This window comes from Mycobacterium sp. (genome assembly GCF_049647605.1).
Lineage (GTDB): Bacteria > Actinomycetota > Actinomycetes > Mycobacteriales > Mycobacteriaceae > Mycobacterium.
The window spans coordinates 1-104,856 of record NZ_JBARXZ010000050.1; the positions used below are offsets into that span (position 1 = coordinate 1).

At 66.5% G+C, this 104,856-nt stretch carries 91 protein-coding genes, 3 tRNA genes and 1 pseudogene; 62 read left to right on the forward strand and 33 right to left on the reverse strand.

Annotated features, from left to right (window positions below; translation table 11 throughout):
• The 10 genes from WBB07_RS06700 to WBB07_RS06745 all read left to right on the forward strand — a co-directional run.
• Window positions 1-530: P1 family peptidase (locus WBB07_RS06700; RefSeq protein ID WP_526305966.1), on the forward strand; the 530-nt coding region annotated here is incomplete at its 5' end.
• Entirely contained in the window at window positions 531-944 is a 414-nt protein-coding gene (locus tag WBB07_RS06705; RefSeq protein ID WP_526305968.1) for a M67 family metallopeptidase, read from the forward strand.
• Between the two features lie 16 nt (window positions 945-960).
• A complete protein-coding gene (locus WBB07_RS06710; RefSeq protein WP_526305970.1) occupies window positions 961-1,245 on the forward strand; it encodes a MoaD/ThiS family protein in 285 nt (94 codons plus the stop codon).
• Window positions 1,242-2,210 (forward strand): cysteine synthase, encoded by a 969-nt coding sequence (locus WBB07_RS06715; RefSeq protein ID WP_526305972.1) that lies wholly within the window; start codon window positions 1,242-1,244, stop codon window positions 2,208-2,210. Before WBB07_RS06710 ends, WBB07_RS06715 begins: the two co-directional genes overlap by 4 nt.
• Window positions 2,211-2,229: 19 nt before the next feature.
• Window positions 2,230-2,883 carry a rhomboid family intramembrane serine protease gene (locus WBB07_RS06720; protein WP_526305974.1) on the forward strand — a complete coding sequence of 218 codons (654 nt, stop codon included), beginning with the start codon at window positions 2,230-2,232 and terminating at the stop codon, window positions 2,881-2,883.
• Entirely contained in the window at window positions 2,880-3,713 is an 834-nt protein-coding gene (gene murI, locus WBB07_RS06725; protein WP_526305976.1) for a glutamate racemase, read from the forward strand. Before WBB07_RS06720 ends, murI begins: the two co-directional genes overlap by 4 nt.
• A 62-nt stretch (window positions 3,714-3,775) precedes the next feature.
• Window positions 3,776-4,549: a cyclic nucleotide-degrading phosphodiesterase gene (locus tag WBB07_RS06730; RefSeq protein ID WP_526305978.1), complete on the forward strand. Its 774-nt coding sequence runs from the start codon at window positions 3,776-3,778 to the stop codon at window positions 4,547-4,549.
• 34 nt (window positions 4,550-4,583) lie between these two features.
• A complete protein-coding gene (gene rph, locus WBB07_RS06735; RefSeq protein WP_526305980.1) occupies window positions 4,584-5,363 on the forward strand; it encodes a ribonuclease PH in 780 nt (259 codons plus the stop codon).
• 4 nt (window positions 5,364-5,367) lie between these two features.
• Window positions 5,368-5,991 (forward strand): RdgB/HAM1 family non-canonical purine NTP pyrophosphatase, encoded by a 624-nt coding sequence (gene rdgB / locus WBB07_RS06740; protein WP_526305982.1) that lies wholly within the window; start codon window positions 5,368-5,370, stop codon window positions 5,989-5,991.
• Window positions 5,992-6,023: 32 nt separating this feature from the next.
• Window positions 6,024-7,487: an MFS transporter gene (locus WBB07_RS06745; protein WP_526305984.1), complete on the forward strand. Its 1,464-nt coding sequence runs from the start codon at window positions 6,024-6,026 to the stop codon at window positions 7,485-7,487.
• On the opposite strand, the gene WBB07_RS06750 is transcribed toward WBB07_RS06745, so the two are convergent.
• Together WBB07_RS06750 and WBB07_RS06755 are read right to left on the reverse strand one after the other, a co-directional pair.
• Window positions 7,435-7,788 (reverse strand): DUF3817 domain-containing protein, encoded by a 354-nt coding sequence (locus tag WBB07_RS06750; protein ID WP_526305986.1) that lies wholly within the window; start codon window positions 7,786-7,788, stop codon window positions 7,435-7,437. The two genes, WBB07_RS06745 and WBB07_RS06750, sit on opposite strands and share 53 nt — an antisense overlap.
• A complete protein-coding gene (locus WBB07_RS06755) occupies window positions 7,785-8,165 on the reverse strand; it encodes a hypothetical protein (RefSeq protein ID WP_526305988.1) in 381 nt (126 codons plus the stop codon). Before WBB07_RS06755 ends, WBB07_RS06750 begins: the two co-directional genes overlap by 4 nt.
• A gap of 146 nt (window positions 8,166-8,311) precedes the next feature.
• Here WBB07_RS06755 and WBB07_RS06760 point away from each other — a divergent pair.
• Both WBB07_RS06760 and WBB07_RS06765 read left to right on the forward strand, forming a co-directional pair.
• Window positions 8,312-8,397, forward strand: a tRNA-Leu gene (locus tag WBB07_RS06760).
• 141 nt (window positions 8,398-8,538) lie between these two features.
• Window positions 8,539-8,919 carry a hypothetical protein gene (locus WBB07_RS06765; RefSeq protein ID WP_526305990.1) on the forward strand — a complete coding sequence of 127 codons (381 nt, stop codon included), beginning with the start codon at window positions 8,539-8,541 and terminating at the stop codon, window positions 8,917-8,919.
• A gap of 264 nt (window positions 8,920-9,183) precedes the next feature.
• On the opposite strand, the gene WBB07_RS06770 is transcribed toward WBB07_RS06765, so the two are convergent.
• Window positions 9,184-9,840 carry a hypothetical protein gene (locus WBB07_RS06770; RefSeq protein ID WP_526305992.1) on the reverse strand — a complete coding sequence of 219 codons (657 nt, stop codon included), beginning with the start codon at window positions 9,838-9,840 and terminating at the stop codon, window positions 9,184-9,186.
• A gap of 553 nt (window positions 9,841-10,393) precedes the next feature.
• Between WBB07_RS06770 and WBB07_RS06775 the strand changes: the two genes are divergently transcribed.
• The 9 genes from WBB07_RS06775 (at window position 10,394) to WBB07_RS06815 (ending at window position 18,653) form a co-directional block, all read left to right on the forward strand.
• Complete coding sequence (locus WBB07_RS06775) at window positions 10,394-10,558, forward strand: hypothetical protein (RefSeq protein ID WP_526305994.1); 165 nt, start codon at window positions 10,394-10,396, stop codon at window positions 10,556-10,558.
• Between the two features lie 514 nt (window positions 10,559-11,072).
• Window positions 11,073-11,594: an MSMEG_0572/Sll0783 family nitrogen starvation response protein gene (locus WBB07_RS06780; RefSeq protein WP_526305996.1), complete on the forward strand. Its 522-nt coding sequence runs from the start codon at window positions 11,073-11,075 to the stop codon at window positions 11,592-11,594.
• Between the two features lie 37 nt (window positions 11,595-11,631).
• Window positions 11,632-12,522 carry a carbon-nitrogen hydrolase family protein gene (locus WBB07_RS06785; protein WP_526305998.1) on the forward strand — a complete coding sequence of 297 codons (891 nt, stop codon included), beginning with the start codon at window positions 11,632-11,634 and terminating at the stop codon, window positions 12,520-12,522.
• Entirely contained in the window at window positions 12,515-12,811 is a 297-nt protein-coding gene (locus WBB07_RS06790; protein WP_526306000.1) for an MSMEG_0570 family nitrogen starvation response protein, read from the forward strand. Before WBB07_RS06785 ends, WBB07_RS06790 begins: the two co-directional genes overlap by 8 nt.
• 2 nt (window positions 12,812-12,813) lie before the next feature.
• A complete protein-coding gene (locus WBB07_RS06795; RefSeq protein ID WP_526306137.1) occupies window positions 12,814-14,085 on the forward strand; it encodes an MSMEG_0569 family flavin-dependent oxidoreductase in 1,272 nt (423 codons plus the stop codon).
• Between the two features lie 146 nt (window positions 14,086-14,231).
• Window positions 14,232-15,287, forward strand: coding sequence for an MSMEG_0568 family radical SAM protein (locus tag WBB07_RS06800; protein WP_526306002.1), 1,056 nt, complete (start codon window positions 14,232-14,234; stop codon window positions 15,285-15,287).
• Window positions 15,287-16,714 carry an MSMEG_0567/sll0787 family protein gene (locus WBB07_RS06805; RefSeq protein ID WP_526306004.1) on the forward strand — a complete coding sequence of 476 codons (1,428 nt, stop codon included), beginning with the start codon at window positions 15,287-15,289 and terminating at the stop codon, window positions 16,712-16,714. The genes WBB07_RS06800 and WBB07_RS06805 overlap by 1 nt, the downstream gene beginning before the upstream one ends.
• Window positions 16,715-16,716: 2 nt before the next feature.
• The gene (locus tag WBB07_RS06810) at window positions 16,717-17,562 is read left to right on the forward strand and encodes a carbon-nitrogen hydrolase family protein (RefSeq protein WP_526306006.1); all 846 of its coding nucleotides are present in this window, start codon (window positions 16,717-16,719) and stop codon (window positions 17,560-17,562) included.
• A 2-nt stretch (window positions 17,563-17,564) separates the two neighbouring features.
• Window positions 17,565-18,653 carry an MSMEG_0565 family glycosyltransferase gene (locus WBB07_RS06815; protein WP_526306139.1) on the forward strand — a complete coding sequence of 363 codons (1,089 nt, stop codon included), beginning with the start codon at window positions 17,565-17,567 and terminating at the stop codon, window positions 18,651-18,653.
• A 25-nt stretch (window positions 18,654-18,678) separates the two neighbouring features.
• Here WBB07_RS06815 and WBB07_RS06820 read toward each other — a convergent pair whose 3' ends face one another.
• From WBB07_RS06820 to WBB07_RS06835, 4 genes are all read right to left on the reverse strand, one after another.
• Window positions 18,679-19,785, reverse strand: coding sequence for a GGDEF domain-containing protein (locus WBB07_RS06820; protein WP_526306008.1), 1,107 nt, complete (start codon window positions 19,783-19,785; stop codon window positions 18,679-18,681).
• A 251-nt stretch (window positions 19,786-20,036) separates the two neighbouring features.
• Window positions 20,037-21,842, reverse strand: coding sequence for a sulfatase family protein (locus tag WBB07_RS06825; protein ID WP_526306010.1), 1,806 nt, complete (start codon window positions 21,840-21,842; stop codon window positions 20,037-20,039).
• Window positions 21,832-22,299, reverse strand: coding sequence for an SRPBCC family protein (locus WBB07_RS06830; RefSeq protein WP_526306141.1), 468 nt, complete (start codon window positions 22,297-22,299; stop codon window positions 21,832-21,834). Before WBB07_RS06830 ends, WBB07_RS06825 begins: the two co-directional genes overlap by 11 nt.
• A gap of 26 nt (window positions 22,300-22,325) precedes the next feature.
• Complete coding sequence (locus tag WBB07_RS06835) at window positions 22,326-24,695, reverse strand: lysylphosphatidylglycerol synthase transmembrane domain-containing protein (RefSeq protein WP_526306012.1); 2,370 nt, start codon at window positions 24,693-24,695, stop codon at window positions 22,326-22,328.
• 91 nt (window positions 24,696-24,786) lie between these two features.
• On the opposite strand from WBB07_RS06835, the gene WBB07_RS06840 reads away from it, so the two are divergent.
• The 5 genes from WBB07_RS06840 (at window position 24,787) to WBB07_RS06860 (ending at window position 31,608) form a co-directional block, all read left to right on the forward strand.
• The gene (locus WBB07_RS06840; protein WP_526306014.1) at window positions 24,787-25,677 is read left to right on the forward strand and encodes an SDR family NAD(P)-dependent oxidoreductase; all 891 of its coding nucleotides are present in this window, start codon (window positions 24,787-24,789) and stop codon (window positions 25,675-25,677) included.
• 201 nt (window positions 25,678-25,878) lie between these two features.
• Window positions 25,879-27,045: an L-rhamnose isomerase gene (rhaI, locus tag WBB07_RS06845; RefSeq protein WP_526306016.1), complete on the forward strand. Its 1,167-nt coding sequence runs from the start codon at window positions 25,879-25,881 to the stop codon at window positions 27,043-27,045.
• Window positions 27,046-27,051: 6 nt separating this feature from the next.
• A complete protein-coding gene (locus WBB07_RS06850) occupies window positions 27,052-29,088 on the forward strand; it encodes a bifunctional aldolase/short-chain dehydrogenase (protein WP_526306018.1) in 2,037 nt (678 codons plus the stop codon).
• Window positions 29,085-30,524: a rhamnulokinase gene (locus WBB07_RS06855; RefSeq protein ID WP_526306020.1), complete on the forward strand. Its 1,440-nt coding sequence runs from the start codon at window positions 29,085-29,087 to the stop codon at window positions 30,522-30,524. The genes WBB07_RS06850 and WBB07_RS06855 overlap by 4 nt, the downstream gene beginning before the upstream one ends.
• Window positions 30,525-30,567: 43 nt before the next feature.
• Window positions 30,568-31,608, forward strand: coding sequence for a LacI family DNA-binding transcriptional regulator (locus WBB07_RS06860; RefSeq protein WP_526306143.1), 1,041 nt, complete (start codon window positions 30,568-30,570; stop codon window positions 31,606-31,608).
• Between the two features lie 40 nt (window positions 31,609-31,648).
• Here WBB07_RS06860 and WBB07_RS06865 read toward each other — a convergent pair whose 3' ends face one another.
• The 3 genes from WBB07_RS06865 to WBB07_RS06875 all read right to left on the reverse strand — a co-directional run bounded on the left by WBB07_RS06865 (window position 31,649) and on the right by WBB07_RS06875 (window position 33,619).
• Window positions 31,649-32,251: an ANTAR domain-containing protein gene (locus WBB07_RS06865; RefSeq protein ID WP_526306022.1), complete on the reverse strand. Its 603-nt coding sequence runs from the start codon at window positions 32,249-32,251 to the stop codon at window positions 31,649-31,651.
• 106 nt (window positions 32,252-32,357) lie between these two features.
• Window positions 32,358-33,026 carry a phosphate signaling complex protein PhoU gene (phoU, locus tag WBB07_RS06870; RefSeq protein WP_526306024.1) on the reverse strand — a complete coding sequence of 223 codons (669 nt, stop codon included), beginning with the start codon at window positions 33,024-33,026 and terminating at the stop codon, window positions 32,358-32,360.
• A gap of 158 nt (window positions 33,027-33,184) precedes the next feature.
• Window positions 33,185-33,619 (reverse strand): type II toxin-antitoxin system Rv0910 family toxin, encoded by a 435-nt coding sequence (locus WBB07_RS06875; protein WP_526306026.1) that lies wholly within the window; start codon window positions 33,617-33,619, stop codon window positions 33,185-33,187.
• A 139-nt stretch (window positions 33,620-33,758) separates the two neighbouring features.
• Between WBB07_RS06875 and WBB07_RS06880 the strand changes: the two genes are divergently transcribed.
• Window positions 33,759-34,427, forward strand: a complete 669-nt coding sequence (locus WBB07_RS06880; protein WP_526306028.1) for a fatty-acid--CoA ligase — start codon at window positions 33,759-33,761, stop codon at window positions 34,425-34,427.
• A 75-nt stretch (window positions 34,428-34,502) separates the two neighbouring features.
• On the opposite strand, the gene WBB07_RS06885 is transcribed toward WBB07_RS06880, so the two are convergent.
• Together WBB07_RS06885 and WBB07_RS06890 are read right to left on the reverse strand one after the other, a co-directional pair.
• Window positions 34,503-35,885 carry an aminotransferase family protein gene (locus WBB07_RS06885; protein ID WP_526306030.1) on the reverse strand — a complete coding sequence of 461 codons (1,383 nt, stop codon included), beginning with the start codon at window positions 35,883-35,885 and terminating at the stop codon, window positions 34,503-34,505.
• A 29-nt stretch (window positions 35,886-35,914) separates the two neighbouring features.
• Window positions 35,915-37,432: a CoA-acylating methylmalonate-semialdehyde dehydrogenase gene (locus WBB07_RS06890; protein ID WP_526306032.1), complete on the reverse strand. Its 1,518-nt coding sequence runs from the start codon at window positions 37,430-37,432 to the stop codon at window positions 35,915-35,917.
• A 112-nt stretch (window positions 37,433-37,544) separates the two neighbouring features.
• Here WBB07_RS06890 and WBB07_RS06895 point away from each other — a divergent pair, with 112 nt between their 5' ends.
• From WBB07_RS06895 to WBB07_RS06905, 3 genes are all read left to right on the forward strand, one after another.
• Window positions 37,545-39,164 carry a PucR family transcriptional regulator gene (locus WBB07_RS06895; RefSeq protein WP_526306034.1) on the forward strand — a complete coding sequence of 540 codons (1,620 nt, stop codon included), beginning with the start codon at window positions 37,545-37,547 and terminating at the stop codon, window positions 39,162-39,164.
• A gap of 116 nt (window positions 39,165-39,280) precedes the next feature.
• Window positions 39,281-39,946 carry a P-loop NTPase family protein gene (locus tag WBB07_RS06900; RefSeq protein ID WP_526306145.1) on the forward strand — a complete coding sequence of 222 codons (666 nt, stop codon included), beginning with the start codon at window positions 39,281-39,283 and terminating at the stop codon, window positions 39,944-39,946.
• 2 nt (window positions 39,947-39,948) lie between these two features.
• Complete coding sequence (locus tag WBB07_RS06905; RefSeq protein WP_526306036.1) at window positions 39,949-41,955, forward strand: YhgE/Pip family protein; 2,007 nt, start codon at window positions 39,949-39,951, stop codon at window positions 41,953-41,955.
• A gap of 51 nt (window positions 41,956-42,006) precedes the next feature.
• Here WBB07_RS06905 and WBB07_RS06910 read toward each other — a convergent pair whose 3' ends face one another.
• Window positions 42,007-43,188 carry an acyl-CoA dehydrogenase family protein gene (locus WBB07_RS06910; protein WP_526306038.1) on the reverse strand — a complete coding sequence of 394 codons (1,182 nt, stop codon included), beginning with the start codon at window positions 43,186-43,188 and terminating at the stop codon, window positions 42,007-42,009.
• 66 nt (window positions 43,189-43,254) lie between these two features.
• Between WBB07_RS06910 and WBB07_RS06915 the strand changes: the two genes are divergently transcribed.
• The gene (locus WBB07_RS06915) at window positions 43,255-44,463 is read left to right on the forward strand and encodes an NAD(P)/FAD-dependent oxidoreductase (RefSeq protein ID WP_526306040.1); all 1,209 of its coding nucleotides are present in this window, start codon (window positions 43,255-43,257) and stop codon (window positions 44,461-44,463) included.
• A gap of 15 nt (window positions 44,464-44,478) precedes the next feature.
• On the opposite strand, the gene WBB07_RS06920 is transcribed toward WBB07_RS06915, so the two are convergent.
• From WBB07_RS06920 to xylA, 4 genes are all read right to left on the reverse strand, one after another.
• Window positions 44,479-45,750 carry a sugar ABC transporter permease gene (locus tag WBB07_RS06920; RefSeq protein ID WP_526306042.1) on the reverse strand — a complete coding sequence of 424 codons (1,272 nt, stop codon included), beginning with the start codon at window positions 45,748-45,750 and terminating at the stop codon, window positions 44,479-44,481.
• An 11-nt stretch (window positions 45,751-45,761) separates the two neighbouring features.
• The gene (locus WBB07_RS06925; protein ID WP_526306044.1) at window positions 45,762-46,562 is read right to left on the reverse strand and encodes an ATP-binding cassette domain-containing protein; all 801 of its coding nucleotides are present in this window, start codon (window positions 46,560-46,562) and stop codon (window positions 45,762-45,764) included.
• Between the two features lie 6 nt (window positions 46,563-46,568).
• Window positions 46,569-47,666, reverse strand: coding sequence for a sugar ABC transporter substrate-binding protein (locus WBB07_RS06930; protein WP_526306046.1), 1,098 nt, complete (start codon window positions 47,664-47,666; stop codon window positions 46,569-46,571).
• Between the two features lie 148 nt (window positions 47,667-47,814).
• Entirely contained in the window at window positions 47,815-49,038 is a 1,224-nt protein-coding gene (xylA, locus tag WBB07_RS06935) for a xylose isomerase (RefSeq protein WP_526306048.1), read from the reverse strand.
• 167 nt (window positions 49,039-49,205) lie between these two features.
• Between xylA and WBB07_RS06940 the strand changes: the two genes are divergently transcribed.
• Window positions 49,206-50,375: an ROK family protein gene (locus tag WBB07_RS06940; protein WP_526306050.1), complete on the forward strand. Its 1,170-nt coding sequence runs from the start codon at window positions 49,206-49,208 to the stop codon at window positions 50,373-50,375.
• Window position 50,376: 1 nt separating this feature from the next.
• Here the strand turns inward: WBB07_RS06940 and WBB07_RS06945 are convergent, their stop codons facing one another.
• Window positions 50,377-52,401: an acetate--CoA ligase family protein gene (locus WBB07_RS06945; RefSeq protein ID WP_526306052.1), complete on the reverse strand. Its 2,025-nt coding sequence runs from the start codon at window positions 52,399-52,401 to the stop codon at window positions 50,377-50,379.
• Window positions 52,402-52,436: 35 nt separating this feature from the next.
• Window positions 52,437-54,101, reverse strand: a complete 1,665-nt coding sequence (locus WBB07_RS06950; RefSeq protein WP_526306054.1) for a phytoene desaturase family protein — start codon at window positions 54,099-54,101, stop codon at window positions 52,437-52,439.
• A gap of 101 nt (window positions 54,102-54,202) precedes the next feature.
• On the opposite strand from WBB07_RS06950, the gene WBB07_RS06955 reads away from it, so the two are divergent.
• Entirely contained in the window at window positions 54,203-54,880 is a 678-nt protein-coding gene (locus tag WBB07_RS06955) for a TetR/AcrR family transcriptional regulator (protein WP_526306056.1), read from the forward strand.
• A gap of 17 nt (window positions 54,881-54,897) precedes the next feature.
• On the opposite strand, the gene WBB07_RS06960 is transcribed toward WBB07_RS06955, so the two are convergent.
• Window positions 54,898-56,064 carry an ABC transporter ATP-binding protein gene (locus tag WBB07_RS06960; RefSeq protein ID WP_526306058.1) on the reverse strand — a complete coding sequence of 389 codons (1,167 nt, stop codon included), beginning with the start codon at window positions 56,062-56,064 and terminating at the stop codon, window positions 54,898-54,900.
• 16 nt (window positions 56,065-56,080) lie between these two features.
• Window positions 56,081-57,457 (reverse strand): aspartate aminotransferase family protein, encoded by a 1,377-nt coding sequence (locus WBB07_RS06965; RefSeq protein WP_526306060.1) that lies wholly within the window; start codon window positions 57,455-57,457, stop codon window positions 56,081-56,083.
• A gap of 89 nt (window positions 57,458-57,546) precedes the next feature.
• Between WBB07_RS06965 and WBB07_RS06970 the strand changes: the two genes are divergently transcribed.
• The 4 genes from WBB07_RS06970 to WBB07_RS06985 all read left to right on the forward strand — a co-directional run bounded on the left by WBB07_RS06970 (window position 57,547) and on the right by WBB07_RS06985 (window position 61,882).
• Entirely contained in the window at window positions 57,547-58,788 is a 1,242-nt protein-coding gene (locus tag WBB07_RS06970; protein WP_526306062.1) for a polyamine ABC transporter substrate-binding protein, read from the forward strand.
• 6 nt (window positions 58,789-58,794) lie between these two features.
• The gene (locus tag WBB07_RS06975; RefSeq protein ID WP_526306064.1) at window positions 58,795-59,739 is read left to right on the forward strand and encodes an ABC transporter permease; all 945 of its coding nucleotides are present in this window, start codon (window positions 58,795-58,797) and stop codon (window positions 59,737-59,739) included.
• Complete coding sequence (locus WBB07_RS06980) at window positions 59,736-60,611, forward strand: ABC transporter permease (protein WP_526306066.1); 876 nt, start codon at window positions 59,736-59,738, stop codon at window positions 60,609-60,611. The genes WBB07_RS06975 and WBB07_RS06980 overlap by 4 nt, the downstream gene beginning before the upstream one ends.
• A gap of 119 nt (window positions 60,612-60,730) precedes the next feature.
• On the forward strand, window positions 60,731-61,882 hold the full coding sequence (locus WBB07_RS06985; protein ID WP_526306068.1) for an aromatic ring-hydroxylating oxygenase subunit alpha: 1,152 nt from the start codon (window positions 60,731-60,733) through the stop codon (window positions 61,880-61,882).
• 41 nt (window positions 61,883-61,923) lie between these two features.
• Here WBB07_RS06985 and WBB07_RS06990 read toward each other — a convergent pair whose 3' ends face one another.
• Complete coding sequence (locus WBB07_RS06990; protein ID WP_526306070.1) at window positions 61,924-63,210, reverse strand: MFS transporter; 1,287 nt, start codon at window positions 63,208-63,210, stop codon at window positions 61,924-61,926.
• 322 nt (window positions 63,211-63,532) lie between these two features.
• Between WBB07_RS06990 and WBB07_RS06995 the strand changes: the two genes are divergently transcribed.
• From WBB07_RS06995 to WBB07_RS07015, 5 genes are all read left to right on the forward strand, one after another.
• The gene (locus tag WBB07_RS06995; protein WP_526306072.1) at window positions 63,533-64,228 is read left to right on the forward strand and encodes a MerR family transcriptional regulator; all 696 of its coding nucleotides are present in this window, start codon (window positions 63,533-63,535) and stop codon (window positions 64,226-64,228) included.
• Window positions 64,229-64,297: 69 nt separating this feature from the next.
• On the forward strand, window positions 64,298-65,020 hold the full coding sequence (locus WBB07_RS07000) for a glycoside hydrolase domain-containing protein (protein ID WP_526306074.1): 723 nt from the start codon (window positions 64,298-64,300) through the stop codon (window positions 65,018-65,020).
• Between the two features lie 606 nt (window positions 65,021-65,626).
• Complete coding sequence (locus WBB07_RS07005; protein ID WP_526306076.1) at window positions 65,627-74,881, forward strand: fatty acid synthase subunit beta domain-containing protein; 9,255 nt, start codon at window positions 65,627-65,629, stop codon at window positions 74,879-74,881.
• A 36-nt stretch (window positions 74,882-74,917) separates the two neighbouring features.
• Complete coding sequence (acpS, locus tag WBB07_RS07010; RefSeq protein WP_526306078.1) at window positions 74,918-75,310, forward strand: holo-ACP synthase AcpS; 393 nt, start codon at window positions 74,918-74,920, stop codon at window positions 75,308-75,310.
• A gap of 151 nt (window positions 75,311-75,461) precedes the next feature.
• Window positions 75,462-76,787, forward strand: a complete 1,326-nt coding sequence (locus WBB07_RS07015; RefSeq protein WP_526306080.1) for a dipeptidase — start codon at window positions 75,462-75,464, stop codon at window positions 76,785-76,787.
• A 103-nt stretch (window positions 76,788-76,890) separates the two neighbouring features.
• On the opposite strand, the gene bcp is transcribed toward WBB07_RS07015, so the two are convergent.
• Window positions 76,891-77,364 (reverse strand): thioredoxin-dependent thiol peroxidase, encoded by a 474-nt coding sequence (gene bcp / locus WBB07_RS07020; protein ID WP_526306082.1) that lies wholly within the window; start codon window positions 77,362-77,364, stop codon window positions 76,891-76,893.
• Between the two features lie 152 nt (window positions 77,365-77,516).
• Between bcp and WBB07_RS07025 the strand changes: the two genes are divergently transcribed.
• Together WBB07_RS07025 and WBB07_RS07030 are read left to right on the forward strand one after the other, a co-directional pair.
• Window positions 77,517-77,741 carry a DUF3618 domain-containing protein gene (locus WBB07_RS07025; protein ID WP_526306084.1) on the forward strand — a complete coding sequence of 75 codons (225 nt, stop codon included), beginning with the start codon at window positions 77,517-77,519 and terminating at the stop codon, window positions 77,739-77,741.
• A gap of 817 nt (window positions 77,742-78,558) precedes the next feature.
• The gene (locus WBB07_RS07030) at window positions 78,559-79,014 is read left to right on the forward strand and encodes a hypothetical protein (protein ID WP_526306086.1); all 456 of its coding nucleotides are present in this window, start codon (window positions 78,559-78,561) and stop codon (window positions 79,012-79,014) included.
• Between the two features lie 272 nt (window positions 79,015-79,286).
• Here WBB07_RS07030 and WBB07_RS07035 read toward each other — a convergent pair whose 3' ends face one another.
• Complete coding sequence (locus WBB07_RS07035; RefSeq protein ID WP_526306088.1) at window positions 79,287-79,745, reverse strand: MarR family winged helix-turn-helix transcriptional regulator; 459 nt, start codon at window positions 79,743-79,745, stop codon at window positions 79,287-79,289.
• A gap of 66 nt (window positions 79,746-79,811) precedes the next feature.
• Between WBB07_RS07035 and WBB07_RS07040 the strand changes: the two genes are divergently transcribed.
• Window positions 79,812-80,180, forward strand: coding sequence for a VOC family protein (locus tag WBB07_RS07040; protein ID WP_526306090.1), 369 nt, complete (start codon window positions 79,812-79,814; stop codon window positions 80,178-80,180).
• Between the two features lie 302 nt (window positions 80,181-80,482).
• Window positions 80,483-80,758, forward strand: coding sequence for an Atu4866 domain-containing protein (locus WBB07_RS07045; RefSeq protein ID WP_526306091.1), 276 nt, complete (start codon window positions 80,483-80,485; stop codon window positions 80,756-80,758).
• A 117-nt stretch (window positions 80,759-80,875) separates the two neighbouring features.
• Here WBB07_RS07045 and WBB07_RS07050 read toward each other — a convergent pair whose 3' ends face one another.
• The gene (locus WBB07_RS07050) at window positions 80,876-81,982 is read right to left on the reverse strand and encodes an FAD-dependent oxidoreductase (RefSeq protein WP_526306093.1); all 1,107 of its coding nucleotides are present in this window, start codon (window positions 81,980-81,982) and stop codon (window positions 80,876-80,878) included.
• 70 nt (window positions 81,983-82,052) lie between these two features.
• Here WBB07_RS07050 and WBB07_RS07055 point away from each other — a divergent pair, with 70 nt between their 5' ends.
• The gene (locus WBB07_RS07055; RefSeq protein ID WP_526306095.1) at window positions 82,053-82,679 is read left to right on the forward strand and encodes a TetR/AcrR family transcriptional regulator; all 627 of its coding nucleotides are present in this window, start codon (window positions 82,053-82,055) and stop codon (window positions 82,677-82,679) included.
• 153 nt (window positions 82,680-82,832) lie between these two features.
• Here the strand turns inward: WBB07_RS07055 and WBB07_RS07060 are convergent.
• A tRNA-Lys gene (locus WBB07_RS07060) sits at window positions 82,833-82,905 on the reverse strand.
• Between the two features lie 170 nt (window positions 82,906-83,075).
• Between WBB07_RS07060 and WBB07_RS07065 the strand changes: the two genes are divergently transcribed.
• Window positions 83,076-84,296: an Ig-like domain-containing protein gene (locus WBB07_RS07065; RefSeq protein ID WP_526306097.1), complete on the forward strand. Its 1,221-nt coding sequence runs from the start codon at window positions 83,076-83,078 to the stop codon at window positions 84,294-84,296.
• A 1-nt stretch (window position 84,297) separates the two neighbouring features.
• Here WBB07_RS07065 and WBB07_RS07070 read toward each other — a convergent pair whose 3' ends face one another.
• The 3 genes from WBB07_RS07070 to orn form a co-directional block, all read right to left on the reverse strand.
• Window positions 84,298-84,852 (reverse strand): hypothetical protein, encoded by a 555-nt coding sequence (locus WBB07_RS07070; RefSeq protein WP_526306099.1) that lies wholly within the window; start codon window positions 84,850-84,852, stop codon window positions 84,298-84,300.
• Between the two features lie 76 nt (window positions 84,853-84,928).
• Window positions 84,929-85,001, reverse strand: a tRNA-His gene (locus WBB07_RS07075).
• A 43-nt stretch (window positions 85,002-85,044) separates the two neighbouring features.
• Window positions 85,045-85,692, reverse strand: coding sequence for an oligoribonuclease (gene orn / locus WBB07_RS07080; RefSeq protein WP_526306101.1), 648 nt, complete (start codon window positions 85,690-85,692; stop codon window positions 85,045-85,047).
• Between the two features lie 96 nt (window positions 85,693-85,788).
• Here orn and WBB07_RS07085 point away from each other — a divergent pair, with 96 nt between their 5' ends.
• Window positions 85,789-87,360, forward strand: coding sequence for a helicase HerA-like domain-containing protein (locus WBB07_RS07085; protein ID WP_526306103.1), 1,572 nt, complete (start codon window positions 85,789-85,791; stop codon window positions 87,358-87,360).
• A gap of 23 nt (window positions 87,361-87,383) precedes the next feature.
• Window positions 87,384-88,889, forward strand: coding sequence for a DUF7782 domain-containing protein (locus WBB07_RS07090; protein ID WP_526306105.1), 1,506 nt, complete (start codon window positions 87,384-87,386; stop codon window positions 88,887-88,889).
• A gap of 91 nt (window positions 88,890-88,980) precedes the next feature.
• Here the strand turns inward: WBB07_RS07090 and cmrA are convergent, their stop codons facing one another.
• A complete protein-coding gene (gene cmrA / locus WBB07_RS07095; protein ID WP_526306107.1) occupies window positions 88,981-89,787 on the reverse strand; it encodes a mycolate reductase in 807 nt (268 codons plus the stop codon).
• 62 nt (window positions 89,788-89,849) lie between these two features.
• On the opposite strand from cmrA, the gene WBB07_RS07100 reads away from it, so the two are divergent.
• The gene (locus tag WBB07_RS07100; protein WP_526306109.1) at window positions 89,850-91,199 is read left to right on the forward strand and encodes an MFS transporter; all 1,350 of its coding nucleotides are present in this window, start codon (window positions 89,850-89,852) and stop codon (window positions 91,197-91,199) included.
• On the opposite strand, the gene WBB07_RS07105 is transcribed toward WBB07_RS07100, so the two are convergent.
• Window positions 91,191-91,946 carry an MmpS family transport accessory protein gene (locus WBB07_RS07105; protein WP_526306111.1) on the reverse strand — a complete coding sequence of 252 codons (756 nt, stop codon included), beginning with the start codon at window positions 91,944-91,946 and terminating at the stop codon, window positions 91,191-91,193. The two genes, WBB07_RS07100 and WBB07_RS07105, sit on opposite strands and share 9 nt — an antisense overlap.
• 140 nt (window positions 91,947-92,086) lie before the next feature.
• On the opposite strand from WBB07_RS07105, the gene WBB07_RS07110 reads away from it, so the two are divergent.
• The 3 genes from WBB07_RS07110 (at window position 92,087) to WBB07_RS07120 (ending at window position 94,474) form a co-directional block, all read left to right on the forward strand.
• Window positions 92,087-93,958: an alpha/beta hydrolase family protein gene (locus WBB07_RS07110; protein WP_526306113.1), complete on the forward strand. Its 1,872-nt coding sequence runs from the start codon at window positions 92,087-92,089 to the stop codon at window positions 93,956-93,958.
• Between the two features lie 106 nt (window positions 93,959-94,064).
• Entirely contained in the window at window positions 94,065-94,274 is a 210-nt protein-coding gene (locus tag WBB07_RS07115; RefSeq protein ID WP_526306115.1) for a hypothetical protein, read from the forward strand.
• Between the two features lie 44 nt (window positions 94,275-94,318).
• On the forward strand, window positions 94,319-94,474 hold the full coding sequence (locus tag WBB07_RS07120; RefSeq protein WP_526306117.1) for a DUF6131 family protein: 156 nt from the start codon (window positions 94,319-94,321) through the stop codon (window positions 94,472-94,474).
• A gap of 158 nt (window positions 94,475-94,632) precedes the next feature.
• On the opposite strand, the gene WBB07_RS07125 is transcribed toward WBB07_RS07120, so the two are convergent.
• Window positions 94,633-95,226, reverse strand: a complete 594-nt coding sequence (locus WBB07_RS07125) for an SACE_7040 family transcriptional regulator (protein WP_526306119.1) — start codon at window positions 95,224-95,226, stop codon at window positions 94,633-94,635.
• 91 nt (window positions 95,227-95,317) lie between these two features.
• Here WBB07_RS07125 and WBB07_RS07130 point away from each other — a divergent pair, with 91 nt between their 5' ends.
• The 8 genes from WBB07_RS07130 to WBB07_RS07165 all read left to right on the forward strand — a co-directional run bounded on the left by WBB07_RS07130 (window position 95,318) and on the right by WBB07_RS07165 (window position 104,655).
• Window positions 95,318-96,868 carry a carboxyl transferase domain-containing protein gene (locus WBB07_RS07130; RefSeq protein WP_526306121.1) on the forward strand — a complete coding sequence of 517 codons (1,551 nt, stop codon included), beginning with the start codon at window positions 95,318-95,320 and terminating at the stop codon, window positions 96,866-96,868.
• A 5-nt stretch (window positions 96,869-96,873) separates the two neighbouring features.
• On the forward strand, window positions 96,874-98,865 hold the full coding sequence (locus WBB07_RS07135) for an acetyl/propionyl/methylcrotonyl-CoA carboxylase subunit alpha (protein ID WP_526306123.1): 1,992 nt from the start codon (window positions 96,874-96,876) through the stop codon (window positions 98,863-98,865).
• A complete protein-coding gene (locus WBB07_RS07140) occupies window positions 98,858-100,006 on the forward strand; it encodes an acyl-CoA dehydrogenase family protein (protein ID WP_526306125.1) in 1,149 nt (382 codons plus the stop codon). Before WBB07_RS07135 ends, WBB07_RS07140 begins: the two co-directional genes overlap by 8 nt.
• Before the next feature lie 4 nt (window positions 100,007-100,010).
• Window positions 100,011-100,520: a MaoC family dehydratase gene (locus tag WBB07_RS07145; protein ID WP_526306127.1), complete on the forward strand. Its 510-nt coding sequence runs from the start codon at window positions 100,011-100,013 to the stop codon at window positions 100,518-100,520.
• A complete protein-coding gene (locus tag WBB07_RS07150; protein ID WP_526306129.1) occupies window positions 100,510-101,331 on the forward strand; it encodes an HpcH/HpaI aldolase/citrate lyase family protein in 822 nt (273 codons plus the stop codon). Before WBB07_RS07145 ends, WBB07_RS07150 begins: the two co-directional genes overlap by 11 nt.
• 96 nt (window positions 101,332-101,427) lie before the next feature.
• The gene (gene pdhA / locus WBB07_RS07155; RefSeq protein ID WP_526306131.1) at window positions 101,428-102,519 is read left to right on the forward strand and encodes a pyruvate dehydrogenase (acetyl-transferring) E1 component subunit alpha; all 1,092 of its coding nucleotides are present in this window, start codon (window positions 101,428-101,430) and stop codon (window positions 102,517-102,519) included.
• A gap of 1 nt (window position 102,520) precedes the next feature.
• Window positions 102,521-103,546 carry an alpha-ketoacid dehydrogenase subunit beta gene (locus WBB07_RS07160; protein ID WP_526306133.1) on the forward strand — a complete coding sequence of 342 codons (1,026 nt, stop codon included), beginning with the start codon at window positions 102,521-102,523 and terminating at the stop codon, window positions 103,544-103,546.
• On the forward strand, window positions 103,543-104,655 hold the full coding sequence (locus WBB07_RS07165) for a 2-oxo acid dehydrogenase subunit E2 (protein ID WP_526306135.1): 1,113 nt from the start codon (window positions 103,543-103,545) through the stop codon (window positions 104,653-104,655). The genes WBB07_RS07160 and WBB07_RS07165 overlap by 4 nt, the downstream gene beginning before the upstream one ends.
• 3 nt (window positions 104,656-104,658) lie before the next feature.
• On the opposite strand, the pseudogene WBB07_RS07170 reads toward WBB07_RS07165, so the two are convergent.
• Window positions 104,659-104,856: pseudogene (locus WBB07_RS07170) on the reverse strand (enoyl-CoA hydratase); the annotation flags it as partial.

The following is a 104,856-nucleotide window of genomic DNA, read 5'->3' on the forward strand; positions in this document are numbered from 1 at the left end:
AGCTGGGAGTGACCGTCGGCGCCGTGGTGGCGGTGAACTCGGCGGGCAATGTCGTCGACCCCAGCACCGGGCTGCCGTGGATGGCGCATCTGATCAGAGAGTTCGGGTTGGTGGCGCCGCCGGCGGAACAGATCGCCGCGCTCGCGGCGCGCGACCGGGAGTCCAGCCCGCTGAACACCACGATCGCGGTGGTGGCCACCGATGCGGCACTGAGCCCGGCCGCCTGCCAGCGGATGGCGGTCGCCGCTCACGACGGCCTGGCCCACAGCATCCGGCCGGCTCACACCCCGATCGACGGGGACACGGTGTTCGCATTGGCCACCGGCGCTGTCGAGGTGTCACCCCCCGCCGATATCCCGGCGTCGATGTCGCCGGAGACCAAGTTGGTGGCTGCCCTCGGGGCCGCCGCAGCCGACTGCCTGGCGATCGCGGTGCTCACCGGAGTGATGGCTGCTGAATCGGTCGCCGGAATACCGACCTACCGTGGCATGTTGCCGGGAGTGTTCGGTGCTGGAGAGGGAGCTGGATAGTTGTTGCTGATACGTGCCGACCTGGTCGACGCGATGGTGGCGCACGCTCGTGCCGACCATCCCGATGAGGCGTGCGGTGTGCTGGCCGGCCCCGAGGGCTCTGACCGGCCCGAACGGCACATCGCGATGGTGAACTCGGAGCGCTCGCCCACGTTCTACCGGTTCGATTCCATGGAGCAGCTGAAGGTGTGGCGCACCATGGACGACAACGACGAGGTGCCCGTCGTCATCTACCACTCGCACACCGCCACCGAGGCGTATCCGAGTCGCACCGACGTCGCCATCGCCGCCGAACCGGACGCCCACTACGTGCTGGTGTCCACCCGTGATCCGGAACAGCACGAACTGCGCAGTTACCGGATCCTCGACGGGGTGGTCACCGAGGAGCCCATCACCGTCGTCGAGCAGTACTGAACAAAAGGAATCAGCCATGTCCGTGACCGTGTCCATCCCGACCATCCTGCGCACCCACACCGGTGGCGAGAAGCGCGTCAGCGCCGACGGCGCCACGCTGCAGGCCGTGATCAGTGACCTGGAAGCCAACTACTCCGGTATTTCGGTCCGACTGATCGACCCCGAAAAGCCGGGCAAACTGCACCGCTTCGTGAACATCTACGTCAACGACGAGGACGTCCGGTTCTCGGGTGGCCTCGAAACGGTGATCGCCGACGGTGACTCGGTGACGATCCTGCCCGCTGTCGCAGGTGGTTCGTGAGATACGAGTCGCTGCTCGAGGCCCTCGGCAATACCCCGATCGTCGGCCTGCAGCGGCTGTCGCCCCGCTGGGAGGACACTGCTGACGGACCGCACGTGCGGCTGTGGGCCAAGCTCGAGGACCGCAACCCCACGGGGTCCATCAAGGACCGACCCGCTCTGCGGATGATCGAGCAGGCCGAACGCGACGGCCTGGTGAAACCCGGCGACACCATCCTGGAGCCCACCAGCGGTAACACCGGTATCTCCCTGGCGATGGCCGCTCGGCTCAAGGGCTACCAGCTGATCTGCGTCATGCCGGAGAACACCTCCATCGAACGGCGGCAGCTGCTCGAGCTCTACGGCGCGCAGATCGTCTTCAGCCCGGCCGAGGGTGGTTCCAACACCGCCGTCGCCCGGGCCAAGGAGTTGGCTGCCGAGCACCCCGAGTGGGTGATGCTCTACCAGTACGGCAACCCCGCCAATGCCGACGCCCACTACTACGGCACCGGTCCAGAGATCCTGGCCGATCTGCCTGAGATCACGCACTTCGTGGCGGGCCTGGGCACCACCGGCACCTTGATGGGGACCGGCCGGTATCTGCGTGAGCACGTGCCCGGCGTGCAGATCGTCGCCGCGGAACCCCGGTACGGCGAAGGGGTGTACGCACTGCGCAACATCGACGAAGGATTTGTGCCCGAGCTCTACGACCCTGAGGTGCTGACCACCCGGTACTCGGTCGGCGCGTTCGAGGCCGTCAAACGCACCCGGGAGTTGGTGCAGGTCGAGGGCATCTTTGCCGGTATTTCCACCGGAGCCATCTGCCATGCCGCCCTCGGGATGGCAGCCAAGGCGATCAAGGCTGGTGAGCGTGCCGATATCGCTTTTGTGGTCGCCGACGCCGGTTGGAAATATCTGTCGACCGGTGCGTACGCCGGTAGCCTGGACCAAGCGGAAGACGCATTGGACGGGCAGCTATGGGCTTGACCCACTTCACAGGACAGGGATGAACCAGCCACTCGGATACACCCAGCACCCTCAGCCGAAGAAACGCCCAGGCTGGATGGTGGGTGGTGCGACGGTGCTGACGTTCGTGGCGCTGCTGTATCTCATCGAGCTCTACGACCAGCTGTCGGGTCATTCGCTGGACCGCAACGGGATCCGGCCGCTGGAGACCGACGGGCTCAAAGGCATCATCTTCGCGCCGCTACTGCACGCCGACTGGCAGCATCTGGTCGCCAACACCGTCCCGGCCCTGGTGCTCGGGTTCCTGGTGTCGCTGTCCGGGATGGCCCGGTTCGTCTGGGCCACCGCCATCATCTGGATCGTCGGCGGCGTCGGCACCTGGTTGATCGGCAACCTCGGCTCCCCGTACGACACCAATCACATCGGCGCCTCCGGGCTGATCTTCGGATGGTTGACCTTTCTGCTGGTCTTCGGCTTTTTTGTCCGTGACGCACTGCAGATCACCATCGGCATCGTGGTGCTGTTCTTCTACGGCGGCATCCTCTGGGGGGTGCTGCCCGGTACGTTCGGGGTGTCGTGGCAGGGCCACCTGTGTGGCGCCATCGCCGGTGTGATCGCTGCTTACCTGCTGTCCAAACCGGAACGGGAAGCGCGGTCGAAGAAGCGCATCCAGCCGCCCAACCGGTTCCGATGAGCGACGCGCTGGCACCCGTCGGGGTTTTCGACTCCGGGGTGGGTGGGCTGACGGTCGCGCGTTCGATCATCGATCAGCTCCCCGATGAGGACATGATCTACGTCGGCGACACCGGCAACGGGCCGTACGGCCCGCTGACCATCGCCGAGATCCGGGCGCATGCGCTGGCCATCATGGACGACCTCGTCGATCGTGGGGTCAAAGCGCTGGTGATTGCGTGTAATTCGGCGTCGTCGGCGTGCCTGCGGGATGCCCGGGAGCGGTACCAGGTTCCGGTTGTGGAGGTCATCCTGCCCGCCGCACGGCGGGCCGTGGCCACCACCCGCTCCGGGCGCATCGGGGTCATCGGGACCCAGGCGACCATCACCTCACGTGCCTACCAGGACGCGTTTGCCGCCGCCCGAGACACCGAGATCACCGCGGTGGCGTGCCCGCGTTTTGTCGACTTCGTCGAGCGCGGTGTCACCAGCGGGCGGCAGGTGCTCGGCCTGGCCGAGGGCTACCTGGAGCCGCTGCAGCGCGCCGACGTCGACACCCTGGTCCTGGGCTGCACCCACTACCCACTGTTGTCGGGGCTGATCCAGCTGGCGATGGGGGACCAGGTCACATTGGTCTCCAGCGCCGAGGAGACTGCCAAGGATCTGCTGCGGGTCCTCACCGAGCAGGACCTGCTGCGGCCGCACGACCGTGATGGCGCTGCCGGTGCACCGACCCGGAGATTCGAGGCGACGGGGGACCCGGATGCGTTCCTCGGATTGGCTGCGCGGTTCCTGGGACCGGCGATCACCGGCGTCGTACCTGTACAGCGGCACGCCGCCGGCCGCCGCTGATTTTCTGCGAACCACCGATGCGGTGATGTTTTCCTCTCGGTGATAGCGGGCATGGCAAGCTAGTGACCGTGCGAATCACCGTGCTGGGCTGTTCTGGCAGCGTCGTGGGCCCTGATTCGCCCGCGTCCGGATACCTGCTGAGTGCACCTGACACACCGCCCCTGGTCATCGACTTCGGCGGGGGAGTTCTGGGGGCGTTGCAGCGCTACGCCGATCCCGGCGAGGTGAACGTGCTGTTGTCGCACCTGCACGCCGATCACTGCCTCGACCTACCCGGATTGTTCGTGTGGCGGCGTTATCACCCGAACCCGCCGGTGGGGCGCGCGTTGATGTTCGGGCCCAGCGATACGTGGTCGCGGCTGGGTGCGGCGTCCTCACCCGAGGGCAATGAGATCGACGATTTCAGCGACATCTTCGACGTGCACTCCTGGGTGGACGGGCAGCCCGAGACGTTCGGTGCGCTGACGGTGTTGCCGCGGCGGGTATCGCATCCGACGGAGTCCTACGGCATGCGGTTCACCGATCCGTCCGGCGCGGTGCTGGTGTACAGCGGGGACACCGGAATCTGTGACTCGGTGGTCGAACTGGCCCGTGGCGCCGACGTGTTTCTCTGCGAAGCATCGTGGACGGATGCCCCGGATCGGCCCCGGGCGGTGCATCTGTCGGGCTCCGAGGCGGGCCAGATCGCGGCCCGGGCGGGGGTGTCGGAGCTGCTGCTGACACACGTTCCGCCGTGGACCTCCCGCGAGGATGTGATCAGCGAGGCCAAGGCGGCATTCGACGGGCCGGTGCGGGCCGTTGTCTGCGGCGAGACCTTCGACGTTCGAGCCGCCTGACCACCTGTCCGGTCGGCCACGTTAGGGTTGCCGGGTGTCCAGTCGCGAAGACGGTCGCCGTGATGACGAATTACGGCCTGTGGTTCTCACCCGTGGATTCACCGCCCATCCCGCCGGCTCGGTTCTGATCGAGTTCGGTGAGACCCGGGTGATGTGCACGGCCAGTGTCACCGAGGGCGTGCCCCGGTGGCGCAAAGGCTCGGGCCTGGGATGGTTGACCGCCGAATACGCCATGCTGCCCGCAGCCACCCACACCCGCTCCGATCGTGAGTCGGTGAAGGGGCGCGTCGGTGGCCGCACGCAGGAGATCAGCCGGTTGATCGGCCGGTCGCTACGGGCCTGTATCGACTTGCGGGCGCTGGGGGAGAACACCATCGCCATCGACTGCGATGTGCTGCAGGCCGACGGTGGGACCAGGACCGCGGCAATCACCGGCGCCTACGTGGCCCTGGCGGACGCGGTGACCTACCTCGGTGCGGCAGGCAAGCTGTCGGACCCGCGGCCGCTCTCGTGTGCGATTGCGGCGGTCAGCGTCGGTGTCGTGGACGGCCGGGTGCGGGTCGATCTGCCGTACACGGAGGACTCGCGGGCCGAGGTGGACATGAACGTGGTCGCCACCGACACCGGCACCCTGGTCGAGGTGCAGGGCACCGGCGAGGGGGCAACGTTCCCGCGCTCGACGCTGGACAAGCTGCTCGACGCTGCGTTGGGTGCCTGTGACGAGCTGTTCGCTATCCAGACGGCGGCGCTGGAGCAGCCCTATCCGGGTGTGCTTCCCGAAGGGCGCACCACGAAGAAGGCGTTCGGAAGCTGAGTTCGTGACGACCACGGTCCTGGTGGCGTCCCGTAACGCCAAGAAGCTGGCCGAGCTGCGGCGCATCCTCGACGCTGCCGGGGTCACCGGCATCGACGTGGTGTCGTTGGGGGACGTGCCGCCCTACGACGAGGCCCCCGAGACCGGGGCGACGTTCGAGGAGAACGCGCTGGCCAAGGCCCGCGACGGCTTTGCGGCTACCGGACTGCCGTGCGTGGCCGATGACTCCGGTATCTCGGTGGATGCCTTGAACGGGATGCCGGGGGTGCTGTCGGCGCGTTGGTCCGGCCGGCACGGCGACGACGCGGGCAACACCGCACTGTTGTTGCTGCAGCTGGCCGATGTGCCGGTGGCGCGGCGCGGAGCGGCGTTTGTGTCCGCGTGCGCGCTGGTGTGGGGGCAGCAGCCGCATGAGCAGACGGTGGTGCGTGGTGAATGGCGCGGCAGCGTGGCTGCTGGGCCCCGCGGTGACGGTGGTTTCGGCTATGACCCGGTGTTCATGCCGGAAGGTTCGGAGCGCTCGGCCGCCGAGCTGAGCCCGGCCGAGAAGGATTTGGCCTCACATCGCGGTCGCGCTCTCGAGCAGCTGCTGCCGGCCCTGATCGGGCTCCAGGCCGCCACGAAATAGATGGATAGCCTATCTAAGGTATAGTCCGGGCAATGGTCCGGCGTCGAGACAAGCCCGAAGTCCGGTCGCCGCATCCCGGCGTTCTGATCGCCGCTCTGTGCATGGCGGGTATCGGCGTCTCGCTGATGCAGACCCTGATGATCCCGGTGATCCCCGACCTGCCTCGGCTTCTGGACACCAGTGCCGCCAATGCCAGCTGGGCCATCACCGCCACGCTCCTGGTCGCCGCCGTGGCGACGCCGGTGTTCGGCCGCCTCGGCGACATGTACGGGCCCCAACGAATCCTGCTGGTGTGTGCGGTGGTGCTGACCGCCGGCGCGCTGGTGGCAGCCACTTCGACGTCGCTGCTGCCATTGATCGTCGGCCGCGGGTTACAGGGCTTCGGCATGCCGATGATTCCGCTCGGTATCAGCGTGCTGCGTGCCAGTGTGCCGGCCCACCGGGTCGGTGCGGCGATGGGCATGATGAGCTCGTCGCTGGGAGTCGGTGGTGCGCTGGGACTTCCGCTCGGGGCAGTGATCGCCGAGAACCTGGACTGGCACGCACTGTTCTGGTTCGGCACCGGCCTGGGTGTGGTGTGCGTCGTCGTCTTCGTCACGATGGTGCCGCACGTTCCGCCCAGCAGCCGAGACCGGTTCGACCCGCTGGGCACCGTACTGCTGGCCACCGGCTTGGTGTGTCTGCTGCTACCCATCACCAAGGGCGGGGACTGGGGGTGGGGCAGCGGCACCACCCTCGGGTTGTTCGGCGCCTCGGCGGTGATCCTGTTCCTGTTCGGACTGTGGCAGCTGCGGTTCCCGTCGCCGATCGTCGACCTCCGGACCACCGCCCGGCTGCCGGTGCTGACCACCAACATCGCCTCGATCGGCGTCGGTGTCTCGCTCTACGGCATTTCGCTGGTGGCGCCACAGATCCTGGAACTGCCCGCCGAAACCGGCTTCGGCCTCGGGCAATCCGTGCTGCAGACCGGGCTGTGGATGGCACCCGGCGGTCTGGCGATGATGGTGGCCGCACCCGTCGCGGCCCGGGTGGCTGCGCGGCGCGGGCCGAAGTTCACGCTGGTTCTCGGATGCCTGGTGATCGCGGCAGGCTATCTGCTGGGGTTTGTGCTGCTGAGCACCACGATCGGTGTCCTGGCGATGAACATCGTCGTCAGCGTCGGCGTCGGGTTTGCCTTCTCATCACTGCCGGCGCTGATCAACGCGGCGGTACCGATATCGGAGACCGCGGCGGCCAACGGCATCAACTCGCTGGCGCGGTCACTGGGCACGTCACTGTCGAGTGCGGTGATCGCCGCGATCCTCGGTGGCATGACGATGACGTACGCCGGACACGAGATGCCGACGCAGGCCGCGATTCACACAGCGCTGGGTTTTGTCACCGGCGCGGCCGTCGTCGCCGCGTTGCTGGCCTTGCTGATCCCGAAGGGTTCGGCCCCTGCGGTCACAGATCGAATTGCGCCTTCAGAATCTTCGTCTGCTTCTGCTCGGCGATGATGCCGAGGAACGGGATGGTGCCGGCCAGCAAGATGCCGATTGTCTTGCCGATGGGCCAGCGCACCTTGACCGCGAGGTTGGCGGCGAACAGCAGGTAGACGAAGTACGCCCAGCCGTGCACCACGGCGATCCAGCTCAGCGAGTCGTCGTTGAAGCCGTACTTCATCACCATCTCGTAGCACAGCGCGATCAGCCACAGACCCGTCACCCACGCCAACACCCGGTAGCCCCGCAACGCCTTGCGGATCTGCTCGACCGGAGCCGTCACGGTCGGTGCGTCGGGAGTTTCGGGAGTGGTCATGCTGTGGTCCTGTCCTGTTTCTCGGTGTCACCTTTGGCCAGTTCGGCCAGGTAGGCGTTGTACTCGCGCAGCGTGAGGTCGTCGTCTGCGGCCGGCGCGGCATCAGGGCGCTGCGGCAACAGGTCGGCGGGGATCTCGGTCATCTCGAAGTTCGACCTCGGCTCGGGCGGGGTCTCTTCGAGGAGGACAAACTTGCGGTAGGCGTAGACACAGAATCCGGCGAAGAACGGCCACTGCAGGGCGTAGCCGAGATTCTGGAAGGTGCCCGAAGCCGACTCGTAGCGCGTCCACTGCCACCAGCCGAGCGCCAGGCAGGCGCCGGCCGCGGCGATGACCAGCACAACCAGTGCCCATCTCCGACGCCGTGTAGTGGACATGGTTCGACGGTACCGTGATTGGCATTGGCACAGGTAATCAGCGTTTCGGTCCGATGAACCCGTCGAGTCGAGACCGCATGGTTCGACCCAAGGGTGGGGCACCGACAGGTTCGTGGTGTCGCGAAGCGGTACGATCACAGCTACTTGCGGGCGTGGCGAAATGGCATACGCGATGGCTTTAGGTGCCATTGTCCGAAAGGACGTGGGGGTTCGACTCCCCCCGCCCGCACCAGAGATTGCTCACTGCAATCATCGCGAGAGCGGCGGAGCCGCCGGAGTTGTTTCCGGCGGCTTCTTTGTTTGGCTTGAGTTTGGCGAGTGCCGCCTCGAGGGCACTCATCGCGGCCGATCCGGAACTCGTTGCCTGGAGCGTGTGCAAGCCGGCGTCGGCGGCCAGGAGTTCCGCCAATGGCGACGTGACGGAGGAAGCGGTCACCTGTTCGTTGTAGACGAACAGGTGCGTGAAGATCGCCTGATTGAGCCGTTGTCGAGTATCGTCGCCGGCGCTTCGATAGAGCGTGGCAGGGTCTTCGAGCAAGCGGAGGCAGACGTCGATGAACCGCTCGGCGCCCGGCAGATCGTCAACAATGTCATCGAGTTGCTCGGTGATGTCGGCTCGGAGCATCCGCGAGACGTTGGTGCTGTCGTGGAGCGTTTGTTTCATGGCGCGGCGCAGGCGCGGGATGAAGTCTGGGTGGAATCGGAGGGACTCGTATTGTTCCTCTACTGCGGCCTCAACCAGCTCGTTACCTAGCCACAGCCGGTGCCATGCCCGAAGATTTTCCTGAATAGACAAGCCGGTTTCCCATTGGAACCCACTACGCCACCAAGGATCCACCGCCAGTGATGGCTTCAGCTACTTCACGCTCCATGCCGAGCGCCGCTTCTTGCTAGTCGGTCGTTATCTGGCTGGAGCTAAGGGGATTCGACCTCCTCGTGGTTGCTTCAGCGGATGCTGGCCTGCAGCAGTTGCTCGCCAAGACGCCGACGTCTAGGAAGTCGTCCGCCAGTCGGTGTTTCAGCTCGTTGTCCGAGCAACCAGAAAGCACTCGGGTCCGTAGCAGTCGATCTGTGCGTCACCCCACCAAGAGAGGAACTGCTCAGCTGTCTCACCGTTGTGCTCAACGTCGAATGCGCAGTCGAACGACGCGACAACACCGTCGGCGGCTTCGGCGAGGGCCGCAGCGGCGAGACCGTAGCCAGTCGAAGCGACCGCAGGTCCGCCCATGTTGCGGTATTCACCCCAGTAGTGGTTTGAACGCAGAATCTTGTCGAGCTTGTCCGACGTGACGACGCCAGCGAGTTCCTGGGCGATCCACCACTCACCAAGGAACTCGGGTGGTGATCCGTCGGGATCGCCGTCGCTCGTCAGGTCTTCAGCGGTGATGAGATCGGCTTCGTCGCGCGCGTAGCAACTCGGCCACGAGCTGGAGTCCCACTCGTCGTTGATCCAGTAGCCGAAGCCAAGGGTCAGTCCGCTGCACCACCGCAGGTCAGCAGCAACGTAGTCGATCGGCCCAGGCTGAGCATTGGGGTGAAATGCCTTGACTTCGATCGTCGATGCGATGCCACGTCGGTCGAAGAGTTGTTGAAACAACTCCTGAGTCCGCGCTCTCGTTTGCTCGACCAGGGGCATCAGATCGGTCGCCGGGTACACGTCGATCGTCGTAGACACGTTTCAACGATAGGTGCGACCTCCGACAGCGGCTATCTGAGCTGTTCGTAGCTGCCAAATCCGAAGCCGAAAGCTCAGCTCCACGTTCAGTTGTAATACGAGTCGCCCCGCGCACCAAGCGCCTGACTGCCGACGAAACCGCCGACCTCTGCCGGCATGCGTTCGAACTCGCCAAGGGTTTCGGTCTCCACCCGATGACCGTCGCTGCCGCCTTGAGGCGAAAGGACATCGCATCGGCCAGCACTTCGGCGTCGTCCACGGCACCGTCTGGCATCAACTGAAGAAGCACGGTGAAGACGTGGCCAGCAAGCACTTTGCCGCGGACACCCGCATCGAAACCGCGCGGGGTGGCTGGAAAGAACATCCTTGGCGCTCCGTCTGGCCACCTGGACGGCAACCACCACCGCCCTCCTCACTTGCCTCAGTGATCACGCCCCGCCTGCAGACCTGCGCCCAAGAGTTCTGCGTCATGGAAGCGCGCCACGCTGGCGCATTGAAAGTCCCCGGCCGCCAGGCGGACTCCATCGCCTCGCGGATGTGACTACCTGCTGCTATGACGCTGACCATCGCCGACATCGAGCGCTGGGACGCCGGCGATGCTCGCGAGGTGTTCCATGCCGCGAGCTGCCGCGCCTTGGCGGTCCAGGCTCCCACCAACGGCATTGCGGAACTACCTGACTTCACCACGTGGGGTGGCGAAGCCGCCGAAGCAGCTTAAGAAGCTATCGGGAAGACCTGGACGCGCACGGTCAGGAAGCCTTGGCGGTTCGCCAATGCGGCTCGTAGAGCGGAGGTCATCTCGGGATGTCCCGGCCAGTTAGTGGGCCGCACCGCTTAGCACGGCGTGTGGCTGAAGCTGACCGTGGGCGCCAGGCGGGTGTAGACGCCGGAAGCTCAGTCCTGGTCGATCCGAAGTCGATGAGGTCCTGCATGCTCACCGGCGCGTAGTTCCAGGGCGACGGACGTGGCGACGCTCCCCGGGAGAATCGGGAGTGCAAGATGACAACGTCTGTCGCGTAGCTGAGCCCGCCCAGATCTGACGGCGGCCGCTGATGTTTCCAACCAGTTACACCCGAGGCGCCGTCGGCAACCTAGACGTATTCCAGCCATAACCAACGTGAAACGGTCACGGCCTGTAATGGGAGGCAGCCGAGTTCTTCGGCAGTCCACAGCTTGTCGGGCAGCGCAGCCCGTCGATTGCTTGCACCCGCTACCGAATCACGGAGTTGCTCATGACTTTTGACGCGTCCATCGCCGAGAACATCGCGACGTCGCTCGCCGAGATCCCGCACCCGTCGCTCGGCAAGGGAGCCAATATCTACGGCAGTACCAAGATCTTCCCGGACTATCAGGCCGAGAACGGTGAAAGCTACTTCACCCTCGTGCACGGCATCGCCCACGAATCATCGGTCAGCTTCGTGGCAGTGCTCCAGGCGACACGGGCGCTGCGCAAGGGTTTCGAGTCCGCCATCTACTTCTACGGACCCGGAGCCATCAACTGCCTGGCCACCCGTGGTTTCCCCAAGGCCGGCGATTCCGGTTTCCCGGGGGAGCAGAACATCAACGACGCTCTGGCGACGTTCATCGCCGAAGGCGGCACGGTGTTCGCCTGCCGCTTCGGGCTGGCCCTGCACGGCGGCCGGGAAGAGGACCTCATCGAGGGCGTCATCCCGGCGCATCCGCTCGACGTTCAGGACGCATTGATCTACTACGCCCGCAAGGGCGCCATCATCAATTCCACCTACATGGTGTGAGTTCACCGAGAACTATTCTCAGTCAGAAGGATTCACGATGACAACACTTGCCGCAGTGTCTGCGAACTTCACTCGGGATCTCGAGCAGAACTATGCGCTGATCGCGACCCTGGTGGAGGAGGCGCGTGACCGGGGTGTCGACTTCTTGGCGCTTCCGGAGGCGGCCATCGGTGGTTACCTGTCGTCGCTGGGCAATCACGGCGACACCGTCAAGACCACCACCCGGTCGCTGCCGCCGGCGATCCGCATCGATGGACCCGAGATCGCCCGGGTGCAGCAGCTGGCCGGGGACCTCGTGGTAGCGATCGGGTTCTGCGAACTCGCGCAGGATGGTGAAACCCGATACAACGCTGCGGCGTTGCTGGACGGCGGCAACATCTACGGCGTGTACCGCAAGGTGCATCAGCCACTCGGTGAGGGGATGTCGTACTCCGCCGGCTCTCGCTACGAGGTGTGTGACACGCCGGTGGGCCGCATCGGGCTGCAGATCTGTTACGACAAGGCGTTTCCCGAGGCCGCCCGGATGATGGCGCTCGACGGCGCGCAGGTCATCGCGAGTCTCTCGGCCTGGCCCGCGGCGCGCACCGGGACCGCCGAGAACCTGCAGGACGACCGGTGGACCTACCGGTTCAACCAGTTCGACATCGCCCGTGCCCTGGACAACCAGGTGTTCTGGGTTGCCGCCAACCAGAGCGGGACCTTCGGGTCGCTGCGCTATGTCGGCAATGCCAAAGTGGTTGACCCAGGCGGCAATATCCTGGCCACCACGCTGCTGGGCAGTGGAATGGCGATCGCCGAGGTCGACATCGACGAGACATTCCGCGCCATGCGGGCCGGGATGTTCCACCTGCGTGACCGCAGGCCCGATGTCTACGGTCCGTTGACCGACACCGATGCCGGCAAGTGGTCGGAGCTGGCCCATGCCTGAGATGAGCTTCGATGTCCGCTGGCCCGACGGCAGCACCCAGAGCTGCTATTCGCCCAGCCTGGTGATGCACGACTACCTGAGCACCGGGGGGCGCTACACCATCGGCGAGTTCCTCGATCGCACCGGTCGAGCGCTGCAGGAGGCCAGTGACCGGGTGCGCGCCAAGTACGGTTTCGCGTGCACGTCGGCGGCCGCCACCAATGAACAGATACTGCTGTTCGCCAACCGATTTCCGGCTGATGCCGAGATCGAGATCACCGCGATGGAACCCGAACTGGAGCGGCCATGACAATCGCACAACACGTGCCGGTGGCGGTGATCGGTGGCGGCCAGGCCGGGCTGTCGGTCAGCTGGTACCTTGACCGGGCTGATATCGAACATGTTGTCCTGGAGGCGCACACCCCGGTGCACGCCTGGGCTGACAGCCGGTGGGACAACTTCACCCTGGTGACCCCGAATTGGCATTGCAAGCTGCCGGGCTATCCCTACACCGGTGCAGACCCGGACGGGTTCATGACCCGAGATGAGGTTGTCGACTGGCTGTCCAGCTGGTTGCAGACCTTCAGTCCGCCGATTCGCACCCACACCCGGGTCACCCGGCTGCAGCACCGGGTCGGGGGTGGTTTCGAACTGACCCTGCAAACTGCCTCCGGCACAGAAACTCTCACCTGCGAGAACGCCGTGGTGGCGACCGGCGGTTACCCGCTGCCGGTGGTGCCCGCGTTTGCCGGCTCGCTCGATCCGGCCGTCGTGCAGATTCATTCCGAGCAGTACCGCAATGCCGCGCAGCTGCCGGAGGGGGCGGTGCTGGTGGTCGGCACCGGCCAGTCCGGCACGCAGATCGCCGAAGACCTGCATCTGGCGGGACGTCAGGTGCACCTCGCGGTGGGTAACGCGCCTCGGGTGGCGCGGTCCTACCGGGGTCGGGACTGTATGACGTGGCTGGCCGAGATGGGATTGTATGACCGCCCGGCGCAACAGTATCCGGGCGGAAAGGCGGCCATCGAGAAGACCAACCACTATGTGACGGGTCGCGACGGCGGTCGCGATGTGGATCTACGTCAGTTCGCCGCCGAGGGGATGCAGCTCTACGGTCACCTGAGCGACGGTAAGGACGGGGCGCTGCGCTTCGAGCCGACCCTGCGGAAAGCTCTCGACGACGCAGATGCGGTGTACAACTCGATCTGCGCGGATATCGACAGGTACATCGCAGCGGAGCAGATCGCGGCGCCGCCGCCATCACGGTACACACCGGTGTGGGAACCCGAAACCGAATCAACTGCCCTGGATTTGGCGGCTACAGGTGTCACCAGCATCGTCTGGTCCATCGGCTACCGGCCGGACTACAGGTGGATCGAGGCCAGCGCTTTCGACGGCGGCGGGCGTCCCATGCAGACCCGGGGTGTCGCCTCGGTGCCGGGTTTGAGTTTTGTCGGACTGCCGTGGATGCACACTTGGGGTTCGGGCCGTTTCCTGGGCATCGACCGCGACGCCTCGTACATCGCCGCGACCATCATCGGTGGCTATCACGAGTCGGTGCTGCGGCTCGCTGTCGGGCACTGAACAGTTGGGCATTGAACAGTTGGGCAGTGAACTCTCGGGCATTGAACTCTGACGCGCGGTCCGCTGCGCAGCTCCACCGGAAAGGTCCGTCGAAGTGCCTTTCCCGCAACGAATTCCGGTCATCGTGAACGTGTAGGAGGACCGACATGTCCGTATCCACCCGAGTCGATCTTGCGTTGCTGGGGTTCCGGGGGCGGCCACCGGTGACCCGTACCGCCGGTGCGGGGCCGAGCGCCGACGGCCATCTGGTAGTCAACGGCGTCAATGCCGCGATCCCGCGAAACCCGGACAGCCCCTTTGTCTTCGACGGCACCCGAGTGCTCCTCGACGGCGAGGACACCGGTCTGGACGTCGAGGTCATCGAGCGCCCCCGGTTCTACGACCTGGTGACCTCCGACGGAGTGCCGTACGAGAAGCTGGCCCGGCTACACGGCCGGGATGTGCTCGCGACGACGGTGGTGCAGACCTGCATCCGGTACGCCGCCGATCAGCGCTGCCGGTTCTGCACCATCGAGGAGTCGCTGCGCTCGGGCGCCACCACTGCGGTGAAACGGCCCGCCGAGCTCGCCGAGGTTGCTGCGGCTGCAGTCCGCCTCGACGGGGTCACCCAGATGGTGATGACCACCGGTACCTCGGCGGGTGCCGACCGCGGTGCCCGCCACCTTGCTCGGTGTGTGAGAGCGGTCAAAGCCGCGGTGCCGGCGCTGCCGATCCAGGTGCAGTGCGAGCCGCCGGCCGATTTGACTGTTCTGACCGAACTCCGCGACGCAGGTGCCGACGCCATCGGTATCCACATCGAGTCTCTCGACGAGGACGTCAGGCGCCGGTGGATGCCCGGTAAGGCGACGGTATCGGTACCGCGGTACCGGGATGCCTGGCGTGAGGCCGTTCGGGTGTTCGGTCGCAACCAGGTCTCGACATATCTGCTGGTCGGTCTGGGGGAGGACCCTGAAGAGCTGATCACCGGCGCCTCCGAGCTCATCGAGATGGGTGTCTATCCGTTTGTGGTGCCGTTCCGGCCGCAGCCGGGGTCGCTGGCGGTCGACGTCGACGGCGCGGTCGCACCGCAGGCCGGTGTTGTGGAAAAGGTGAGCCGCGAAGTTGCGTTGCTGCTGCAATCCGCGGGAATGGTCGGTTCGGACCAGCGCGCCGGCTGCGCGGCCTGCGGGGCGTGCAGCGTGTTGCAGAACCTGGGTGCCTGATGATCCCGTTCACCGCCAGCAGTCACGCGGTGCCCGCCGGTCTGTCGATCCTGTCCGGGACGCCGCGGCCGCCGGCACCGTTTCTGATCGAACCGGCCGAGGGAGCCGCGCAGTTGCGGGCCTATCGACGCCTGCGGCGCGCGGTGTTTGTCACCGAGCAGGGTCTGTTCGCCGGCAGTGACCGTGACGATATCGACGACGATCCCCGCGCCGTGGTCCTTGTTGCCACCGCACCGGACGGTCGGCTGCTCGGCGGGGTGCGGCTGGCGCCGGCCACTCCGACCGATATGGGGTGGTGGACCGGCAGCCGGCTGGTCACCGACCCGGTGGCCCGGGCCGGTGGCGTCGGGCCGGCGTTGATCAGGGCCGCGTGTGCCCACGTCGAGTCGGCAGGGGTGCTGCGGTTCGAGGCGACTGTGCAGCCGCGTTATGCCCGGCTGTTCCACGGCCTGGGCTGGGATCAGGTGGGAACCTGCCGGGTGGCGGGGCGGGAGCACGTGTGGATGCGGTGGCCGCTGGACCGGATCCAGCGGGTCGCGGCGGCAACCAAGACGTTCCTCGGTTCCAGCCTGGCGCCACTGCGGTCGGTGCCCGGTGGGCTGGGACCGTCCGGTTTTGTCGGTGACGACGGTGTCCCGGTTCCCGGTGCCGACCTGATCGCCGCCTGCGACGCGATCGTTCCGTCGATGGTCGAGCGGGATCCCGAATGGGCGGGCTGGTGTTCGGTTCTGGTCAATGTCAACGATCTGAGCGCGATGGGCGCCACACCGGTGGGACTCTTGGACGCTGTGGGGGCGCCCACGCGCGGCATACTCGATCGTGTGATCGCGGGACTTTCGGCTGCTTCGGCGGCCTGGCAGGTGCCCGTCCTCGGTGGGCACACCCAACTCGGTGTGCCCGCGGCGCTGGCAGTCACCGCCTTGGGTCGCAGCAGTGCGCCGGTGCGTGCGGGCGGTGGCACGGTCGGCGACGTGGTCCGGCTGACCACCGACATCAGCGGCCGGTGGCGCCCTGGTTATCGTGGCAGGCAATGGGATTCGACCAGCACCCGCAGCGGTACGGACCTGGCGTCGATGACATCGCTGGTGGCGCGGTCGGCGCCGAAGGCGGCCAAGGATGTCAGCATGGCCGGCATCGTCGGCACGCTCGGCATGATGGCCGAGGCGTGCGGCACCGGTGCCGAACTGGTGGTATCCGCGGTGCCCCGTCCGGCCGATGCGGCCCTGGGGGACTGGCTGACCTGTTTCCCCGGCTATGGGATGTTGACCGCCGGCGAGCAGAGCTGCCCGGACCGGCCGGCCGGTGTGGTCAGTGCCGAATGTGGTTCGCTGACAGTCGAACCCGGTGTGCGGTTGCGCTGGCCCGACGGGGAGGTCACCGCTGCGCTCGAGCCCGCGGTGACCGGCCTCGGCTCGACGCAGGGATAGAGATGGCACCGGTGACTCTGGCCGCGGTGGCCGCAAACTTCGGGCGTGACCTGTATCGCTGTGTGGACAAAGCGGTCGGCATCATCGGGACCGCGCGGCAGGAGGGTGTCGACCTGCTGGTGTTTCCCGACGCGTGCCTGGGCGGCTATATCGGGGACTTCCGCGCACCCGACCCGGAAGATCCACCCCCGGCCCTGGACCCCGACGGTCCGGAGATCGCCGCGATCATCGCCGCGGCCGGACGGATGACGGTCTGCCTGGGTTACGCCGAAGCGGTGCCCGGCGGCGGCCGCTACAACGCCGCCGTGTGTGTGATGGGCGACGGGGTGTTGGGCACTCACCGCAAGGTGCACCAGCCCGCTGGTGAATCCCTGACCTATCTGGCGGGTGACCGGTTCTCCACCTTCGACACCCCGGTCGGCCGGCTCGGCATGCTGATCGACTACGACAAGACGTTCCCGGAAGCCGCCCGCGCGCTGGCCGCCGACGATGCCCACATCATCGCCGCGCTGTCCGCCTGGCCGGCGAGTATCACCGACCGTGCATCGCGGCTGCCCGCGGACCGGCAGTCGCGGCTCTTCGATCTCTACGACTGTGCGCGCGCCGCCGAGAATCAGGTGGTCCTGGTGTCGTCGAATCAGACCGGAGTGATGGGCAACCTGCGCTTTCTGGGGCAGGCGAAGATCGTCGGCCCCGGTGGCGACATCTTGGCAACCACCCGCGCCAAAGGTGGGCTCGCCAAGACCCAGATCGATGTCGAGGCCGAAGTCGCACGGGCCCGAAAAGTGTTGAACCACCTCTGCGAACTGCGTCCGGAGACCTACCGGACCCGCTTCGAGGGTTCATGACGTTGCGGGTGGCGCTGTTGACGTATTCGACCAAACCGCGTGGCGGCGTGGTGCACACCCTCAACCTCGCCGAGGCGCTCGCCGCGCGGGGTGTCGATGTGACGGTGTGGTCGCTGGCCCGCGCCGGTGACCGCGGGTTCTTCCGGTCGGTCGATCCCGGGGTGACAGTTCGGCTGGTCGAGTTCGTCGACTTGCCCGGCGACACCGTGACCGACCGGATCGTCCGGTCCATCGAACTACTGCGGCAGGCGGTTCCGGTCACCGAGTACGACATCGTGCACGCGCAGGACTGCATCAGTGCCAACGCCGTGGGCAGATGTATCCGCACCATTCACCACCTGGACCAGTTCACCACCGCGATCCTCGCGCAATGTCACGAACGTGCCATCGTCGAGCCGTACGCCCGGATCTGTGTATCCGAGGCGGTGGCCGGCGAAGTCCGTTCCGGCTGGGGTCTGTCGCCCACGGTGATTCCCAATGGTGTCGCCGCGCAACGCTTCATCGAGGCGGCGTCGAATTCTGCCGAAGCTGTGGCGGCCCGCGATCGGTGGCGTTCGACGCTCGGTTGCTATGTCCTGGCGGTTGGCGGGATCGAACCGCGGAAAGGCACCATCGACCTCGTTGAGGCGGTGGCGCTACTGCGGCGAGAGCACCCGGAGGTTGCACTGGTGATCGCCGGCGGCGAGACGTTGTTCGACTACCGCGACTATCGCGAGGCCTTCGATCAGCGCTGCCGCGAACGTGGTGTCACCCCCACCATCCTGGGCTCCGTCGAGGACCCTGACCTTCCGAGTTTGGTCGCCGGGTGCTCGGCCTTTGCCTTTCCCTCGACCAAGGAGGGCTTCGGTCTGGCTGCGATGGAGGCCTTGGCAGCCGGTCGCCCGGTTGTCGCTCGGGACCTACCGGTCCTGCGTGAGGTGTTCGGCGATACGGTCGGCTTTGCGCCCGACGCCGCCGGGTTGGCGCTCGCGCTGAGTATGGCGATCAACCACCCGCCGGATCCGGAAGCGGGCCGTGCACTGGCACTGAGCAGGACGTGGGACGCTGCCGCGCAGCGGCATCTCGCTTTCTACGAGCAACACCGCTTCTAGCGCCGGCGGCGAGTCCGGACGATGTTCAGCACACCGCGTCGGGGGCGCCGTGATGGTGAACCCGGTTGCCGCCGCTGCGTTTGGCGATGTACATCGCCTCATCGGCGTCGGAGGTGAGCTGCTCGATCAAGGCGTGGTGGGATTGATGGCCCTGGTCCAGCGGTGCGGTGGCGGTCCCGACGCTGGCGGTCACCTTGGCCGGCGGTGCGGCGACGGCGTCGCGGACCCGGATGGCCAACCGGGAGGGGTCGGCGTCGGCAGACACCTGGGCGATGAGGAACTCCTCGCCGCCGCAGCGGGCGATGACGGCCTCCTCGGTGACGCTGGCGCGCAGCGCCTGGGCAACCCGGACCAGGGCGCGGTCGCCTGCCTGATGCCCCAGGGTGTCGTTGAGTGTTTTGAAGTCGTCGAGATCGATCACCACGACGGTGAGGTAGCTGTCGGCGGTATCCCGGGCCACCAGCAGTCCGAGTGTCTTGTGCTCGAAAGCGCGTCTGTTGAACAGCCCGGTGAGCGGATCACGGTCGGAGTGCAGAAGGTCGATACTCAGGGCGTTGACGAGTGCGCGGATGGCCAACGGCAAGGCGATGTTCACCTGGAGCACCAGCCACAGATCGACCACCGCCAGTCCGAGGTGGCCCTGTTGGGCCAGCCTGGTGGCTCCGATGACGCCGACGACGGCAGCGACTGCGAAGTTGTAGAGGACCAGTCGCATGCTGTGGAAGAACGCCAGGTATGCCCCGGTGGTCGCGAACGCGATACAGCCGATGAGTGATGCCAGGGGGTTCGGGTGAGCCAGGCATCCCAATGCGACGCAGGCATTCGATGTCAGGCCGAATGCCAGCGATTGGGATTTGGTGGGCCAGCGTGTCATCCACAGCAGTGCACAACCCACACCGCCGGCAAACGCGACCCAGATCATGGTTGTCGGCACCAGGCCGCGGGGTCCGTCGGCACTGGCCAACAGGGTGATCAGGCTGACGGCCATGGAGCCTGCGATCACCGAGAGCATGATCCGCGCGCCCGTACTCATTCCGCGGGCGTACAGGTAGCCGCTGAGCCAGTCGTAATGATTGGCCTGCTGCTGACCGTGCCTGGGTTGCCACCACCACCGCCACGACAACCACGGCATTGTCACTCCCAGGGCCGACTATCGCGGGCTCAGGTGTGAACCTCTGATAGCAAAGAACCGACAGTACCAACTGTCAGAAGCTCTGCAGGTCGCCGATGCTCGCCTGTGATGAGCTGCAAACGGATTTTGGTGGCCGGCATCCCCCATCTGGGGGAGGTCCGCAGCACTGTCGCAGGAGAAATGTGGTCAAGGAAAGCCACGCGGTCGGTTCGACGAGTTGGATGCCGTCTTCGACGACGGGGCCCACCAGGTCAACTGAGCCGGTCTCGCAGGCGGCGCAGTACGCTCCTGCGCTCGGCCGGCCGGCGAACGGCATACGGCCACGGCTGGTTTCGTTCCGGAATCGAGGTGGCTCTGGCTTGCTTGAGCTGCGAACGCAGGTGCGTGCGCAACTCCAACAGGGCCGGGTCCGGCCACCGGTTGGTGCTCTCGCCGGCATCGGCGGTCAGGTCGTAGAGCTCCCACTGGTCGTCGAGCGGGTCGCTGCGGTAGGCCGGCCCGCCGATTCCGTTGGCGGCCAGGTGTCGCACACCGGGCTCGGTCCAGGTGGCGGGATCGTCGAAACAGCGAACCAGCTTCCACAGATGTCCGGCACCGCCGGGAGCGTCGGCCTCGTCGACCCGGACCACCAGGCCCTCGAAGTTCGCGCCGACGTGTGCGGGCAGGCTGATCCGCAGTGGTGCCGGCGGACTGGCGGTGATCCCCAGCTGGCGGGCCCCCGCCGAGGCGCCGGTGTCACCTTCGAGCACGTTGTCGCGTGTCATCAGGTAGACGGCCCGGTTGTTGTCGGCGGGTGCCCCGTCCACCACTGGCATCAGATCGTGCCCCGGCAGCGGATGGACCTCGGAGAACGATTCCGCAAGCCGCTGCGCTGCGGCGCGGATGTCGATCCCGGCCGCCGCGAGCAGGGTCGGTACCAGGTCGACGTGCGACGTCGGCGCCGATACCACCCGCGGCTGGGTCGCCCGGTCGCCGATACGGGCGATGACAAACGGCACCCGGGTCGCCTCGTCGTACATGTTGAACCACTTCTGGTGCAGCCCACCGTGAGCTCCGAGCAGTTCGCCGTGATCGGAAGTGCGTACCAGCACCGCGTTCTCGGATCCACCTTCGGTGACCGCGCGGCGCACCCGGTCCAGCGGACCGTCGACCTCGGCGTGCAGCCGGTAGTACAGATCGCGGTAGCGCTGCGCATTTTTCCGGTAGGTCCGGCTGATGGCCGCCGCCGGTCCGTACCCGGAGTAGTAGGCCTCCCGGAAGGCGATCTGCGCCGCCGGCTTGGTCGAGAGATCCTCGTCGGTGGTGGGCGGTGCCGGTACCGGCGGGGGATCAAGTGGCGACGGTGCAAGCGGGCTGCGCCGAACCCAGGCAGGGAACAGCACGATGTCATGGGGGTTGACGAAGCTGGCAACCAGCAGGAAGGGCCGCAGCGCCGATTCCTCGCCGGCACGTCGGCGTTCGTAACGATCGGTGAGCCAGGCCACGATCCGGTCGGCGAACAGTGCGTCGCGGCGGATACCGCTGTTGGCCATGGCGGCGCCGTGGGGCTCGGGACCCACCCACCCGGAGAACCCGTAGGGCGCCAGGGGATCGGCGTCGAGGTAGCGCTGCACGGCCACGGGATCGACCACGCCGAGGTCGTCATTGGTGGCCAGCGGCCGACCGGTGCCGGGGTCTTCCAGATCGGCGTGCGAGATGTGCCATTTGCCGTCGTAGTGGGTGTCGTAACCGGCTGCGCGGAACCAGTTTCCGAGTGTCGGCACCTCGTTGGCCGGGAGCCAGCGCAGCCGGGAGTCGTCGTGGCGCTTGCCGATGCCGTCGGTCTGTGTGACCCCGTGCAGATCGGGGTAGTGCCCGGTGAAGATGGTCGGCCGGCTCGGCACGCAGGCCAGCGAGCCGGTGTAGTGGCGCTCGAAGCTGACGCCGTGTTCGTCGAACCATCGGCGGCCGGGCAGGACCCGATCCCGCCAGCCCCGGACGGCGGCGGACTCATAGGGAGGCGTCGCACGTTCCTCATCGGTCATCACGATGACGATGTCGGGCTGTTCAGGCGGCACGGGTGTCCTTCCACGAGGTCGCGAGTCCGTCGAGCAGCCCGTCGGACTGCTTGGCCGCCAACCGGCAGACCAGGTGTTCGGCGAGCCGCTGCGGTAGGTGCTCGCCGATGGCTACCGTGGTGGTCAGTGTGACCATCGTCAGACCTGTTGCGGCCGAAGACAATTCCCAGCGGTTCTGCATCCGGCGAACCATCGGCGGGAGGCCCTCGATGTCGTAGGCCAACGCGCGGTGGGGGTCGAATTCGACGATCCGCTCGATGACCGTGGTGCGGCCCATCTGGATGCGCCGGGCCAGTCCGATCGGTTCGGTCGACGGCCACAGCAGGCAGGAGTGGTCGACGGCGGCGGCCCATGAGCTGATCGCGCCGAAGTCGGCCAGGACGTCCCAGACCGCCGAGATGTCGGCGGCGACCGTGCGAGCACGGCTGATGTGGGCCACTCGCACATCAAACACCATCACGGCCTCAGGATGTGCCGCGGCCGTCAGATCAGGTCTTCCTTGGTGAGATAACGCATCACCTGCCAACCGATGAGCACCGGCAGCCAGCAGGTCAGCACCCGGTACAGCAGCACCGCGGGGACGGCGACGGCGGCCGGGACGCCGAAGGCGGCGAGCCCGCCGATCAGCGCCGCCTCGACCGCGCCGACGCCACCGGGGGTCGGCGCGGCAGAGGCCAAGGTGCCGCCGACCATCGTCACCACGGTGACGGTGACGATCGTGGCGTCACCGCCGAATGCCTCGATGCTGGCCCACAGCGCCAGGGCTGAACCGAGGGTGGTTGTGGCACAACCCAGTACGATCAACGCCAGCCGTTTCGGTTCGCGGGCCAGCTCTTTGAGATCCTGGAGGACCTCGTTGAGCCTGGGACGCACCGCGGTCTTGAGCCAGCGGCGCAGCTTCGGCACGAAGACGAACACCCCCACCAGGCCCAGCGCCGTGCCACCGACGAGGTACAGCACTGTGGCATCGGGGACGAACTTGGCCAGGTCGGCCGGAACGGCGGCCGCGAGGCTGAACACGACCAGCAGTGACAGGTGGGTCATCACCTGCACCGACTGTTGCAGTGCCACCGCGGTGGTGGCCCGCAGCGCGCCCAGTCCACTCTTCTGGAGGAATCTCGTCGACAACGCCAGCCCACCCACACCCGCAGGAGTGGTGGTGGCGGCGAAGGTGTTGGCGACCTGCATGATGGTCAGCTTCCAGAAGCTGACCATTCCGGCTGCCGAGGCCCACAGCGCCGCGGCCGCACCGGTGTAGCGCAGTGACGAGATCGCCAGCCCGACCACCGCCCACCACCAGTTGGCGCTGCGGAGCTCGTCGAAAAATGCCGGCACGGTGCTGATGAACGGATAGGCGACGTAGACCAACGCCACCAGCAGCACCAGCTGGATCAGCTGGTTGCGGGTGAACCGGGTGATGGTCTCCTTCTTGATCTGGTCGGCGCCGGTCTGGCGCATCACCTCGTCGCGCGCACTGGTCATGACCTTGCGGGAGTCGGGCACCTCCTTGAGCAGTCTGGTCGGAATCGCCACCTTGGTCAGCCGACGGGAGGCGGTCAACACGGCGTCGGTGCCGAAGGCGTCGATGGCTGCGGCCACCGCGGGCGATGGACCGTAGAGATGTGTTGTCGTCACCAGGAGCTGAGCGATATCGGACTGCAGGTGCACATCGGATGCGCCGAACTCCGAGCTGTCGAACCCGCCGAACAACGTGACACCGTCGTCGACGGTGAGCTCTCTGGCCCTCAGGTCGCCGTGTGCGATCTGATGTTCGTGCAGCACTTTCAGGGACGCCCACGCGCTGGCCGCCGCCATCTCACCGGTGCATCCGGCGATGGGTGTTCCGCGTGCCGGGGTGTGCGCGTACAAGGTCCAACCGCGGTCCAGGTCGGCCACGGCCACCGTCGTCGTGTTGGCCACGCCGACATCACCGATCGCGATCCCCATCAGCGCACGGTGTTCGACCGCCCGGCGCATCGACGCGTGCAGCGGGGCGGTCTCCCGGTTGCGTAACCGCACCAGACTCCAGAACTGACGCAGCGCGCCGCCGCTGCGCTGATTCGGTCCGTACAGCTCGACGATGGCAGGGCTCTCCGGTCCGAAGGCCGACAGCACCAGCGGTCCGGCACCGGCGGGACGGAGCACCGTGAGACCGGTGACCGCCATGCCGCGGCGGGCCAGCGCACGGACCGCCGCGTCGAGCGGCACCTCGAGCGCCGGGGTGCCGACCACCAACACGGTGAGCGCGCCGACAAACCATCCGACGGCCAGCCCGAGCAGTGACCGTGCCGGTACGACGGCGCTGACCACGAGGTGGATCGGGACGAAGGCCAGCAGCAGCGTCCACCACCAGCGTCGCCACCGCGCGGGTAGCGACGGGCCCGACACGGTGAGTACCGCGGCCAGCATCGCGATCCAGCGGGGGTCGTCGAGGAATTGCGACAGCAGGGTGTCGAGCCGGTCGGACAGGTCGAAATGCCATCGGGGTGCGGCCACGCCGTTACCGGTGATGGACAGGGCCAGTAGGGCCATCACCCCGGCGGCGGCATAGGCGCCGAGCAGCTTCCACTCCCGCCCCACCACCAGCCCGAGCAGGATGATGAACGGCAGCGCCAGGATGGCGACGCCGTAGGCCAGGTACACCAGGTTGGATTGCGTCGGGGTGAGCACGCCGACGATCTCGGAGATCGACTTCTCCAGCGCTTCCCACTCGTTGCGGGTGATCAACGAGCTGGTCACCACAAAAATCAGGAATGCGGCCGCGACCGCAAACCGGATGATGTCATTGGTACGTCGGGTCAACGGTTGCAGCAAGCTGCCCGAAATGGCGATCTCTCGCCCGTCGACTCGCATAGTGCCGGAATTCTTTCAGATCACCGGGGTTGTCCCAAGCACGCCGAGCCGTCCCGGCCGGGTGTTCTTGGTCGCTCGCTAGCCTGGCAACGTGACAGATCGATGGTCGCCGAGCCGGCTCGGCAGTCTGACAGGTAAGCGCGTCATCGTAACGGGCGCGACCAACGGTGTAGGGCTGGCGACGGCGCGGACGCTGGCCGGTGCGGGAGCGCACACGATCCTGGCGGTCCGCAACACCGCGTTGGGGCGGCAGCGGGCGGCCGAGATCGGTGGGTCGACGGAGGTGCTGGAGGTCGATCTGGCCGACCTGTCGTCGGTGCGGGCCTTCCCGGACCGGCTCGACGGTGATGTCGACATCCTGATCAACAACGCCGGCGCGCTCACCCAGCACCGCGCCGAGACCGCCGACGGGTTCGAGAAGACATTGGCCACCAATCTGCTGGGCCCGTTTGCGCTGACCAATCTGCTGTCCGGCCGGATCCGTTCGCAGATCATCACCGTGGGCTCCGAAGCTCACAAACGGGCGACCCTGCGACCAGACGATATGCATCTGCGGTCCGGGAAGTGGTCGCCGATGGGGTCCTACGCGCATTCCAAATTGGCGGTGATGTTGTGGGGGCTGGAGCTGGACCGGCGGCTGCGCGCCGCGGGCTCGCCGGTGAGTAGCCGGCTCACCGATCCGGGTTGGGTGTCCTCGAACATCTCCAACGTTTCCGACACCCGACTGATGCAGTTCGTCCACCGTGGTGTGAAGGCTGCCGGGGATCGGCTGGCCAATGACATCGACCAGGGTGCGGCGCCGACGCTGTATTGCATCAGTGAACCCATTCCGCCGGGGAGTTACGTCGGTGTCGACGGGTTCATGGGGCTGCGCGGTGGCCCGGTGCTGATCGGTCGTTCCGCTGCCGCCTGTGACTACGACGATGCCGCCCGGGTGTGGGCGTTTGCGGAGAAAGCGACCCGAACCTCTCTTTCTCTCTAGTGGCAGGGGTGGCTCCTGCGGCACTGTTCGTGCCGTCGACAGTCCCTTGACGGGATCGAAACCGGCGTCCTAAAGTGGCAACACGCACTCTTTGAAACGTTTCAATTCGGGAAGCCTCCGACGGCGGAATCACCACCAGGCAGGGCTGGAGATGCGCGCGAGTCGATCAATCTGTGGCGCCCGGAAAGGCGGTGGTTCGAGTTGAGCCCGGACACGTTCAGCGGTGAGCTGTTCGACAACTTGGCGATCGAACTGCCGACCTGGGCCTTCGGCAACTCCGGGACCCGATTCAAGGTTTTCGGCGCCCCCGGCACGGCGCGGACCGTCGAAGAGAAGATCAACGACGCCGCCACCGTGCACCGTTTCACCGGACTGGCGCCGGTGGTCGCGCTGCACATCCCGTGGGACCAGGTGGACGACTACGGGGCGCTGGCGGAGTACGCGCGCAGCCAGGGGGTGGCCCTGGGCACCATCAACTCCAACACATTTCAGGATGAGGATTACAAGTTCGGCAGCCTGACCCACACCGACAAGACGGTGCGACAGAAGGCCATCGATCACCACCTGGCGTGCCTGGAGATCATGAATCGCACCGGATCGCGGGATCTCAAGATCTGGTTGGCCGACGGCACCAACTACCCGGGGCAGGGCGATATCCGCGCCCGCCAGGACCGGCTCGCCGAATCGCTGGCGGCAATCTACCGGCACGTCGGCGATGGCCAGCGAATGGTGTTGGAATACAAGTTCTTCGAACCGGCGATGTACATGACCGACGTCCCGGACTGGGGCACGTCCTACGTGCAGGTCAGCGCATTGGGGGAGCGCGCCAAGGTGTGCCTGGACACCGGCCATCACGCCCCGGGGACCAATATCGAGTTCATCGTCGCCCAACTGCTGCGGCTGGGTAAGCTCGGTTCCTTCGACTTCAACTCCCGGTTCTACGCCGATGACGACCTGATCGTCGGGGCCGCCGATCCGTTCCAGCTGTTCCGCATCCTGTTCGAGGTGATCCGCGGTGGTGGGCTCGATGCCGGTAGCGACCTGGCGCTGATGCTCGACCAGTGCCACAACGTCGAAGCCAAGATCGGCGGCCAGATCCGCTCGGTCCTCAACGTCCAGGAAATGACCGCGCGCGCCCTGCTGGTGGACACCGCGGCGCTGACCGCCGCTCAGGACGCCGGTGACGTGCTCGGCGCCAACGGCGTTTTCATGGACGCGTTCTACACCGATGTCCGGCCCGCCTTGGCGCAGTGGCGCACCGAACGTGGGCTACCCGCCGACCCGATGGCGGCGTTTGCCGAATCCGGATACCAGAATTCCATCGACACCGAGCGTGTCGGCGGAACCCAATCATCGTGGGGAGCCTGACCGCCAATGAGCAACCAGACCGTCACCGAGCTGATCAACCGGTCCAATCGGTTGGGGGCGGACCCGAAGAACACCAACTACGCCGGCGGCAACACCTCGGCAAAAGGCACCGAGACCGACCCGGTCACCGGTGAGCCGGTGGAATTGATGTGGGTCAAGGGATCCGGCGGCGACCTGGGCACCCTGACCGAGAAGGGCCTCGCCGTGCTGCGGCTGGACCGGATGCGGGCGCTGGCCAAGGTGTATCCCGGGGTCGACCGTGAAGACGAGATGGTGGCCGCGTTCGACTACTGCATGCACGGCAAGGGCGGCGCGGCGCCGTCGATCGACACCGCGATGCACGGCCTCGTGGACGCTGCGCATGTCGACCACCTGCATCCCGACTCCGGTATCGCGATCGCCGCAGCCGCCGATGGGGAAGAGCTGACCAAACAGATCTTCGGCGATCGGGTGGTGTGGGTTCCGTGGCGTCGCCCCGGATTCCAGCTCGGGCTCGACATCTCCGAGATCAAGGCGCGCAACCCACAGGCCATCGGCACCATCCTCGGTGGGCACGGCATCACCGCCTGGGGTGACACCTCCGCCGAGGCCGAGGCGCACTCGCTGGAGATCATCGAGAGTGCACAGCGCTACCTCGATGCCCATGGCCGGCCGCAACCGTTCGGTGCGCCGCTCGACGGATACGCGGCACTGCCCGATGAGCAGCGGCGCACCAAGGCCGCCGAATTGGCCCCGTTCATCCGTGGCCTGGCATCCACCGACAGGGCCCAGGTCGGACACTTCAATGACGATCCTCGGGTGCTGGAATTCCTTGCCGGAAGCGAACATCCGCGGCTGGCGGCGCTGGGTACCAGCTGTCCCGACCACTTCCTGCGCACCAAGGTCAAGCCGATGCTGCTCGATCTGCCGGCGGACGCGTCGATCGATGCCTGCCGGGAGCGGCTGTTGGCGCTGCATGAGGACTACCGCGCCGACTACCAGGCCTACTACGACCGGCACGCTGATGCGCAGAGCCCGGCCATCCGGGGTGCCGACCCGGCGATCGTACTGATCCCCGGTGTGGGCATGTTCAGCTACGGCAAGGACAAGCAGACCGCGCGGGTGGCCGGTGAGTTCTACCTCAACGCCATCAACGTGATGCGCGGGGCCGAGGCCGTCTCCACCTACGCCCCGATCGACGAATCCGAGAAGTTCCGCATCGAGTACTGGGCTCTGGAAGAGGCCAAACTCCAGCGGATGCCCGCACCCAAACCCCTGGCCACCCGCATCGCGCTGGTCACCGGTGCGGCCTCCGGGATCGGCCGGGCCATCGCCACCCGCCTGGCCGCCGAGGGGGCCTGTGTGGTGATCGCGGATCTCGATGCCGGCAAGGCAGCAGCCGCCGCAGCAGAGATCGGCAATTCGGACATCGCGATCGGGATCGCCGCAGATGTGACCGACGAGGATGCGGTGCAGGCCGCCGTCGATGCCTGCGTCCTGGCCTTCGGCGGGATCGACATCGTGGTCAACAACGCCGGCTTGTCGCTGTCGAAGTCGCTGCTGGAGACGACGGCGGCCGATTGGGATCTGCAGCACAACGTGATGGCCCGCGGTTCGTTCCTGGTGTCGCGCGCCGCAGCGCGCGCGTTGATCGATCAGAAGCTCGGCGGCGACATCATCTACATCTCGTCGAAGAACTCGGTGTTCGCCGGGCCCAACAACATTGCCTACTCGGCGACCAAAGCCGACCAGGCGCATCAGGTTCGGCTGCTGGCCGCGGAGCTGGGCGAGCACGGCATCAAGGTCAACGGGATAAACCCCGACGGGGTGGTCCGCGGCTCGGGTATCTTCGCCGGCGGCTGGGGTGCCAAACGTGCTGCGGTATATGGGGTTCCGGAAGAAGAACTCGGGCAGTTCTATGCGCAGCGCACCTTGCTCAAGCGTGAGGTGCTGCCCGAGCACATCGCAAACGCCGCGTTTGCACTCTGTACATCGGACTTCTCGCACACCACCGGATTGCACGTGCCGGTCGACGCGGGTGTGGCGGCCGCCTTCCTGCGATGACGGGATCGGTGGCGGCGGTGGACCTGGGGGCGACCAGCGGCCGGGTGATGCTCGCCGAAGTGGGTCCCGATCGGCTCGAGATGCGGTCGGTGGCGCGGTTCGCCAACGATCCGGTGTCGTTGTGGAACGGCCGACGTCAGGCCCTGCACTGGGACATCGCGGGCCTGTATCGCAATGTCTGTGACGGGCTCGCCCTTGCGGGTCAGGAAACCGGAGACCTCCAGGGAATCGGTGTCTGTTCGTGGGCCGTCGACTACGGCTTGCTGCGGGACGGTCGGCTGCTGTCGACGCCGCACCATTACCGCGATGAGCGCACCGCCGCCGGTGTCGAACTGGTGCACGCCGTGATCGGCCCCGATGAGCTGTACCGCCGAAACGGGCTGCAGTTCCTGCCGTTCAACACCGTCTATCAGTTGGCGGTGGAGAAAGCCGACGGGCTGCTGGACCTGGCGGACACCGTGCTGTTGATCCCGGATCTGATCAACTATTGGCTCACCGGCAGCCTGGCTGCCGAACGCACCAATGTGTCCACCACGGGACTGCTCACCGTACAAGGGGACTGGGACACCGAGGGGATGCGGCGACTGGGCATCCCGTCGTCACTCTTCCCGGAGCTGGTGGAGGCCGGCAGTGTGCGCGGCCCGGTGCTGTCCGATGTTTGCGCCCGGCTCGGAGTGCCGTTCGGCACCGAGGTGGTCTCGGCGGCTTCCCACGACACCGCTTCCGCCGTCGCCGCCATCCCGATGCGCTCCGAAAGATCGGCATACATATCCTGCGGCACTTGGGGTCTGGTGGGTGTGGAGATTGCTTCCCCGGTGGTCACCGATGCGGCGCGGCAGGCGAACTTCACCAACGAAGTCGGCGCCGACGGGCGAATCAGATTCCTGCACAACGTGATGGGATTGTGGCTGCTCAGCGAAACGGTGCGCCAGTTCGGTCGCAACGGGATGACCGCCGATCTCGGTGAGCTGTTGGCGCAGGCTGCGGACATGCCCGGCACCGCAATGGTTTTCGATACCGACGATCCGCGTTTCCTGCCGCCGGGCGACATGCCGGCACGCATCGCAGCGTGGTATCACGAGCATGATCTGCCTGCGCCCGCGAGCCCGGCTGAGGTGGTGCGCGCCATTGTGGACAGCCTGGCCGCTGCTTTCGCCACAGCGGTGCGGACCTCAGCGGAACTCGCCGGCGTTGCGGTGACCGAAGTGCACATCGTCGGTGGCGGCTCGCAGAACGAACTGCTGTGCCAGCTCACCGCGGACCGGCTCGGGATGCCCCTGTTGGCCGGCCCGGTGGAGGCGACTGCGCTGGGTAACGTCCTGCTCACCGCGCGAGCGCGGGGACTGCTCACCGGTGACCTCGACACCTTGCGGGCACTGGTGGCCGACCGGTTCCCGGTGCGCCGCTACGAACCTCGGGCAGTACCGGTTCGGTGAGCCCCGGGGTGCGGCGATCTGGTGCGATGATCTCGTGGTGAGCATGCGAGAGGTGGCGGCCGCTGCATCGGTGTCGGTCGGCACGGTGTCCAACGTGCTCAACGCGCCGGAGAAGGTCGCGCCCGCGACGGTGGCCCGGGTCCAGGCGGCGATCGAGAAACTCGGTTTTGTTCGCAATGATGCCGCCAGGCAGCTTCGTGCCGGGCGGTCCCGCAGTGTGGGGCTGGTGGTGCTGGATGTCGGCAACCCGTTCTTCACCGATATCGCACGGGCCGCGGAACGCCGCGCCGGCGAACTCGATCTCACGATTCTGCTCGGCACCTCCGACGACGACCCGCGCCGGGAACGCACCTACATCGACACCTTCGATGAGCAGCGGGTTTTCGGGTTGTTGGTGTCGCCGGTCGGCGACGACCTGAGCAGGTTGGCCGCACTGCAGCATCGCGGGACGCCGGTGGTGCTGGTGGACCGCGACGGCGGCGGCACCACCTTCGATTCGGTGGCCGTCGACGATATCGCCGGGGCGCGGCTGGCCGTGCGTCATCTCGGCGAGATCGGTTGCCGCAGAATCGCTTTTGTGGGGGGTCCGGCTGAGCTGCGGCAGGTGCGGGACCGGCGGACCGGTGCGGGGCTGGCGGTCGAGGCGATACCCGGTGGTCGGCTCGAGGTGATCGACACACCGGCGCTGACCGTTCTGGAGGGCCGGGCGGTGGGGGAGATGCTGCGCGGTCGGCCCGTCGGAGACCGCCCGGACGGGGTGTTCTGCGCCAACGATCTGCTGGCGATCGGCGTGCTGCAGGCGTTGACCCTGGTCGGCGGCCTGCGGGTGCCCCACGATATGGCGTTGATCGGCTACGACGACATCGATTTTGCGCGCTCGGCGGTGGTTCCGTTGAGCTCGATCCGTCAGCCCACCGCGCGAATCGGGTCGACGGCGATCGATCTGCTGATCCGGGCCGCCGCAACCCCGCTGGATCCGTCAGATCGCTGCCCCGAGCACGTGGTGTTCGATCCGGAGCTCATCGTCAGGGAGTCCACCGCCACGGCGACGACCAGGGCCGGTGGCTCAGATGTCGTCGGATAGTGGTGTGCTGAGCAAGATCTGGTCAAAACGCGCCCGGTTGTCATCGGTGAACACCAGTTCGTCGGCGGCGCGTTCGACGAGCTGCATGCACAAACGTCCGAATTTTGGTGTTGGACTGCTGGGAACGCCACTTCAGGACGTCGAACGCCCGGTCGGCCGGGATGCTGTACGCCAGCATCACCATCCCCTTGGCCTGTTCGATGATCGCGCGGTGAGCGGTGAACTCTGCCACCGCGATATCCACAGCCTGGTCGACCGCATCGGTGAAAGGCCGGGGATCGAGCACGTCCGACAAGTCGACATAGAAGCCGTCGAGTCCGACACTGTTCCGCTGCTCGTCGAGCCGGTTCTTGCTGATCACCACAACGCGGTGCACTTCACCGGCGCGATCCACGATGCGGTGCCGGCTGGACAGGGCCACCCGGGTCTCCAGCACTTCGCGGTACAGCTCCTGGACGCGGCTGCGGTCTTCGTGGTGTTTGTGGGACAGCACCAGATCGGGGTCGGCCGTCATCGGCTCGGGCGGGTACCCGTGCATCGCGGCGACTTCCGCCGACCACTCGAACAGTCCGGTGGCGAACACGTAGGTGAAGCTGCCGACCCGGGCCGATGGCAGTCGCTCGGCAGGCTCAGGCCGCGTCACCGCTACCACCACACCTGTCGATGGGGACGCCGAGTCCGACCCCATTCGCGCGTCGTTTCGGATCCTCCTTCGCCGATTCTCCACAGCACCGTCAAGAGTGCGACGCTCAGTCGATGGCTTCGGTGCCCTCGTCGGAGAGTTTGGAACCGGTGATCTGGAAGACGACCCGACGAGCGATCGCGACGGCGTGATCGGCAAATCGCTCGTAGAAGCGGCCCAGCAGCACCAGGTCGACTGCGGACGAAACACCGTGCCGCCAGTCGGCGCCCATCACGATGGTGAAGAGATGGCGGTGCAGACCGTTCATGGTCTCGTCGTCCCGCAGGATCTGGGTGGCCTGGGCCACGTCGCCGGACAGCACCACTTCCTGGGCGCTGCGTGCCATGGCCACTGCGACCAGACCCATCTCGGTGAAGTGCCCTTGCACCTCTTCCGGCAATACCTGGGCGGGATGGCGTCGCCGCACGATTCTGGCGACGTGTGCGGCCAGCCCGGTCATCCGGTCGGCGTCGGCAGCGGTCTGGAGGGCGCCCACAACCGCGCGCAGGTCGGCGGCGACGGGCGCTTGCAGGGCAAGCAGCTGAAACGCGTCGTGTTCGACCTGCTTGTTCAAAGTGGTTGAGTCACTGAGCTGGGTGAGTACCCCTTCGGCGGCTTCCAGATCTGCCTGGAGCAACGCCCGGGTGGCGTTTTCGATCGCGTCACCGGCCTGCGCGCACATGCGGGCCAGGTCGGCGGCGAGCTCATCGAGTCGGTGGTGGAATTCGGTGCGCACCTGTCATCTCACGTTCAGAGTCAGCAATCTGGGGGTCGTCTCACCGTCTGTGACGTCGGTGCGGCGGGATCACGAGCGTGTGCGCGAGGCTCGGCACGTCGGTTCGTGAGTTACACGATATCGGCTGATCGAACACCCTGTGTGCACCTGGCTGACTGTCAGACCGGCCGAAGCGACGCGAGATTCTCCACGGAACGACGTACATCGGAGGTCAGCATCTTCGCGACCAGCGATCCGACCGGTCCGTTGAGCAGGCCGCCGGACAGGTCTGCCACCAGGTGGAAGGTCGATCCGGGCCGGTTGTCGGTGATCGTCATGTCCAGTCTGATGTGCACCCCACCCCGGCCGGAACCATGCAGCTCCAGGCGTTTGAACAGCTCGAAACTCGTGACCTTCCAGTGGATCACGTTGCGAAATCCCTTGACCTTGATCACCGACGACACCTGGGTGCCGAGTGTCACCTCGGCGGGCAGTTCACTTTTCCAGCCGCCGAAAATGGTCATCCACTCGTCGAATCGGCCGAGATCGGAGGCCAGCGCCCAGGCCTCTTCGGGTGACTGGTCGGAGGCGACAGACACGTCAACAGTGGGCATGGGTGTTTTTCTACCCGCTGGCCGCCATCGTGAATCCGGCATCGTGAATCCGGCATCGCGAATCCGGTGCCCTGGATTCGGCGCCCTGAATCCGGCGAGGTCGACCATGCTCTGTGGGTCGTGAGAGGACGATATGGGTGTGACCGAGACCGAACTGACTTCGTGGACTGGGGACCATTCGCTGGTCATCGCCTCGGACTACCGGGTGCCCGACCCGTCGCAGGTCGGTCCGCTGTTGGCAGGGCGGCGGAGCGCTCTTGCCGTGTTGGGCGCCCATCACGTCCTGGTTTACCGCTCCACGCAGGATCAGGGCCGGGTGCTGGTGATGATCGGCCTGCACAGTCGGGAGCCCGTCGTCGATCTCATGCGCTCCCCGGTCTTCTTCGACTGGTTCGACGCCGCGGGTGTCGAGGACATCCCGGCGGTGTTTGCCGGCGAGATCGTCGAACGTATCGACATGACCGAACCTGCCGAACCGGCGACGCCGCCGGGAGCCGTGGTTGCGGCGATTGTCACCGTTGCCGATATCGCTGCGCTGGTCGGCCGATTGCGGCTGGCCCGGGACCGATTCGCCTCCGCCGGGATGAAGAAGGTCTGGGTGTTCCGTGCCGTCGACGAGGCCGAGGAGGTGTTGATCCTGCAGGAGATCGAAGACGAGGACAGCGCCCGCCGGTGGATCGAGCATCCCGATGCCGCGGCGGAATGGATCACCCACGCCGGTCTCGGGGTCTACCCGCCGCTGTTTGTCGGCGAGTTCGACTCCATGGTGAGAATCCACTCCGATGTGCGTGTCGACTCCGCGGACTGAAACCGGTTCCAGGTCTTCGGAAAACAATATCGGCCGCCCGAGCACGAGCTCGGACGGCCGATATCGGAAATGGAACTAAACGGTGTGCTCGTCGGCGGCGGTCAGGGCGGCGTCGAGGGCACGCAGCCCCTCGGCCACCTCGGCGTCGCTGATGTTGCACGACGGCACCGCGTGGATCCGGTTGAAGTTGGCAAACGGCAGCAGGCCATTGGCCTTGCACGCGCCGATCGCCGCGGTCATTGCGGGGCTGGAGCCGCCGTAGGGTGCCAGCGGTTCACGGGTCGCCTGATTGGCCACCAGTTCGATCGCCCAGAACACCCCGAGTCCGCGGACCTCGCCGACGGACCGATGCTTGGCGGCCAGCTCACGCAAGCCGGGGCCGAGCACCTGCTCGCCGATCCGCTTGGCGTTGGCCACCATCTTCTCGTCCTCCATCGTGTTGATGGTGGCGACGGCGGCGGCGCAGGCCAGCGGATGACCCGAGTAGGTCAACCCGCCCGGGTAGGCCCGGTCGGCGAACGTCGCGGCGATCTTCTCGCTGATCGCCACACCGCCCAGCGGCACGTACCCGGAGGTGACACCCTTGGCGAAGGTCATCAGATCCGGCGTCACATCGAAGTTTTCGATGGCAAACCATTCGCCGGTCCGGCCGAAACCGGCCATCACCTCGTCGGCGATGAACACGATGCCGTACTTGTCGCAGATCTCCCGGACACCGGCCATGTAGCCCGGCGGGGGCACCATGATGCCCGCGGTACCCGGCACCGACTCGAGGATGATCGCCGCGAACGACGTGGCCCCCTCGTGCTGGATGAGCCGCTCCAGGTACTCCAGCGCCCGCTCGGACTCCTGCTGCTCGTTCTCGGCGTAGAACGACGAGCGGTACAGGAACGGCCCGTTGAAGTGCACGACGCCGCTGCTGGCGTAGTCGTTCGGGTAGCGCCGCGGGTCGCCGGTCAGGTTGACCGCGGTGTCGGTGCCACCGTGGTAGGACCGGTACCGCGAGAGCACCTTGTAGCGGCCGGTGTGCAGCCGCGCCATCCGGACCGCGTGCTCGACGGCATCGGCGCCGCCGTTGGTGAAGAACACCCGGTTCAGGTCGCCGGGGGTGCGCTCGGCGATCAGCCGGGCGGCTTCCGAGCGGGCCGCGTTGACGTGCTGCGGAGCGATGGTGCACAGCTTGGCGGCCTGCTCGGCGATGGCTGCGACCACCTTCGGGTGCTGATGGCCGATGTTGGTGAACACCAGCTGCCCCGAGAAATCGAGCAGCTTGTTGCCTTCGCCGTCCCAGACGTACTGGCCGTCGGAGGCGATGATGGTCATCGGCTTGATCTGCGCCTGCGCCGACCACGAATGGAAGACGTGCTTGCGGTCGAGCTCGTAGGCGTGGGCGCCCTCGGCGATGGCGGTGTCGAGGTCCTGCCCGGAGGGCAGGAGTTCGGGCTTAACGGATGTCATGGCTGTAATCTTCCTCGATCTGTTCCGGCCTAGTCGTTCTGGGGGAAGCCGAGGTTGATGCCGCCGTGGCTCGGGTCGAGCCAGCGGGTGGTGACAACCTTGCCGCGGGTGAAGAAGTGCACGCCCTCGGTGCCGTGGGCGTGGGTGTCGCCGAACAGCGAGGCCTTCCAGCCGCCGAAGCTGTAGTACGCGGTGGGCACCGGAATCGGCACGTTGATGCCGATCATGCCGACCTCGACCTCGTTCTGGAACCGCCGCGCCGCGCCGCCGTCGTTGGTGAAGATGGCGGTGCCGTTGCCGTAGGGGTTGTTGTTGATGAGCTCGAGTGCCTCGTCGTAGGTGTTCACCCGGACCACGCTGAGGACGGGGCCGAAGATCTCGTCGGTGTAGACGCTCATCTCCGGTGTCACGTTGTCGATCAGGGTCGGGCCCAGCCAGAAGCCGTCGGCAGCGCCGTCGACCGCCGGGTTGCGTCCGTCGACCACGATGGTGGCTCCGGCGGCTTCGCCGGCATCGACGTAGGAGGCCACCTTGTCCCGGTGAGCCTTGGTGACCAGCGGACCCATGTCCGAATCCTTGGTGCCGTCACCGGTCTTGAGGGTGTGCGCACGCTCGGCGATCTTGGCGACCAGCTCGTCGGCGATGGGGCCGACGGCCACGGCCGCGGAGATGGCCATACAGCGTTCCCCGGCGGAGCCGAAGCCGGCGTTGATCATGGCGTCGGCGGCCAGATCCAGGTCGGCGTCGGGCAGGATCACCGCGTGGTTCTTGGCGCCGCCGAGGGCCTGGACGCGCTTCCCGTGTGCGGTGCCGGTGGCGTAGACGTACTCGGCGATCGGAGTCGAACCGACGAAGCTGATCGACTTGACCTTCTTGTTGGTGAGCAGCTCGTCGACGGCGACCTTGTCACCCTGCAGCACGTTGAACACGCCGGCGGGCAGGCCGGCTTCGGTCCAGAGTGCGGCGATCCACAGGGCTGCGGTCGGGTCTTTCTCCGACGGCTTGAGGACAACGGTGTTGCCGGTGGCGATGGCGACGGGGAAGAACCACATCGGCACCATGGCCGGGAAGTTGAACGGGGAGATGACGCCGACCACACCGAGTGGCTGGCGGATGGAGGCCACATCGACGTTGGTCGAGGCGTTCTCGGTCATCCCACCCTTGAGCAGATGCGGAATGCCACAGGCGAACTCGACGACTTCCTGGCCGCGGGTGACTTCGCCGAGTGCATCGGAGAGCACCTTGCCGTGTTCGCTGGTGATGATCGCGGCAAGTTCTTCCTTGCGCTCGTTGAGCAGCTCACGAAACTTGAAGAGCACCCCGACCCGCTTGGCCAGCGAGGTGTCCCGCCATGCCGGGAAGGCGGCTGCGGCGGCGTCGATGACGGCGCGGGCATCTTCGACGCTGGCCAGCGCGACCTCACCGGTCACCACGCCGGTGGCGGGATTGGTCACGGGTGCGGTGCGGTCGCTGCTGCCGGCAAAGCTCTTGCCGTCGACCCAATGGCCGATCGTGGTTACTTTGCTGCCGGGGAGTGTCGCTGTCACAGCTGTCCTTCCGTCTGGGGTGGGGGAGTTCACCACCAATCGTGCGGGTATCGGCAAGAGCTTTCGCTCGACAGCTTGTACATGAACCCCCGCTCTTCTTTACGCTGTGTAAATGCAGCTGACAATCAGGCAGATCCTCGAGCTGCCGGTACTCCAAGCCGGAGCTCCAGAGATCGTCGGCGGTGCGGCTCTACCCGCGGCCCTGGACCGACCGGTGCGCTGGGTGCACGTCGCCGACGTCGCCGACCTGTCCAATCTCCTGGAAGGCGGCGAACTGGTCCTGACCACCGGGCATGCGCTGGCAGACCCGGACACCCGTGACGACTATCTTCCGAAGCTGGCCGCGGCCGGGGCGGTGGCCGTCATCGTCGAACTCGGCGGGCATGTCCGAGAGATCCCGGCCAGCGTGCTGGAGCGGCGCGACGAGCTGCCGCTCCCGCTGATCGCCCTGCATCATGAGGTCCGCTTCGTCGAGATCACCGAGGAGGTGCATCGCCGGATCGTCGCCGAGCAGTATGCCGAGGTGGATTACGCCCGTCGTGTCCATGAAGCCTTCACCGCGCTGAGCATGCGCCGGGCCACCGTCGACGACATCGTCGCGGCCACCGCGGACATGCTCGATACCCCGGTGGTGCTGGAGGACCTGAACCGTCAGGTGCTGGCGTTTGCCGCCCGCGGTGTGCGCACCGCCGACCTCCTCGAGGACTGGGACCGCCGGTCGCGGCTGGCGGACACCGCAGGCGGCTGGCTGATCCGGTCGGTGGGTCCGTACCGGCAGGGGTGGGGCCGGCTGATCGCACCCCGCATCGTGACCTCCGATTCGCGGTCGGCCATGACGGTCGAACGTGCGGCGCAGGCGTTGGCGCTGCACCACATGGCCGAACAGGGCCGCACCTCCCTGGAGCTGCGTGCCCAGAGCGGGCTCGTCGACGATCTGCGCCACCACCGGGTCAACGACGAAGCCGAGGCCACCTCCCGGGCGCACGCCCTCGGACTGCGCCCGGCGCTGACCTACATCCCGGTGACGGTCCGACCCCAGGAGAACCGCGCCACCGACCAGGTGCTCATCCAGCAGCGCCGGGCCAGCACCCTGGACGCCGTTGTCCACGCGATCCGCGCCGACGGCCACACCGTGCTGACGTCCAGTCGTGAAGACGGCCAGATCGATCTGGTGCTGGCGCCCAAGCGCAGCAACCAGCCGGACCAGCAGATGGCCCACATCTGCCGAAACGTGTGGCGCGCAGTGACCAGGGTCGACGGCATCACCGAGTGCTTCATCGGCGTGGGGCCGGAATCCAGCCTCCTGATCGAGGCCGCCGACGGGCTGGCCGAATCGGTGTACGTGGCCGAAGTGGCCGCCGGCATGCCCGTCGACCCCGACCGTCACTTCTACCGCGCCGCGGACGTCCGGCTGCGTGGACTCATCGCCCTGCTCCGCAGGGACTCTCGGGTGCAAGCCTTCGCCGAGACCGAACTGCGGGGCGTCCTCGAGCACCGGGCGGCCCGCGGAGCGCCGGGTGCCGCCGCCTTCGAACTGTTGCGGGTGTATCTGGAATGCGGTGGCAACAAGTCCGACGTCGCCAAGCGGTTGCACTTGTCTCGGCCCACGCTCTACAGCCGGCTCGACCAGTTGCAGCGGCTTCTGGGTGTCGAATTGGACGATGCGGAGTCACGGACATCGCTGCATGTTGCGCTGCTGATTCTCGATCGGCCGGCCGGCCCGCCGGTGTGACACCAGCGGTGTAGCGGTGCTCGCGCCGCCGGGTGTGTTGGGATTGGTGGGTGCAAGACGAATCCGTTCGGGGGGAAGACCCGGCAGAACCTGTCGTGACCGCGCGCGGTATCCGCATGAGCGGCCCGTGGGGGCCGGTCTACGGACCTATCGACCTCGACATCGACGGCGGCGGTGTCACCGTGCTGCGGTGTCCGGCGGGCACCGGCAGGACAGCGTTGCTGATGACGCTGGCCGGGCGGATGGCGCCGGTGGCCGGCGAACTGACGGTCTTCGGCCGCCACAAGGCCCGGGACATCTTCGGGATCTCCGCGCTGGCCGGGATCGACCAGCTCGACACGGTGGCCGAGTCGGTCACCGTGCGCGACCTGCTCACCGAGCAACTGCGCTGGGATGCGGCCTGGTACCGGCTGGTCCGTCGCGCCGACGAGGCCGACCTGCGCCGCATCTGCGGCCCGGTGTTCGGTGACCTGCCGCTGCCGCCGCTGACCGAGTACGTCGAAGAGCTCACCGAACTCGACGGGCTGCTGTTACGCATCGCCCTGGCCAACACCACGCGGCCGCCGCTGCTGGTGGTCGGCAACCTCGACCAGGTCACCAGCGACCGCAGCCGCGCCATCCTGATGGACCGACTGGTAGCCCTGGGTCGCGAACAGACCGTTGTCACCGCGACCGTCAACCACGTCACGGGACATGAGATCCGTGCCGAGATCGAGGTGGCCAACACCTCCCGAGCCGAACTCGTGTCTCAAGGGCACGCATCAGAAGGGGAGGGCAACTAGTCATGTTGGCCGGGATGTCGCTGGGCACCGATCTGAAGAAGTACTCCCGCGGTCTGCTGCCTCGCATCGCGTTGATCACCATCATCTTGATGCCGCTGCTGTACGGCGCGATGTATCTGTGGGCGTTCTGGAACCCGTTTGCCGAAGTGAACAAGGTTCCCGTCGCGCTGGTCAACGAGGATCGAGGTGCCTCCGCGCAGGGCAAGCAGTTGCGTGCCGGTGACGAGGTGGCCGCCGCCTTGAAGGCCTCCGGACAGCTGGACCTGCATGAGATGTCGGCGCAGGAAGCCGCCGACGGCGTCGCCGGCGGTGACTACTACTTCTCGATCACCTTGCCGCAGGACTTCAGCCAGAACATCGCCTCGCCTTCGGGCGGGGATCCGCAGCAGGCCAAGATCCAGTTCACCTTCAACGACGCCAACAACTACCTGGGCTCGATCATCGGTCAGAACGCGGCGCGGGAGGTGCTCAACGAGGTCAACGCGAAGATCGGCGAGCAGACCGTCGGCACCGTCCTGACCGGACTGACCGACGCGGGTGCCGGGCTGATCCAGGCCGCCGACGGCGCCGGTCAGCTGGCTGCGGGGCTGGACACCGCCAATGACGGTGCCCAGCAGTTGGCAACCGGGGCCGACGCCCTGTCGGCCGGGTTGGCGACCGCGCGCACCGGTTCCGCCCAGTTGGCGGCAGGCACCCAGCAATTGGCGACCTCGGTGGACAAGGCCGTCGACCCGTTGCTGACGGTGCTCGACCGGGTGGGAGACCTGCAGCTCGATCCGGACAAGGTGGGCCGGGCCGCCCAGCACCTCAGCGGCGCGGTGCGTTCGACCACCGACCGCATCGCCGCGCTCAACGTCGACCAGGCGCAGGCGGCGGCCATCGTCAACCAGGCCGTCGGCATGTTGAGCAGCAACCCCGACCCGACGTTGCGTGACCTCGGCCGGTTCCTGGCCGGGGCGCAGGGATTGCTCAATGCCCAGGGAATCGACCCGACCACCGATGCCGGGCTGGTCCGGCTGCGTGACAGCGCCACCTCGCTGGAGAACGAGCTCGGCGACCCGAACAGCCAGCTGCGGACGTTCCTGACATCCGCATTGAACGGTGGTCTGCGCAGCGATGTCGCCAAGCTTCGCGACGGCGTGGATCAGCTCAACACCGGTGCCCACCAGCTGTCGCAGGGACTGGTGCAGCTCAGCAGCGGCAGTGAGCGGCTGGCCGGTGGCGCCCAGGAATTGGCCGACGGCACCAAGAAGCTACAGGCGGGTGGGCAGGAACTGGCCACCAAACTCAAAGAGGGCTCCACCCAGGTTCCGTCGTGGACACCGCAGCAGCGCACCGATGTCGCACGTACGCTGACCGCCCCGGTGGCACTCGACATGGTTTACCACAACGAGGCCGCGACCTTCGGTACCGGCTTTGCTCCGTTCTTCCTGCCGCTGGCCCTGTTCATCGGGGCGCTGATCATCTGGATGTTGTTGACGCCGTTGCAGTCCCGTCCGATTGTCAACGGTCTGGGTGCGCTGCGGGTGGTGCTCGCCTCCTACTGGCCCGCGCTGCTGATCGCGGTCTGTCAGGTGGTGGTGATGTATGTGGTGGTGCACTTCGGGGTCGGCCTGCACGCCAAGTATCCGTTGGCGACGGTGGCGTTCCTGATCTTGATCGCCGGAACGTTCCTGGCGATCATCCAGGCGTTCAACGCCCTGTTCGGGGTGGCCGTGGGCCGGGTGATCACCCTGGCGTTCCTGATGTTGCAGCTGGTGTCGGCCGGCGGTATCTATCCGGTGGAGACCACCGCCACCCCGTTCCAGTGGATCCACCCCTTCGATCCGATGACCTATGCCGTCAACGGATTGCGTCAGTTGACGGTGGGTGGGATCGACTCGCGGCTGTGGGTGGCGATCGCGGTGCTGGTCGGGTTGCTGGCCGCAGCTCTGGCTGGCAGCTCGTGGGCCGCCAGGCGCAACCGGCAATACACCATCGAACGGCTACACCCCCCGATCGAAGTCTGACGTTTTCTCCGCGAGCAGTCGCAAACTCGGGTGAAATCCGCCCCATTTGGCCTAGTTTGTGTCTGCTCGCGGAGTGGTCAGCAGGCCGTGGTTGAGCATCTGACGGGCGATGATCAGTCGCTGGATCTCGCTGGTGCCCTCCCAGATCCGTTCCACCCGGAGTTCGCGGAACATTCGCTCGGCCACGTTCTCCCGCATGTAACCCCGGCCGCCGAACACCTGCACCGCACGATCGGCCACCCGGCCCGCCATCTCCGAGCAGTACAGCTTGGCCATTGACGCGAGGCCGTGTAACGCCTTGCGGTCGGCGCCTGCGTCGATCGAGCGGGCCACGTCGTAGAGCATGCCGCGGGCGGCGAACAACTCAGTGGCACTGTCGGCGAGCATGGCCGCCACCAGCTGGTGTGCACCCAGGCGGGTGCCACCCACGGTGCGCTCGCCGGCAAACGCCGTCATCTCGTCAACCAGACGCTGGCCCGCGCCAACACAGCGGGCCGCCACCATCAGGCGCTCGAAGCGGAACCAATCCTGGGTGAACGTCATGCCCTCACCTTCGGCGCCGACGAGGTGTGCCGCCGGTACCCGCACATCGGTGAAGGAGACGATCGGGTGCTCGTCGGCGATGTGGTGGCTGTAATGCGGGGTGCGCACCACCTCGACACCCGGCCACGGCAGATCCACGACCAGCAGCACGTGTTCGCCGGCGAAGTCGCCGTTTTCCAGAACCGCCTGCACGAACAGGTATTCGGCGAGATTGAACGAGGTGACATGCCATTTGGTGCCGTTGACCACGTACTCGTCGCCCTCCTTGCGGGCGGTCGTCCGCAGGTCCGAGACATCCGATCCGGCGAACTCCTCGGTGATGGCATACGCTTCGTGCTTCTCACCGCGCACCGCGGGGGCCAGCCAACGCTGCCGCTGAAAGTCGGTGGCGACCTCGACCCACCACTGTGGTGGGGTGTGCATCACCCAGGCCAGCCCATTGGTCACGGTGCCGACCTGTTCCTGCACCAAAACTTGCTGCAGCGCAGTGCATCCCATTCCACCAGCGGAGGTGGGGATATTGGTGGCGTAGAGCCCGAGCTCGATGGCCCGCGCCTGGTGTTCGGCCGCGACCTGCTCCGGTAGTCGACCTCCGGCGAGTTCGGCCTCGACCTCGAAGGGGATCAATGATGCGGCGAACTCGTGAGCTCGGTCCCGGACCTGCTGATCCTCGGCGGTCAGACCATGCATGCGCCGCACCCCGATCGTCGTCACTGCTCTTGCCTGAGCGTTCAGTCTATGCGACGGTTTCTTGGTATGACCAGTGCTGACATGGTGGTGGTCGGCGGTGGCACCGTCGGGGCGTGGACGGCGGTGTTGTCGGCCGAGCGTGGGGTGAAGAACGTGACCTTGCTGGAGGCATCGACGCTGGGAGAGGGGGCCAGTAGTCGAGCCGCCGGCATGGTCCGCGCTCAGGGGGGCACCGAGACCGCAATCCGCCTCGGAATGCGTTCGCAGCAGTTCTATTCGGCCAGCGGAGATCGGTTCCCGCTTGATTGTGGGTTTGTTGCCCAGGGCTATCTGATGCCGTGCTTCAGCGGCGTCGAGGTGGATCAGGCGCAGGCTCGGATCGCATTGCAGCGCAGCCTCGGGCTGGACGTCGAATGGTTGTCGGCCGACGAACTCGACGCGCGTGCCACCGGCCTGGCCACGGGGTCGACGATGGGTGCCTCCTATGCGGCCGGGGATGGCTATATCGATGCGCCGCGCAATGTCCTGGCGTACACCGCGGCGTTGACCGCCCATGGCGTTGATGTCAGGGAGCGGTGCGCGTTCACGGGGCTGCGCACTTCCGGTGGCCGGGTGGTCGGTGTCGACACCGCCGACGGACCGATCGACACCGAGAACGTGGTGTTGACGGGTGGCCCCCAACTGGCCGATGTCGGACGTGCTGCCGGTGCCCGGGTGCCGGCCGGCGGTACCCGCCACCAGGTGGTCGTCACTGCCCCGCTGCCGGCGGGTAACGTCCGCGAGTTGCCCATGGTCTTCGACGTGGTATCCGGAATCTACTGGCGTCCAGGGGAATTCGGTGGACTGCTGTGGGGGATGAGCAACCCCGAGGAGGTGCCGGGGCCGGCGACGGAGTTCGACTGGACGTACTACCGCAAGGCCCGGGACCGAATGGAGGAGCTGTACCCCGCGATCCGTGGACTCGGCTTGCGCCGTACCTGGGCAGCCACCATCGACTACACCCCGGACCACCTGCCGATCCTGGGCCCGTTGCTCAGCGACGATGGCCCGATCGCCGGCACCGTGGTGGCCGGCGCCGCGGGGCACGGAATGATGTGGGGCCCGGCGGTGGCGGAGGCCGCCGCTGACCTGGCCACCGCGGGCCGATGTGAGTGGCTGGACCTCGCCGATCTCGGTCTGGATCGTTTCGACGCCGACGGCCGCAGCCGGCTCGAGCCCGAACCGATCTCTCTTCCGTTTCCGGAAACGGTTGCTCAAGAGCGACTTTCGACGTGACGCCGCTGAGGATTCTCAACCCATGCCGGTGGCCGAGCGACGCCGGCGGGAGATCGCGTCGACACTTGCCGCCAACAGGAGCACCCCGCCGGTGACCAGGAAGTTGATGTAGGAGGACTGGTTCAACAGTCCGAGACCATTGGCGATGGTCGCGACCACCACCCCGCCGATCACCGCGTCGATGGCGCGGCCCTTGCCGCCGAAGAGGCTGGTTCCGCCGATGACGGCGGCCCCGACGGCATACAGCAGGGTGTTGCCGGCACCCGAGGACGCCGATACCTTGCCTGCGTAGGACGCGGCGATGATGCCGCTCAGCGCTGCCAGTGACGAGCACATGATGAACACCGACACCCGGATCCGGGCCACCGAGATGCCGGCACGGCGTGCCGCCTCGGCATTGCCGCCGACCGCGTAGATGTGCCGGCCGTAGGAGGTGCGGTTGAGTACCAGCGTCAAGACGATGAGCAGCACCAGGATCAACGGTAGAACATAAGGGATGCCGCGGATTTCGACGCTCTGGTTGACGCTGCGGTTCATGTTGAGCACATAGGCCACGCCGAGGACCACGATTGCGACGACGGCGACGCGGGCCGCCACCACACCGACCGGTGAATGGGCCAGCCGCAGTGTTGTCTTGCGGCGATATTGATAGGCCTCCAGGCCGGCGAAGCCGAGTACCACCACCAGGGCCAGGGTCCAGCCGGCGGCTACCGACAGGTTACTGATCGTCAGACCCCGGATCACCGGGTTGTCGACGCGTGCCGAGCCGCCCTCACCGATCAGCTTGAGTGTGACCCCTTGCAGGCCAAGGAAAAAGGCCAGTGTCACGACGAATGAAGGAATGCCCAGTCTGGCGCGCAGCACCCCGATGGCGAGCCCGATCAGCGCACCACATGCGACGCCGGCGAGGATTGCCAGCCACCACGGCCAGGAGAGGTTCACGATGGCCAACGCCATCACACACGCCGAGACACCGCCTGCCACCCCGGCGGACAGGTCGATGTCCCCGAGCAGCAGCACAAACACCAGGCCCATGGCCAGCACGCAGATCGAGCCGGCCTGAGTGATGAGGTTGGCCAGGTTGAGTGCCGACAGGAAGCGGTCGTTGGCCAGGCCGAAGACCACAAACAGCACCACCAGACCCAGGACGGCGGGCAGTGATCCCATATCGCCGCCGCGCACCCGCTGTAGGTAGCTGCGTACCGCAGCACCGAAGGTCTGATCGGCGTGGATGTCACCGATGAAGTCGGAGTCTGCCAACGTGACATCGGCACGGACGCTGGTCATGTCGTGATCCTTCACATCGATTCGGCGGCTTGCGCGGGTGCCAGGCCCAGACTGCCGGACCGGCCCGCGGTGATGAGTTCGACGATCTGGCTGTGGGTGACTTCGGAGGTCTTCACTTCGGCCGCCACCCGGCCCAGGTACAGCGCACAGATCCGGTCGGCGACCTCGAAGACGTCGACCATGTTGTGCGAGATGAGCACCACACCCAGACCTTGGTCGGCGAGGCGCCGCACCAGGTCGATCACCTGTCGGGTCTGGGCGACACCCAGTGCGGCAGTGGGCTCGTCGAGCAGCACCACCTTGGAGTTCCACAGCACCGACTTGGCGATCGCCACGGTCTGGCGCTGTCCACCGGACAGGCTGGACACCGCTTGGCGCACCGACTTGACGGTCCGCACCGACAACGACGCGAGCGCTTCGCGTGCCATCGTCTCCATCCGGGCCTCGTCGAGGATGCCCCGATGTTTCATCTCCCGGCCCAGGAACATGTTCTCGACGATGTCGAGGTTGTCGCACAACGCCAGGTCCTGGTACACGACCTCGACCCCGAGTGCCGATACGTCGGTGGGTCCGTGGACGGTGACCGGCTTGCCCTCGAACAGATACTCGCCGCTGTCGATGGGGTGGATTCCGGCGATGGCCTTGACCAACGTCGACTTACCCGCGCCGTTGTCGCCGACGAGGGCGGTGACTTCGCCGGGGTAGACCTGGAAGTCGACGTCGTGCAACACATGGACCACACCGAAACTCTTGTTCACACGGCGTAATTCGAGTATCGGTGTGGGATCTTCCGGTTCGGTGCTGGGCGCCATCGTCGGTCAGGCTCCCGCCGAGGCGCACAAGGCTTCGAACTGTCCGGAGCACACGTCGGTCTTGGACTGCCCGCCGTCGTCGAACACCACGTTCATGTTGTCCTTGGTGATCGACTTAGGAGTCAGTAGTACCGACGGCACGTCCCGGCCGCCCTGGTCGTCGCGCGAGGTGTTGTTGGTCTGCGGGTCCTCGCCTTTTGCGAGGGCGATCGCGGCTTCGGCGAGTGCGTTGGCCTCTTCGGTCGCGGATTTGTAGACGGTCATGCATTGGGTGCCGGCCAGGATGTTCTGCAGGCCCTCGACGGTGGCGTCCTGTCCGGTGACCGGCACCTGCCCGGCGCGCTTGTTCTTCTCCAGGATCGAGATCACCGAACCCGCCAAACCGTCATTGGCCGCATACACGCCGTCGATCTTCCCGTCGGCCGCGGTGTACATCTGCTCGAAGATCGTCACGGCCGTGTCGTTGTCCCAGTCCGGCACCGCCTGTTCACCGACGATGGTGATGTCCGGGGTGGTGTCGATCACCGAGTGTGCGCCGGCGGAGAACAACGTTGCATTGTTGTCGGTCGGAGAACCGTTGAGGAACACCACATTTGCCGGTCCGCTGCCGAGGCAGTCCACCAAACCCTGACCCTGGAGTTGGCCGACGACGGTGTTGTCGAAGGAGATGTAGACATCCGCGGAACCACCGAGGGTGAGGCGGTCGTAGTCGATGGTCCGGACTCCCTGTGAGGCTGCCTTCTGCTGGATCGCAGCGCCGCTGTCGGAGTCGAGGTTGACGATCGCCAGAACCGTCACACCGTCGGCGATCATTCCGTCGGCGATGGTGGTCATGGTGTCGGCGGAGCCCTCGGCGTTCTGAATGGTGTAGTCGACGCCGGCTTGTTTGAAGGCGGCCTCCAGTGACGGCCGGTCCTTGGTCTCCCAGCGGACCGACGATTTGGTGTCGGGCAGGATGACGCCGATCTTTCCGGACGCCGCTGCTGCCGATCCGGTGTCGGACCCGGAATCGCCAGTGGATCCGGAGTCGTTGCTGCCGCACGCGCTGAGGGTCAGGCCGATGCCGGCAACTGCGGCGACAAGCAAGACGCTGGTTCGATTCACGGGTATCGCCTCCGAGGGGTGTGGTGGATGTGGTTGCAGCACGGAGGAGCGGACCCCCGACCGCGTTTGTTTTCCTAAAGAACATATAACGTGAGTTGTGTCACGTCCAGGATTCAGCTGAGCTGGTGTCCGGCCGTTGCTGCCGGGCTCAGCGAGCGCCCATCAGGTGCTCGATGGCGAGCTGGTTGAGTGTCACGAAATGGCATCCCCGGCCACCGAAGTACGGAGCGGGGTCGAACTGCTCGAACGCCGTCGGGTCGGCCAGCAGCTCGGTGTAGGTCTCGCCGGGGGACAGGGTGGACTCGCGCAGTTCGGGCACCTTGGCCGCGGCGAGCGCTTCGATCACCTCGGGGTCGGAGCGGAACGCCTTGGCGCGCTGCCGCAACAGCAGATACATCCGCATGTTGGCCGCCGCCGACGCCCACACACCGGTGATGTCCTCGGTGCGGCTGGGTTTGTAGTCGAAATGCCTGGGGCCTTCGTAAGCCGTTGTGCCATCGGGGCCACCGTGCTCGAGCAGGTCCACCAGGGCGAAGGCGTTGGCCAGATCGCCGTGGCCGAAGACCAGATCCTGGTCGAACTTGATGCCCCGCTGGCCGTTGAGGTCGATGTGGAAGAGCTTGCCGCTGTACAGGGTCTGCGCGATGCCGTGCATGAAGTTCAGTCCGGACATCTGTTCGTGGCCGGTCTCGGGGTTGACGCCGACCAGCTCCGGGTGGGCCAGGGTGTCGATGAATGCCAGGGCGTGTCCCACCGTGGGAAGCAGGATGTCCCCGCGCGGCTCATTGGGTTTGGGTTCGATGGCGAACCGAAGGGAGATGTTCTGGTCGATCACGTACTGGCACAACAGGTCCATGGCCTCGCGGTAGCGGGTCAGTGCGGCCTGGACGTCTTTGGCCGAATCGTATTCGCTGCCTTCACGACCGCCCCACAGCACAAAAGTCTGGGCTCCGAGTTCGGCGGCCAAGTCGATGTTGCGCAAGACCTTGCGCAGGGCGAAGCGGCGCACCGCCCGGTCATTGCTGGTGAATCCACCGTCCTTGAACACCGGTTGGGTGAACAGGTTGGTGGTCACCATCGGCACCACGAGGCCGGTGGAGTCCAGGGCTGAGGTGAGCCGGTTGAGCAACCGGCGCCGTTCGGCGTCGGAGCTGCCGAACGGGATCAGGTCATCATCGTGGAACGTCAGGCCGTACGCGCCCAGTTCGGCGAGCCTCTCGACCGCCTCGACGGCATCGAGCGCGGGTCGGGTGGCGACGCCGAAGGGGTCGGCGCCCGTCCAGCCGACGGTCCACAGGCCGAACGAGAATTTGTCGGAGGGCTTCGGTGTCAGCTCGTCGGCTTGGGCGAGGTGGGACTCCAGGACCGTCATGATGGTGCTCCTCGGTACTTCCCACCTGTAGGTGGTGGGGTGGTGATGGATACCTACCGCCGCTCTGATGGCGGGGCGGCGAAGGAAGGTCTTTATTTGTTCTAAGATCGAACATAAAATGTGGGCTGGGCCACTGTCAAGACCGAGAGTGTGAGAGAAAGAGGGCGATGAACGCGACCGGAGAGCACCGCGCCGCCCGGGTGGGCACCAGCAACGACGACGTCCGGCGCCGCAACCTGTCCAGTGTGCTCACCCTGGTGCATCACCACCGGATGCTGAGCCGGGCGGACCTGACACGCCGGACCGGTCTGTCGCGGTCAACGGTCAAGGATCTGGTCGAGGACTTGGCGGCGCGGGGGCTGGTGGATGAGTCCCGGGCGCCGGCAGTGGCCCAGGTCGGCAGACCGAGTCCCATCGTCAGTCCCGGCAACCGCCTGCTGGCAGTGGCGATCACCCCGGAGGTGGACGCGGTGACCGTGGGTGTGGTGGGCCTGGGCGGGCTGGTGCTCGACGTGGTGAGACGGCCCACCGACGGCATCCCCACCGCGGCGGCCGCGGTCCGGATCGCTGTCGAGTCGATCGAGCAGATCCGGGCCGGTTTGCAGGACGGGCAGTCGCTGACGGCCATCGGTGTTGCGGTACCGGGGCTGGTGCACGGGCCGGGATCGGCGGTTCAGATGGCTCCGAACCTGGACTGGCATGACGTCGAGATCGGTCAAATGCTCACCGGTGCAACGGGGTTACCAACCTCGGCGGCCAATGACGCCAATGTGGGAGCCATCGCCGAGCACCTTTTCGGCCGGCACGGCAACGCCGACCACCTGATCTACGTCAACGGCGGACCCAGCGGTATCGGCGCGGGTTTTGTGGTCGCGGGGGAACTGCTCGAGGGTGTCGCCGGATACGCAGGGGAACTGGGCCACACCTTTGTCGGCGGTGGCGAGCCGTGCCATTGCGGCAGCGTCGGCTGTCTGGAAACCGAGGTCACCCAGGCCCCGTTGGCCCGGCTGTTGGACGAACTCGACGGCGTCGCCGAACCGACCACCCACAGCGGCGCCGAACTCGACGTGATCAACCGGCAGGCCCGCGCGCTGGCGATCGCGCTCGGCAACGCAGTGAACATGCTGAACCCGAGACTGATTGTGCTGGGCGGCTTCTTGCGGGTGTTCCCGGCCTACGCGGCCAGGGTGCTCCGGGAAGAGCTGACCCGTCGCAGCATGCGCGCCCCGTGTGATCTGGTCCGGGTGGTGCCGGCCACGCTCGGCGCCGACACGCTGATGATCGGCGCTGCCGAACTGGCGTTCGCCCCGGTCCTCGCCGATCCCGGCAGCTTCTGACCTATCGGGCGCGAGCTATCACCAATGCGTCGACCGCCACGGCGCCGGTATGGGTGACGATCACCGGATTGGCCTCGACGGCATCGAGCGACTCTCCGAGTTCGGTTGCCAAACAGGAGAATCCGATGATCACCCGGATCAGTGCTGCGACATCGGCCGCGGGAGCGCCCCGCCACCCGTCGAGCAGTGGCCGGATACGCAGCGAATCGACCAACTGTCCGGCACCGCGCGGGCCGATCGGCGGCAGCGCCACGGCACGATCCGCGTGCAGTTCCACCAGCACCCCGCCGGCGGCGATCACCAGCAGGGGGCCGAAACTCGGGTCCCGGACAACTCCCACGGAGATCTCCGCCCCGCTGCCGATCATGTTGTCGACGGTGACAGCAGGGCCCAGCGACTCGGCCATGGCGGTGTACGCGACACGCAGCGCGGACTCGTCGGCCAGGTTCAGTACCACCCCGCCGACGTCACTCTTGTGCAACTGGCCTGCGGTTTTCAGCGCAACCGGATAGCCCACCACTGTGGCGGCATCCAGTGCGGCGGTGAGGGACTCCGCCGGTCGGGACATGACCACCGGGATGCCGTAGTCGGCCAGTAATTCGAACGCCGGCACGTCGCCGCGCGCCAGCCTGGCTTGCCAGCGGTGTTGGCGGGCTACATTGATCGGGATGTCCGGCTCCGCCGGCGGCCGTGGCCACGTGGCCAGATGGTGCAGCGCGCCGAGCCCGCTGCGATACCCCTCGAGCACCGGGATGCCGGCAGCACGAAGTCGGGTGGCGGTGGCTGGGTCGACTGCGGAGGAGAGCGACGCCAACACCGCCAACGGTGCGGCCGTAGACTCCGCGGCGTCGAGAACTGCGTCGGTGTAGGCGGTATCGCCGTCGTACTCGGCGACCAGATCGACGGCCAGGGCAGTGGCGGCGACGGTCGGGTCCTCGGTCATCAACCGCAGACAGGTGCCGAACAGTGCTCGGGTGTCGGCGCCGGTGCCCCAGACATCCAGGGGATTGCCGGCCCCCAACCCCTCGTCGAGCAGCTCGCTCAGGGTGGCCAGGGTGTGCGGGCTCAGCTCGGCAAAGGGAATGCCGAGATCATGGGCGATGTCGGCGCACAGTGCCCGCTCTGCACCGGAATCGTGCACGGTGGAGATCCCGCTGCCAGGAGCGCAACCGGAGCGGGCCCGCCGGCCCGCCGCGAAGATCTCGAGGGTGTCGGTGAATTCGGCAAGGTCGCCGACATGCACCGCGCCGGTGGCGGCGCAGAACGCCGACCATCCCTCGGTGTCACCGGCCAAGGCGCCCGAGTGTGCCGCGACCATTGCCCGGCCCCGTGGCGAGCCGCCGACGGTCAGCATCACCACCGGGACGTCGACCTCGGCGGCACGAAGCAACGCCGCGGCCAACCGCGGCACCGCGCGCGGTGTCTCGAGCAGCAGCGCGATCAGCTTCGTTTCCGGGTCTTGTAGCGCGTAGTCCACGTAGTCGGCGGTGTCGGTGACCAACTCCTGCCCCGAGGACACCGCAAGCCGGAACCCGAACCCGCGCCGAGTCCGCAACAACGTCGAGAATGCTGATCCGGAGTGGGTGATGAGTGAAACACCGCCCGCAGGAATCGGATCCGGCTCGAGGTAGCCGAGCGCCCGAACCCCGCGGGCATTGTTGACAAATCCCATGCACCCGGCCCCGCACAACGCCATGCCGGACTCGCCGGCAAGAGCGGTGATCCGGTCCCGGACACCGGCTCCGTGTGCCGATCCGAACAGCACCGCTGATCGGGCGCCGACGGCGACGGCAGATTCCAGGGCGGCGACGACGGCAGCGTCCGGGACGCCGAGCAGGACGAGGTCGGGTACCTCGTCGAGGGCAGCTAGTGTTGGGGCGCAGGGCAGTTCGCCGATCCGCGGATAGCGGGGATTCACCAGATGGACCCGGGCGGTGCCGCGGTGGGCCTCGGTCACCATCCTGGCGCCGAAGCTGTCCGGGCGGGCACTGGCGCCGACGACGGCAACCGAACGGGCGCCGAGCATTGTCGCCACCGCGGCCCGGCGCAGCATGGCGCCGTTCAGGAGCGCCGGCCCAGGGTGGGGATCTGGATCCGCCGGCCCGCGCGACGGTGGTCGGCCAGCGCGGCCCTGGCTGCTTGCCAACCCGGAATTCCACATACCCCGCCTCCGGCGTGGGTGGCCGAGCTGCCGTTGTACAGGCCGGCGATCGGTGTGCGGTAGTCGGCAAATCCCGGGGCGGGGCGCATGTGGAACAACTGCTCCAGCGACAGCTCCCCGTGGAAGATGTTGCCGCCGATGAGGCCGTACTCCTGTTCCATCTCGTGCGGCCCGACGATGTCACGGTGCAGGATCGACGAGGTGAATCCCGGCGCCACCTGGTCGTAGAGATCGATGAGACGGTCGGCGTAGGCGTTGAGTTCTTCGGTGTGCGGTTCGGCAGCCCACTGTGCCGGAACCCATTGCGTGAACAGCGACATGATGTGGGTGCCATCAGGATTGAGTGTCGTATCCAGTGTGGTCGGGATGACCCCATCGCTGAACGGCAACGCAGCGGGGCGGCCGAGGCGAGCGTCTTGGAAGGCGGCCTCGATGTACTCCATCGTGGGTGCCATCTCGACGGAGCCGGTGTGGTGTTCGGCCAGGCCGGAGCTCGGGTCGGCGGTGAAGTTGGGCAGCTCGCCGAGGGCCAGGTTGATCTTCACCACGCCACTGCGGGTTTTCCAGTGTTCGATATCGCTGACGAAGGAGTCGGGCAGCTCGTGCCGGGGGATCTGGTCCAGGAATGCGGTCCGGGGGTGCAAAGTGGTGACAACCAGGGGGGCGTGGATCTCCTCACCGGTGTCGAGGACGGCGCCGAGGACGCGGCCGTTGCGGACCAGTAGCCGCGAAACCCGGGCGTTGGTGCGGATTTCGGCGCCGAAGCTGCGCGCTGAGCGTGCGATGGACTCGGAGACCGCACCCATCCCGCCTTCGGGGTAGCCCCAGCTGCCCAGTTGGCCGTCGCCGACGTCGCCGATGGAATGGTGCGCCATCACGTAGGCGGTGCCGGGTTCGTAAGGGCCGGCCCAGGTGCCGATGACGCCGTTGACGGCCAGTGCTCCCTTGATCTGTGGGGAGGTGAACCAGTCGTCGAGCAGATCGGCGATGCTCATGGTGAGCAGCCGGGTGACATCGCCGGTCATGCGTGTGGTGATCCCGCGCTGGCTCCATCCCAATTTGGCCAGCTCGAGTAGGTCAGAGGGTTTGTGGGAGCCGATGTTCGGCGGCACCTGGGTCAGCAGCGGCCCCATCACGTCGGCGATGCCCTCGAGCCAGGCGTTCCACTTGGGCCAGGTGTCGGCATCCTTCTTGGACCACTTCGCCAGCTCTTCGTGGGTACGTGCGGGATCGTCCTCGTAGATGGTCAGCGAACCGCCTTCGGGGAAGGCCTGGTAGTAGGGGCCCATCGGATGCACCTTGTAGCCGTGGCGTTCCAGTCCGAGGTCGCGCACGATCGTGGGCGGCATCAGGCTCATCACATAGGACAGGCGGGTCACGCGCAGGTGGGGCGCCTCGGGCCAGGGGGCCTCGGTGGTGGCGGCGCCGCCGAGTGTGCCGCGGGATTCCAGGACCAGGGTGCTGGCGCCGGAGCGCGCCAGATAGGCCGCCGAGACCAGGCCGTTGTGTCCGCCGCCGATGACAAGAGCGTCATAGGTGTTGGACTTGCCGTTTGTGTTGGACATGGAGCCCTCTTCCGCCAACCTTGACTGACTGTTCAATCTAACCAAGTGTTAGGCTTCGGACAAGAGGCAGCACGTCACGTCGTTGGGAGATTTACGCAGTCATGGCTGAACCAGCCCCCGCCACCGAGAACAATGAGGCCCGGCGCATCCAGATGCTGCGGGCGGCCGCCGAGTTGATCTGTGAGCGCGGCTTTTCCGAGACGCGGATCGCCGACGTGGCCAAGCGCGCCGGCGTGTCTTCGGCCTTGGTGATCTACTACTTCGGCACCCGGGACCGGCTGCTGGTCGACGCGCTACGGCATTCCGAGGAATCTTTCTACGAAGCGGCCGAGTCGATGCTGGCCGAGGTGAGCTCGCTGCGGGAGCGGCTATCGCTGCTGATCCGGTGGACATGTGTCCCCGAAGGCGACGGGGCCGACGAGATCCCCGGCGCCTGGGGCCTGTGGTTCGACCTGTGGGCTCAGGCTTTTCGCCACGACGAGGTGAGGTCCGGCCGCATCGAGCTCGACGCCCGGTGGCGGCGGATGATCATCGACGCCCTGGAATCGGCGGAATCCGGTGAGCATGACCCGCAGGTCGACGCCCGGATGTTTGCGCTGGAGTTCTCGGCGCTGCTCGACGGCCTGTCGATCCAGGTGGCTCTCGAGGATCCCGATGTCGATTCGGAAGTGGCGTATCAGATCGCGATGCGCTTCGCCGAGCGTGAGCTCGATCTCCCGCCGGAGACCAAGCGCACCCGGAAGAAGGCTGCACCCAAGCGGTCCACACGCCGCCGCTGAGCTGTTGGCGGGGTGCTTCAGGTCGCAGTCAGGGCGTTCTGCGGTTCGGCCACCGGGTCGGTGACCACCGCGGCCGGGCTGCGGGTCAGCACCCGAACCGCATCATGGCTGCAGCGACAGTGGATCCGGGCGCCGGGCGACAGGGTTACCGATTGTGGCCCTGCGTGATTGGGCACTTCTACCACCAGGTCGGTGGGCGCGCCGACATCGACGTGTACCTGGGTGCACGAGCCCAGATACACCACTTCGCGAACCACGCCGGGGATGCTGTTGACTTCGATATCGACGTCGGTGTCGTTGGAGTCGGCGGCGTGCAGCGTGATGCGCTCGGGACGGATCACGATGGCGGCGGGCCCGGTGGGGCACTCGGTCGCGGCGCTGGTGGATGTACATCGCACCGTGGTGGACATCGCCGCACACAACGCCGAACCACGCTCGGAGCGCAGCACTTCGGCGTCGAAGATGTTGGCGGCACCCAGGAATCCGGCCACATAGGTGGTGGCCGGCGCCGAGTAGATCTCTCGCGGCGGCCCGATCTGCTCCACCCGGCCCTCGGCCATGACCGCGATCTGATCGCTCATGGTCAGCGCCTCTTCCTGGTCGTGGGTCACGTAGACGAAGGTGATCCCGACTTCGCGCTGCACGGCCCGAAGTTCGAGCTGCAGTTGCTTGCGCAGGGTGGCGTCCAGAGCGCCGAGTGGCTCATCGAGCAGCAGCACTCGGGGCCGCAGCACCAGTGCCCGGGCCAGCGCCACCCGCTGTTGTTGGCCGCCGGACAGCTGTGCTGGGCGGCGCTTCGCGAACTGGGACATCCGTACCAGCTCGAGTGCTTCACCGACCCGGCGCCGGGTGTCGTCCTTGGTGGCCTTGAGGTAGCGAAGTCCGAATGCGACGTTGTCCCAGACCGTCATGAACGGGAACAGTGCGTAGGTCTGGAAGACGGTGTTGATCGGGCGTTTGTGCGGGGGGTCGCCCGCGACGTCACGGCCGTCGACTTCGATCCGGCCGGCATCCGGCTTTTCGAAGCCGGCGATCATTCGCAGAGTGGTGGTCTTGCCGCATCCGGAAGCGCCGAGCAGTGAGTAGAACTGGCCGGCGGGGATATCGAGATCGATACCGGTGACCGCCGGTATCCCGTTGAACGCCTTCTCCAGCCGTTGCAGCCGGACCGCCCCGCCGGTCACCGGGGGTGCCGAGCTTTCAGGGCGCCACTGCCGCGGCGAATCGGGCGAAGTTGGTGGCGAACCGGTCGACATCGCCGGTGCTGTGCTGAACGGACAACAGCCATTGCTCCACCTTCCCCCATGGCGGCAGGAATACTCCGCCATTGTGCTGCATCAACCAATGCAGATGCCCCAGCCGTGAGTCCACCTGGAGGAAATCCCGGAACTCCCGGACCCGGTCCCGCCGGAACGTCACACATCCTTTGGCGCCCACCGCCACCACATGCCAGGGCACCGCATGGCGGTCGATGGTGGCTTCCAGCAGGGAACGCAGGTGCCGGGCCAGGCCGTCGAGGTGTCGATAGGCGTCGTCGGTGAGGATGTCGGCGAGCGTGGCCCGGGTGGCTGCCATCGCCAGCGGATTGCCGTTGAAGGTGCCCACCTGCTCGTAGCGGCCGTCGGCGATCGCCGACATCACGGCGGTGGTGCCACCGATGGCGGCCACCGAGACCCCGCCGCCGAGCGCCTTCGCCAGGCACACCATGTCGGGTACCACCCCGGACAGGGCCGTCACTCCGCCCGGGCCGGTGGTGAATCCGGTCTTGACCTCGTCGAAGATCAGCAATGCCCCGGCGGCGTGGACCAGCGTGCGGATCCCGTCCAGATAGCCGTCGTCGGGCGCGATGATGCCGGCGTTCATCATCACCGGCTCGAGGATCATGGCCGCGACCTGACCGTCGTTCTCGGCCAGGGCGGATGCCACGGCATCGAGGTCGTTGAAGGGCACCACGATGACAAGGTCACGGATGGCGGCGGGGATCCCGCTGTTGCCGGGGACGCCTGTCGGGTGATCGCGTGGACCGACCTCATCGGCTTCGGGCAACACCGAGACCTGCACCGAATCGTGGTGACCGTGATAGCAGCCCTCGACCTTGATGATCCGGTCGCGACCGGTCAGAGCGCGGGCCAGGTGGATGGCGTCCATCGTCGCCTCGGTGCCGGAGTTGGCGAACCGCCACAGGGGCAGCCCGAACCGCCGGGCCAGCTCGGTGGAGATCCAGATGGCGTCCTCGGTGGGCTGGGCGAAATGTGTTCCGCGAGTGACTTGTCGGCTCACCGCCTCGACGATCGCCGGGTGTGCGTGTCCGGCGATGGAGACGCCGTAGCCGCCGTGCATGTCGACATACTCGGTGCCGTCGACGTCAAAGACCTTCGACCCGGTGCCGTGGCTCATCCAGACCGCCTGCGGCTGGGCGATCTGCCAATTCGAGGTGGCGCCACCGGCCAGGTGTGCACGCGCCTGGGCGATAAGCTCGGTGCTGCGGGGCTGGCGGCGCAGGAAGATCTGCTCCTCGGTGCTGATCAACTGGTCTACCGAATCGGCCACCGGAGTCTCGACCACTGACGAAGTCACGGTGCAACCTCCGCTTCCATCCGGTTGACTGAGCATTCAGTCTATGCGAGAGTCCTAGCAGCGACAAGACGCAAAGCGGGGAGGCCACGATGCCAGCACCCAATCCCTCCGGTCTGAACCGGCGTCAATTCTTGGCGCGCGCTGGTCTTCTCGCTCTCACCGCACCGACTCTCGGAAGCCTGCTGGCGGCCTGTGGCGGGTCCGGTCCCTCATCGTCACCGCCCAGCCTGACGCTGGCCCGGCCGGACAGCCCGGTCCTCTGGGACATCCCCGAGGACAACAGGCCGATCGACGACGGCCTGGCACCCGAACAGGGGGCGACGCTGAAGATCTACAACTATGCCGACTATCTGAGCCCCCAGGCGGTGAAATCGTTCGAGGATCGCTACCGCGTCAAGGTCGAGATCTCGACGTTCAATGACGGTGACGAGGCGCTCACCAAGTTGCGCAGCGGCGTCGACTTCGACATCTACAACGCCAACTACACCGAGATCAGCCGATTGGTCAACGGCGGCCTGCTGCGTCCGTTGAACCACAGCTACATCCCGAACATCTCCAACGTGTGGCCCAGTTTCACCAACCCCTGGTACGACCAACAGTGGCGCTACACCGTGCCGTACACGATCTACACCACGGGTATGGGATGGCGCAGCGACCAGGTGCCGGCCGACATCGGCACACTGCCCAATCCCTATGCGGCCTTGTGGGATCCGGTGTACCGCGGCAAGACGGCCATCCTGGACGACTGGCACAGCGCGATGGCGCTGGTGTTGTTGAAGGAGGGCATCACCGACGTCAACACCTCCTCGGCGACCGATCTGAAGATGGTCGGCGAACAACTCTCGGCGCTGGTCGCAGCGACGTCCCCGAAGGTCACCATCACGATGTACAGCGACCTGCCCGCCGGTCAGATCGGTCTGGCGCAGATGTGGTCGGGTGACATCATCAACGCGCAGTACTACCTGCCGGAGGGCGTCGGCACCGATATCCTGCGGTACTGGTTCCCGTCGGACGGGCTGGGGCTGGTGGACAACGACATGCTGGTGACGTTGCGCGGCGGCAAGAATCCGGTGCTGGCGCATCTGTTCCTGAACCACATGCTCGACCCGGCGGTGGCCAAGGAGAATTTCTCGGCGATCGGATATCAGCCACCCCAGAACAGCATCACGGCGGACACGTTGGTGGCCGAGGAGTTCATCCCGGAGAACCTGCGTACCGCGATTGTGCGGCCCGAGTACTTCGACACCGGGTACCGCCTCTTGGAGTTGGATCCCGCCAACGACGCTGCGTGGCGCAATGTCTGGAATGCGTTCAACGCCGGCGGGTCCTGAGTTTTCGTGGCGGTCACCGGTCTGATCCCGCGGCCCGAAGCGCCCACCACGGCAGCGCGCGATCGTTCCCGGTATCTGTGGCCGGCGCTGGCGACGCCCGGCTTGGTGTGGTTGCTGCTGTGTTTCATCGTGCCGCTCTACGTCGTGCTCTGCGTGGTCTTCGGCTACGTAGACCCCATCTTCCGGACCGCGGTACCGGTGTGGAATCCGTTGCGCTGGAACCCCGAACAGTTCACCTACGTGCTGAGTCGCATCGTCGGCCCGAACGGGATCTACGGACCCGCACTGGTGCGCACCGCCGTGTTTGTTGTCCTCGCCAGCAGCCTCTGTCTGCTGATCGCTTTTCCGGTGGCCTATTACGTCGCGCGCCTGGCCGGGAAGTGGAAGGGCGTCCTGCTGGCTCTGCTGATCGCTCCGTTCTGGATCAGCTACATGATGCGAATGCTGGCCTGGGTCAACCTGTTACAGGACGACGGTCTGGTCAACCGGGTGCTCAGCTTCGGCGGCTTCTTCGATGTGGGCGTGAACTGGCTCACCGGGCAACCGGTGGTGGTGATCCTCGGTCTGGTGTACGGCTATGTGCCCTACATGATCTTGCCGCTCTACGCCGGGCTGGATCGGCTGCCGCAGTCGACCCTGGAAGCTGCCCGGGACCTCGGTGCGGACCGGCTGTCGTCGTTCTGGCGGGTGACGCTGCCACTGTGCCGGCCGACGATGGTCGCGGCGGTGTTGTTGACGTGTCTGCCGATGCTGGGGGACTACTTCACCAACGACCTGTTGTCGGCGTCTCCCAAAACCGCGATGGTGGGCAACCTGATCAACGACAGCGTGCAGGCTCCCGGGCAGACCGGCCAGGCGGGGGCGTTTGTGATGATCGTCCTGTTGGTCACGCTGTTGCCGATGATCTATTACGTCCGGGTGATGGCGCGCCGCGACGAGGTGGCCTCGTGAGAGCGCCGCTGACCTGGTGGAACGATCCGTGGCGGCCGCCGCGGATCTTGGTCGCTGTCACGGGATTCTATCTACTGTGGTCACTGCTGCCGGTGTTGATCGCGGTGTGGTTCTCGTTCAACGACGGTCGGTCGCGGACACACTGGCAGGGCTTTTCGTTCCGTTGGTACTGGGGTGATGAGACCCGTTCGGTCTGGCATGACGCCGCACTGCACACCGCGCTGTTCCAGACGCTCAAGCTCGGGGTGATCGCCACCCTGATCACGGTGCCGCTCGGGGTGCTTTTTGCCATCGGTATCGACCGGTGGCGTGGCAAGCTGCCCGACGGTGCCAATGTCTTGATGCTGTTCTCGTTTGTGATTCCCGAGGTGCTGTTGGCGGTGGCGCTGCTGTTTGTGATCACCTCGGTGGCACTGCCGTTGACATTGGGGACTGCCGCGCAGGTGATCGGTCTGGTCACGTTCCAGGTGTCGTATCCGGCAGTGCTGGTGCGGGCCAGGCTGGCCACCATCGGGCGACAATACGAAGAAGCCGCAATGGATTTGGGTGCGACGCAGCTGGGAGCGCTGCGACGGATCATCCTGCCGATGCTCACCCCGGCGATCTTCGCCAGCACGGTGCTGGTGTTCGCCGACGTCATCGATGACTTTGTGCTGGTGCGATACCTGTCGGGCGCCGCGGCCACCGAGCCGGTGTCGGTGAAGATCTACAACACCGCTCGCGCGGCCCCCACTCCGGCGCTCAATGCGCTGGCCACGCTGCTGCTGATGGCGGCGCTGGCGGCGGTGGTCATCGGATATCTGATCTATCGCCAGATGGCGAAGGGGCGCGGTGGTGATCGCAGCATCGGTGCCTTCACCGGTGAGGGTTGATGCGGGCGTGAAACCTCCCGCGAGCGCGCGTGTTTGTACGAAATTGGTCGGCGTGTCGCGTACAAATACGCGCGCTCGCCATCTGGACCCGGGTGAAGCCAGCCAGTAATCTTGACTGTATGTTCAAACAGTGGGGTCCGGCTCCGGTTCCGGCGGGTGATCTGGCAGCCGCATTGGCGCCGTTCGGGCAGTCGCGGATGCTCCCGCGGGAGGCCTATGTCGATCAGGCGGTGTTCGACTGGGAGCAGCGGGCGATCTTCTCCGGGTGGACGTGTGTGGGCCACGCCTCGGACCTGAGTACCATCGGCCGCCAGAAGGCGGTGGCCGCGGGAGCCGGCGGGGTGCTGCTGGTGCGTGCCGCCGACGACGTGGTGCGGGCATTTGTCAACACCTGTCGCCACCGTGGCCACGAGCTGCTTGCCTGCGGCGCCGAGACCAAGCGGCGGGGGATCGTCTGCCCCTACCACGCCTGGTCGTACAAGCTCGACGGAAGTCTGCGCAACGCACCGGGATTCGATGATGTCGAGACATTCGACGCCGCCGAGTTCGGGCTGGTGGAACTGCGCCTGGTGAATTGGCATGGCTGGCTCTTTGTCGACCCCAGTGGAACCGACAGCGACTTCGCCGACCACGTCGCCGGGCTCGAAGACGTTGTGGCGCCGTACCGGCCGGAGGATCTCACGGTCGTGGCGCGGCACTCCTACGAGCTGGCCACCAACTGGAAGGTCATCGCGGAGAACTATCAGGAGTGCTATCACTGCTCGTCGATCCACCCGGAGCTGACCCGGATCAGCCCGCCCACCAGCGGCGAGAACCTGGATCTCGGGGGCTCCTGGATGGGGGGCTGGATGTCGATCGTCGACGAGGCCGAAACCATGTCGTTGACGGGAAAGAGCGAGGGGGCGGCGATCACGGGTCTGTCCGAGCACGAGTTGCGCACCGTCATGTACCTCGTCGGCTTCCCCAATCTGTTGGTGAGTTTGCATCCCGACTACGTGATGACCCACCTGATGACGCCGCTATCGGCGAATCGCACCGTTGTCGAATGCGCGTGGGCGTTTCCGCGGGAGATCGCCGAGCGCTCCGATTTTGATCCGTCCTACGCCGTGGACTTCTGGGATCTGACGAACCGCCAGGACTGGTCGGCCTGCGAGTCGGTGCAGCGAGGCCTGAGTTCACCACATGCTCGCCCGGGCCCGCTGGCACCGGACGAGGACGGCGTGTACCAGTTCGTCACCCGGGTGGCGCGGTTGTACACCGGCCACGCCTGACCCACGTTCGCCCGCTGCCGGCCCGGTGCAACTCCGACCCGTCAGCGGGAGGCTTGTCGATCCTCTCGGGGATCGTCGAAATACTCGAGCAGGTACTTGCTTTCGTCGATATCGCCGATGGTCCGGCGAGCCTTCCTGCGGGTGATCAGGATCCCGGCCCCCGCCAGTATCCACACGACGAACTGCACCGACCAGGCGATGCGGAAGGAGTCGAAGGTGAAACCGCCGGCGGCGTCCATGATCATGCCCATCGACTGCATGACAAGCAGGGCGGCGACAAATCCTCCCATGTTGACGATGCCCTGCGCGGTGCCGAGTGTTGCCGCGGGGTTGAAGGCGCGGGCGAAGTCGAAGCCGACCATCGACCCCGGCCCGCCGACCGAGATGACGACGATCAGCACCACCAGGAGCCACAACGGCGCCGCAGTGGGCAGCGCCAGCACCACGGCCCAGATCAGTGCACTGCTCACCATGATGCCGAGCACCACATTGGATCGCCGATGCGGGTTCCGGCCGGTGAAGATGCCGATGAGGATGCCGGACAGGACCGCCGCCACGGTGGACACGCTCAGCAGAACACCGGCGGTGGGGCGGGAGAGGCCCTGGGCCACCAGCAGGTAGGGCACCCCCCACATCAGGGCGAATGTCGTGACCGAGAACTGTGTCCCCGTATGGGTGAAGAAGCCGAGTCGGGTACCGGGGCGCATCCAGACGGTCTTGATCCCCGACAGGATGTCCCGGATACCTGTCGATGACACCGGCTCTCGGTGCCCGGATGGCGTGTTCTTCACCAGTAGCAGGGCCAGTACCACCGCGAGCATGCCGAGCGCGGCCACCGTCAGGTACGCCGTCTGCCACCCGGCGCCGGTGAGCAGCGCGAGGAACGGCAGCGCCGACAGCATCTGGCCGAGCTGTCCGCAGAAGCCGGTCAGCTGTGTGACCAGCGGAATGCGGTGCTCCGGGAACCAGAAGGGCACCAATCGCAGAACCGAGATGAAGGTGCAGGCATCCCCGAGGCCGACGACGGCACGGGCTGCCATCGCCCAGGGGAGGGACTCGGTGAAGGCGAGCGCCAGCTGCCCCGTGGCCATCAGGGAGCCGCCGACCACGATCATCAGCCGGGAACCGAACCGGTCGAGCAGTATGCCGGCGGGAACCTGGGCCAGGGCGTAGACGACGACCTGCAGGACAACAAAACCTGACAGCACGGCCGGCGCCGCCTGGAATCGGTCCGCTGCTTCGAGCCCGGAGACGCCCAGTGTGGTCCGGTCCAGGACGGCGACCACGTAGGCCAGTAGCCCGGCTGACCAAACGACCCACCCGCGCACTGACTCCACCTCTCCTTCGGCTATTGATCGTCCACCCACACCGGATCGATGAGGAAATCGGCGGATTGTGAGTTCACTCGCATCATCTGCGATGTGCTGGTTCGAGCGACATGTCAGCGATGTGTCATTGTCTTGGCCAAAGTAGCAAAAACGTGTAGAGAAGCTGCTGGTGACTCACGAATAAATGCAGATCAAATGTGTCATAGGTCGTATCTGTCGTGATCGATTGTGGAAGAGCATTTGTTTGCTATCTGGCGATCGGCGAGTACCATTCCGGCATGGGATCCGCGGTCGCTTCGGACCGGTTCAAGGGCTGGCGAGAATGACTGGATACCGCATCGGGGAACTCGCGGAGGCATCGGGAGTCAGCATCCGCAACATCCGGGCTTATCGGGAACGTGGACTGCTGGATCCGCCGGCGCGGGTGGGCCGGGCCGCCATCTACAGCGATGCTCACCTTGCGCAGCTGCGTGTCATCAATCAGCTCTTGTCCAAAGGTTTCACTTCGTCGCACATCGCCGACTTCTTCTCGGCGATGCGAACCGGTGACGATCTGGTCGACGTTCTTGGTCTCCATGACTTGCTCGACGACATCTCCGGCGACAGTCCCGGTGGCGTGGCCGAGCGGCTGGCGGCGCTCCCGTTGGGTATCGAGGCGACCCGGGCAGAGGCCCGCCGGATGGTGGCCACGGGTATGGCCGGCGTGGCTGACGGGGAGTTGATGCTGATCGACCCGAGTCTGGTGCAGATCGTGCTCCAGGCGCCGGACCGGCAGAGTTACCTCGCCATCATCGTCGAGGTGTTCACCTCGGCGCAGGAGGGGGTGGCGGCGACGGCCGGGGATGTCGCCGCGTTGCTCGGAGAGGCTGCCGCCGAGCTGGTGAGCGCGGATCCACCGCGGGTTTCGCCGGTCGAATCCGTGCGTGTCCTGCGGGACTACCGGGCGCTGGCCACGATCGTGATCGCCCGCCAGGTCGAGCACGCGATGCGCGGTCCCGCCATGCAGTCCAGCGCCTGAGAAATTTGATGCAGATGTGACCTGCGACGTTGGTGTGGTTCCTGGGGCTGGTGTCGTAACGTGAGGTTTGTGTCCCTCACTCGTCGCGACCTGCTGCGCCTGGCTGCCGCGACCCCGGTGGCGCTCGCGGGTGGAACCGCGGCGGCCTCACTGATCGCTCCCGCTGCCGCGGCTGCGCCGTTGGGGATCCTGCTGGACTACGCCGCCGGTGTTCTCAGTGCTGCGGACCTTCGGGCCGCCGGCGCGATCGGGGCGATCAGGTACGTATCCGACCGGCGTCCCGGCGGTCAGTGGATGCTGGGCAAGCCCATCTTGCTGGCTGAGGCCCGCGATCTGTACCAAAACGGTCTGAAGATCGTGTCGAACTACCAATACGGCAAGGCGGAGAGCGCCGACTGGCTCGGCGGGCAGGCCGCGGGTGTCCAGCATGCGCAGCGGGGTTGGCAGATCCACGTTGCTGCCGGCGGCTCCTACGGCGCTCCCATCTACGCCTCGATCGACGACGACCCGAGTTTCGAGCAGTACAAGCAGCAGGTTGCGCCCTACATCCGCGGCTGGGAGGCGGTCCTCGGCCGCCAGCGGGTGGGCCTCTACGCGAACTCGAAGACCATCGAATGGGCGATACAGGACGGGCTCGGATCCTGGTTCTGGCAGCACAATTGGGGATCTCCGGGACGGGTTGCGCACCCCGCGGCCCATCTGCATCAGGTCGAGATCGACAAGCGCAAGGTGGCCGGTATCGGGGTGGACGTCAACCACATCCTGAAGCCCAGTTTCGGTCAGTGGGATTGAGCCCGGGGCCGGCGGCGGTTTGGATGCAGGTTGCCGGGTCGGTTGCTCGGCAAACGCTTCGGCGTTCCGCGAACGATCATGGCCCAGTTTTCCGCCGTTCTGGGAGACCGGCCGTCTTGCGTGACGTCTTTGGCGTGGTCAAAACCCGACAAAAAACTCTAGGTAACGATTCGATAACAGAACTGCCTTGATCTGCGCAGTTATAGCTACTCGAGCGTAACCACCTGCATGCAGGACATTTGTCCTCCAGCGTCTGCGCGCCGGTTCAGCAGCCTGTTACCGGCGGCCTGGTTACTCGTGCGTAGAACTCGCCAGTAACCATCTTGCGCACAGAAATGCCCCACCTCCTTATGACACTCTTAGTGCAGTGGATTGCAGTCGAACGCCGCCCAGTCACGCGGACAACTTCGCGAGCGGCTTCGCCGAGCGCCGGGCCGGGGACGACTGCATCACGACGTGACAGGTCGATGGGGACCGCCAGCTGGAAGCCGAGAAGTACCTCCGCAGGGCAGCGCAGGTCCGAGACGTGAGAACAAGAGCCGCGACAACGATCAGGGGCCTGATCGAGTGTCGACCGACAAGTAGTACCAAGGGAGATACACCACTGTGACGATCTTCGAGCACGACAGAGTTGCTGATCACAACGGTTCCATCGACGCCAAAGGCAACGCTGCCGCGCACGCAAACTCCCACGCTCTGGTTGACCGCCTCTCCGAGGGCGAGCCGTACGCGGTCGCCTTCGGCGGTCAGGGCAGCGCCTGGCTGGAGACCCTCGAAGAGCTGGTGTCCTCGGCCGGGATCGAGTCCGATCTGGCCACGCTGGCCGGCGAGGCCGAACTCCTGCTCGAGCCCGTCGCCCAAGAGCTGGTCGTTGTCCGCCCGATCGGATTCGAACCCCTCCAGTGGGTGCGTGCCCTGGCCGCGGAGGAGCCCGTCCCCTCCGCCAAACAACTCACTTCGGCAGCGGTGTCGGTCCCGGGTGTGCTGCTGACCCAGATCGCCGCTGTGCGCGCGCTGGCGCGTCAGGGCATGGATCTGGCCGCTGTCCCCCCGGTCGCGGTTGTCGGTCACTCTCAGGGCGTGCTGGCCGTGGAAGCGCTGAAGGCCGGAGGCGCGCAGGACGTGCAGCTGCTGGCGCTGGCACAGCTGATCGGCGCGGCCGGCACGCTGGTCGCCCGGCGTCGCGGCATCTCGATCCTCGGTGACCGCCCGCCGATGGTCTCGGTGACCAATGCCGACCCCGAGCGGATCTACGCACTGCTCGACGAGTTCTCCCAGGATGTGCGCACCGTGTTGCCTCCGGTGCTGTCCATTCGCAACGGCCGCCGGTCCGTTGTCATCACCGGCACCCCGGAGCAGCTGTCCCGGTTCGAGCTGTATTGCCAGCAGATCGCCGACAAGGAAGAAGCCGAGCGCAAGAACAAGGTGCGCGGTGGCGCGGTGTTCAAGCCGGTCTTCGAGCCGGTGCAGGTGGAGGTTGGTTTCCACTCGCCGCGGCTGTCCGACGGCGTCGACCTGGTCGCCGACTGGGCCGCCAAGGTCGGGCTGGACGTCGAACAGGCCCGCAGCATGACCGAGTCCATCCTGGTCGATCAGGTGGACTGGGTCGAAGAGATCTCCGGAGTCAACGAGGCAGGTGCCCGCTGGATTCTGGATCTCGGCCCCGGCGACATCCTGACCAGGCTCACCGCTCCGGTGATCCGCGGCCTCGGCATCGGAATCGTCCCTGCGGCCACCCGTGGCGGCCAACGCAACCTGTTCACCATCGGTGCCGTCCCCGAGGTGGCCCGTCCCTGGACCAGCTACGCGCCGTCGGTGGTCACCCTGCCCGACGGCTCGGTGAAACTGTCGACGAAGTTCACCCGGCTCACCGGACGTTCGCCGATCCTGCTCGCCGGCATGACTCCGACGACCGTCGACGCCAAGATCGTGGCCGCGGCGGCCAACGCCGGCCACTGGGCCGAGCTCGCCGGTGGCGGCCAGGTCACCGAACAGATCTTCAATGACCGCCTCGAGGAACTGAAGTCGCTGCTCGAGCCGGGCCGGGCGATCCAGTTCAACTCGCTGTTCCTGGACCCCTACCTGTGGAAGCTCCAGGTCGGCGGAAAGCGTCTGGTGCAGCGGGCGCGGCAGTCGGGTGCGCCGATCGACGGCCTGGTGGTCACCGCAGGCATTCCGGACCTCGAAGAAGCTGTCGAGCTGATCGAAGAGCTGGGCACCGTCGGCATCAGCCACGTGGTGTTCAAGCCGGGCACCGTCGAGCAGATCCGCTCGGTCATCCGCATCGCGGCCGAGGTACCCACCAAACCCGTCATCGTCCACATCGAGGGCGGCCGCGCCGGTGGCCACCACTCGTGGGAGGACCTCGACGATCTCCTGCTGGCCACCTACTCGGAGCTCCGCGGCCGCGCCAACATCACCGTCTGCGCAGGCGGCGGAATCGGCACCCCCGAGCGGGCCGCCGAATACCTGGCAGGCCGGTGGTCGCTGCGCTACGGCTTCCCCCTGATGCCGGTTGACGGCATCCTGGTCGGCACCGCCGCCATGGCCACCCTGGAAGCAACCACCAGCCCCCAGGTCAAGCAGCTGCTGGTGGACACCAAGGGCACCGATCAGTGGGTGGGTGCAGGCAAGGCCCAGGGCGGCATGGCCTCCGGGCGCAGCCAGCTGGGCGCCGACATCCACGAGATCGACAACACCGCTTCGCGTTGCGGCAGGCTGCTCGACGATGTCGCCGGTGATGCAGATGCTGTCGCCGAGCGCCGCGACGAGATCATCGCGGCGATGGCCAACACCGCCAAGCCGTACTTCGGTGACGTCGCCGAGATGACCTACGAGACGTGGTTGCGCCGCTTCGTCGAGCTGGCCATCGGTGACGGCGATTCCACCGCTGACACCAAGACTGCCGACTCGCCGTGGCTGGATGTCACCTGGCGTGACCGGTTCACCGAGATGCTGCAGCGCGCCGAGGCCCGCCTCGATGCCCAGGATTTCGGTCCTATCGAAACCCTTTACGGTGCAACGGAAGCGGGGGAGGCCCTGCTGGAGAACCCGGATCAGGCGATCGCCGCGCTGCTGGCGCGGTTCCCGGACGCGGCCACGGTGAAGCTGCACCCGGCCGACGTGCCGTTCTTCGTGAGCCTGTGCAAGACCCCGGGCAAGCCGGTCAACTTCGTGCCGGTCATCGACAAGGACGTGCGCCGCTGGTGGCGCAGCGACTCGCTGTGGCAGGCCCACGACGCCCGTTACCCCGCCGACCAGGTGTGCATCATCCCGGGCACGGAAGCCGTCGCCGGTATCACCCGGGTCGACGAGCCGGTGGGCGAGCTGCTCGACCGTTTCGAGCAGGCCTCGATCGATGACGTGCTCGCGACCAATCCGGAAGCCGTGCAGGTGCTTTCGCGGCGCCGGCATCGCACCGACGTGACCGGCCCGTTGGCCGTCGTGCTCGATGCTCCCGACGTCCTGTGGGCGGGCCGGATCGCCACCAACCCGGTGCACCGGATCGCCGATCCTGCCGACTGGCAGGCGCACGACAACCGCTCGGCCATCCACCACGCCACGGGTGCGCGGCTGGAAGTCTCCAGCCACGGCGAACGTGTTGTGCTGAGTGTGCCGCTGTCGGGCACCTGGATCGAGATCGCCTTCACTCTGCCGTCTTCGACGGTCGACGGCGGCGCCCCGGTGGTCTCCACCGAGGACGCCACCTCCGCCATGCGTGCGGTGCTGGCCATCGCCGCCGGTGTCGACGGGCCGGAGGCCCTGCCGACTCCGGTCGACGGCGTTACCACCCTGACGGTGGATTGGGATCCCGAACGGGTCGCCGACCACACCGGTGTGACCGCGACCTTCGGCGCTCCGCTGGCACCCACTCTGACCGTCGTGCCCGACGCACTCGTCGGCCGCTGCTGGCCGGCGGTGTTCGCCGCGATCGGCTCTGCCGTCACCGACACCGGATTCCCGGTGGTCGAGGGTCTGCTGAGCCTGGTGCACCTGGACCATGCGGCCCACCTGATCTCGGCGCTGCCCACCGAACACGCCGAATTGGTAGTTGCTGCAACGGCTTCGGATGCCTACGACACCGAGGTGGGGCGCGTTGTCCCCGTCTCGGTCACTGTCTCGACAGTTGACGGGACCGTCCTGGCCACGCTGGAAGAGCGCTTTGCCATCCGTGGACGCACCGGTGCCGCCGAACTGACCGATCCGCTGCGTGCCGGTGGCGCGGTGTCCGACAACGAAACCGACACCCCGCGTCGCCGTCGTCGCGACATCACCCTGACTGCACCGGTGGACATGCGGCCGTTCGCCGTGGTCTCCGGTGACCACAACCCGATCCACACCGATCAGGCGGCAGCATTGCTGGCCGGCCTGGAATCGCCCATCGTGCATGGCATGTGGCTCTCGGCCGCGGCCCAGCACGTCGTCACCGCCACGGACGGCAAGCCCGTTCCGCCGGCCAAGCTGATCGGCTGGACCGCCCGCTTCCTGGGCATGGTCAAACCCGGTGCCGAGGTCGACTTCCGGGTGGACCGCATCGGCGTCGACCTCGGTGGCGAGGTGCTCGAGATCGCCGCCCGCATCGGTTCCGATCTGGTGATGTCGGCGACGGCACGGCTGGCCGCACCCAAGACCGTCTACGCCTTCCCCGGACAGGGCATCCAGTCCAAGGGCATGGGCATGGACGTCCGGGCCCGGTCCAAGGCGGCCCGCAAGATCTGGGACAAGGCAGACAAGTTCACCCGCGAGACCCTCGGGTTCTCGGTGCTGCACGTGGTGCGGGACAACCCGACCAGCCTGATCGCCTCCGGTGTGCACTACCACCACCCCGAAGGTGTGCTGTACCTGACGCAGTTCACCCAGGTAGCGATGGCGACCGTTGCCGCCGCCCAGGTGGCCGAGATGCGGGAGCAGGGTGCCTTCGTCGAAGGTGCCATCGCCTGCGGTCACTCCGTTGGTGAGTACACCGCGCTGGCATGTGTCTCCGGTGTCTACGAACTCGAGGCCTTGCTGGAGGTGGTGTTCCACCGCGGCTCGAAGATGCACGACATCGTGCCTCGCGACGCACAGGGCCGCTCCAACTACCGGCTCGCCGCGATCCGGCCCTCGCAGATCGACCTGCCGGACGCCGACGTCACCGACTGGGTGGCCGGAATCGCCGAGCGCACCGGTGAATTCCTGCAGATCGTGAACTACAACCTGCGGGGTTCGCAGTACGCCATCGCCGGAACCGTCCGTGGTCTGGAGGCGCTGGAGGAAGAGGTCGAGCGGCGCCGCGAGATTTCCGGCGGCAAGCGGTCGTTCATCCTGGTGCCCGGTATCGATGTGCCGTTCCACTCCAGCGTGCTGCGGGTCGGTGTCGACGACTTCCGTCGGGCCCTCGAGCGGGTCATGCCCGACGACAGCGACCCGGCTCTGATCGTCGGCCGCTACATCCCGAACCTGGTGCCGCGGCCGTTCACCCTGGATCGCGACTTCATCCAGGAGATCCGCGATCTGGTGCCCGCCGAGCCGCTCGACGAGATCCTCGCCGACTACGACACCTGGCGTAACGAGCGCCCGTCGGAGCTGATGCGCAAGATCGTCATCGAGCTGCTGGCCTGGCAGTTCGCCAGCCCGGTGCGTTGGATCGAGACCCAGGATCTGCTGTTCATCGAGGAAGCCGCCGGCGGCCTCGGTGTGGAGCGATTTGTCGAGATCGGTGTGAAGAACGCGCCGACCGTCGCCGGACTGGCCACCAACACCCTCAAGCTGGCCGAATATGCCCACAGCACAGTGGAAGTGCTCAACTCCGAGCGCGACGCCGCGGTGCTGTTCGCCAACGACGAGGACCCGGCGGGCGACCTGGATTCCGAGGTGGACGAGGCCCCGGCTGCGGCAGCGCCCGCCGCGGCAGCTCCCACCGCCCCCGCGGCCCCGGCCGCACCGGCGGCCCCCTCGGGTGGTCCCCGCCCGGACGACATCACGTTCGACGCGGCTGATGCCACCGTGGCGCTGATCGGGCTGTCGGCGAAGATGCGGCTGGACCAGATCGAGGCGCTGGACTCCATCGAGTCCATCACCGACGGCGCGTCCTCGCGGCGTAATCAGCTGCTTGTCGACCTGGGCTCCGAGCTGAACCTCGGTGCCATCGACGGGGCGGCCGAAGCCGACCTGGCTGCGCTCAAGGGGCAGGTGAGCAAGCTGGCGCGGACCTACAAACCGTTCGGCCCGGTGCTCTCCGATGCCATCAACGACCAGCTGCGGACGGTCTTCGGACCCTCCGGCAAGCGTCCTGCCTATATCGCCGAACGTGTCGGTAAGACATGGGAACTCGGGTCCGGCTGGGCCAAGCACGTCACCGTCGAGGTGGCACTGGGCACCCGTGAGGGCTCCAGTGTTCGTGGCGGCGCCCTGGGCGGTCTGCACGAGGGTGCGCTGGCAGATGCGGCCGCGGTGGACAAGGCCATCGACGCTGCGGTGCTGGCTGTCGGTGCCCGCAAGGGCATCCCGGTGTCGCTGCCCTCGGCCGGTGGTGCCGGCGGCGGTGGCGTCGTCGACTCGGCGGCCCTCGGTGAATTCGCCGACAAGGTCACCGGACCCGACGGTGTGCTGGCCTCGGCGGCACGCCTGGTGTTGGGGCAACTGGGCCTCGACAATCCGGTCACCGCTACCGACAACACCTCCGATGCAGAGCTGATCGACCTGGTCACCGCCGAACTCGGTTCGGACTGGCCGCGTCTGGTGGCGCCGTCGTTCGACGCCAAGAAGGCCGTCGTGCTCGACGACCGGTGGGCCAGTGCCCGTGAGGATCTGGTCAACCTGTGGCTGGCCGACGAGGACCAGATCGATGCCGATTGGCCGCATCTGTCCGAGCGCTTCGAAGGTGCCGGTCACGTTGTGGCCACCCAGGCCACGTGGTGGCAGGGCAAGGCGCTGGCGGTGGGCAAGCAGGTCCATGCGGCCCTGTTCGGCCGGATCGCCGCAGGTGCCGAGAACCCGGGCAGCGGTCGTTACGCCGATGAGGTGGCCGTGGTGACCGGCGCGTCGAAGGGCTCGATCGCCGCAGGTGTGGTGGGACAGCTGCTCGACGGCGGTGCCACTGTTATCGCCACGACGTCGCGGCTCGATGACAAGCGACTGGAGTTCTACAAGAAGCTGTACCGCGAGAATGCCCGCTGGGGCGCCAAGCTGTGGGTGCTGCCCGCGAACATGGCGTCGTACTCCGACATCGACGCGCTCGTCGCATGGGTCGGTAGTGAGCAGTCGGAAAGCCTCGGGCCCAAATCGATCCACCTCAAGGATGCGCTCACCCCGACGCTGCTGTTCCCGTTCGCGGCGCCGCGGGTGGCCGGTGACCTGTCCGAGGCCGGCTCGCGGGCCGAGATGGAGATGAAGGTCCTGTTGTGGGCCGTCCAGCGGCTCATCGGCGGGCTCTCCACCATCGGGGCCGAGCGTGACATCGCGTCGCGTCTGCACGTCGTGCTGCCCGGTTCGCCGAACCGCGGCATGTTCGGCGGTGACGGCGCCTACGGCGAGTCGAAGGCCTCTCTCGACGCGCTGGTGAACCGCTGGAGTGCCGAATCATCGTGGGCACAGCGAGTCACGTTGGCGCACGCCCTGATCGGCTGGACCAAGGGCACCGGGCTGATGGGTCACAACGACGCCATCGTCGGTGCGGTCGAAGAGGCCGGGGTCACCACGTACACCAACCAGGAGATGGCAGCGATGCTGCTGGATCTGTGCACTCCGGAATCCCGGGTGGCAGCAGCGGCCGCACCGGTGCAGGTGGATCTGACCGGTGGGCTCGGCGAGATCAAGCTCGACATGGCAGAGCTGGCCGCCAAGGCGCGTGAGCAGATGTCGTCGGAGGCGGCCTCGGACGACGAGGACGACCTCACGGGGACCATCTCGGCGCTGCCGTCGCCCCCGCGTCCGCACACGCCGGCGCCCGCGCCGGACTGGGCTCCGCTGGACATGGATCCGGCCGATCTGGTGGTCATCGTCAGCGGTGCCGAACTGGGCCCGTACGGCTCGTCGCGGACCCGTTTCGAGATGGAGGTCGAGGGCGAGCTGTCGGCCGCAGGCGTCCTGGAACTGGCCTGGACCACCGGGCTGATCAAGTGGGAAGACGATCCGAAGCCGGGCTGGTACGACACGGCCAACGGTGATCTGGTGCCCGAGTCCGAACTGGTGGAGCGCTACCACGACGCCGTGGTGGAGAAGTGCGGCATCCGCGAATTCGTCGCCGACGGTGCCATCGGTGCCGATCACGCGTCGCCGTTGCTGGTGTCGGTGTTCCTCGACAAGGACTTCAGCTTCGTGGTCTCCAGTGAGGCCGACGCCCGGGCGTTCGTGGAGGCCGATCCGGAACACACTGTGGTGCGGCCGGTTCCGGATTCCGGTGACTGGCAGGTTATTCGTAAGGCGGGCACCGAGGTTCGGGTGCCGCGCAAGACGAAGCTGTCGCGAACCGTTGGTGCCCAGATCCCCACCGGCTGGGACCCCACGGTGTGGGGCATCAGCCAGGACATGGCCAACTCGATCGACCGGGTGGCGCTGTGGAACATCGTCGCGACCGTCGACGCATTCCTGTCGGCCGGCTTCAGCCCGGCCGAGCTGATGCGCTGGGTGCACCCGAGCCTGGTGGCGAGCACGCAGGGCACCGGTATGGGTGGCATGACCTCGATGCAGACCATGTACCACGGCAACTTGCTGGGCCGGAACAAGCCGAACGACATCCTGCAGGAAGTCCTGCCGAACGTTGTTGCCGCACACGTCATCCAGTCGTACGTGGGTAGCTACGGCTCGATGGTCCACCCGGTCGGCGCCTGCGCCACCGCGGCGGTGTCCGTCGAGGAGGGCGTCGACAAGATCAAGCTCGGCAAGGCCGAACTGGTGGTCACCGGCGGCTTCGACGATCTGACGCTGGAAGCCGTCATCGGCTTCGGTGACATGGCGGCCACCGCCGACACCGAGGTGATGCGGGCCAAGGGCATCAGCGACTCGAAGTTCTCCCGTGCCAACGACCGACGCCGGCTCGGCTTCCTCGAGGCCCAGGGTGGTGGCACCATCCTGCTGGCCCGCGGCGACCTGGCGGTCAAGATGGGTCTGCCGGTGCTGGCGGTTGTCGGCTACGCGCAGAGCTTCGCCGACGGCGTGCACACCTCGATCCCGGCTCCGGGCCTCGGAGCACTGGGTGCCGGTCGTGGCGGCAAGGACTCCGTGCTGGCGCGTTCGCTGGCCAAGTTGGGGGTGGGCGCCGACGACATCTCGGTGATCTACAAGCACGACACCTCGACACTGGCCAACGATCCCAACGAGACCGAGCTGCACGAGCGGCTCGCCGACTCGATGGGACGCTCCGAAGGCGCACCGCTGTTCATCGTCAGCCAGAAGACGCTGACCGGCCACGCCAAGGGCGGTGCCGCGGTGTTCCAGATGATGGGCCTGTGCCAGGTCCTGCGTGACGGCGTGATCCCGCCGAACCGCAGCCTGGATTGTGTCGACGACGAGCTGGCCACCTCCGGACACTTCGTGTGGCCGCGGGAGGCCCTGCGTCTCGGGGAGAAGTTCCCGCTCAAGGCCGGTCTGGTGACCAGCCTCGGGTTCGGGCACGTCTCGGGTCTGATCGCGCTGGTGCATCCGGCGGCGTTCCTGGCGACCCTCTCGCCTGCCGAGAAGGAGACCTACCTCGCCCAGGCTCAGGAGCGCACGTTGGCGGGCAAGCGCCGGCTGGCCTCGGCCATTGCCGGCGGGCGTCCGATGTTCGAGCGTCCCGCCGACCGCCGGTTCGATCACGACGGTGCGGAGAAGCCGCAGGAAGCCGCGATGCTGCTCAATCCGGCCTCGCGTCTGGGCGACAACGACATCTACATCAGGTGACGGGTCGATGATCGGTGATCCGTTAGGGTGCTCTGCGTGGCGATAGTCGGAGTCGGAATCGATGTGGTGTCCATCCCCGATTTCGCAGAGCAGGTCGATCAGCCCGGGACAGCGTTCGCCGAGACATTCACACCAGGGGAGCGCCGCGACGCCGCCGACAAGAGTTCGGTGGCGGCGCGGCACCTGGCGGCACGCTGGGCGGCCAAGGAGGCCGTGATCAAGGCCTGGTCGGGATCGCGGTTCGCGCAGCGGCCGGTGCTACCGGAGGCGATCCACCGCGATATCGAGGTGGTGACCGACATGTGGGGCCGCCCCAAGGTCCGGCTCACCGGCTCGATCGCCGAGCACCTGGCGGACGTGACCATCCACGTGTCGCTGACCCATGAAGGCGACACCGCTGCGGCCGTCGCCATCCTGGAGACCTCCTAGCGCCAGCGCGCAAGCACCAGCGCGCGCCTTTGTACGCCGCAGTTGTGGCCGAGCAGACGCAAACCCGGGTGATTCGGTCTCCGATCACCCGAGTTTCTGTCTGCTCGCGAGCCGGGGCGGCCCCCTGCTCGCCGGGGTCTAACCTCGTGGCATGACTGATCTCGCCGCACGCGTCCAGGAAGTCCTGCCATCGGTCCGCAAGGATCTCGAGGATCTGGTGCGCATCGAGTCGGTGTGGGCTGACCCGAGCCGCCGCGACGAGGTGCAGCGCAGCGCGCGGGCCGTGGCCGACCTGTTCACCGGGGTTGGGTTCGACGACGTCCGCATTGTCAGCGAAGGCGGCGCACCCGCGGTGATAGCCCGCTATCCGGCACCGGCGGGCGCGCCGACCGTCCTGCTGTACGCCCACCACGATGTGCAGCCGGAAGGTGATCCAGCGCAATGGGATTCGCCGCCATTCGAACCGACTGAGCGCAACGGCCGACTCTACGGCCGCGGCACCGCCGACGACAAAGCCGGAATTGCCACGCATCTGGCCGCCATGCGGGCTTTCGACGGGAAGCCGCCTGTCGGAGTCACCGTGTTCGTCGAAGGTGAAGAGGAGTCCGGGTCACCGTCGTTGAGCCAGCTGCTCGAGGTGCACAAGGACCTGCTGGCCGCCGACGTCATCGTCATCGCCGACTCCGACAACTGGAGCACCGAGATCCCGTCGCTGACCGTGTCGCTTCGTGGCCTGGCCGACTGCGTCGTCGAAGTCGAGACGTTGGACCACGGTCTGCATTCCGGCATGTGGGGGGGTGTGGTGCCCGACGCGATCTCGGCGCTGGTGCGGCTGCTGGCCAGCTTGCACGATGACGACGGCAACGTCGCGGTGGCCGGCTTACATGAAGGAACGGCCAGCGAGGTCGACTACACCGCCGAACGGGTGCGCGCTGATACCGGCCTGCTCGACGGAGTACAGGAGATCGGTTCGGGGTCGGTGCCGCAACGACTCTGGGCGAAACCGGCGATCACGGTGATCGGGATCGACACCACTTCCGTTGCCTCGTCATCGAATACCTTGATCCCGCGGGCCCGGGCCAAGGTGAGCATGCGGGTGGCTCCGGGCGGCGACGCGGCGGCTCACCTGGCTGCGTTGCGGCGGCACCTCGAAGCCCACGCGCCGTGGGGCGCCAAGGTGACGGTGACCGAGGGTGATCTCGGTCAGCCGTACGCGATCGATGCCAGTGGCCCGGTGTACGACGCCGCCCGGGCCGCCTTCCGACAAGCGTGGGGGACCGACGCCGTCGACACCGGTGTCGGCGGGTCGATCCCGTTCATCGCGGAGTTCGCCGCCGCTTTCCCGGCGGCCACCATCCTGGTCACCGGCGTCGAGGACCCGAACACCCAGGCGCACAGCATCAACGAGAGCCTGCACCTGGGAGTGCTGGAGCGGGCGGCGACCTCCGAGGCGCTGCTGCTGGCGGCGCTGGCCTGATTGCCCGCCTCCTCAGCTGGGCTCGTGCCTCGCCCCGTATCGTCGCGCGGCGCTGGCCTGATTGCCCGCCTCCTCAGCTGGGCTCGTGCCTCGCCCCGTATCGCTAGATCGACAGATCCCGGCGCAGTTTGGCGACGTGGCCAGTGGCCTTGACGTTGTACTGGGCGACCTCGATCTTGCCCTGCTCGTCGACCACAAACGTCGAGCGGATCACGCCCTGGACGATCTTGCCGTACAGCTTTTTCTCCCCGAACGCGCCCCAGGCCGTCAGCACTTCCTTGCTGGGGTCTGACAGCAGCGGGAACGTCAGCTCCTCGGTGTCGCGGAACTTCGCCAGCTTCTCCGGCTTGTCCGGGGAGATCCCCACGACCGCGAGTCCGGCGTCGTTCAGTGGAGCGAGGCTGTCACGGAAGTCGCAGGCTTGTTTGGTGCAGCCCGGGGTCGATGCGGCTGGGTAGAAGTACACGATCACCTTGCGACCCTTGAAGTCCGCCAGATTGACGGTGTTGCCGTCGGCGTCGGGCAGGCTGAAAGCGGGAGCTTGGTCGCCCACCTGCAGTCGGGTTGTTTCGGTCACCTGGAGTTCCTCCTGTGGTGTCAATAGAACGTGAAGTGCCCGGCTGAACTAGGGTAGTGCGACGGGGTGATGACCCCCGCGACGAGATCCCCGAAGGCGGGGAGCCAGTGCCGGCGGTGCGCCGTTCAGCCGGCCGGAGGAAGCGAGGAACCGTGCCAGACCGCGATCCAGAGGAGATCCGGAAGGACATCGACGAGGCCCGTGATCGGCTGGCCAGCACCGTCGACGCCCTCACTGTGCGCGCGAACCCGACCCGGCTCGCCGAGGATGCGAAGGCGCGGGTGCTGGCGTTTGCCACCAAACCGGCCGTGATGGCGTCGCTGGCCGGTGTCGGCCTGGTGGCGGTGGTGTTGATCATCCGGCGCGCGCGCCGCTGACCCGGTTCGCCGTCAGCGGCGCCGGAACCAGCCGAAGCTGAACATCGGTTTCGGCGGGGTGGCCTGCATGCCCAGGCGGCTGCAGTTGCGCACCATCACCTGCGTCGACGGCGATAGCGGAGTTACATCGTTGTCGACTGTGAGACCGGGTGCGCAAATCCGGTTGGGTGGTACCAAACCCCACATCGGCGAACACCTCTTTTGGTAATTCATGCGACTGATCGCGCGGTTGTAGCTAACCCGATGGTAACAGTCGCTTCCAGAGTTCGGCATTTGAAGCTGCGCTTTTGTGAAAATCTGCGGCGTTCTCAGGGCATCTGGTAACGGTGGTAGGTCTTCGTCAGTGCCATCGGCTGATGGCGCGCAGCATATATTGACGTGCACGTCGGTATGGATGGACTAGGGGGACTGGCTCCGGACTAGGGCAAATAGTTCGATGTAGCTCGATCCCTCGGGGCCGCGCCGCATTGCGACTCGTCACGATGGTCCGGCCCGTCCATGCGACCGCGGCCCTGGGCTCTCAGCAATTGTCGGTCAGGTGCGGGCTGGGGTGGCCGTCGCAGCGCGGCGCCCGCGGAGACCGCGTTGAGCCTGCGGTAGTAGGGGAAGCCGGGATCGAGTTCGGCAACGCCGACCGCAAGAATGGCGCCGCGCCCCTCGGGTAACTACTTGTTGGAAACCAACGGCAGTTGTAACGACAAAGCCCTATTTGACCTGCTCAAAGGTCGGACTTGAATTGAGCTCGCTTTGCTGGTGGGGTCGCCCATAGGGTGGCTTGACGGGGCCGGGCAATGGAAATGTCGGGGGGCATTCAGTCATGGCAAAAGCATGGTCGGCGACAAATCCCGGTCAGCTGTTGTTGTCTGGGTCGGCTGTCGCCGCGGGCATCGCCGGTATTGCGGTGGCAGGCTGGACTGCCGCAGCAATCGCGACCATGAGCGAGAGCGTCCCACCGCCGATCGACCTCCGGCTGGTTTCCGACGAAACGAGTCTTCGGAACTCGGTCGGTGACCAACTCTGGTACCTCCGACATGAGGGAAGTCGGACTTCCAGTGGCATCGCGTATACCGGTTCTGCTGTCATCCCAGGACCGGTCCTTCCGCCGACGTTCGGTCCAGGCGGCTGGTTGATCGGCGACGGACTGGACGTACTCGAGATCGACCCGACCTGCACGGTGGACTGCCGCGGTGTGAATGCCGGCCTGTTGTTCGGCAACGGCCGGGCGGGTGCGTTCGGAGGTGTATGGCGGCCGAGCCGGATTGGTCTTCGGTAATGGCGGCGACAGCACCGTCGCCGGAGTCGCCGGTGGTGACGGCGGTAATGGCGGATTCGGAGAAGCTGACAACGCGGTGAATGGCAAGGGCGGTGCCGGCGGGGCGGGCGGTCAGGGTGGCAGCGGCGGGAGTTCTGGACATTCCGGTGCGCCCGGGGAGCCCGCAGGGTCCTGACCGGGAGGCTGCGAGGTGCCGGGGCCTCGTCCACAGCTCGACGCGACAGGGAAGGGCTACCCGATCTGGGCGGCCTGGGACCACCGGTGATGAGAGATCAGGTTGTCGCGCTGTTGTCATCGCGCAGGGACTGGGTCATCTTCTGCAGGATCCGGAACGCGCTTGCCTGCTCGCTGTTGGACAAGCCGGCCAGCATTCTCGCCTCGACGCCCCGGACCGCCGCAGACGCCTTCTCGAGGCTTTGTCGGCCGCGGGAAGTGAGGCGCGTGGGTAGAGCCCGCCCGACGGGTGCCGCCGCAGGTCTGGTGACATAGTCGTCCTGCTCCAGGGACTGCAGCAGCACGTTCATCGTCTGCCGTGTCACGAACGCGCCCCGTGCGAGCTCGGAGTTCGACAGGCCGGGTCGTTGAGCCAGCAACTCGAGGCAGGCGTAGTGCGTCACGTTCATCCCGAGCGGTCGCAGTACCTCTTCCATGGCTGCCCGCAATGCGCTCGACGTTTCTTTCAGCAGGTACCCCATAGAGGTTTCCAGGTCGACGCCGCCGCCTTGACTCATGTCAGCATTCTGACATACCTTGGCCTATGTCAGTAACCTGACACTTCACAGTTGAGGAGAATCATCATGCCCGCCACCGGCCCCGACTTCATTTCGCTCCAGGTACGCGATCGCGATGTCTCGCAAGCGTTCTATGGGCAGTACCTCGGCCTTGTTCGCTCGCAAGCCGGCCCGCCGCACGCCGTGGTCTTCGAGACGAAGCCGATCGCGTTTGCGCTCCGCGACATCGTTGCGGGCACCGATCTGGAATCCACTTCGCAGCCCGGCATCGGTGCCGCGATCTGGCTCCACGCCACCGATGTTCAGGACATTCACGACGCTCTCGTCGCCGACGGTCGCACCATCGTCTCCGCGCCGATCGACGGCCCCTTCGGTCGGACCTTTACCTTCGCCGACCCCGACGGCTACCAGATCACTCTCCATGACCGCACCTAGGAAGGGCCGCGCCGGTGAGCTGGGCGCGCCGAGATCCGTTCAGAATACGAGGATTGAAAGGTGGGACTGCCCTGGGTGGGTGCGTTGCGCCCAGCCACACGTGTCGCGATGAGTGCAGGATGAAGGGAGCCGCACCGAAGGGACAGTAGATGCGCAGTGCCACCGACCAGAATCCGAATGCCCGACGCAGGGTCGGCATGTGCCTCGCTGCGGTGCTCGTTGTGGGCCTCGGTGCCTGCTCGTCGTCCGAGCGGGTGGTGCCGGAAAACCTTGACACTCGGGCAGTCTCGGAGGAACGCGCTGTGAGTACTTCGCACCCGTATGTGGGGATGTGGGTCACCGCCGACGGGCACATTCGGCAGGAACTGCTCGCCGATGGTCGCTATGACGAAGCGCGGGGGAACCGGCCGAGTGCGTATACGGGCTCGTACTCCGTGGTGGGGGACCAGATCGACTACGTCGACGACACTGGATTCACCGCGGGCGGTACCTTCGACGGCGACGTACTCCATCACGCCGGCTACGTGTTCTATCGCGAAGGCAGCCAGGCGCATATCGAAGCGGCATACACGGGCTGAGAACACTCAGGTGCCGCCGCAATCCGGGATGTGCCCGGCTCTGTTGTTGCTGCTGCTGTCTGTCGCTGTACCAAGCGCACTCGTGTCCTGGTCGAGTGAAGGTCAGCTGTCTCATTCCTAGGTGCGGGACAGGCTGAGGTCGCGGTTGCGGGCGTCGATCTGTTCTTGGGTGGCGGGGACTATGAGGTCACCGCCGGGTATGGCAGTTGCCTGGCCGCGGGTCGCGTGGGGCCGTTGTTCACGCTCGTATTGCGCCAGCGCCTGTTGCGGATCATCGGGGTGCTGTTGGAGGGCCTCGGTGAGTAACCAGGCGCCGGTGAGGGCCAGGCTGGTGCCGCGGCCAGACAGGTTGGCCGCACAGTGCGCGGCATCGCCGACCAGTACGACGTGGCCTTGGTGCCAGGCGGGTAGATGGATCTGGCTGACGGAGTCGAAATAGAGTTCGGGGTCTTGGCGCGCCGCATCGAGTAGTTCTGGAACTCTCCACTCGTCGTGGTTGCCGTAGGTTTCGATGAGGATCTGTTTCTGCGCTGCGAGGTCGTGGTAGTCGTACTCGATCCAGGGGGATCGAAACATGAACACTGCCAGCGCTGTTGAGTTGTAGGTCGCAAGACCGATCAGGTGGCCGGGGAAGTTGTACAGCGGGTTGGTGCGCCCCTCTGGCATATGGCCGGGTAGCTCGGCGAGGGCAACGTAGAAGCCGAGATGGCGCAGGAACTGCTGCTCTGGTCCGAAGATGAGTCGGCGAGTGCCCGAGTGCATGCCGTCGGCGCCCACCACCAGGTCGTACCGCTCTTCGGAGCCGGAGGAAAAGCGCACGTCGACCCCGTCCGGGTCATCGCTGAGTTCGGCGATCGATTCATTGAATCGCAGCTGTGTTGTCGAACTGAGTTTGTTGTGCAGGATGGTGGCAAGGTCTTCGCGCGGGATTTCGATGTCATCGGCGGAGTCGTTCATGTGCTCAAGAGGTATCTGCGCCACCACCGTGCCGGTGCTGTCGACGAACTGCGCGCGTTCCGTCATATCGATCTGGTGCGCCAAGATCTGTTCGCGCACTCCCATCTTGGCGGTGACGGCGATGGAGTCGCCGCGGATGTCGATGGGCGATCCGTTGACGCGGAGGTGGTTTGCGCGCTCGATGAGTGTGACGTCATGTCCGGTGGCGCCCAGGTTGACGGCGGTGCTGAGGCCGGCGATGCCGGCGCCGGAAACGAGGATCTTCATGACGGTGTGCTCCCATTCTCGGTTAAGATACGTTTCGTATCTAACGTAGACTCTCCTATTAAGGAACGCAATGTCTCTTAATGTGAAAGACGGGCCGCACCGACGCCGCGGTCCTGCTCTAGAGGCGGCACTACTGGATGCCGCCTGGGCGGAGTTGACCGAGCATGGTTATGACGAGCTGACCATCGACGCGGTTGCCGCGCGGGCTGCGACCAGCCGTGCGGTGCTGTACCGGCGCTGGCCCAACAAGCAAGAACTGGTGTTCGCCGCACTGGCTCACGAGGCCGGGAAGCATGTAGTGGTCACCCCCGACACCGGGAGCCTGCGCGGGGACGTCATCGGCCTGTTGCAACAAGCCAACAAGGTCAGGCACGAGTTGGCGGCGCAGTTGTTCACTCAACTCGGCGGCTTCTTCCGCCAGACGGGTACAAACTTCGCCGATCTGGGCGCGTTCATCCGTGGGGGCCGGGACGCCAGCCTGGAGCAGGCGATCCAACGGGCCATCGACCGCGGTGAAATCGATCCGGAACTGGTCACCAACCGCATCGCCCGACTGCCGGTGGACCTGTTCCGCTACGAACTTCTGGTCACACTGCAACCGCTGTCCGACGACACCATCGACGAGATAGTCGACACGATCTTTCTCCCGCTCGTTGGCTGGAGGCAGCTCAGCCCACCCTTGGAACGTCCTGACTGAACCGGCAGGGACTCATCGATCGGTGCGGGACCGCCCGGCGTGACGTGCGGTTCATTGCGGTACGGCCGGGGCTCGGAAACGAAACAGGGCAGGTTCCAAGCTCTCTGGGTTGACCCGTAGGTGAACCTGGAGCTCGGAGCCTGCCCTGAGCTGTGCGCCGTCAGGGTTTCGAACCCCGGACCCGCTGATTAAGAGTCAGCTGCTCTACCAACTGAGCTAACGGCGCGTGAACTTGCGTGGGAGAGAGTAACAGGCCAGACGCCGTTGGCGGAAATCCACACGTTGGACGGCTCCCGCGCCGAGGTCGCGCACTGTCGGTAGGAGCCCCTAGACTCTTTGCTAACGACGCAGGCGTGCCTGCATGTGTGATTGACCCAGTTGTGAGGTGTAACAGGTATGTGGCAGGTCCGTTCCGTGGCCCGTCCGCAAGGCTTCCGGCCATGGTTTGCGGCATTGCTCTTGATTCCCACCGTGGTGCTCACCCTGAGCGCCTGCGCAACCGAGAGCGCCGCACCGGCGGCACAAACCATCGAGAACAAGGGCACGCCGTTCGGTGACCTGCTGGTCCCCAAACTCACCGCGACGGTGACGGACGGTGCGGTGGGTGTCTCGGTGGATCAGCCCGTCACGGTCTCCGTCGAAGACGGTGTCCTCGGGTCGGTGTCGATGGTCAATGAAGACGGCACTCCGACGCCTGGAGAGCTGAGTAGTGACGGACTCAGTTGGTCGACGACGGAGCCGCTCGACTACAACGAGAGCTACACCCTCAACGCGACCTCGCTGGGCCTGGGCGGAGAAGCCAGCCAGCAGATGGTCTTCGAGACGCATTCGCCGGAGAACCTGACGATGCCGTACCTGATGCCGGCAGACGGTTCCACCGTCGGCATCGGGCAACCGGTCGCCATTCGATTCGACGAAAACATCCCCAACCGGGTGGCAGCCGAGCGGGCCATCAAGATCACCACCACGCCGCCTGTCGAAGGCGCCTTCTACTGGCTCAACAACCGTGAAGTACGTTGGCGGCCCGAGCATTACTGGAAGCCGGGAACGACGGTCGACGTGCAGGTGAACACCTATGGTGTGGATCTGGGGGATGGGCTTTTCGGTCAGGACAACGCCAGCACGAAGTTCACCATCGGTGATGCCGTGATCGCCACTGCCGACGACGCCACCAAGACCCTGACCATCCGGGTCAACGGTGAGATCGTCAAGACCATGCCGATCTCGATGGGCAAGAACAGTACTCCGACCAACAATGGGGTGTACATCGTCGGCGACCACTACGCGGACCTGGTGATGGACTCCTCCACATACGGAGTTCCGGTGAACTCACCCAACGGCTATCGCACCGAGGTGCAGTACGCCACGCAGATGTCCTACAGCGGTATCTATGTGCATGGCGCGCCCTGGTCGGTTGGCAGCCAAGGCTATTCGAACGTCAGCCACGGCTGTTTGAACGTCAGCACCAGCAACGCGCAGTGGTTCTTCAACAACACCAAGCGTGGCGATATCGTCGAGGTGATCAACACCGTCGGCAGTGTCCTGCCGGGTACCGACGGGCTCGGCGATTGGAACGTCCCGTGGGACCAGTGGCACGAGGGCAACGCCAGCGCCTGAGTCAGGACCGGACCACCGCGATCGTCGTCGGGTGCTCCGGTAGATAGCGCAGCCGCACTTGTGCTCCTTTCGGCACCACGCCGTCTGCGGTGGTTTTCGCCCGCTGCTGATTGCCGTTGTCGTCGACGTACTGGACCGCCACCCGGGTCATCGGGATCGCGCCGACGTAATAGCGCCACGCCCAGACGACGGTGCCGGTGGTGGCCGTTCCATCGGTGCCCACCCGGCGGCGTAGTTCGGCGCGACCACGCAGCCGGCCGTGCTGCAGCTCTATTGCGACCGCAGCGGCTGCTGAGGCGGCCATGGTGGCCACGCTGACCGCTCCCAGGCCGAAAGCCGCTGCGAGGGCGGCAAACGGCAGCAGCGCCGCCCGTAGTGAGAGGACCGGATGCAGGAACACCCCGGCCAACGCCAGAAGCGCCGCGGCGACCAGTAGCCAGGGCGCCCATTCGCCGTCGGGCAGGAGCCAGCCCGCAGTCAGCCCGCTGGCCCACGCTGTTGCCCAGCATCCCCAGGACAAGACGTTGCGGGTCTTTTCGGAGGAAGCCACGGCCACCGTGCCATTGTGCCCAAGCTCGGGCTCCGAAAACAGAAACGCCGCCTACCGGAGTAGACGGCGTTTCCGCACATCGGGTGGCTGACGGGACTCGAACCCGCGACAGCCAGGATCACAACCTGGTGCTCTACCAACTGAACTACAGCCACCATTGCTGCTCACCGGTCTCCCGGATGCGCAGCGTGGTCGATCTTAACCGGAAGAACCGCCTGGCGCCGAATCGGTTTTCTCCGGCGCTGTTCCCGGCGGGCCGAGGACGGCGGCAACGGCCGCGATTTCGCTGGTAGTGGGCCCGGGAGGAGCGACGAACGCGGTGTCGCGGTAATACTTCAGTTCGCGGATCGACTCGTGGATATCGGCGAGCGCGCGGTGCGCCAAGCCCTTCTCCGGCTGGCCGTAGTAGATCTTGGGGAACCAGCGGCGGCACAATTCCTTGATCGAGCTGACATCGATCATGCGGTAGTGCAGGTAGTCGTCGAGCAGCGGCATGTCCCGGGCCAGGAAGCCGCGGTCGGTGGCGATCGAGTTGCCGCACAGCGGGGCGGTCTTGCCGGACTTCACGTGGGTGCGCACATAGTCGAGCACCGTCGCCTCCGCGGTGGCCAGATCCACGGTGGAGGCTCGCACCTCGTTGGTGAGGCCGGAGCGGCTGTGCATCTGCTTGACCACATCGATCATCCCGGACAGGGCGGCCTCGTCGGCGTGGATGACGACGTCGACACCCTCTCCGAGAACATTGAGGTCGGCATCTGTCACCAGCGCCGCGATTTCGATGAGCCGATCCGAACCCAGATCCAGCCCCGTCATCTCACAGTCGATCCATACCAATTCGTCCCGCACAGGCCTCACATTAAGCCCAGGCGCCGACGGCGGCGCGCCCACACCCCGTAAGGTCTAGAGCTGCCACCGCTGCAGACTCCGGCGAGAGGACGACTCATGGGCTCCGATTCCGCTGCCGAGATCGCCTCGGGTTACGCCGTTGCCGGCGCGGCGCTGACCCTCGGCACGGTTGTCGTCGACGGGGAGGTCACCCCGGACGCGCAGGTGCGGATTCCGTTGGCGACGATGAACCGGCACGGCCTGGTATCCGGGGCGACGGGAACTGGCAAGACCAAGTCGCTGCAGGTGATCGCCGAGCAGCTTTCCGCCGCGGGTGTCCCGGTGGTGATGGCCGACGTCAAGGGCGATCTGTCCGGGTTGTCGATGCCCGGGCAGCCCGGTGACAAAGTGACCCAGCGGGCCGTCGACACCGGTGACGACTGGGCGCCGACCGGTTTCCCGGTGGAGTTCCTGTCGCTGGGTACCTCGGGTATCGGGGTGCCGGTGCGTGCGACGATCACCAGCTTCGGGCCGGTCTTGCTGTCGAAAGTGCTGGGCCTGAACCAGACCCAAGAGTCCACGCTCGGTCTGATCTTCCACTGGGCGGATCAGAAGGGGCTGCCGCTGCTGGATCTCAAAGATCTGCGGTCGGTGATCGCGTTTCTCACCGGCGATGACGGCAAAGACGAGCTCAAAGCCCTCGGTGCGGTGTCGAAGACCACCGCCGGGGTCATCCTGCGTGCGCTGGTGAATCTCGAAGCCGAAGGCGCCGACACGTTCTTCGGTGAACCGGAGCTGCAACCCGGGGACCTGATGCGGGTCGACCCGTCGGGCCGGGGTGTGATCACCCTGCTGGAGCTGGGCAGCCAGGCCGCGCGGCCGGTGATGTTCTCGACCTTCCTGATGTGGGTGCTCGCCGACCTGTTCACCTCCCTGCCGGAAGTCGGCGACATCGACAAGCCGAAACTGGTGTTCGTCTTCGACGAGGCGCATCTGCTGTTCACTGACGCCTCCAAAGCCTTTCTGGCGCAGGTGGAACAGACGGTCAAGCTGATCCGCTCGAAGGGCGTCGGTGTGTACTTCTCCACGCAGCTGCCCACCGACATTCCCAACGAAGTGCTCTCGCAGCTGGGCGCCCGGATCCAGCACGCTCTGCGTGCGTTCACCCCGGACGACGAGAAGGCGTTGAAGAAAACGGTGCGGACCTATCCAAAGAGCACGGTGTACAACCTCGAGTCGGCCCTGACCTCGCTGGGCACCGGCGAAGCCATCGTCACCGTCCTCTCCGAACACGGCGCACCCACCCCGGTGGCCTGGACACGCATGCGTGCCCCGCGTTCGCTGATGGACACCATCGGCGCCGAAGCGATCACCGCCGCGGCCAAAGCCAGTCCGCTGCAACAGGAATACGGGCAGACCATCGACCGGGACTCGGCGTATGAAAGGCTGGCCGCACGGCTGGCACCGCCGCCGGAACCAGAGTTGGCCCCGATGCCTGACCTGCCGCCGGTGCCGACCGATGTCTATGTGCCGCCGATGCCGGCTCCCGTCGGTGTGGGTGAGCCCGGGATGCTCGAGAAGGTGATGGACAGCCCGGCATTCAAGAGTGCGATGCGCTCGGCGGGCACCGTGATCGGGCGCGAGATCACCCGGTCGATCTTCGGCACCGGCCGTCGTCGCCGGCGCTGAGCCGTGCTGCAACGATGGAGATCATGACTGCGCCACTGAATTCGGATGATCGCGTCGAGGCCCTGGGTGAGGATCTGCGATCGGCGGGCTACACCACCGCTGGCGTGGAAGACCTCCTCGGGCCTGCCGCCGCTGCGTTCGGCCGGGGACTGTGGTGGCCGGCCTTGCGTGCCACCGAGCGTGCCGGATCGGACCAGCAGCGGCTGGCGGTGTTGGTCCGGCTCTTCCTGCTCGGCAACGACGAACCCGTGGAGCACGTCGAACTGGCCATGCCCACCGTGGGTCTCGGCGCGCTGATCGACAGCGGAGTCGTCGAGACGACACCGCAGGGAACTGTGCGGGCCGCGCTGGATCTTCGTCCGCACAGCGACGGGGCCCGCGACTTTCTGGTGGTTTCCGACCAGGACGGGGCGTTGCGCTCGGGTCCGGTGCGCCACGACCATGTTCTCGGTATCGGTGGCGCCTCGGTATCGCTGGCCCAGGCGGTGGTGCGCGATCCGGTGCGGCGCGCGTTGGATCTGGGGACCGGCTGCGGCATCCAGGCACTGCACCTCGACGGGCACTGCGATGAAATCGTCGCCACCGACACCAACCAGCGTGCCCTGGCGCTGGCCGCGACGACGGCCCGGCTCAACGGGATGTCGTGGGATCTGCGGTGTGGCAGCCTGTTCGAGCCGGTTGCCGGCGAGCGGTTTGACCTGATCGTGTCGAACCCGCCGTTTGTGGTGGGCTCCGGGGCGCTCGACTTCCAGTACCGCGATTCCGGTATGGCCGGAGATTTGTTGTGCGCCACACTGATCAGCCAGGTGGGTGATCATCTCGAGCCGGGCGGCTCCGCGCAGATCATGGCCAATTGGATTGTCCGAGAAGGGGATGACTGGCGGGACCGGGTGGCCGGTTGGCTGGCAGACACAGGTCTGCACGCCTGGGTGGTGCAACGCGAGTTTGCCGACCCGATCAGCTATGTGTCGCTGTGGACCGCGGATGCGGGGGAGTTGCCGGAGGAGGCGGCGCGCCGCGGCGGGCAGTGGCTGGACTGGTTCGGGGCCGAAGACATCGCCGGTATCGGGATGGGTCTGATCACGCTGCGGGCACCGCGCCTGGGTGAGCGGCGCGCACCGGACCGCGTCCTCGAGGAGATCACGGGTGCCGACGAGATGCTGACCGGCCCGGAGGTGGCGGCCTTCTTCGCTCGTCGGGAGTATCTGCACGACACCACCGACAACCAGTTGCTGGGGGCGCGGTTGTCCACAGCGCCGGTGTTCCTGGAAGAGCAGTCGCTGCCCGGCGTCGACGGCTGGCAGCTGGTGGGCGCGGCAGTGCGGCGACCCGGAGGCCCGGCCGCGGTTCTCGGTGTCGACGAGGTGTCGCGGGCGCTGCTTGCCGGATGCCGCGGCGAGGTGCCTCTGGGTGCGTTGCTCGAGCTGTTGGCAGCTCATCACGGGGTGGATGCTGCAGCGTTGGCTGACGCCGCGCTGCCGGTGGTGCGGGAAGCGATCGGCCGGGGCATCCTCTACGAGGCGCGGTAGCCGGAGTCCGAGCCTGGTCTGTGCGAGCGCACGCATTTGTACAGAAATGCTCGGCGTGTTGCGTACAGACCCGCGCGCTCGGCAGAGATGGCTAGCCGCCGCCGAGCTTCTTGTAGACCGCGCCGACGATCGGGGTGACGATGGCGCGGGGGGCGTAGCCACTGGCCACTGACATCGCTTTCGACGTCACGCCGGGAACCACCCGCATCTTGTTCTGCTCCAGGCCGTCCAGCGAGATCTTGGCGGTGTACTCGGTCGAGATCCACAGGAAGTCCGGAATCAGCTTCTCCACCAAGGATTGCTCGGTCTCGGCGGGCAGTGTCTCCCGCACCGGGCCGGGTGCCAGCACCGTGACGTGCACCCCGTCCTTCTTCAGCTCACCGCGCAGCGACTCGCTGAAGGTGTTGGCAAAGGCCTTGGTGGCGGCGTAGGTCGCATTGTTCGGGATCGGCGAGTTACCCGCGGCCGAACCGGAAATCAGGATGCCGCCCTCGCGCCGCGACACCATTCCGGGCAGTACGGCCAGCACAAGATCATGCACGCCAAGCACATTCAACTGAACCTGCGCCTTCTCGGCGGCGGCCTCGAGCTTGGCGACCGGTCCGAAGGTCGCGGTGCCGGCGTTGGCACACAAGATGGAGATCCGGCGTTCGGCGAGCTCATCGCAGAACTCGCCGCGGGCCTGCGGATCGGCGAGATCGACCGGGCGTACCTCCACGGTGACGCCGTATCGCGCGGTCAGTCGCTCCGCCAGCGCGGTCAGCACCTCGGCCCGCCGGGCGGTCACGATCAGATGGTGCCCGCGCGCGGCGAGTTCTTCTGCCAGGGCTTCGCCGATGTTCTGGGAAGCTCCGGTGACAACGGCACGCGCGTCTGGATGTGGCTGGGGTACGGGCACGAGGGCCATGCTAATCAACGCGCGGGCCTGCGTCGGCGCGCCCGGTCGCTAGAGTGCCCGGAATGAGCAGACCTGTGAACGGTCCATCGACAGATGTGTCGACGACGGCCCGTTCCCGGGTCGCTTCGTGGGCGCTGTGGGACTGCGGTGCGACCGGTCTGAACGCGATCGTCGTCACGTTTGTCTTCTCGGTGTATCTCACCGGGGCGGTCGGGGAGGGCATGCCCGGCGGGGCGTCTCCGACCAGCTGGCTGGGCCGTGCCATGACGATCGCGGGCATCACGGTTGCCGTGCTGGCGCCGGTGACCGGCGCCTGGGTCCAGGCGCCCCGGCTGCGGCGCGAAGTGTTGGCGGTCTTCACCGGGCTCTCGGTCGCCGTGACCGCCTCGATGAGCCTGATCCGCGACGACCCGGGATATCTGTTCGCCGGGCTGGCACTGTTGGCCGTCGCCGGTGCCTGCACCGACCTGGCCACGGTGCCGTACAACGCGATGCTGCGGCAGTTGGCGATGCCGCAGAATTCGGGCAAGATCTCCGGATTCGGCGCCGGCGCAGGCTATCTGGGCAGTGTGCTGTTGCTGCTGGCCATCTACGCCGGCTTCATCGCCGGTGACGGCCCCACCCGGGGGCTGCTCGGTATCCCGGTGGCCGACGGGCAGAACGTCCGGATGGCGATGCTGCTCACCGCGGCGTGGTTCGCGATGTTCGCGCTTCCGCTGCTGCTGAGCGCCCACCGCTGGCCCGTAGCGGTGGAGCCCCCGGCCCAGCCGGTCGGGCTGCTGGGCGCCTACCGCAAGGTGTGGACCGACATCTCGGCGGAATGGCGGCGCGATCGCAACCTGGTCTACTACCTGCTGGCCAGCGCGGTGTTCCGGGACGGGCTCACCGGAGTGTTCGCCTTCGGTGCGGTCCTGGGTGTCACGGTCTACGGGCTGTCACAGGCCGATGTGCTGATCTTCGGGGTGGCCGCCTGCGTGGTGGCGGCGATCGGCGCGGTGGTCGGCGGTCACGTCGATGACCGGGTGGGCTCCAAGCCGGTGATCGTGACTTCATTGGTGGCGATGGTGATCACCGGTCTGACACTGCTGACGCTCTCGGGTGCGACGGCGTTCTGGGTGTGCGGGCTGCTGCTGACCCTGTTCATCGGGCCCACCCAGGCCTCGGCACGCACGATGCTGGTGCGGTTGTCGATCGACGGCCGCGAAGGAGTCGCCTTCGGGCTCTACACCATGACCGGACGGGCGGTGTCCTTCCTGGCCCCGTGGCTGTTCTTCATGTTCGTCGACCTCTTCGGCACCGACCGGGCCGGCATGGGCGGGCTGATCACCGTGTTGGTTCTCGGGCTGCTGGCGGTGCTGTTCGTCAAGGCCCCGCACCACCGGCTCGAGCGTGCGGGAGCCCCGTCAGCGTGACGCGCAGATGGTCAGGCCGGTTCCGGTGCGTTCCTGGACCTGCATGCCGTCGACCGACACCGTGCACGTCACCTCGCGGCCGACATTGAGCACCGTCACGCTGGCCGCGCTGGATGCCGGTGAACTCAGGCTGACCACCTTGGACCACGGCAGCACCACGTTGAACTCCATCTGCAGGACCCCGCCGGCATCGACGTAGGTGATGCTGATCGCGCGGCCTTCGCCGTTGACGGTGTAGACGACAGCCTCGCTGACACCGGGAACGGTGTTCGTCGGCGGCAGAATCGGTATCGACGGGGTTGGTGGCGTCGACGGGGTGGTGGTTCTCGGCTGGGTCGACGCCGGTGTCCGGGTGGTGGTCGGCGCGGTGGTGGCCGTGGGTTCTGCCATCGGCGGCAGTGGCGCCACCACGGTGTCCCGCTTGGATGTCCCGTCGGTGATCACCAGCGCGATCACCATTCCCAGCACGAGCACCACAGCCGCACCTGCGGCGAGCCACAACCAGCGCGGCGACCGTGGCGGCTTCGGCGGCTTCCCGCCGGGAGGCTGCTGGGACGGCTGCTGGGTCTGTGTCCAGTACGGCGGCAGCTGCTGGGTCGGATTCTGGGGGGCGTAACCGGGATAGTTGTACTGACCTGCGTACGCAGGGTCGGTATAGGGCGAATTCCAGTTGCCCACCGGTTCCGTCGGCTGGGACCAGCCTTGACGATTTGGATCAGACCCGTTGGGTCGGCGTGGATCGCTCATGCCCACCTCATGCCTGCAGGTTACCCGCGGCCGCATGTATCCCGGGCAACCCGGCTGGGTACCAACCGTTACGGTGACGGGCGGGCCGGCTTGTTGTTGCCGTGTTGGCGAGCAGAAACGAAGTGGCAGGAGGATCTCCGGTGGCACCGCAAGTGCGCGCGATCTACGGCGCGTCGCTGTCGCCGGATGCGACAGCGTTTGCGCACATCGTCGACGACGGTGGTTATCCGCGTGCCGTCCAGCGGTTCCTCCGGGGCTGGCGTGCCAGTTCTTCCCGTGATGTCGAACTTCCGGTCGACGGCCCGGTGACCCGTGTCATCCATTCCGCCGACGGCCACTGGCTGGCCTGTGAGGTAGCCCCCGACGGTGCGTCCCGCACCCAGATCTGGGTGGTGACGACCGACCCCGATGATCGCGACGCCCGCCGGATCGACGGACTGGAGCCGGATGCCGAGGACGCCACCGCCGAGTTGATCGGCTGGGACGGCACCCAGGTGGCCGCGATCCTCACCGGGCAGGACGGCGTCGGCCAGTCGTGCCTCATCGATCCCGCTACCGGCAATCGCCTTGTACTGGATCGCCGGTCGGCGGGCCGGCTGGTGGACTCGTGGGCCGGTGCATCGCTGATCCGGGTTGGGCCGCGTGGTTACCGGGAACTGCTGATGCTGCGCGGGCAGACTGAAATATCTTTGCTGCCTTACGATCCGGGTGCGACGACGGAAGCCGGGGTGATTCTCGACGACCAGGGGCCACGCCGGCTGCGTTCCGGGCCGGACGGTGAGGCGATGACGCTCTACCAGCCGGCCACGAACTATCCGGTCGAGAGTGCCGAGGGATTCGTGCGGGCATTGATCCGCTCCGACAACGGCACCGACCACGCGCGATTGCTCGAGGTGACCGTCACCGAGGAGGGGGTCTCCTACCACGTCGTCGCGGAGAAGCCCGGCTTCGGGCTCGACGAGTTTGTGGTCAGCGACGATCTGTCCACGGTGGCCCTTCTCTGGAACATCAACGGGTGCAGTGAATTACAGATCCTGCAGTATTCCGATTACACGTTGTCGCCGGCCATTCCGCTGCCGGGGATGGTGGCCGGCGAGCTGTCGATCAGTGCCGGCGGTTCCATGGTCGCCATGACGGTGGAAAGCCCGTGGCAGCCACGGACCGTGGAACTGGTGGACACCAGGACCCTCGAATGGGAGCCGGTGGATCGGGTGCCGATGTCCGGTCCGCTGGCCGCGGCCCCGACGCTGGACACCATCACCGCACGGGACGGGATGTCGTTCACGGCGTGGCGTTACAGCCCGCCGGCGGGGGTGCCGGACCTTGGTGCGCTGATCTACCTGCACGGCGGGCCGGAGGGGCAGTCGCGGCCCGGCTACAGCGAGGTGTTTCCGCAGCTGCTCAACGCTGGTATCACCGTGATCACGCCCAATGTCCGGGGTTCAGGTGGGTTCGGCCGCACCTTCATGCATGCCGATGACCGCGAGCGCCGCTTTGCCGCCATCGACGATGTGGCCGACTGTGTGCGGCACCTGGTGGACAACGGTTTCGCTGATTCGGCGCGCATCGCCTGTGGCGGCTGGTCTTACGGCGGCTATTTGACGCTGGCGGCACTGACTTTCCACCCGGAGCTGTTTGCCGCCGGTGTCAGCATCTGCGGCATGAGCGACCTGAGCACGTTCTATCGCAACACCGAGGCCTGGATCGCTGCGGCCGCGTACCCCAAGTACGGCCACCCGATCAGTGACCGGGATCTTCTGGATCAACTCTCGCCGCTGTTGAGGGTGGACGCGCTGACCGCGCCGTTGCTGCTCGTCCACGGTGGCAACGACACCAATGTGCCCGTCGGTGAGTCTGATCAGATGGCTCAGGCGCTGCGGGAGCGTGGCCGCACCGTGCGGTATCTGGTGTTCGACGACGACGGTCACGAGATCGCCAAGCGGGAGAATCGGGCCGCCCTGGCGAACGCCGTGTGCGAGTGGCTCGACACTGCTTTCGCCGCCACCCGCTGAGCCCGCGGGCCCACCTGAATGCTCGGCCGGCGGGCAATGTTTGGGATTTTTGCGCCCGGGTAAACCTTCCTCCGCCAGGTAGTGATGAAGTCGAACGGAGGCTCAGATGCGACGCGGCGGTCTGCTCGGCGTGATTGTTCTGGTGTGGCTCCTTGTCGGAGTGTTTGCCGCGTATCAGCGGGGCTACTTCGAGAATACTGAAACAAACTGTGCGACAGCGGGTTCCATCGCACTGACTGTGGTGGTGGGGCCGTTGAATTACGCAGGTGTCAATCCCACGGTGGAGAGCTGCAATTTGCCGCAACCCAGCGCGTGATCGCCCAGCGACCAAGAATCAGATCCCGGAATTAGGAGTCAACAATGATCGTCCTCGGAGCAATTCTGCTCATCTTGGGCTTTGTGCTGCACATCAACATCCTGTGGACCATCGGCATCATCCTTTTGGTGATCGGCGCGGTCTTCTGGATTCTCGGTTCGGTCGGCCGCCCGGTCGGCGGACGCAAGGCCTGGTATTAGCCCTACCTGCAATCGGGTCCAACTCACTGCACGGGCGTCGTTTGGCGCCCGTGCGGTGCTGTGTCCGGAGCCGGCTCCGGGCGCACCGTGGAATGAATGTGCAGGTGAATGAACTTGCTGCGCAGGGTGTTCAACCCGAATAGGCACCCGAATAGGCGTCAGCCGGCTGATTGCAGCGCGGCCATGGCCATCGCCCGCAGCACCGCCCGCGAGTGCGGTGTGGAGCCGGTCGGTTTGGTGCTGTACGGGGTCGAGTTGATCAGCCCGAACACGGCGTGGGCCATGATGCGGGCCCCGGGTTCGTCCAGCCCCGGGTGCAGCTCACGCAGGACCTTGACCCACAGCTCGACATATTGACGTTGGCTGCGCCGAACCTGTCGCAGCGCAGCGGTGGGCAACTGGTTGAGGTCGCGGTCCTGGATGCGGATCAGGTCCGGCTCTCCGAGGGCGAAGTCGAGGTGGAAATCCACGAGCCCCGACAGTGCCGCCTCGGCATCGTCGCTGTGCTCGACTACGGCACGCCCACCTTCGAGTAGGCGGGTGCTGATCCCCACCAGCAATTCGGTCAGCAGCGCCTCTTTGCCGCTGAAGTGCCGGTAGATCGCCGGTCCGCTGACATCGGCGGCCGCTCCGATGTCGTCCAGTCGCACCGCCAGGAAGCCGCGCTCGGCGAACTGCAGCTCGGCGGCTCGCAGCAGCAGACTGCGCCGGTCGGACTTGAGTCGACTGCGACGGGTGGCCTCGGTGGACATGGCATCTCCTCCCCGCTCTGGACAATTTCGGTTAATGATGAATAACATATCACCAGTTAGTCATCATTAACCGAAATCTGATGAGGCGGGTATGACCACTGTGGTGTCCAACCGCGATCAACACCTGGCGCTGACAACGGTGCTGCGGGAAAAGCTGGCCGCTGCCGCGCTCGGCGGACCGGCCAAGTCCCGGCAGCGCCATGTCGACCGGGGCAAGCTGCTGCCGCGGGAGCGTGTCAACGGGCTGCTGGATCCGGGCAGCCCGCTGTTGGAGGTGGCTCCGCTGGCGGCCGACGGCATGTACGACGACGAATGCCCCGGTGCGGGCATGATCGTCGGGATCGGCCGGGTATCGGGCCGCGAATGCATGATCGTCGCCAACGACGCCACCGTCAAAGGCGGTACCTATTACCCGATCACCGTCAAGAAACACCTCCGGGCCCAGGAGATCGCCGGGCAGAACCGGTTGCCGTGCATCTACCTCGTCGACTCCGGCGGGGCGTTCCTGCCGCGGCAGGACGAGGTGTTCCCCGATCGTGATCACTTCGGCCGGATCTTCTACAACCAGGCCACGTTGAGTGCGCGCGGCATACCGCAGATCGCCGCCGTGTTGGGGTCGTGCACCGCAGGCGGTGCCTACGTCCCCGCGATGAGCGATGAAGCGGTGATCGTGCGCAACCAGGGCACCATCTTCCTGGGAGGCCCACCCCTGGTGAAGGCGGCGACCGGTGAGGTTGTCACCGCCGAAGAGCTCGGCGGCGGTGACCTGCACGCCAAGGTCTCCGGGGTCACCGACCACCTGGCCCACGACGATCGCGACGCGCTGCGAATCGTGCGCAACATCGTGGCCACCCTGGGCCCGCGCGAGCCGCGCCCGTGGGACGTCCAACCGACCGTCGACGCGATCGCCGACCAGAGTGAGCTCTACGACGTCGTGTCCACCGATTCCCGCGTCCCCTACGACGTCCGCGAGGTCATCACCCGGATCGTCGACGGTGGCGAATTCAGCGAGTTCAAGGCCGAATACGGGACCACGCTGGTCACCGGGTTCGCCCGTATCCACGGCCACCCGGTCGGGATCGTCGCCAACAACGGCGTACTGTTCGGCGAATCCGCGCTCAAGGGAGCGCATTTCATCGAACTCTGCGACAAACGCACTATCCCGCTGATCTTCCTGCAGAACATCTCCGGCTTCATGGTCGGCCGCGACTACGAGGCCGGCGGTATCGCCAAGCACGGAGCCAAGATGGTCACCGCGGTGGCGTGCGCCAGAGTGCCCAAGTTGACGGTGGTGATCGGCGGATCCTATGGGGCGGGGAACTATTCGATGTGTGGACGGGCGTACTCGCCGCGTTTCCTGTGGATGTGGCCGAATGCGCGGATCTCGGTGATGGGCGGCGAACAGGCGGCTTCGGTACTGGCCACCGTCCGCGGGGAGATGAGCCCAGCGGAGGAAGAGGAGTTCAAGGCTCCGATCCGGGCCCAATACGAGCACCAGGGCAGTCCGTATTACTCCACGGCACGGCTGTGGGACGACGGTGTCATCGACCCTGCTGACACCCGGACTGTTCTCGGGCTGGCCTTGTCGGCGGTTGCCAACGCACCGGTGGAACCGGTGTCCTACGGCGTTTTCAGGATGTGAGTGACATGTCTTTCGATACCATTCTCGTAGCCAACCGCGGCGAGATCGCGGTACGCGTCATCCGGACCTTGAAGTCGATGGGCATCCGGTCGGTGGCGGTGTACAGCGAGGCCGACGCCGGCGCCAGGCACGTCGCCGAAGCCGACACCGCGGTGCTGATCGGTCCGGCACCGGCCCGGCAGAGCTATCTGAACATCGCCGCGATCGTGGCTGCGGCACAACGCACCGGTGCGCAGGCCGTGCACCCTGGATACGGATTCCTCTCCGAGAACGCCGAATTCGCCGCTGCTCTGGACGCGGCAGGAATCGTGTTCATCGGGCCGCCCGCCTCGGCGATCTCCACCATGGGTGACAAGATCACCGCAAAACGCACCGTCTCACAGTTCGATGTGCCGGTGGTGCCCGGAATCGCCGAACCCGGATTGTCCGACGACCAGTTGATCGCCGCGGCCGAGGGAATCGGCTACCCGGTACTGGTCAAGCCGTCGGCCGGCGGTGGCGGCAAAGGCATGCGGCTGGTGGAACAACCCGGCGAGCTTGCCGCGGCGCTGGCCAGTGCCCGCCGCGAATCCGCCTCGGCTTTCGGCGACGACACGCTGTTCCTCGAGCGATTTGTGCTGCGGCCCCGGCATATCGAGGTGCAGGTGATCGCCGACCAACACGGCAACGTGCTGCACCTGGGCGAGCGGGAATGCAGCCTGCAGCGTCGGCACCAGAAGGTGATCGAAGAGGCTCCGTCACCACTGCTGGATGCGCCGACCCGAGAGCGGATCGGCGCCGCCGCGTGCAACACCGCTCGCAGTGTCGACTACACCGGTGCGGGCACCGTCGAATTCATCGTCTCCGCGGACCGGCCCGACGAGTTCTTCTTCATGGAGATGAACACCCGCCTGCAAGTGGAACACCCGGTCACCGAACTGGTCACCGGATGGGATCTGGTGGAGTGGCAGATCCGGGTCGCGGCGGGGGAGAAGCTGACCGCCGCCCAATCCGACATCGTGCTCGACGGGCATGCCATCGAAGCCCGCGTGTACGCCGAGGATCCCGGCCGCGGATTCCTGCCGACCGGGGGTGACGTACTCGAGGTGCTCGAGCCGACGGGTGCCGGGGTGCGCGTGGACTCCGGGTTGCGCGCCGGAACCGTGGTCGGCAGCGACTACGACCCGATGCTGGCCAAGGTCATCGCCCACGGCGAGGACCGGGCTGCGGCGCTGCGGGGACTGGACCGGGCACTGGCCGATACCGCCGTCCTCGGTGTTGTCACCAATATCGATTTCCTGCGGTTTCTGCTGGCCGACAACGACGTCCAGGCCGGCAATCTGGACACCGGGCTGCTGGACCGGCGCCTGCCGTCGTATCAGCCTGCCTCGGCGGCTGATCGAGAACTCGTCGCGGCGGCCGCATACCGGTGGCTACAGTGCTGGGGGCAGGCCGGAGACGACCTGTGGTCGATGCCGACAGGCTGGCGGATGGGCGATCATGCGCCGACGATCACCCGGCTGCAGTCCGGAACGCGCACCGAGCACGTGCACATCACCGGTCGCCCCGGCGCTGCGGTGGCGACTGTCGAAGGCGGACCCGCCCAGACGCTGACCGCCCACCTCGACGGTGTCCACCTGACGGTGGTGTTCGACGGCCTGCGCACCGAGTATGTGGTCGCCGGGGCCGATCACCAGATCTGGCTGGCCGGCGGTGGGACGGTCACCAGCGTGACCGAGGTGCGGGAGGCGCCGGTCCGTGCCGACGACACACAGTCCGGAGACGCCGAGCTCACCAGCCCGATGCCCGGTGCCGTCGTCGCCGTCAACCTCGCCGACGGTGCCTCGGTGACCGCGGGCACCGTCGTTGTCGCCGTCGAAGCGATGAAGATGGAGCATGCGCTGACCGCCCCCGTCGACGGGGTGGTGGAACTTCTTGTCGCCGTAGGCGACCAGGTCAAGGTGGGCCAGCCACTGGCACGCATCACTGCAATTCGAGAAAGCGAAACCGATGACTGACTACCTGTCGACGGGGAACCTGCCCGACGATTACGCCGAGCTGGCCAAGACCGTGCGGGACTTCGCGCGCAGTGTGGTGGCGCCGGTGGCGGCCAAACACGATGAGGAACACTCCTTTCCGTACGAGGTTGTCGCGGGGATGGCCGACATGGGCCTGTTCGGCCTGCCGTTCCCCGAGGAGTACGGCGGTATGGGCGGCGACTATTTTGCGTTGTGCCTGGCTCTGGAAGAGCTCGGCAAGATCGACCAGAGCGTCGCCATCACCCTGGAGGCCGGGGTCTCACTCGGCGCCATGCCGGTGTACCGATTCGGCAACGAGGAGCAGAAACAGCAGTGGCTGCCACTGCTCACCAGTGGAAAGGCCTTGGGCGCTTTCGGTTTGACCGAGGCCGGCGGTGGCAGTGACGCCGGCGCCACCAAGACCACCGCTAAGCTGGACGGCTCCGACTGGGTGATCAACGGCAACAAGCAGTTCATCACCAACTCCGGTACCGACATCACCCGACTGGTGACAGTCACGGCACTGACTGGCGAGAACGAGATCTCGTCGATCCTGGTGCCGGTCCCCACCAAGGGGTTCACCGCCGAACCCGCGTACAACAAGGTCGGCTGGAACGCCTCCGACACCCATCCGTTGACCTTCCAGGACGTCCGGGTGCCGCAGGAGAACCTGCTGGGCACCCGCGGCCGCGGATATGCGAACTTCCTGCGGATCCTCGACGAAGGGCGGATCGCGATCGCGGCGCTGTCGGTCGGTGCAGCGCAGGGCTGTGTCGACGAAAGTGTCAAGTACGCCAAGGAACGTTCCGCCTTCGGTAGGCCGATCGCGTCGTACCAGGCCATCGAGTTCAAGATCGCCCGGATGGAAGCCCGTGCGCACGCCGCGCGCACCGCCTACTACGACGCGGCGGCACTGATGCTCGCCGGCAAGCCGTTCAAGAAGGAAGCCGCGGTGGCCAAGTTGGTGTCCAGCGAGGCGGCCATGGACAACGCACGTGACGCCACCCAGATCCACGGCGGCTACGGGTTCATGAACGAATACCCCGTCGCCCGGCACTACCGGGATTCGAAGATCCTCGAAATCGGCGAAGGCACCACCGAAGTGCAGTACATGGTGATCGCTCGGCAGATGGGACTCTAGGACAATGGGCGACGGGAACGCGGAATCCAAAGTCATTGTGCAGCGCGGACTCTGGTTCGAAGAGTTGGAACTCGGTGTCACTTACGTGCACCGGCCGGGCCGCACCGTCACCGAGGCCGACAATGTTCTGTTCACCACGCTGACGATGAATACCCAGGCGCTGCACCTGGATGCCGCCTTTTCCGATGCACAGCCGCCGTTCCATCAGCGGCTGGTGAACTCGATGTTCACGTTGTCGACGCTGGTCGGGTTGTCGGTGGCCCAGCTGACGCAGGGCACCATCGTCGGGAACCTCGGGTTCTCCGATATCGCGTTCCCCAAGCCGCTGTTCCACGGTGACACTTTGTACGCTGAGACCATCATCGCCGACAAGCGGGAGTCCAAGAGCCGTCCGGGTGAGGGCATCGTGACTTTCGCCCACACCGGCCGCAACCAGCATGGCGATGTGGTGGCGACGGCGTCGCGTAAGACGCTGGTTCGCAAGACTCCGAGGGAGAACATCGATGGCGCTTGATCGGCCGGGACCGGCTTGGTTGTTCTGCCCCGCAGACCGCCCCGAACGGTTCGGCAAGGCCGCGGCGATCGCCGATGTTGTCATCCTCGATCTCGAAGACGGGGTGGCCGCCAAAGACCGAGAGTCGGCCCGTGCTGCGCTGATCAACACCCCTCTGGACCCGGGCCGCACCGTGGTGCGGGTGAATCCCAGCGGCACCGACGAGCACCAGCGTGATCGCGAGGCGTTGGCCAAGACCGAGTACACCACCGTCATGCTCGCCAAGACCGAGTCGGCCGACCAGGTCAGCGCGCTGGCACCGCTGGATGTCCTGGTGCTCATCGAGACTCCGCTGGGCGCCCTCAACGTCGTCGAATCGGTAAAAGCGGACAACGCGTACGCGGTGATGTGGGGCGCCGAAGATCTGTTTGCCGTCACCGGCGGCACCGCCAACCGGCGTGCCGACGGCAGCTACCGCGACGTGGTTCAGCATGTGCGGTCCCAGACACTGTTGGCGGCCAAGGCCTACGGGCGGCTGGCGCTGGACGCGGTGTACATCGACATCAAGGATCTCGACGGCCTGCGAGCCGAGTCCGATGACGCGGTGGCCGTCGGATTCGACTGCAAGGTCGCCATTCACCCCAACCAGGTCGCGGTGATCCGGGACGCGTACACGCCCAGCGAGGAGCAGGTGTGCTGGGCGCGACGCGTGCTGGCCGAAGTGGCGAACCAGCGAGGTGTTTTTGCCTTCGAGGGCATAATGGTGGATGCCCCAGTACTGCGGCGAGCAGAGCGCATCGTCGGCCTGGCGCCTCACCCCGGCGCGAGCTGACGGCCTCACACCAGGGGATTTGCTCTGACCGCAGCCGTACTGAGCACCTCAGTCATCTGACGGCGTCACATGCCGCCAGGGACCCAAGGAGGCGGTATGGCTGGTCTTGTGCAGTTCGTGGCTCCCGATGGGACACCCACCGATGACCTGCGAGCTCACCTTCAAGCCCACAAGCCGTTACCGCCGGAGACCCTGAGCTGGCTGTACGAGCTGATGGTGCTCACCAGAGACCTGGACACCGAGTTCATCCATCTGCAACGCCAGGGTGAGCTGGCGCTGTTCGCCTCCTGCCGCGGCCAGGAAGCCGCGCAGGTCGGCGCGGCGGCGTGCCTGCGGAAAACCGACTGGCTGTTCCCGCAGTACCGCGAACTCGGTGCCTTCCTGGCCCGCGGTATCCATCCCGCCCAGATCGGCGCGGTCTGGCGCGGCCGCTGGCACGGCGGCCTCGATTTCACCGGGAAGTGCTGCGCGCCCATCGCCATTCCGATCGGCACCAACGGTCTGCATGCCGTCGGCGCCGCGATGGCAGCACAACGCCTCGGCGAGGATTCGGTGACCATGGCCTTCCTGGGAGACGGCGCCACCTCCGAGGGGGACGCGCACGAGGCGTTCAACCTGGCCGCGGTGTTCCGCGCCCCGTGTGTCTTCTTCATCCAGAACAACCAGTGGGCCATCTCGCTACCCGTCCGTCGTCAGCACGCCGCGGCGTCGCTGGCGGACCGGGCGATCGGGTACGGCATGCCGGGTGTCCGTGTGGACGGCAATGACGTGCTGGCCTGTTTTGCGGTGGTGGCGCAGGCAGCTCAACGGGCCCGCGACGGCGGTGGTCCCACACTGATCGAGGCCCTGACCTACCGGATGGGCCCGCACACCACCTCCGACGACCCGACGCGCTACCGCGATCCGGCCGAGGTGCAGTACTGGCAGCAGCGAGATCCCATCGCCCGCTACCGCATGTACCTGCAGGCTGAAGGTGTCTGGACCGATCGGCTCGAGGAGCGGGTGTCCGCCCGCTCGACGAGGCTGCGGGACGAACTGCGCGAGAACGTGATCAGTGAGCCGGATTTTGACGTCCGGGAGGTCTTCGACACCGTTTACCACCACATCACCCCGGAACTCGCCCGTCAGCGCGACGGGCTGCTGGCCGAACTGAACGCGGTGGCCACGCCGGGTCGGAAGGAGGCCTGAGATGACGCAGCTCATTGAACGTCCGACGAGCTCCGGTGACGAACCCGCCACGCCCGCTGCGGTGGAGCTGGACATGGGTAAGGCGATCAACCGGGCACTGCACGACGTGATGGCCACCGACGACCGGGTGCTGGTGTTCGGCGAGGATGTTGCCCGGCTGGGTGGTGTCTTCCGGGTGACCGACGGCCTGGCCGAGACATTCGGTGAGCAGCGGTGTTTCGACACCCCGCTGGCGGAGTCGGCGATCATCGGCATCGCGATCGGCCTGGCCATCCGCGGTTTTGTGCCGGTGCCGGAAATACAGTTCGACGGCTTCTCCTATCCGGCATTCGACCAGATTGTCAGTCATCTGGCGAAATACCGGATGCGCACCCGTGGAGACATCGAGATGCCGGTGACCATCCGCATCCCGTCCTACGGCGGTATCGGTGCGGTAGAACATCATTCGGAGTCCACCGAGAGCTACTGGTTGCACACCGCGGGACTGAAGGTGGTGGTGCCGTCGAATCCGGCGGACGCCTACTGGCTGTTGCGACATGCGATCGCCAGCCGCGACCCGGTGATCTTCCTCGAGCCGAAACGACGATACTGGGGCCGCGGGCACGTCGACACCGGCATCCCAGGCCCACCGATCGGGCGGGCCGCGATCCGCCGTCCCGGCGTCGACGCCACCGTCATCACCTACGGATCCCTGGTGGCCACGGCGCTCAGCGCCGCCGAGCAGTGCGGGTGGGATCTCGAGGTGATCGACCTGCGGTCGTTGAATCCGTTGGACTTTCACACCGTCGCCGCCTCGGTGCAACGCACGGGTCGGGCCGTCGTGATGCACGAAGGCCCGCGCACCCTGGGTTTCGGTGCCGAACTGGCGGCCCGGATCCAGGAAGAACTGTTCTATTACCTGGAGGCACCGGTGTTGCGGGCCTGCGGTTTTGATACCCCATACCCGCCGGCCCGGTTGGAGGGGGTCTGGTTGCCCGGCCCGGATCGACTTCTCGACTGCGTCGAACGTGCGATGAGCATGCCATGAACGAATTCCTGGTACCGGACCTGGGAGAGGGTCTCGAAGAAGCGACGATCACCGAGTGGAATGTCGCCGTCGGCGATGTGGTGGTGCTCAATCAGACACTGTGCACCTTGGAGACCGCAAAGGCCGCGGTCGAGATCCCGAGCCCGTACGCCGGAAAGGTGGTGACACTCGGCGGGCGGGCCGGCGATGTGCTGGCCGTCGGGTCGGTGCTGGTGGGCATCGAAACCGACTCCCGCACCCCGGTTCTTGTCGGCTACGGCGCCGATGACGGGCTGGACAAGTCGCGGCGTTCCCGGCCCAAGGCCAAACCCGCGGTGCGTAAACTGGCTGCCGACCTGCTGGTGGACCTGAACGATGTCGAGCCCGGCCCAGATGGTGTGGTGACCCGCGACGCCGTGCTGGCCAAGTCGGGCATCACCACGGAAGCCCGCGGTCATGAGGTGCTTCCGGTGCGCGGGGTGCACGCCGAAATGGCAAAACGGATGGCACTGTCGCGCAGCGTAATTCCTGATGCGCACGCAGCTGTCGACATCGACGGCACCAGGCTTCTGGAATCGCGGGAGCGGTTGGGCGTGAGCACCTTCGTCCTGACATTGCGCCTACTGGTGCACACCCTGGGCCGGCACAGGATCTTGAACTCCACCTGGGCCGACGGGCCGAATGGATCCGAGGTGCATCTTCACCACGGGATCAACCTCGGGTTCGGTGTCGCCGCCCCGCGCGGGCTGCTGGTGCCGGTGGTCGCGCAGGCACACACCTTGACCACCAGGGATCTGGCCGCAGAGGTGAACCGGTTGGTCGAGGCCGCCCGTGCCGGCACGCTGAAACCTGCAGAGCTCCAAGGGGCGACGTTCACGGTGTCGAACTTCGGTGCCCTCGGCCTCGATGACGGGGTGCCGGTGATCAACCCTCCCGAGTCGGCGATCCTGGGGATGGGCATGTTGAAACCTCGGGCCATGGTGGTCGACGGTGCCGTCGTCGCCCGGCCTACGATGCGCCTGATATGTGCGTTCGACCATCGGGTGGCCGACGGCGCCCAAGTGGCCGCATTCCTGGGTGAGCTGCGGGCACTACTCGAGTCGCCGGACACTGCCCTGCTGGATCTGTAACAGCTATTTACGTTGTGCCGCAGCCAATCTGGCGGCAAATTCCGGTGATTGGATGGAGGTGGCCTGCGGGCCCAGTTCGGTGCGCATGGCCTGGTGGTGGGTATCGGTGTCGACCGAGCCGGGAGCCGCGGTGGCCCGCATGGTGGCTTTGGTCGCCAGCACCACCTCGCGCGGCGCGGCGGCCGGCCCGCGGGCCAGGTC

Bases quoted from the DNA above. Each gene is read 5' to 3' on its own strand.
- WBB07_RS06710 (WP_526305970.1), top strand. From the start codon at position 961: ATGTCCGTGACCGTGTCCATCCCGACCATCCTGCGCACCCACACCGGT.
- WBB07_RS06720 (WP_526305974.1), top strand. From the start codon at position 2,230: ATGAACCAGCCACTCGGATACACCCAGCACCCTCAGCCGAAGAAACGC.
- murI (WP_526305976.1), top strand. From the start codon at position 2,880: ATGAGCGACGCGCTGGCACCCGTCGGGGTTTTCGACTCCGGGGTGGGT.
- WBB07_RS06745 (WP_526305984.1), top strand. From the start codon at position 6,024: ATGGTCCGGCGTCGAGACAAGCCCGAAGTCCGGTCGCCGCATCCCGGC.
- WBB07_RS06750 (WP_526305986.1), bottom strand. From the start codon at position 7,788: ATGACCACTCCCGAAACTCCCGACGCACCGACCGTGACGGCTCCGGTC.
- WBB07_RS06755 (WP_526305988.1), bottom strand. From the start codon at position 8,165: ATGTCCACTACACGGCGTCGGAGATGGGCACTGGTTGTGCTGGTCATC.
- WBB07_RS06775 (WP_526305994.1), top strand. From the start codon at position 10,394: ATGACGCTGACCATCGCCGACATCGAGCGCTGGGACGCCGGCGATGCT.
- WBB07_RS06780 (WP_526305996.1), top strand. From the start codon at position 11,073: ATGACTTTTGACGCGTCCATCGCCGAGAACATCGCGACGTCGCTCGCC.
- WBB07_RS06785 (WP_526305998.1), top strand. From the start codon at position 11,632: ATGACAACACTTGCCGCAGTGTCTGCGAACTTCACTCGGGATCTCGAG.
- WBB07_RS06790 (WP_526306000.1), top strand. From the start codon at position 12,515: ATGCCTGAGATGAGCTTCGATGTCCGCTGGCCCGACGGCAGCACCCAG.
- WBB07_RS06800 (WP_526306002.1), top strand. From the start codon at position 14,232: ATGTCCGTATCCACCCGAGTCGATCTTGCGTTGCTGGGGTTCCGGGGG.
- WBB07_RS06805 (WP_526306004.1), top strand. From the start codon at position 15,287: ATGATCCCGTTCACCGCCAGCAGTCACGCGGTGCCCGCCGGTCTGTCG.
- WBB07_RS06810 (WP_526306006.1), top strand. From the start codon at position 16,717: ATGGCACCGGTGACTCTGGCCGCGGTGGCCGCAAACTTCGGGCGTGAC.
- WBB07_RS06820 (WP_526306008.1), bottom strand. From the start codon at position 19,785: ATGCCGTGGTTGTCGTGGCGGTGGTGGTGGCAACCCAGGCACGGTCAG.
- WBB07_RS06830 (WP_526306141.1), bottom strand. From the start codon at position 22,299: ATGGTGTTTGATGTGCGAGTGGCCCACATCAGCCGTGCTCGCACGGTC.
- WBB07_RS06835 (WP_526306012.1), bottom strand. From the start codon at position 24,695: ATGCGAGTCGACGGGCGAGAGATCGCCATTTCGGGCAGCTTGCTGCAA.
- WBB07_RS06850 (WP_526306018.1), top strand. From the start codon at position 27,052: ATGAGCAACCAGACCGTCACCGAGCTGATCAACCGGTCCAATCGGTTG.
- WBB07_RS06855 (WP_526306020.1), top strand. From the start codon at position 29,085: ATGACGGGATCGGTGGCGGCGGTGGACCTGGGGGCGACCAGCGGCCGG.
- WBB07_RS06860 (WP_526306143.1), top strand. From the start codon at position 30,568: ATGCGAGAGGTGGCGGCCGCTGCATCGGTGTCGGTCGGCACGGTGTCC.
- WBB07_RS06875 (WP_526306026.1), bottom strand. From the start codon at position 33,619: ATGCCCACTGTTGACGTGTCTGTCGCCTCCGACCAGTCACCCGAAGAG.
- WBB07_RS06885 (WP_526306030.1), bottom strand. From the start codon at position 35,885: ATGACATCCGTTAAGCCCGAACTCCTGCCCTCCGGGCAGGACCTCGAC.
- WBB07_RS06895 (WP_526306034.1), top strand. From the start codon at position 37,545: ATGCAGCTGACAATCAGGCAGATCCTCGAGCTGCCGGTACTCCAAGCC.
- WBB07_RS06900 (WP_526306145.1), top strand. From the start codon at position 39,281: ATGAGCGGCCCGTGGGGGCCGGTCTACGGACCTATCGACCTCGACATC.
- WBB07_RS06905 (WP_526306036.1), top strand. From the start codon at position 39,949: ATGTTGGCCGGGATGTCGCTGGGCACCGATCTGAAGAAGTACTCCCGC.
- WBB07_RS06910 (WP_526306038.1), bottom strand. From the start codon at position 43,188: ATGCATGGTCTGACCGCCGAGGATCAGCAGGTCCGGGACCGAGCTCAC.
- WBB07_RS06915 (WP_526306040.1), top strand. From the start codon at position 43,255: ATGACCAGTGCTGACATGGTGGTGGTCGGCGGTGGCACCGTCGGGGCG.
- WBB07_RS06920 (WP_526306042.1), bottom strand. From the start codon at position 45,750: ATGACCAGCGTCCGTGCCGATGTCACGTTGGCAGACTCCGACTTCATC.
- WBB07_RS06925 (WP_526306044.1), bottom strand. From the start codon at position 46,562: ATGGCGCCCAGCACCGAACCGGAAGATCCCACACCGATACTCGAATTA.
- xylA (WP_526306048.1), bottom strand. From the start codon at position 49,038: ATGACGGTCCTGGAGTCCCACCTCGCCCAAGCCGACGAGCTGACACCG.
- WBB07_RS06940 (WP_526306050.1), top strand. From the start codon at position 49,206: ATGAACGCGACCGGAGAGCACCGCGCCGCCCGGGTGGGCACCAGCAAC.
- WBB07_RS06945 (WP_526306052.1), bottom strand. From the start codon at position 52,401: ATGCTCGGCGCCCGTTCGGTTGCCGTCGTCGGCGCCAGTGCCCGCCCG.
- WBB07_RS06950 (WP_526306054.1), bottom strand. From the start codon at position 54,101: ATGTCCAACACAAACGGCAAGTCCAACACCTATGACGCTCTTGTCATC.
- WBB07_RS06955 (WP_526306056.1), top strand. From the start codon at position 54,203: ATGGCTGAACCAGCCCCCGCCACCGAGAACAATGAGGCCCGGCGCATC.
- WBB07_RS06970 (WP_526306062.1), top strand. From the start codon at position 57,547: ATGCCAGCACCCAATCCCTCCGGTCTGAACCGGCGTCAATTCTTGGCG.
- WBB07_RS06985 (WP_526306068.1), top strand. From the start codon at position 60,731: ATGTTCAAACAGTGGGGTCCGGCTCCGGTTCCGGCGGGTGATCTGGCA.
- WBB07_RS06995 (WP_526306072.1), top strand. From the start codon at position 63,533: ATGACTGGATACCGCATCGGGGAACTCGCGGAGGCATCGGGAGTCAGC.
- WBB07_RS07015 (WP_526306080.1), top strand. From the start codon at position 75,462: ATGACTGATCTCGCCGCACGCGTCCAGGAAGTCCTGCCATCGGTCCGC.
- WBB07_RS07030 (WP_526306086.1), top strand. From the start codon at position 78,559: ATGGCAAAAGCATGGTCGGCGACAAATCCCGGTCAGCTGTTGTTGTCT.
- WBB07_RS07035 (WP_526306088.1), bottom strand. From the start codon at position 79,745: ATGAGTCAAGGCGGCGGCGTCGACCTGGAAACCTCTATGGGGTACCTG.
- WBB07_RS07040 (WP_526306090.1), top strand. From the start codon at position 79,812: ATGCCCGCCACCGGCCCCGACTTCATTTCGCTCCAGGTACGCGATCGC.
- WBB07_RS07050 (WP_526306093.1), bottom strand. From the start codon at position 81,982: ATGAAGATCCTCGTTTCCGGCGCCGGCATCGCCGGCCTCAGCACCGCC.
- WBB07_RS07055 (WP_526306095.1), top strand. From the start codon at position 82,053: ATGTCTCTTAATGTGAAAGACGGGCCGCACCGACGCCGCGGTCCTGCT.
- WBB07_RS07065 (WP_526306097.1), top strand. From the start codon at position 83,076: ATGTGGCAGGTCCGTTCCGTGGCCCGTCCGCAAGGCTTCCGGCCATGG.
- WBB07_RS07085 (WP_526306103.1), top strand. From the start codon at position 85,789: ATGGGCTCCGATTCCGCTGCCGAGATCGCCTCGGGTTACGCCGTTGCC.
- WBB07_RS07090 (WP_526306105.1), top strand. From the start codon at position 87,384: ATGACTGCGCCACTGAATTCGGATGATCGCGTCGAGGCCCTGGGTGAG.
- WBB07_RS07100 (WP_526306109.1), top strand. From the start codon at position 89,850: ATGAGCAGACCTGTGAACGGTCCATCGACAGATGTGTCGACGACGGCC.
- WBB07_RS07105 (WP_526306111.1), bottom strand. From the start codon at position 91,946: ATGAGCGATCCACGCCGACCCAACGGGTCTGATCCAAATCGTCAAGGC.
- WBB07_RS07115 (WP_526306115.1), top strand. From the start codon at position 94,065: ATGCGACGCGGCGGTCTGCTCGGCGTGATTGTTCTGGTGTGGCTCCTT.
- WBB07_RS07120 (WP_526306117.1), top strand. From the start codon at position 94,319: ATGATCGTCCTCGGAGCAATTCTGCTCATCTTGGGCTTTGTGCTGCAC.
- WBB07_RS07125 (WP_526306119.1), bottom strand. From the start codon at position 95,226: ATGTCCACCGAGGCCACCCGTCGCAGTCGACTCAAGTCCGACCGGCGC.
- WBB07_RS07130 (WP_526306121.1), top strand. From the start codon at position 95,318: ATGACCACTGTGGTGTCCAACCGCGATCAACACCTGGCGCTGACAACG.
- WBB07_RS07135 (WP_526306123.1), top strand. From the start codon at position 96,874: ATGTCTTTCGATACCATTCTCGTAGCCAACCGCGGCGAGATCGCGGTA.
- WBB07_RS07140 (WP_526306125.1), top strand. From the start codon at position 98,858: ATGACTGACTACCTGTCGACGGGGAACCTGCCCGACGATTACGCCGAG.
- WBB07_RS07145 (WP_526306127.1), top strand. From the start codon at position 100,011: ATGGGCGACGGGAACGCGGAATCCAAAGTCATTGTGCAGCGCGGACTC.
- WBB07_RS07150 (WP_526306129.1), top strand. From the start codon at position 100,510: ATGGCGCTTGATCGGCCGGGACCGGCTTGGTTGTTCTGCCCCGCAGAC.
- pdhA (WP_526306131.1), top strand. From the start codon at position 101,428: ATGGCTGGTCTTGTGCAGTTCGTGGCTCCCGATGGGACACCCACCGAT.
- WBB07_RS07160 (WP_526306133.1), top strand. From the start codon at position 102,521: ATGACGCAGCTCATTGAACGTCCGACGAGCTCCGGTGACGAACCCGCC.
- WBB07_RS07165 (WP_526306135.1), top strand. From the start codon at position 103,543: ATGAACGAATTCCTGGTACCGGACCTGGGAGAGGGTCTCGAAGAAGCG.